This is a genomic window from Thermogutta terrifontis, from assembly GCF_002277955.1.
In the GTDB taxonomy this organism is placed as follows: Bacteria; Planctomycetota; Planctomycetia; order Pirellulales; family Thermoguttaceae; genus Thermogutta; species Thermogutta terrifontis.
Genome location: NZ_CP018477.1, coordinates 3690978 through 3806320 on the forward strand (window position 1 = coordinate 3690978; position 115343 = coordinate 3806320).

General features: G+C 56.6%; 87 protein-coding genes, 7 tRNA genes and 1 other RNA gene (2 of these 95 cut by a window edge). 54 read left to right on the forward strand and 41 right to left on the reverse strand.

The annotated features are described in order from the left end of the window. The 7 genes from rpsL to THTE_RS13695 all read left to right on the forward strand — a co-directional run. Window positions 1–192, forward strand: partial view of a 30S ribosomal protein S12 gene (gene rpsL, locus THTE_RS13665; protein WP_095415951.1) — the 3' portion only. Its footprint begins 183 nt before the window's first position; 192 of the gene's 375 nt are visible here — the last part of the coding sequence; the start codon falls outside the window, past its left edge; the stop codon is at window positions 190–192. 46 nt (window positions 193–238) lie between these two features. After that, window positions 239–709 carry a 30S ribosomal protein S7 gene (rpsG, locus tag THTE_RS13670; RefSeq protein WP_095415952.1) on the forward strand — a complete coding sequence of 157 codons (471 nt, stop codon included), beginning with the start codon at window positions 239–241 and terminating at the stop codon, window positions 707–709. A 99-nt stretch (window positions 710–808) separates the two neighbouring features. Continuing rightward, window positions 809–2881, forward strand: a complete 2073-nt coding sequence (fusA, locus tag THTE_RS13675) for an elongation factor G (protein ID WP_207651720.1) — start codon at window positions 809–811, stop codon at window positions 2879–2881. A gap of 157 nt (window positions 2882–3038) precedes the next feature. Continuing rightward, window positions 3039–4772, forward strand: a complete 1734-nt coding sequence (locus THTE_RS13680; protein ID WP_095415954.1) for an alpha/beta hydrolase — start codon at window positions 3039–3041, stop codon at window positions 4770–4772. A 145-nt stretch (window positions 4773–4917) separates the two neighbouring features. Then, on the forward strand, window positions 4918–6288 hold the full coding sequence (locus tag THTE_RS13685) for a C45 family autoproteolytic acyltransferase/hydrolase (protein WP_095415955.1): 1371 nt from the start codon (window positions 4918–4920) through the stop codon (window positions 6286–6288). Between the two features lie 115 nt (window positions 6289–6403). After that, window positions 6404–6826 (forward strand): BlaI/MecI/CopY family transcriptional regulator, encoded by a 423-nt coding sequence (locus THTE_RS13690; RefSeq protein WP_095415956.1) that lies wholly within the window; start codon window positions 6404–6406, stop codon window positions 6824–6826. 126 nt (window positions 6827–6952) lie between these two features. Next, window positions 6953–9025, forward strand: coding sequence for a M56 family metallopeptidase (locus tag THTE_RS13695; RefSeq protein ID WP_095415957.1), 2073 nt, complete (start codon window positions 6953–6955; stop codon window positions 9023–9025). A 175-nt stretch (window positions 9026–9200) separates the two neighbouring features. On the opposite strand, the gene THTE_RS13700 is transcribed toward THTE_RS13695, so the two are convergent. From THTE_RS13700 to THTE_RS13725, 6 genes are all read right to left on the reverse strand, one after another. Beyond that, window positions 9201–9680 carry a TadE/TadG family type IV pilus assembly protein gene (locus tag THTE_RS13700; protein WP_157732108.1) on the reverse strand — a complete coding sequence of 160 codons (480 nt, stop codon included), beginning with the start codon at window positions 9678–9680 and terminating at the stop codon, window positions 9201–9203. Window positions 9681–9879: 199 nt separating this feature from the next. After that, a complete protein-coding gene (locus THTE_RS13705) occupies window positions 9880–11199 on the reverse strand; it encodes a TadE family protein (RefSeq protein WP_157732109.1) in 1320 nt (439 codons plus the stop codon). A 55-nt stretch (window positions 11200–11254) separates the two neighbouring features. Then, window positions 11255–11767: a TadE/TadG family type IV pilus assembly protein gene (locus tag THTE_RS13710; RefSeq protein WP_157732110.1), complete on the reverse strand. Its 513-nt coding sequence runs from the start codon at window positions 11765–11767 to the stop codon at window positions 11255–11257. Between the two features lie 325 nt (window positions 11768–12092). Continuing rightward, window positions 12093–13646 carry a sulfatase family protein gene (locus THTE_RS13715; RefSeq protein WP_095415961.1) on the reverse strand — a complete coding sequence of 518 codons (1554 nt, stop codon included), beginning with the start codon at window positions 13644–13646 and terminating at the stop codon, window positions 12093–12095. Between the two features lie 205 nt (window positions 13647–13851). Then, window positions 13852–14478, reverse strand: a complete 627-nt coding sequence (locus THTE_RS13720) for a D-sedoheptulose-7-phosphate isomerase (protein ID WP_095415962.1) — start codon at window positions 14476–14478, stop codon at window positions 13852–13854. Window positions 14479–14753: 275 nt separating this feature from the next. Next, window positions 14754–15140 carry a P-II family nitrogen regulator gene (locus tag THTE_RS13725; RefSeq protein ID WP_095415963.1) on the reverse strand — a complete coding sequence of 129 codons (387 nt, stop codon included), beginning with the start codon at window positions 15138–15140 and terminating at the stop codon, window positions 14754–14756. Between the two features lie 235 nt (window positions 15141–15375). Here THTE_RS13725 and THTE_RS13730 point away from each other — a divergent pair, with 235 nt between their 5' ends. The 3 genes from THTE_RS13730 to THTE_RS13740 all read left to right on the forward strand — a co-directional run bounded on the left by THTE_RS13730 (window position 15376) and on the right by THTE_RS13740 (window position 17938). Further along, the gene (locus THTE_RS13730) at window positions 15376–15672 is read left to right on the forward strand and encodes a hypothetical protein (protein WP_095415964.1); all 297 of its coding nucleotides are present in this window, start codon (window positions 15376–15378) and stop codon (window positions 15670–15672) included. A gap of 109 nt (window positions 15673–15781) precedes the next feature. Further along, on the forward strand, window positions 15782–16669 hold the full coding sequence (gene thyX, locus THTE_RS13735) for an FAD-dependent thymidylate synthase (protein WP_095415965.1): 888 nt from the start codon (window positions 15782–15784) through the stop codon (window positions 16667–16669). Between the two features lie 222 nt (window positions 16670–16891). Next, entirely contained in the window at window positions 16892–17938 is a 1047-nt protein-coding gene (locus THTE_RS13740; protein ID WP_095415966.1) for a TIGR03009 domain-containing protein, read from the forward strand. A 703-nt stretch (window positions 17939–18641) separates the two neighbouring features. Here THTE_RS13740 and THTE_RS13745 read toward each other — a convergent pair. The 3 genes from THTE_RS13745 to THTE_RS13755 are packed head-to-tail and all read right to left on the reverse strand — an operon-like array spanning window position 18642 to window position 19870. Next, window positions 18642–19124 (reverse strand): division/cell wall cluster transcriptional repressor MraZ, encoded by a 483-nt coding sequence (locus THTE_RS13745; RefSeq protein ID WP_095415967.1) that lies wholly within the window; start codon window positions 19122–19124, stop codon window positions 18642–18644. A 36-nt stretch (window positions 19125–19160) separates the two neighbouring features. Continuing rightward, on the reverse strand, window positions 19161–19370 hold the full coding sequence (locus tag THTE_RS13750) for a hypothetical protein (RefSeq protein ID WP_095415968.1): 210 nt from the start codon (window positions 19368–19370) through the stop codon (window positions 19161–19163). Next, a complete protein-coding gene (locus THTE_RS13755; RefSeq protein ID WP_095415969.1) occupies window positions 19367–19870 on the reverse strand; it encodes a hypothetical protein in 504 nt (167 codons plus the stop codon). The genes THTE_RS13750 and THTE_RS13755 overlap by 4 nt, the downstream gene beginning before the upstream one ends. A 5-nt stretch (window positions 19871–19875) precedes the next feature. Between THTE_RS13755 and THTE_RS13760 the strand changes: the two genes are divergently transcribed. Beyond that, window positions 19876–20790: a hypothetical protein gene (locus THTE_RS13760; RefSeq protein ID WP_095415970.1), complete on the forward strand. Its 915-nt coding sequence runs from the start codon at window positions 19876–19878 to the stop codon at window positions 20788–20790. 321 nt (window positions 20791–21111) lie between these two features. Further along, the gene (hemL, locus tag THTE_RS13765) at window positions 21112–22410 is read left to right on the forward strand and encodes a glutamate-1-semialdehyde 2,1-aminomutase (RefSeq protein WP_095415971.1); all 1299 of its coding nucleotides are present in this window, start codon (window positions 21112–21114) and stop codon (window positions 22408–22410) included. Window positions 22411–22448: 38 nt separating this feature from the next. Here hemL and tsaB read toward each other — a convergent pair whose 3' ends face one another. Then, window positions 22449–23147: a tRNA (adenosine(37)-N6)-threonylcarbamoyltransferase complex dimerization subunit type 1 TsaB gene (gene tsaB, locus THTE_RS13770; RefSeq protein WP_157732111.1), complete on the reverse strand. Its 699-nt coding sequence runs from the start codon at window positions 23145–23147 to the stop codon at window positions 22449–22451. A gap of 340 nt (window positions 23148–23487) precedes the next feature. Here tsaB and THTE_RS13775 point away from each other — a divergent pair. The 14 genes from THTE_RS13775 (at window position 23488) to rpoC (ending at window position 38105) form a co-directional block, all read left to right on the forward strand. Continuing rightward, window positions 23488–23560 (forward strand) — tRNA-Thr (locus tag THTE_RS13775). Between the two features lie 59 nt (window positions 23561–23619). Continuing rightward, a tRNA-Tyr gene (locus THTE_RS13780) sits at window positions 23620–23702 on the forward strand. Window positions 23703–23724: 22 nt separating this feature from the next. After that, a tRNA-Gly gene (locus THTE_RS13785) sits at window positions 23725–23795 on the forward strand. A 38-nt stretch (window positions 23796–23833) separates the two neighbouring features. Then, window positions 23834–23906 (forward strand) — tRNA-Thr (locus tag THTE_RS13790). A 92-nt stretch (window positions 23907–23998) separates the two neighbouring features. Beyond that, window positions 23999–25198, forward strand: coding sequence for an elongation factor Tu (tuf, locus tag THTE_RS13795; RefSeq protein ID WP_095415973.1), 1200 nt, complete (start codon window positions 23999–24001; stop codon window positions 25196–25198). A gap of 194 nt (window positions 25199–25392) precedes the next feature. Further along, a tRNA-Trp gene (locus tag THTE_RS13800) sits at window positions 25393–25465 on the forward strand. 116 nt (window positions 25466–25581) lie between these two features. Next, a complete protein-coding gene (secE, locus tag THTE_RS13805; protein WP_095415974.1) occupies window positions 25582–26028 on the forward strand; it encodes a preprotein translocase subunit SecE in 447 nt (148 codons plus the stop codon). Window positions 26029–26260: 232 nt separating this feature from the next. Then, on the forward strand, window positions 26261–26977 hold the full coding sequence (gene nusG, locus THTE_RS13810; protein WP_095415975.1) for a transcription termination/antitermination protein NusG: 717 nt from the start codon (window positions 26261–26263) through the stop codon (window positions 26975–26977). Between the two features lie 102 nt (window positions 26978–27079). Further along, entirely contained in the window at window positions 27080–27505 is a 426-nt protein-coding gene (gene rplK / locus THTE_RS13815) for a 50S ribosomal protein L11 (protein ID WP_095415976.1), read from the forward strand. 185 nt (window positions 27506–27690) lie between these two features. Then, complete coding sequence (gene rplA / locus THTE_RS13820) at window positions 27691–28371, forward strand: 50S ribosomal protein L1 (protein ID WP_095415977.1); 681 nt, start codon at window positions 27691–27693, stop codon at window positions 28369–28371. A gap of 79 nt (window positions 28372–28450) precedes the next feature. Further along, window positions 28451–29017, forward strand: a complete 567-nt coding sequence (gene rplJ / locus THTE_RS13825; protein WP_095415978.1) for a 50S ribosomal protein L10 — start codon at window positions 28451–28453, stop codon at window positions 29015–29017. A gap of 117 nt (window positions 29018–29134) precedes the next feature. Then, entirely contained in the window at window positions 29135–29557 is a 423-nt protein-coding gene (rplL, locus tag THTE_RS13830) for a 50S ribosomal protein L7/L12 (RefSeq protein ID WP_095415979.1), read from the forward strand. Between the two features lie 299 nt (window positions 29558–29856). Beyond that, window positions 29857–33576, forward strand: coding sequence for a DNA-directed RNA polymerase subunit beta (gene rpoB, locus THTE_RS13835; RefSeq protein ID WP_095415980.1), 3720 nt, complete (start codon window positions 29857–29859; stop codon window positions 33574–33576). Between the two features lie 122 nt (window positions 33577–33698). After that, window positions 33699–38105 carry a DNA-directed RNA polymerase subunit beta' gene (rpoC, locus tag THTE_RS13840; protein ID WP_095415981.1) on the forward strand — a complete coding sequence of 1469 codons (4407 nt, stop codon included), beginning with the start codon at window positions 33699–33701 and terminating at the stop codon, window positions 38103–38105. 204 nt (window positions 38106–38309) lie between these two features. On the opposite strand, the gene cmk is transcribed toward rpoC, so the two are convergent. The 4 genes from cmk to THTE_RS13860 all read right to left on the reverse strand — a co-directional run bounded on the left by cmk (window position 38310) and on the right by THTE_RS13860 (window position 45265). Further along, complete coding sequence (cmk, locus tag THTE_RS13845) at window positions 38310–39053, reverse strand: (d)CMP kinase (RefSeq protein ID WP_237260149.1); 744 nt, start codon at window positions 39051–39053, stop codon at window positions 38310–38312. Beyond that, complete coding sequence (locus tag THTE_RS13850; protein ID WP_095415983.1) at window positions 39050–41971, reverse strand: hypothetical protein; 2922 nt, start codon at window positions 41969–41971, stop codon at window positions 39050–39052. Before THTE_RS13850 ends, cmk begins: the two co-directional genes overlap by 4 nt. Before the next feature lie 305 nt (window positions 41972–42276). Beyond that, window positions 42277–43434: a DNA topoisomerase IV subunit A gene (locus tag THTE_RS13855; RefSeq protein ID WP_095415984.1), complete on the reverse strand. Its 1158-nt coding sequence runs from the start codon at window positions 43432–43434 to the stop codon at window positions 42277–42279. A gap of 256 nt (window positions 43435–43690) precedes the next feature. Continuing rightward, window positions 43691–45265, reverse strand: coding sequence for a hypothetical protein (locus THTE_RS13860; RefSeq protein ID WP_095415985.1), 1575 nt, complete (start codon window positions 45263–45265; stop codon window positions 43691–43693). Between the two features lie 388 nt (window positions 45266–45653). Between THTE_RS13860 and THTE_RS13865 the strand changes: the two genes are divergently transcribed. The 3 genes from THTE_RS13865 to THTE_RS13875 all read left to right on the forward strand — a co-directional run bounded on the left by THTE_RS13865 (window position 45654) and on the right by THTE_RS13875 (window position 49620). After that, window positions 45654–47786 carry an alpha/beta hydrolase family protein gene (locus THTE_RS13865; RefSeq protein WP_207651721.1) on the forward strand — a complete coding sequence of 711 codons (2133 nt, stop codon included), beginning with the start codon at window positions 45654–45656 and terminating at the stop codon, window positions 47784–47786. A 247-nt stretch (window positions 47787–48033) separates the two neighbouring features. Further along, window positions 48034–48606 (forward strand): GNAT family N-acetyltransferase, encoded by a 573-nt coding sequence (locus THTE_RS13870; RefSeq protein ID WP_095415986.1) that lies wholly within the window; start codon window positions 48034–48036, stop codon window positions 48604–48606. An 87-nt stretch (window positions 48607–48693) separates the two neighbouring features. After that, complete coding sequence (locus tag THTE_RS13875; protein ID WP_095415987.1) at window positions 48694–49620, forward strand: aldo/keto reductase; 927 nt, start codon at window positions 48694–48696, stop codon at window positions 49618–49620. Window positions 49621–49823: 203 nt separating this feature from the next. Here THTE_RS13875 and fabF read toward each other — a convergent pair whose 3' ends face one another. The 5 genes from fabF to THTE_RS13900 form a co-directional block, all read right to left on the reverse strand. After that, window positions 49824–51107, reverse strand: a complete 1284-nt coding sequence (fabF, locus tag THTE_RS13880) for a beta-ketoacyl-ACP synthase II (protein ID WP_095415988.1) — start codon at window positions 51105–51107, stop codon at window positions 49824–49826. A 178-nt stretch (window positions 51108–51285) separates the two neighbouring features. After that, window positions 51286–51795: a 3-hydroxyacyl-ACP dehydratase FabZ family protein gene (locus THTE_RS13885; protein ID WP_095415989.1), complete on the reverse strand. Its 510-nt coding sequence runs from the start codon at window positions 51793–51795 to the stop codon at window positions 51286–51288. A gap of 79 nt (window positions 51796–51874) precedes the next feature. Further along, window positions 51875–52282, reverse strand: a complete 408-nt coding sequence (locus THTE_RS13890) for an acyl carrier protein (protein ID WP_095415990.1) — start codon at window positions 52280–52282, stop codon at window positions 51875–51877. Between the two features lie 175 nt (window positions 52283–52457). Then, complete coding sequence (locus THTE_RS13895) at window positions 52458–53216, reverse strand: SDR family NAD(P)-dependent oxidoreductase (RefSeq protein WP_095415991.1); 759 nt, start codon at window positions 53214–53216, stop codon at window positions 52458–52460. Window positions 53217–53392: 176 nt separating this feature from the next. Continuing rightward, window positions 53393–53953: a 3-hydroxyacyl-ACP dehydratase FabZ family protein gene (locus tag THTE_RS13900; protein ID WP_095415992.1), complete on the reverse strand. Its 561-nt coding sequence runs from the start codon at window positions 53951–53953 to the stop codon at window positions 53393–53395. A gap of 488 nt (window positions 53954–54441) precedes the next feature. Between THTE_RS13900 and THTE_RS13905 the strand changes: the two genes are divergently transcribed. Next, window positions 54442–57009, forward strand: a complete 2568-nt coding sequence (locus THTE_RS13905; RefSeq protein WP_095415993.1) for a COG1361 family protein — start codon at window positions 54442–54444, stop codon at window positions 57007–57009. 86 nt (window positions 57010–57095) lie between these two features. Here the strand turns inward: THTE_RS13905 and THTE_RS13910 are convergent, their stop codons facing one another. Further along, window positions 57096–57362 carry a hypothetical protein gene (locus tag THTE_RS13910; RefSeq protein WP_095415994.1) on the reverse strand — a complete coding sequence of 89 codons (267 nt, stop codon included), beginning with the start codon at window positions 57360–57362 and terminating at the stop codon, window positions 57096–57098. Between the two features lie 62 nt (window positions 57363–57424). Beyond that, complete coding sequence (locus tag THTE_RS13915; protein ID WP_207651722.1) at window positions 57425–58198, reverse strand: 3-keto-disaccharide hydrolase; 774 nt, start codon at window positions 58196–58198, stop codon at window positions 57425–57427. 619 nt (window positions 58199–58817) lie between these two features. Between THTE_RS13915 and gcvT the strand changes: the two genes are divergently transcribed. Together gcvT and THTE_RS13925 are read left to right on the forward strand one after the other, a co-directional pair. Continuing rightward, complete coding sequence (gene gcvT, locus THTE_RS13920; protein ID WP_095415995.1) at window positions 58818–60089, forward strand: glycine cleavage system aminomethyltransferase GcvT; 1272 nt, start codon at window positions 58818–58820, stop codon at window positions 60087–60089. 41 nt (window positions 60090–60130) lie between these two features. Beyond that, window positions 60131–61507, forward strand: coding sequence for a serine hydroxymethyltransferase (locus THTE_RS13925; RefSeq protein ID WP_095415996.1), 1377 nt, complete (start codon window positions 60131–60133; stop codon window positions 61505–61507). Window positions 61508–61519: 12 nt separating this feature from the next. Here THTE_RS13925 and THTE_RS13930 read toward each other — a convergent pair whose 3' ends face one another. Then, window positions 61520–62053, reverse strand: a complete 534-nt coding sequence (locus THTE_RS13930; RefSeq protein WP_095415997.1) for a nitroreductase family protein — start codon at window positions 62051–62053, stop codon at window positions 61520–61522. Between the two features lie 236 nt (window positions 62054–62289). Here THTE_RS13930 and corA point away from each other — a divergent pair, with 236 nt between their 5' ends. Further along, window positions 62290–63504, forward strand: coding sequence for a magnesium/cobalt transporter CorA (corA, locus tag THTE_RS13935; protein ID WP_095415998.1), 1215 nt, complete (start codon window positions 62290–62292; stop codon window positions 63502–63504). A gap of 182 nt (window positions 63505–63686) precedes the next feature. After that, on the forward strand, window positions 63687–64880 hold the full coding sequence (locus tag THTE_RS13940) for an STN domain-containing protein (protein WP_157732113.1): 1194 nt from the start codon (window positions 63687–63689) through the stop codon (window positions 64878–64880). 43 nt (window positions 64881–64923) lie between these two features. Here THTE_RS13940 and THTE_RS13945 read toward each other — a convergent pair whose 3' ends face one another. Continuing rightward, window positions 64924–65850, reverse strand: a complete 927-nt coding sequence (locus THTE_RS13945) for a hypothetical protein (protein WP_095416000.1) — start codon at window positions 65848–65850, stop codon at window positions 64924–64926. 441 nt (window positions 65851–66291) lie between these two features. Here THTE_RS13945 and THTE_RS13950 point away from each other — a divergent pair, with 441 nt between their 5' ends. Further along, a complete protein-coding gene (locus THTE_RS13950; RefSeq protein ID WP_095416001.1) occupies window positions 66292–68631 on the forward strand; it encodes a prenyltransferase/squalene oxidase repeat-containing protein in 2340 nt (779 codons plus the stop codon). Between the two features lie 129 nt (window positions 68632–68760). Next, a complete protein-coding gene (locus tag THTE_RS13955; RefSeq protein ID WP_095416002.1) occupies window positions 68761–70956 on the forward strand; it encodes a beta-galactosidase trimerization domain-containing protein in 2196 nt (731 codons plus the stop codon). An 88-nt stretch (window positions 70957–71044) separates the two neighbouring features. Here the strand turns inward: THTE_RS13955 and THTE_RS13960 are convergent, their stop codons facing one another. Together THTE_RS13960 and THTE_RS13965 are read right to left on the reverse strand one after the other, a co-directional pair. Further along, window positions 71045–71467: a secondary thiamine-phosphate synthase enzyme YjbQ gene (locus THTE_RS13960; RefSeq protein WP_095416003.1), complete on the reverse strand. Its 423-nt coding sequence runs from the start codon at window positions 71465–71467 to the stop codon at window positions 71045–71047. Between the two features lie 195 nt (window positions 71468–71662). After that, on the reverse strand, window positions 71663–73390 hold the full coding sequence (locus THTE_RS13965) for an MFS transporter (protein WP_095416004.1): 1728 nt from the start codon (window positions 73388–73390) through the stop codon (window positions 71663–71665). Window positions 73391–73861: 471 nt separating this feature from the next. On the opposite strand from THTE_RS13965, the gene THTE_RS13970 reads away from it, so the two are divergent. The 8 genes from THTE_RS13970 to THTE_RS13995 all read left to right on the forward strand — a co-directional run bounded on the left by THTE_RS13970 (window position 73862) and on the right by THTE_RS13995 (window position 81007). Continuing rightward, window positions 73862–74797: a sugar phosphate isomerase family gene (locus THTE_RS13970; protein WP_095416005.1), complete on the forward strand. Its 936-nt coding sequence runs from the start codon at window positions 73862–73864 to the stop codon at window positions 74795–74797. A gap of 90 nt (window positions 74798–74887) precedes the next feature. Next, the gene (locus THTE_RS13975) at window positions 74888–75649 is read left to right on the forward strand and encodes a hypothetical protein (RefSeq protein WP_095416006.1); all 762 of its coding nucleotides are present in this window, start codon (window positions 74888–74890) and stop codon (window positions 75647–75649) included. Between the two features lie 69 nt (window positions 75650–75718). Next, the gene (locus THTE_RS13980; protein WP_095416007.1) at window positions 75719–75907 is read left to right on the forward strand and encodes a hypothetical protein; all 189 of its coding nucleotides are present in this window, start codon (window positions 75719–75721) and stop codon (window positions 75905–75907) included. Window positions 75908–76044: 137 nt separating this feature from the next. Beyond that, a complete protein-coding gene (locus tag THTE_RS18050) occupies window positions 76045–76242 on the forward strand; it encodes a hypothetical protein (protein WP_157732114.1) in 198 nt (65 codons plus the stop codon). A gap of 279 nt (window positions 76243–76521) precedes the next feature. After that, window positions 76522–78444: a glycoside hydrolase family 140 protein gene (locus tag THTE_RS13985; RefSeq protein ID WP_237260151.1), complete on the forward strand. Its 1923-nt coding sequence runs from the start codon at window positions 76522–76524 to the stop codon at window positions 78442–78444. Between the two features lie 4 nt (window positions 78445–78448). Beyond that, the gene (locus tag THTE_RS18315) at window positions 78449–78610 is read left to right on the forward strand and encodes an isocitrate/isopropylmalate family dehydrogenase (RefSeq protein ID WP_207651723.1); all 162 of its coding nucleotides are present in this window, start codon (window positions 78449–78451) and stop codon (window positions 78608–78610) included. Between the two features lie 364 nt (window positions 78611–78974). Continuing rightward, entirely contained in the window at window positions 78975–79889 is a 915-nt protein-coding gene (locus tag THTE_RS13990) for a TIM barrel protein (protein ID WP_095416009.1), read from the forward strand. 596 nt (window positions 79890–80485) lie between these two features. Next, on the forward strand, window positions 80486–81007 hold the full coding sequence (locus THTE_RS13995; RefSeq protein ID WP_095416010.1) for a toxin-antitoxin system HicB family antitoxin: 522 nt from the start codon (window positions 80486–80488) through the stop codon (window positions 81005–81007). A 43-nt stretch (window positions 81008–81050) separates the two neighbouring features. Here the strand turns inward: THTE_RS13995 and rnpB are convergent. Together rnpB and mnmL are read right to left on the reverse strand one after the other, a co-directional pair. Beyond that, window positions 81051–81449: RNase P RNA component class A (gene rnpB / locus THTE_RS14000), an RNA gene on the reverse strand. Window positions 81450–81463: 14 nt separating this feature from the next. Beyond that, window positions 81464–82513 (reverse strand): tRNA modification radical SAM protein MnmL/YtqA, encoded by a 1050-nt coding sequence (gene mnmL / locus THTE_RS14005; RefSeq protein WP_095416011.1) that lies wholly within the window; start codon window positions 82511–82513, stop codon window positions 81464–81466. 104 nt (window positions 82514–82617) lie between these two features. On the opposite strand from mnmL, the gene THTE_RS14010 reads away from it, so the two are divergent. From THTE_RS14010 to THTE_RS14035, 6 genes are all read left to right on the forward strand, one after another. After that, the gene (locus THTE_RS14010; protein WP_095416012.1) at window positions 82618–83133 is read left to right on the forward strand and encodes an FHA domain-containing protein; all 516 of its coding nucleotides are present in this window, start codon (window positions 82618–82620) and stop codon (window positions 83131–83133) included. A 93-nt stretch (window positions 83134–83226) separates the two neighbouring features. Beyond that, the gene (gene rsgA, locus THTE_RS14015) at window positions 83227–84390 is read left to right on the forward strand and encodes a ribosome small subunit-dependent GTPase A (RefSeq protein WP_095416013.1); all 1164 of its coding nucleotides are present in this window, start codon (window positions 83227–83229) and stop codon (window positions 84388–84390) included. A gap of 97 nt (window positions 84391–84487) precedes the next feature. Then, on the forward strand, window positions 84488–85882 hold the full coding sequence (gene hflX, locus THTE_RS14020) for a GTPase HflX (protein ID WP_237260152.1): 1395 nt from the start codon (window positions 84488–84490) through the stop codon (window positions 85880–85882). A gap of 107 nt (window positions 85883–85989) precedes the next feature. After that, window positions 85990–86775 carry an SDR family NAD(P)-dependent oxidoreductase gene (locus tag THTE_RS14025; protein ID WP_095416014.1) on the forward strand — a complete coding sequence of 262 codons (786 nt, stop codon included), beginning with the start codon at window positions 85990–85992 and terminating at the stop codon, window positions 86773–86775. Window positions 86776–86927: 152 nt separating this feature from the next. After that, on the forward strand, window positions 86928–87629 hold the full coding sequence (locus THTE_RS14030) for a hypothetical protein (RefSeq protein WP_095416015.1): 702 nt from the start codon (window positions 86928–86930) through the stop codon (window positions 87627–87629). 165 nt (window positions 87630–87794) lie between these two features. Then, a complete protein-coding gene (locus THTE_RS14035; protein WP_095416016.1) occupies window positions 87795–88832 on the forward strand; it encodes a tetratricopeptide repeat protein in 1038 nt (345 codons plus the stop codon). Here the strand turns inward: THTE_RS14035 and THTE_RS14040 are convergent. After that, window positions 88826–89605, reverse strand: a complete 780-nt coding sequence (locus tag THTE_RS14040; protein WP_095416017.1) for an SGNH/GDSL hydrolase family protein — start codon at window positions 89603–89605, stop codon at window positions 88826–88828. The two genes, THTE_RS14035 and THTE_RS14040, sit on opposite strands and share 7 nt — an antisense overlap. 1105 nt (window positions 89606–90710) lie before the next feature. After that, on the reverse strand, window positions 90711–92732 hold the full coding sequence (locus tag THTE_RS14050) for an ATP-dependent helicase (RefSeq protein ID WP_207651724.1): 2022 nt from the start codon (window positions 92730–92732) through the stop codon (window positions 90711–90713). 168 nt (window positions 92733–92900) lie between these two features. Here THTE_RS14050 and tsaD point away from each other — a divergent pair, with 168 nt between their 5' ends. Next, window positions 92901–93947 carry a tRNA (adenosine(37)-N6)-threonylcarbamoyltransferase complex transferase subunit TsaD gene (gene tsaD / locus THTE_RS14055; protein ID WP_095416020.1) on the forward strand — a complete coding sequence of 349 codons (1047 nt, stop codon included), beginning with the start codon at window positions 92901–92903 and terminating at the stop codon, window positions 93945–93947. Between the two features lie 110 nt (window positions 93948–94057). On the opposite strand, the gene THTE_RS14060 is transcribed toward tsaD, so the two are convergent. From THTE_RS14060 to gyrA, 5 genes are all read right to left on the reverse strand, one after another. After that, on the reverse strand, window positions 94058–94465 hold the full coding sequence (locus THTE_RS14060; protein WP_095416021.1) for a Dabb family protein: 408 nt from the start codon (window positions 94463–94465) through the stop codon (window positions 94058–94060). 124 nt (window positions 94466–94589) lie between these two features. After that, entirely contained in the window at window positions 94590–96008 is a 1419-nt protein-coding gene (locus tag THTE_RS14065; RefSeq protein ID WP_095416022.1) for a sulfatase, read from the reverse strand. 68 nt (window positions 96009–96076) lie between these two features. Then, a complete protein-coding gene (locus THTE_RS14070; protein ID WP_157732115.1) occupies window positions 96077–97942 on the reverse strand; it encodes a right-handed parallel beta-helix repeat-containing protein in 1866 nt (621 codons plus the stop codon). Window positions 97943–98055: 113 nt separating this feature from the next. Further along, entirely contained in the window at window positions 98056–99030 is a 975-nt protein-coding gene (locus THTE_RS14075; RefSeq protein WP_157732116.1) for an NAD-dependent epimerase/dehydratase family protein, read from the reverse strand. A gap of 277 nt (window positions 99031–99307) precedes the next feature. Continuing rightward, window positions 99308–102085: a DNA gyrase subunit A gene (gene gyrA, locus THTE_RS14080; RefSeq protein WP_095416025.1), complete on the reverse strand. Its 2778-nt coding sequence runs from the start codon at window positions 102083–102085 to the stop codon at window positions 99308–99310. Between the two features lie 476 nt (window positions 102086–102561). Between gyrA and THTE_RS14085 the strand changes: the two genes are divergently transcribed. Both THTE_RS14085 and THTE_RS14090 read left to right on the forward strand, forming a co-directional pair. Beyond that, window positions 102562–102644 (forward strand) — tRNA-Leu (locus tag THTE_RS14085). A gap of 1019 nt (window positions 102645–103663) precedes the next feature. Further along, window positions 103664–105004 (forward strand): DUF6807 family protein, encoded by a 1341-nt coding sequence (locus THTE_RS14090; protein ID WP_157732117.1) that lies wholly within the window; start codon window positions 103664–103666, stop codon window positions 105002–105004. 220 nt (window positions 105005–105224) lie between these two features. Here the strand turns inward: THTE_RS14090 and THTE_RS14095 are convergent, their stop codons facing one another. The 5 genes from THTE_RS14095 to THTE_RS14115 all read right to left on the reverse strand — a co-directional run bounded on the left by THTE_RS14095 (window position 105225) and on the right by THTE_RS14115 (window position 113146). Further along, the gene (locus THTE_RS14095) at window positions 105225–105860 is read right to left on the reverse strand and encodes an RNA polymerase sigma factor (protein WP_157732118.1); all 636 of its coding nucleotides are present in this window, start codon (window positions 105858–105860) and stop codon (window positions 105225–105227) included. A gap of 149 nt (window positions 105861–106009) precedes the next feature. Then, window positions 106010–106285: a hypothetical protein gene (locus THTE_RS14100; protein ID WP_095416028.1), complete on the reverse strand. Its 276-nt coding sequence runs from the start codon at window positions 106283–106285 to the stop codon at window positions 106010–106012. Between the two features lie 345 nt (window positions 106286–106630). Continuing rightward, complete coding sequence (locus tag THTE_RS14105; RefSeq protein WP_095416029.1) at window positions 106631–110362, reverse strand: DUF5696 domain-containing protein; 3732 nt, start codon at window positions 110360–110362, stop codon at window positions 106631–106633. A 167-nt stretch (window positions 110363–110529) separates the two neighbouring features. Next, entirely contained in the window at window positions 110530–111960 is a 1431-nt protein-coding gene (gene uxaC / locus THTE_RS14110) for a glucuronate isomerase (protein ID WP_095416030.1), read from the reverse strand. A 295-nt stretch (window positions 111961–112255) separates the two neighbouring features. Then, window positions 112256–113146, reverse strand: coding sequence for a hypothetical protein (locus THTE_RS14115; RefSeq protein WP_095416031.1), 891 nt, complete (start codon window positions 113144–113146; stop codon window positions 112256–112258). 342 nt (window positions 113147–113488) lie between these two features. On the opposite strand from THTE_RS14115, the gene THTE_RS14120 reads away from it, so the two are divergent. Then, window positions 113489–113561, forward strand: a tRNA-Cys gene (locus tag THTE_RS14120). A gap of 269 nt (window positions 113562–113830) precedes the next feature. Here the strand turns inward: THTE_RS14120 and THTE_RS14125 are convergent. Both THTE_RS14125 and THTE_RS14130 read right to left on the reverse strand, forming a co-directional pair. Then, entirely contained in the window at window positions 113831–115066 is a 1236-nt protein-coding gene (locus THTE_RS14125) for a tyrosine-type recombinase/integrase (protein ID WP_095416032.1), read from the reverse strand. 160 nt (window positions 115067–115226) lie between these two features. Continuing rightward, window positions 115227–115343, reverse strand: partial view of a hypothetical protein gene (locus THTE_RS14130; RefSeq protein WP_095416033.1) — the 3' end only. Its footprint extends 312 nt past the window's final position; the window shows 117 of its 429 coding nt (coding positions 313–429); its start codon lies off the right edge, out of view; it ends in the stop codon at window positions 115227–115229.

A 115343-nucleotide genomic window follows, 5' to 3' on the forward strand; every position in this document is an offset into this window, starting at 1 on the left:
GAAGTCACGGTCTACATTCCTGGTGAGGGGCACAATCTTCAGGAGCACTCCATCGTGCTGGTTCGGGGAGGACGTGTCCGGGACTTGCCGGGGGTCCGGTACCAGGTCATCCGTGGAACGCGAGACTGTGCCGGTGTGGAAGGGCGGCGCCAGTCACGAAGCCGCTATGGTGCTAAGAAGCCGAGCAAGTGATTTTAGGAATTTTTCCGAGGTGGAATTTTAAGATCGGATAGAACTTATGGGTCGCAAAACAGCCAGTGAAGCGATTCTCAAGCCGGATCCGAAGTATGGGTCGCTTCTTGCCAGCAAGTTCATCAACTGCATGATGTGGAATGGCAAGAAGACGGTTGCCCAGGCTATTTTTTACAAGGCGTTGGACATTCTTGCCCAGCGGATTCCGGACCGGAATCCAATTGACGTTTTCACAGAAGCCGTCGAGAACGTGAAACCGAATATCGAGGTACGTTCTCGACGGGTCGGTGGTGCGTCCTACCAGGTGCCCATGCAGGTGAGTCCCAAGCGGCAGCAATCGCTGGCCATCCGCTGGATTATCCAGGCGGCCCGCGAGCGGAAAGGTAAACCGATGTACGAGAGACTCGCGGCCGAACTGGAGGCGGCTTACAAAAAAGAAGGAGCGGCCATCACCAAGCGGGAAAACGTCCACCGGATGGCCGAGGCCAACAAGGCGTTTGCTCACTTCGCTTGGTGAGACTCCCTGGGACGACGCACACCGCGCCGAGCTATTTCGGTGCGGTGTTCTTTTGCGCAGTGAGTGGTTACTGAAGTTACAGAGAGTTTGGTCAGCGCCATGCCTCGCGACATCAGGAATATTCGCAACATCGGGATTGTGGCCCACATCGATGCGGGAAAAACCACCCTCACCGAACGGATGCTGTTTTACGCGCACTTTATTCACCGGGTGGGTTCGGTGGATGAAGGCACAACGGTGACAGACTACGATCCCGAAGAACAGGAACGCGGGATCACCATCCAAGCAGCGTGTGTGACCTTCGACTGGCGAGGCGTCCACATCAATCTGATTGACACGCCGGGTCACGTGGATTTTACCGCAGAGGTGGAGCGATCCCTGCGCGTCCTTGATGGGGCTGTGGTGGTTTTCAGTGCTCGCGAGGGTGTGGAAGCCCAGAGCGAAACGGTCTGGCGGCAGGCGGACAAATACCATGTTCCGCGTATCGCCTTCATCAACAAGATGGATCGTGAAGGAGCGGACTACTTCGGGACACTGGAAGAGATCGAAAAACGCCTGGAGTGTCGGCCGATCCCGGTCAATCTCCCGATCGGGAGTGGTCCTGCCCACTTTAACAACCCCTTCCGTGGTGTGATCGATCTTATTTCGATGAAAGCCCTCCGGTTTGTGGAAGAAGGGAATCACGCAGAGGTGATTGCCGAGGAAATTCCGGAGGAATTAAAAGAAGAGGCGCAGATTTGGCGCCACAATATGCTGGATCAGTTGTCGCTGTACAGCGATAAGCTCACAGAATTGCTGCTGGCGGAAGAGCCGATACCGGAAGATCTTATCCGTTCGGTGATTCGGCAGGCGACCATCGGTAATTTGATTGTGCCCGTCCTGTGTGGCTCGGCCCTCCATGGAATTGGGGTGCAACCGGTTCTGGATGCTGTGGTGGATTACCTGCCCGACCCGACCGAGATTCCTCCGGTTGAAGGCACGGATCCAGAAAACCCCAATAAAAAGCTCACTCGAAAAGCGGATCCCAAAGAACCGTTTTGCGGACTGGTCTTTAAGGTTCAGGCGGACCGGTACGGCGATCTGGATTATGTACGCGTTTATTCCGGGCGGTTGACGGCTAACAGCCGGGTTCTCAATCCTGGCAAGAACAAGAAGGAAAACGTTCCCCAACTGTGGCGCATCCAGGCCGATCGCCGCGAACAAATCGAGGCGGTGGAGGCTGGGGATATCGTGGGTATCATGGGCATGCGGCACTCGGTTACGGGGGACACGTTGTGCGACCCCAAGCATCCCATCCTGCTGGAACCGATTGTTTTTCCCCAGACCGTCATCGATATGGCTATCGAGCCGGAAACCACGGCGGAGCGAAAAAAGCTGATCGATGCGCTGGAGTTGATGAAACGGCAGGATCCCACGTTCCGGTACAAAGAGCACGAAGAAACCGGGCAGATCATCATCAGCGGCATGGGCGAACTTCATTTGGAGGTGGCCGTCCACCGATTGGTTCGGGAACACAACTTGAAAGTGCGCGTCCAGAAGCCGCGTGTGAGCTACCGCGAGACAGTGGAAAAGGCCGTGGAAGTTACTGGTGTGTGCCACCGCACCGTGGGCGGTCAGCCACTCTTTGCGGAGCTCTCCATTCGCATGGAACCGTTCGACAAATCCCCCAAACCTGTGGTTGTGACGGTTGAAAACGCCGAAGGGCTGCCAGCCCCATTCCTGAAGGCCGCTCTTGAGGTTCTCGAGCAGCAGGGAGAGGGCGGTGGCCTGCTGGGGTTCCCGCTCATGCACGTTCGGGTAGCCATTACCGGTGCCAAAGTTCACGAGACGGAATCGAATGAGTTGGCCTTTCGCCTGGCCGCCGCGGACGCTTTCGATAAAGCCCTGCGCGAAGCCGGGATTGTTCTTCTCGAACCGATTATGCGTTTGGAAGTGACGGTTCCTGAAGAGTATGTTGGCGATGTGATCAGTGATCTCCAGCAGCGGCGGGCGGAGATCGTCCGCACCACTGTACGCGGAAAAAACACGGTCATCGAAGCCCACGCACCGCTGGCGGAGCTGTTTGGCTATTCCAACGCCATGCGCGGGTTGAGTCAGGGACGGGCGTCATGCAGCATTGAGCCGTATACGTACGGGCCGGCTCCGGCAGAAGTGCTGGAAAGTTTTCTCTAATCGTCCCCGTTCCCAAGTGATTCGGGCTTGCCAGCGGCGGTCCTCCTGGGAAATACTGTTGCTGGGCTGTTACCTCTTTCCCAAAGCAGGTGTAACAGTCCCATAAAAGGTTTGTTGTCTCAGTATTCCAAGACCCTTGTCATTTGAGGGAGATCGCATGCTGGCAGATTACAAACGGCTCCGGAAGTTGGCTCCAATCCTCACTATCGCCATGGGGGTGTGCTGGAGTGGGGCAATCCTAATCGGCGAGGAACGGGATCTAGGGCTCAAGCCCGGCATGACGGCTACCGTCACGGCCACCTTCGACGGACAGCCCTTTTCCTATGAAGTGACGGGCGTCACAAACAAAGAAAATTACCAGGTCGTTTTTGTGCGTTATCCGTCACCGGTTACATCAGAACTGCCACAGAATAACATTATCCCGGTGGAGTACTATCTTCCCACCGGTCTGTTCGCTGATGGGCCGAAGCGTCCGGCCGTGATTTGCCTCCACATCCTCGATGGCAGTCTCGAACTGGTCCGAATGCTGGGCTCCGTCTTGGCGTCGCATGGGGTTTCTGCGGTTGTGTTTCCTCTTCCCTACTATGGAGAGCGGGGCGGTCCCTTGGGGCCCCGTGATATCCTGGAAGAGCCCCAGCGATTTCTGCGCGTTCTGGAACAGACCTATTTGGAAGTTCGCCGGGCCACGGATTTTCTCGCTTCCCGACCTGAAGTGGATCCTGAGAAAATCGGTGTGGCCGGTATCAGTCTGGGAGCCATAGTTGCAGCATCGGCTGCCGAACGGGAACCGCGAATCTGGCGCACAGCTTTGATCCTTTCCGGAGGCAACATTCTCAAAATAGTCGCGACAGCGCGGGAAGCCGAGCCTCTGCGGGAGTTTCTCGGCCGGCTGCCCGAGGAGGATCGCGCGAAAGTGATCGAAGGCTTCCGCGAGGCGGATCCCCTCACCGGTGCGCATCTGCTCCGCGAACGTGCCCTGGCTGGTCGAGTCCTCATGATCAATGCGGCCGAAGATGAAGTTATTCCCCGGGATTGTACTGAGCAACTGGCCGCGGCTTTGGGAATATCCAACCAAGTAATTTGGTTGGAGGGCCTTGGTCACTACACAGCGATCGCTGCCTTGCCGGAAATCCTCCAGCAGACAGCGCGGTTCTTCGCTCAGGATTTGCCCGTCGAACTTCAAAACGCGCAACCGGCGGCGGAAAGTCTCACACCGCTGAATCGGATCGCTGGATGCCTTCGCGAAATCACCCAGTTCTGCATGGAAGAACCACGCCCGGGAACCTGTCACATTATTCATGTAGCGTCCCAACTGGAAGGACAAATGTTCGATGTACTGCTGATTCGAGGGCGGGGGCATCAATTTCGACTGGAAGGCCAACTGGGCAACTTCGGGCGCGTCATGGCGGGGCAGGGCGATTATCCTTGGCTGGTGGCACGAACCGGAAAAGTTTTTGCGGGTGAGCCGGGCGCCCCCCTCGAGACAAAGTCACCGTTGACTTACGTGCGGGGAGTAATTCTGGAACGTCTGCGTTTTGTGATGCTGGCGTTGGGTGGACTGGCGAGCACGCCCGCCGCCCTCGAACCGCTCCTGCAAATTCAACAGGAAAAAAACCAGAATGGCGAAACCCTCACAGTTTGGCCGGCTGGCAAACAGTCGCCTAAAATGACCATGACTTTTACCAGGGCCGGGGTCATGCCCGAAGAGATCGCTGTCGAGACACCTGATCGGAATGTCATTATTCGAATCAAGAGCTGGCAGCTTCACGCACCGGCCAGCGCCGGGGTATTTGCTCCCCCTGCGACGGAATCCGTTCAGGAAGTATCTCGAAATGATCTTTATCGAATGTTTGGAGCTCTTGTGAACTTCGCTGCGGAACAACTTCCCTAACCCTGCTGTTGATCAGTTTGGAAATCCTTCATCGTCCCCGAAGTTGGCATTTCCGGCACATCGTTCTTGGTGACCATAACTGGCAACAATGAACCACGTTTAGACAATCATAAGACGCCGAGTAAACGTGACGGGAGATACCTACATGATCGGTCAGATAATGACGCATTTGCGTGGTCTCATCAGTTCTGGCTCCACTTCTAAGCTTCCGTGTCAGGGGAAGCCATCTTCGCAATACGACGGCGTGGATTTTCGGACATTCAGTTCAGCTGGGACTGTGATAACGGCCGTCGTTTGCCTCGCTGTGGCGTTTGCGGTGGGCTGGAGCAACAGTCCGATAGCGTCAGGTAATGAGCCCCTTGCGCACGCGGAAGCTGGAAATCCAAACGTGGGGGAAACGTCAACGCCCGGGGTTTCCAGCCGTTATGAGGTTCTTCGTGTCGATTCGGATCGCCACGGTTTGCTGGCGCGCTGCGAAGGAAAGCTCGTGCTCATCGTCAGTGGCAAACCTGCGGACATGGGCCGCGCCCAGGGACGCCTTCTCGCGGGGTCAATTCAATATTTGGTGGAGCGAGTTCTCTACGGGGTGGGAGCTTTCGACTCGGTGGAAAGTGGCACATGGTTTTTCGACCGCATGGAAGAAATTCACCGTCGAACCTCTCCGTATATCCCATCACGGTACTTTGAGGAGATTGACGCTCTAGCCGAAGCTGCCGGTCTTTCTCAGCGGGATGCCCGTTTTGCAAATCTTTTTCCGGAAAGATTTCATTGCAGTGGGGTGGCGGTTCGTGGTACGGCCACACGTGACGGTCAGGTCATCCATGCCCGGGTGCTCGATTACATGCGGGACATCAATCTCCAGGGATGTGCCGTGGTGCAGGTCTTTATTCCCGAAGGCCGTCATGCCTGGATGAGTTTGGGATATGCGGGGCTGGTGGGAACGGTTACAGCGATGAATGAGGCCGGGCTGGCTGTCGGAGAAATGGGTGGTGGTGGAGAAGGCCATTGGGATGGCATGCCCATGACCCTTCTTTTACGGGAGATCATGGAGCGGGCAGGGACGGTCCAGCAAGCCCTGAAGATCCTCCAGGAGACTCCGCGAACGTGTGAGTATTATTACGTCTTCAGCGACAGGTCAGGTGATCTTGCGGCAGTTCGGGCAGTGCCGGAAGAGGTTCTCATCCTGAAACCCGGTCAGCAACATCCCCTCCTGCCACCAGTTCCCAAAGACACAGTTTTCATCTCCGCTGATGAGCGGGCGCGGGTGCTCAGTGAGCGTTTACACGAGTATTTCGGCCGAATTGATGTCCCCACCATGATCGAGATCATCAAAAGGCCTGTGGCCATGCGATCCAATTTGCACAACGCCATCATGACGCCGCAAACCCTGAATATGTGGGTGGCGGATGCGGGTCGGACAACCCCTGCCTGTGACGAGCCCTACGTGCGGGTAAATCTTCGCGAGTTGCTCGATCTCTTTCGCGTGACGCTTGCCACCAGCACCGCGTCCCGGTAGATCTCCTCGGACGCTTTCCGGGGAGGATGACGGTCTCCGATTCGTTCGGGGACTTGACAGCGGACGACTACCGAAGTAGTATTACCGGTGTCGTAGATAAAAGGATCACTTCGTCATGGCACAGAAGAAATTTCGGCTGGGTGATCTTCAGCTCCGGATTCTCCGCGTCCTGTGGGACAAGCAGGCGGCGAGTGTCCAGGAGGTTCATGCGGCCCTGGAAGGACGGCGGCTGGCCTACACCACCGTGGCCACGATGCTCCGCAAAATGGAGCAGCGTGGATTGGTGGGGCATCGTCTGGAGCATCGTCGTTTCATTTATTTCCCTCGGGTCAGCCAGTCACAGGTGGTAAGATCGGCGACAGCCGATTTTCTCGACCGACTGTTTCAGGGGAGTCTTTCCGCAGCGGTGTGTCACCTCCTGGAAACCCGGGATTTGACGCGGGAAGAGCTGGAAGAGCTGGAGCGCCTCATTGCTCAGCGAAAACGGGAATTGGAGGGGAATTGCAACGCTGCCCCGTCTGAGGACGAGGCTCGGTGACCGGAATGGTGTGTTTGGAGGTTGGGCTACATTTTTTAGGGCGTGTCCGCGCGTGCTGTAGGTGGTTAGCCTGCTACTAGCGGACTGTGGCATGTTCTCGCCCGTGCGATACGGTTTTGGAACCTTATGATGGAAACACCCTGGCAATCACTCGTGTTCCTCGCACTGGGTGTGACGCTGCTGGTGGCATTGGCGGCTTTGGCGGGCGGTGCGTCTGCACGAGCAGAGCTTCGCCGCCTGGTGTGGATTTCGTGTCTGGCGGGCATTCTGGTCTTCGTGCTCTCAGTTCTCTTTGCAGCGCCCATTGCCGTTTGGCAGTTGGTGCGCTTCTTCAGCCAGGAGGAAAGGCCGAGTGTCTCAGACGCTCTCGTGGAAGGTCATACGGGGGAGCAAAGTCTCGGAGCCGACCCGAGTGAGGTAGCTTCTCCAGCGATGAACGCTGCGTTTGTGATCTCAAGGCCAGCGAAGTTAGGAGAAGAGCTTGGCCCCGCACGGGATGTCCCTGTCCCGCCTGAATTCTTCGGCAGTCAATGGGAGCGGTGGCTGCTGCTTGTTTGGACGGGCGGGTTTTTGGTGTTCGGCACAGAAACGGTCCTGAAACGTGTGGTTACTGCGTGGGTCAGACGGAGTGGCCACGATTTATCTGGCACCCCGCTGGCAGTTTGGGTGAACGACATGGCACGTGAGGCCGCATATATCCGACCCATCCGTGTGGTGGCCTCGGCACGCTTTCTGACGCCGGTCGCCTTCGGCGTCATGCGACCAACAATCGGGGTGCCTTTGGGGTTTGATCCTCATCTCAACGCCAATGCCGATAAGGCGGTTTTGCTCCACGAATTAAAACACATCCTCAATCGGGACCCGTTTTGGCATGTGCTTGCGGATGTGGTTGTGGCAATTCTGTGGTGGCATCCTGCCGCCTGGTTTGCCCGGTTCCAGTGGGGAAAGGCCAGTGAAGAAGTGGCGGATGAGTACTCGCTGTGCATTCCTGATGGTCCCCGGGAACTGGCCGCGGGGCTTGTGTTCTATGGACGCAAAGCCCTGGAAGGTCGGATGACCCTGCTTGCCACAACGGGTGTGCGGACAAGGTCTCATCTTGCAGCGCGGGTCAAGCGACTGCTTTGTTTACAGGACGATCAGACCGCGGGGAGGTTGGATAAAGTGGGAGTGTCAGCACGGTTGCAGCGGTGGGCAGTTTGGCTCACTGCTGCGGCTGTGTTTTTTGCGTCCGTGGGAGCGACGGCTCCTCAGGTTCCTGTGGTGTATGGAGGTGCTCGTATGAGTTGGGTTCGATGGTGTTGGCGACATTCCTTGTTGGCGGCCGCGGCAGTGGCCTTTGTTGCGCCGTGGGGGCCGCCTCCTCTGGCCGAAGAAGGCCGAAAACCGGACAAGCCGGCAGCGGTTGAAAGAGCCGAGCGGGAAGAACGCGAAAAACCTCGCGTCGAACGTGAAGAACGTGAAGAAGGCAAGCGGGAACGAGGAGTGAGGGAGGACCGCGAACGAGAACGGGAGGAGCGGGAACAACCGCGTGAACGCCCCCGACCTCCCGAGGTGGGACCACGAGGGGAGCGACCGCTCGGTCCACCCGCTCTGGAAAGGATTGAACGGCAACTCGCTGAACTCCGAGAGCAGATTGCTCGGGCAAGAGAGGCAGGTCAGGAAGAGCGCGTTCGCGACCTGGAGCATCAGATCGGGCGGCTTGAGCGGATTCGAGAGAACATTCGGGCAGGACGGCCGCCGGAAGCTGGCTTGGAACCTCCTCCGGAAGCCCACACGGCCATGATGGAACGCCTGGAACGGCGGATGGCTGAGCTGCGCGAAAGGATTGCGCAGGCCGAGCGAGAAGGTCGGCAGGAGTTGCTCCGCGAACTGCGGGCCGAGGTTGAGCGAGTGGAAAGGGCAATGCGAGATCTCCGCGAAGGCAGATTGCCGCCACGGCCGCCTGCTGTCCCTGTTCCACCAGAGAGAATGGAACGGGCCCGTCATGCCGCCGAATTGTTGCGACGAGAGGGATTCGGTGACATGGCGGAGCTGTTGATGCGGGCGGTCACGGGCATGCCGCCGGCGGGGCCGCCGCGCGCTCCAGAAGCTGGTCCGCCCCGTCCTGAGGGCGAGCGGAGAGGACCGCCTTCCGGTGATCGTCCGCGAGGAGAGCCGCCACGGCCTGAACGCGATCGTCCTGAAGGTGACCGGCGGTAGAGTCACATCTCAGGTAATTGCAACGGCTCACCTGTAGAATGCTGATTAGAAACACCGCAGCCCGGCAGGGGTGATCACCAGATTGCCCCTGCTTTTTTGTTGGACTTGTATATTTGAGAGCCACTGGGGTTTCGAGCAAGCTTTTCGACCGATCGCCGGCCTAGCAAGTTTCGCTTTATCGGCAGGAACACTCAGGCCGTGGGGTGATCTCGGGTGGACCGTCGAATTCGCGATGTGCGACGGCAGAAACCGCGAATTTCCGCCCTGTGAAGTCCAATCCGCATGTGGCGAGCAAATTAAAGAACGGTTTTTGAGTAAGGTCAACGCACAGTGTGGCCTTGAGCATTCCCGGCGGGACGGAAGGAGTACTGGGAACCGGGCAGGGAAATGTGCCGCGAACCTGAACCGCTGGTGTGCTCAGGCTGTCCTCCAAAATGAGCGTGGCGCCGGGACCCACAGATAAGCCGTGAAGGCCGAGGACCGCGTTAACTGACAGAGCCGTCGCGTCGATGTCAGCGCCTTTGCCAGCTTCCCGTGCGGCAACTGTCACTGCATGTGTGATCGTCTGCTCAATGAGCATCAACACGCCGAACTGAAATACGGCCAAGGTGGCAAGCAGGAGAATCGGCAGAACAAGCACGGCCTCCAGCGTCAACGATCCTCGCCGTGAAGACCGTCGGTCCCATCTGTTCAGTGAATTCCACGCCGGTTTCCTTCTGTGAAGTTTAATCGTGCAAGCCATTTCGTTTTGGTGTCTTCCCATTCAACGGTGATCGATCGTGTTTCTGCCGATATGCTGATGCCCTTTTCCACAAATCGCAGGCTGTCAGGGGATATGGTCCTAACAGGTTCGATCAGTCACTGCATTTGTATTCGTCCACCCGCTGGAGGCGTATCGCCTTACTCCCACACTGGTAAACGGCAATCGTATGTGCGGAGACCCTGTACCGCGGCATTTTAAGACCGAAAAGAGAGCAAATCGGGCTGGGCACCGCCAGCACGGCCTGCGCACGAACGGCGAATTCGCCGCTTCCAGATCCGCCGGAAATAATTGCGTAAGATTGCCCATTGTTGTTAGGAGCACTGGCAGGTGGACACGGCAGGTCGTCGATACCCGACGGGTGCACCGGACAGGTGGCCTGACAGTTATTGGACGATTCCGTATTGTCATAGAAGACAGCCGAGACTGGGGGAAGCGGACTTCCGTTGATCGCGAAGACGATCGTCACTCTCACGCCGTCCCGTCCAATCCCATCCCCATCATCCTGGCCACTCCCGTTTGAGACACCGGTCGTTCGAGCACCAAACCGAATTCGGTCGCCTGGCTCGAAACCGAGATCCCCACTGATCGGGTCGGGATAAAAATTGATTGTCAGGGTGGGGGATAGGCCCGAGGTTGGAGAGAAGACAATCTGCGACGAAGGATTCGGAAAACCCTCCACATCGTTATGGCACGGGATGATCGGGGCCGGCAAATTATCTGAGAGCGCGGGTGGGGCAGAGGTAAAGTCAAATTGACCGCTGCCTCCGCCCGCTTGGAGGTCGATGGTGACGCTCTGTATCGTCAATCCGGCGGGAAGGTCCGGGGATGCGCGAAACACGATACCCCAAGCATTGTCCTGGGCAAGGTTTCCCGGTCCCTGGGCAGTGGCGTCGATAAGGACGGTACCGGGGCTGCAGCCGGGACGCTTGTTGGCATCAAACACGATAGGACAGGTGGCATTCGGGTCACGGATAACTGCCCCAAAAACAAGGTTTCCTTCAGGACTGACACCGCCGACCGGATCTCCGGGTTGCACACAGCAGGTGAGGTTCTCGTTCGGGTTGGATGGGTCGGGAGTGGGGTCGTAATTGGGGGCGATCGCTAAAGGTAGGCCGCGAACGTGATTGGCAGCCGCGTAAGCAACCCCGATCTGGCGAGGGATATAGGTGGAACCGCCACCGGCATCACCCCAGGCTTTGACGGCCGCCCGGGCTGCTGCTTCCAGGGCGTTTTCCAGCTCCACGCGGGCAAGCCAAAGATGGCCCAACTCCACGACGAACCCGAAAAGAATCAAGAAGATAGGAAGGGTGAGAATAAGCCACAGGGTGGCAAATCCTCGACGACCGGCGAGACTCGTTTTTGACCGGCGGCTAAAAGGCAGGAATATGCGTTTTAGAAGTAAGTTTCTCATGGCTGGATTGGACCCAAAGATGGAATGTGACAGCCCCGGAGCTCGAGCATCTCGCTCACTTTTCATAGGCCCACACTGTGGAGAGCGTGGTTGTTTTGCAGCCCCCTGCCAGGTGAAGCCCAAACACCTTCAGCAACTCCGGCATAATATCTGCCTTTGGAACCGTGATGAGTATCCGTACATATTGCCCAGGGGGGACTGGACTGAGCTTGGTCGGGATAGGTGCCCCGGCCGGATCCACCAGGCTCACGGGGATTCCTCCAGCGTTGTGCTCCAGAACAATAATTCGGCGTGTCACACCGAAGGCCGCCAGTTGTTGATCAACGGCCTGGACAACGTTGGCCGGTACCGGATCGCCTTCCATTGTGGAAAGCCCAGAAGTCTTGGCCGCTTCTTCGGCACCAACGCGGGTGGCGAACGCCAACTCCTGTAAATTGGCGAAGTATTTTCCGAATTGCACCGTGGCAAGAAGTGCCACCAGCATGAGCGGCAGCACGAGGACGAGCTCCAGGCTTAGGACTCCGTAGCGAGACAAATAGCGTCGGCTCTGCCTGCGTCGAGAGATCACCGGCGTTCGTCCCTTAATAGCGGATGCATTTTCCGGAAAATGAGCAGAATTCATCATCTTCGTTTGGAGAAGGAATATGGTGCGATTACGAGCGATTGGACTGTCGAACACGGTTTCGTGCAAACCTCATGCCGCTCGCAGAAAAAGCCAGTACCCAACGGCCCATCAAGCACGATGAGATGGACGAGTGGCGATGAGCGATCACAACATCCCTAGGAAGATGTTTCAAAAACGCAACATCCCCAGGGGAATGAAGAAGGAACCCGGCGTCCAACGGACAAGCTGGCGGATCGCGTGAAAACTTATTGTCAAGCGAGTCGCACGCTCAGGGGCGAGTGCGTGCCTGGCGGATTTCTTGCAAGCGTTGCGCCGTGGCCTGGGCTTTCTCGGGAAGCTTCTTCACCAGATTGTGCTGCTCGCCCGGATCTTCAGCGAGATTGAACAGCATTCCCTCCGGGGCGACACCAAGTTCTATGCCCGTGTTGGGGTTGACGGCCTGGCCCTTCCGCGGCGGAATGTACTTCCAGCTTCCCTGGCGCAGGGCCAGAACGCCAGCCTGTTCCACTAATTCATCTCGACCTTGAGCCGACTTTCCAAGCAGCGCGTCGAGGACGTTAATGCTATCGGGGGCCGCCTCCGCAGGCAGCGGTTGACCGACGAGCTCGGCCAATGATGCCAGAAAATCCACATGGCAGACCAGGGCGTCGGTTTCTTTCCCGGCGGGCACATGGCCGGGCCACCGAACGATCATGGGTACCCTCGTTCCGCCTTCGAAGGCGCTGTATTTTCCTCCACGCCACGGACCGGCGGGCTTGTGATCTCCCAGGTGTTCCACGGCACCATCGCGATATCCGTCGTCCACCACAGGGCCGTTGTCGCTGGTAAAAATCACAAGGGTGTTCTCTCGCAGCCCGAGCTTGTCGAGGGCGGCAAGGATTTCTCCCACGCACCAGTCGAACTCCACAACCGCATCACCGCGCAAACCACACTGACTTTTGCCCACGAAACGGGAATGAGGGAGACGCGGGACGTGGATGTCATGCGTGGCGAAGTAGAGGAAGAACCGCTTGTCACGGTGCTCTTCCATAAACCGCAGGGCTTTCTGGGTGAGAACGTCGGCCATGTCCTCGTCCACCCAGCGGGCTTTCTTGCCCCCAGACATAAATCCAATACGGCTGATGCCGTTAACAATCGTGCCGTCATGTCCGTGACTGAACGGGTATTTCAGCAGGTCGGGTCTTTCCCGGCCGGTGGGTTCATCGCCGATTTTCTCTTTGTAACTGACGCGGATCGGATCGTTGGGATCGGCTCCCACCACGCGATGGTTTTCCACGTACACGCAGGGAACGCGGTCTCCCGTGGCGGGAATGATGAAAGAATAATCGAATCCAATTTCCAGCGGACCGGGCTTGATTTCGCCGTTCCAGTCGATCGCACCGTCTCCTAATCCCAGGTGCCACTTGCCGACGACCGCGGTGGTGTAGCCGGCTTTTTTCAACACGGAGGGCAAAGTGACGCGACCGGGTTCGATGATTAAGGCTGCGTCTCCAGGCAGGACGCCGGTGCCGGGTTTGCGGAACGCGTACTGCCCCGTCAATAGCGCATACCGTGAAGGTGTGCATGTGGCGGCAGGCGAATGGGCATCGCGAAAGAGCAGTCCCTCTCTCGCCAGACGATCGATGTTGGGCGTGGGAATCCGTTTCGCACCGTAGCATCCTACATCCCCGTAGCCCAAATCATCTGCGTAGATGAGCACAATGTTAGGGAGCTCCTTTGCGGCTACCCCAGATCCCGCGGTTTCCCCCTGAGCAGTGCCCAAAAAAACGAGAGCCAGAATGACCAGACCACTATAACTGACCGGCAGAGTCATCCTCTTCATGGTGTGCCTCCCCCACTGATAAGGCGGCTTATGGAACCTGTGGTAAGAACATCTCAGGCGTCCATTGTAGTTTCCGATCTTCTGGCGCAGAAGACCTCAGTGTCCTATCTGCCGCTCTGGGCAGGACGTCCCGACCACGGATCTCTGATGATTACGCACCCCACAGCTTGCCAGGAAAATGCTTCCTCGCGACGGCAGCAGAAGCTCATCTGGTCCCCCACGCCGATGCTGCATAACGTCCTGTGCGATAGATCCGTGCCCGAAGGTCATCCACAAGCCAGTGACATACGCAGGAGTGGATGCTTTCCACCATCTCCATATCATCAAGCGGAACGTGCAGCCCAGCTTGCTGGATTTGCTTCAGCTTTCCGCCATCGAATCCTGTCAGACCATAAGTTTTCAGACCATGCGAGTTTGCCCATTCCACAGCCTCTAGGATGTTCGGGCTGTTACCGGACCCACTAATGGCGATAAGCACATCTCCTGAACTGCCGTAATTGGCCAGTTGCTGTACAAAGACCTGATCGTAGCCCAAATCGTTCCCCAGGGCCGAAAACCAGCTTATATTGGCCGCCAGACTGACGGAGCGGAAGCCGCGGCGTCGATCGGTGCGAAGATCTTCTTCCCGGATGACTCCTTTGGCGAGGTCCTGGGCAAGGTGGTTAGCGGTGGCCGCCGAGCCGCCATTTCCGCAGACGAAGACCCATCGCCGATGCTCCCAAGCGTCATAGAGCCAGTCCGAAAGTGTTGCCAACGCAGCGAGATCCAGTTTCCCGAGTTCCTCCGCCAGACGATCGAAATAGACCTTGGGTTCCAGCGTTTCCCCGAGCACGGTGCGTGACTCCTCTGCAAACTGAGCGTACCAGCTTTGTTAATCGAAGCGGTTCCAACTAGTGAATTGTGGCGTCGTCGAGACAGCCCATAAAGCGACCCGTCACGGCCACGGATGTTTCAGGGGATAGCCAGCGGCATGCGATCACATGACTATTCCGGAAAACGACCTGTCATTGACGGCCTGCCGGATCTTGTGGTTCTAAATGTGCAGCCATTGGAAGCGGATGGAATGCTCCGATTGATTCTCCAGTTTCAAGAATCTGGCGCCCCGGCTCAGAACGCGAGCAGTCGTAAGGGGCCATCTTCCGGTAACTCCTCATCCTGGGAGGATCTTCTTTCCGCGACTTCATGGACTTCCAACCCTCGCATATCGGCGGGGAGGATGAAGATTTTTCCATCGCCCATGCGGCCGGTTCTGGCATGAGTGATAATGAGCCGAACGATTTCTTCAGTACGAAAATCTTCCACCCAGATTGTGATCTGCACTTTGGGAATGAAGGCCAGTGCGTAATCCCCCCCTCGATACTCTTCGAGGTAATTCTTTTGTCGGCCGAACCCCTTGACCTCTCGCACAGTGCACATTTCCACCGGCGCCAGTTGCAGCGCTTCCAGAATTCGCTCCGCTACAAACGGTCTTACAATGGCGATAACGGTCTTCATCGGCAGCCATTTGCTATTTTGGCAAGGCTCACCCGCAGGACTGGAGCAGGGTGGCTCTCGGCCGACAGGCACATCCCGGGCGATTTGCTTGGCCGGCTCGATTCTCTTTAATGTACGAAGCGTGTATTGGATTGAAAAGAGTTCATGCCGGGCTCGTCGGGCTTTCGATCCCAACAGATAATAAAACGTTACCCATGGCGATCATCGTGGCCTCAGCGGGAAGGAAAGGTTCAACGTGACCGACAAACCGCAGCACTCGCAACCCGAACGCACCCCTTATCAGGAAGCAGTTATTCGTCGCTATTACGAAAACCGCGACACGATCATGCTCCAGAAGCTGGGAGACATGATTGGGGACCTTTATTTGGCCGAAGGAAAAGCCCGCCAGCGATTGTGGAAGCGTATCGAAGCCACCCTCCGCAATCTGAGCGTGCCCGAATCACGCATCGCTCATCTGGTAAAAACCGATAATCCTGAGTATCTGGCGAGGCTTTACGAGGAGCTTCAGAAGAAACCCCCGGACAAAAAATGATTTCGAGGCTTTTTGCAAAAAGTGACGCTGGTTTGGCGAACGGCTGGGCGTGTGGAAGGACTGATAAGGGGTTTTGTGGATAGAGAGAAAAACGTGACTGACGTCGGCCATGAACAGCAACGCAGAGCAGATTGAAGCGCTTCGCTGGAAGAAGTTCCAAGTTCTGGACGATGGTTTCGTTGCACTTGTGGATGTCATGGGAGATGACTCGGCCATTGTCCAGGCTGCCCGCGTCAGTTATGGGGCGGGCACCAAAACTGTCTCCGATGACCGAACGCTCATCCGTTACCTCATGCGGCACCGCCACACGACGCCTTTCGAGATGGCCGAAATCAAGCTTCTGGTGCGGGTGCCGATGGATATCTGGCGGCAGTGGATTCGGCATCGCACGGCCTCGGTGAATGAATACAGCACGCGATACTCGATCGCCATCGATGCTGCACACCGCACCCCGCCCGACGGTTGGCGGCGGCAATCAAGGAACAACCGGCAGGGAAGTGAGGGGTTTCTCGACCCCGAAATCGGTCGACAGCTCAGCGAGGAAGAGCGAGAACTCCAGGAATACGCCCGCCGGGTGTACCAGCATCGACTTGAGTTAGGCGTGGCGCGAGAACAGGCGCGTAAGGATTTGCCGCTCTCCACTTACACGGAGGCCTACTGGAAAATCGATCTTCATAATCTTCTCCATTTTCTCGAATTGCGCATGGATCCGCACGCGCAGTGGGAAATCGCTCAGTATGCGCAGGTGATAGGGCACGAAATCGTGGCACGGCTTTTCCCCATCACCTGGGAAGCATTTCTGGATTATCGCTTGCAAAGCGTGGTGCTGTCCCGCCTGGACTGCGAAGTAATTCACAAGTTGGCGTCGCGCGGGCGGATACCGGCGACGGAGGAAGATTTCATGGAGTTGCAGCACCCGTCTTGGCAAGGACTTTCCCGCTGCCGGGAACGGGACGAGTGTTTGGAGAAACTTCGCAAGCTGGGGCTGGTCCAGTGAGTTAGGGCGGTCCGTGCTTTCCACACGGGCTCTCCCTACCGAGAATAAGCTTCAGCACGATTTGTTCTTTTCTGCCGTTTGTAGTCCCCAGTCTTCAGAAGTGATCTTGGGAAAATGTAGGGCTCCCGGTAAGATTCAGGGAGTTATTAAACGACGGCTGGCAGAATGTAAAGACGGCGGGCTGCAAGCAAACGGCCCTTTCCTTTCAGGAGGAGCGGATCCATGGTGTGTTCCCGGCCAGGGGATGGCCCTCGGTTTTTCGCCGTGTCACGGTGGTTTTGTCTCGGGAGTGCGATTACCCTTTTGACGCTTCTTGGTTTAAACGACGCATCCGGCCAGGTTCCCGCCGGCGGTGCAGGACAGTCCGCTATTCCTCCACGAGGCAACGAGGGTTATGTTCCGCCCGCCGCTGCGCAGGCGCCAGCCGTGCCGAATCCGAGCCAGCCAATTACCCCCAACGACGCGCAATCGACCAATGCCCTGCTACCGCCTCCGTTCACATTAACTCCCTACGAGCAAGAGCAACTTGATCGGGTGCTCCGCGCGTGGGAAGAAAGAAGTTCCCGCATCAAGACGTTCGAATGCGAATTCACGCGGTGGGAATTTGACCCCGTGTGGGGACCGCCCAATCAGCCGAAGCGCATCACGCGCGGCAGAATCCTGTATTCGGCACCGGACAAAGGGCTATTTCGGGTGGACGAAGAGGTTGTGGAAAACCGCTGGCAACCCGCGGCGCATCCTGAGCGCTGGGTGTGCGATGGTCGCGCCGTGTATGAATACCGATTTGAGACCAAGCAGATTGTGGAAACCCCGCTTCCCCCCGAACTTCAGGGGAAGGCAATCACCGAGGGACCTCTGCCATTTCTGTTTGGTGCGGAAGCCGAATCCCTCAAGCGACGTTACTACATGAGGATCATCACTCCTCAAAATGTGAAGGATGAAATCTGGCTGGAGGCGTTTCCCCGGTATCAGCGGGAGGCGGCCAATTTTCAGAGGGCGCAGCTTATTTTAAAGCTGCCTGCACTGGATATTTATGCCCTTCAGCTTTACCACCCCAGTGCCCAACCCAACACGCAGTCCCGGACCGTATTCCAGTTTGATCGCATCAAAGTGAATGCCTTCGACCCGCTACGGATTTTCAAAGAGGATCCATTCAGGCCGATTTTGCCCGATCCGTCCTGGGCGAAGGTGACAGAACCGGCATCGGCCTCACCCTCTGGCACTCCGCCGCACCTGGGCCAGCAACCTCAGGCGATCCGTCCCCAGTAAACTCAAGCAATTTGCCTCCCACACAACAGCACTGGCGACCTTACCTCGTAAATGACTCGAAGAAGTCTGGTAATGCGACCACCAAGCGACGGGCACCTCTCTCACCACCTTCTGTGCCTCCTCAGGTAGTCTGATCAAGGTGACGAGTAACCTGGTCCCCGAGGTCTCGATGAGGCTTTCGGTGGATAGCGAAGTGCCGATCTTCGGGCACAGGGGACGTAGCGTGGGCCACGTTGGAAAAGGAATTATCTTCGGATCTGCGTGTTCAGCCAAAGAAACTTTGCCGGTTCTGCGTGAGTTCGGATTTTCAATCGACTCTCGTAACTTCACATGACGATTGACCGTCTATAGGATAAAAAAAGCCGCGCTCGGTCATTGGCTGGAGCAGGTCGGGGCCTCCAATTCCCCATCAGGCAACCAATCCGTGACCCATGTGGGGTATCGGGTGACACACATGGGCGCGCAGCACCTGTCCGAATGACCGAGCGCGGCCAGGATTCCGTTCCACCCACCGGCCGAGCGGGCCGCCATCCTTGAACTGCTCATTCGTCCGTGAACGCGTCGGCGGCCGTACGGAATCACGACGGTTCGCCGATCTTCCCCTGTCGTCCTTGCGTTATTTCGCTGCTTCCCTTTCCCCCCCCGTCTCAGACCTACCTTCCTCCCAAATTCTTGGACTCTTCAGGCCAATGCCCGCCGGGAACTACTGGGCCAGGCTTTCGTACAATCTGGCAAATCTCGGCATGGCCTTTTCCAGGTATTTCTTCCAATGTTCGGGATGCCAAATTTCGACGCAAACAGCCGCTCCCACCACCATCACTTCACCGCCGGCTTCAACGGCAAGAAACTCCCTGAAACCTTCCGGGATGACGATCCGACCGCGTTGTGCAACGGGAACAGTTCGGAAGCGGCTGGAGAGGAGCCGCCCAAAACGCTGCACATCGGAAAGCCGCGTGTCCAGCCTTCCCATTTGGACTTTTTGTCGGATCAGCTCCACGCCGGCTTCCCAACGCGTTCGCCAGTTTTGTTGGCTCCATAAACTCAGACAACCTCGCCTCTCCTTGACCAGAACACACTCTTTCGCGTCGGGAGCCAGTAAGTCCATCAATTCGTTGGGAATGGAGAGCCGATATCGCTCGTCCAGAGCACGCACATATTCCCCGAGGATTAAGGGAGTTTGCGACATCGGCCTGAGTTCGTTTTTCGTCGTGCTCTCTTTTTATCACACTGCCATGTTTTGGGCAAGATACCCACAAAACTTGCCATCTTTGAGTGCTAGATGGGATGCAAACCCATATGCAACGAGTTTAGCTTTCTCCGTTTCGTCTGCAAGATCACCCAAACAAATTTTTTCGTCGCGCAATCCCATGCGCAACAACGCAGCGGCGATGATCTTGTTCGTATCACTTGTGTCCCGGTGAGTAGCAGTCACAAGCGTGCTTCCGTTGCGCTGCTGACGCTTGAAATCGGTCTGCGCAGATGCCCGGCCGCGGCTTCAGCGCGGATGGAGAGCGGCCGTTCCGAGCAAACTTGCGACAGACCGCCGACGAGTCCCCAAAGCTCTGGCAACGCCATCGATTCAGAAGCCGTAAGAGTGCCTTTGTTAGTTTCAGATCGGTTCAGATTGAGCACGCAATGATTGCGCGAGGACCGTTTGCGGACTGCGGCAACTAGCGTGTTGCCAATCGCTTGTCTTGGCACGCCGCTGTGGCGTGCAGCGAACCACCGGACAGGACCGAATGCAGGTTCATCGTCGGTAAATTCCGCAAAATTCGTGGATCCGATTCTGTTTTGCGGTTTTTGAGGAACGAACGACTGGGATTTTTGTTTGTTGTTTTTGACAAAATAGTGAGCTAAGAAATAGATATAGAAAGATGAGCCCAGTTCGTTGGCCAGCCGTCTTGGGCTCGAACCAGCAAAAAAGGAGAACAAAAGTCATGCGATTGGCGAAGCGCTTGTTCCTGGCGAGTGTGTGCTGTGTCGTGCTAGCACTGAACTCGCCCGCACAGGTCTTACGGAATCTGGGGCCGAGAGACAAAGGTCAGCCTGTGCCCCAAAATGAACCAACCCCAGCGGTGCCCCAACGGCCAAAGAGACTTCCGTTTCCTTTACCTCAGGTGGTAAAGCCTGCTCCCACGACGGAAGAGACAAAAGCGCATCAGCCAGGCCCGGGTTCCGCACAAACCCCAGAAGGCAATGGAAAGAGGGACGTGGGACGAGGCATGGTCATTGCCCGCCCCACCCGGGTGATCATCGTTAACGACGGCAACCAGGTGGCGGTTCAGGCCTCGCAACAGATCGAGGAAATGCTCCGACCTGCGATCGAGGAATTGAGCAGGGGAGGCAAGATTACCAAAGCCGACGCAGCACGGAAGTTGAATGGGGATAATCGGCTCATACGAGGGCCGCGTGCTCCCCAGGGAGTTCAGGAGGATGATACGCACAAATTGGCGGAGATGCTTGCCAAGTGGCTGGAAAAGTATCCCGTCCGGACCTTGGGAATCGTCGTCACTGTACCCACTGAGAAGAACAAGCCACCCGCGTGTCCACCGCCCGGCTGCGGCTGCACCCAGGAGCCGGGTATTTCGATGTCGTGCGACTGTGGACTTTCGCGAGGCTGGTGCTTCTGCCTGTTCTGCATGTACTATCCGCTTCCCGATCCAACTCCCCGCATGTCCGACGGTGCAGAGCCATCCGGGCCACGGAATGTGGACCTGATCGTGATCGTTCGCACCCCGGAGACGTCTTCCGCAGTTCTTCAGCATCTGTGGAACTCTGGCCAAGAAGAGTTGCGAACAATAAGTCCGACCGCTTCATCCCTCGTGATCAAAACTAAGAGCTGTCCTCCGTGAGCGGGGATTTCCTGGTTCGCGGCCGGGCGCAGCAGGTTATGACCTGTACATAGCTTGTGACGCGTGGTTGTGAAGCACCCACCTGTTTGCCAGCTCTAGTTGGGCGGTGTTAGCTCGGCTGTGGATGCCAGGGTCGTGGCCCGCGATTCAGGTCGTTCCATTGGTTGACACTCCCTGAATGATTTTCAGGGAGTTTTCTTTTCTTGCCATCATGGGAAATCCGCTATTTCCCGGCTAAGATGAGTTTTCTCCAATCACGCAGCGAACCTGGTGCTGTCCGAGTATCCCCAGTGTCGCAAAAACAGGAGATGGAGGCGCATTATGCGATGGGAGCGTAGCCGCGTGGCTTTCGAGCGAGCGAAACGAGTCATACCGGGTGGGGTCAATAGTCCGGCGCGAGCATTCGGCGCGGTAGGGGGCCACCCGATCGTGATCGAGCGGGGAGAGGGTTGTCGCCTCTACGATATCGATGGGAATTCCTACATTGATTACGTGCTTTCCTGGGGGCCGATGATTCTTGGACACGCCCATCCGGCCGTCGTCTCTGCGCTCGAGCGTGCCATTCATCGTGGAACAAGTTTTGGAGCTCCTACCGAGTTGGAAACGCAACTCGCCGAAGTTGTCTGTCGGCTCGTGCCCTCCGTGGAAAAGGTCCGCTTTGTCAATTCCGGTACCGAGGCCACCATGAGCGCTATCCGTCTCGCGCGGGCTTACACCGGCCGGGACAAAATCGTCAAATTTGCCGGGAATTACCATGGCCACGTGGATTGCCTTCTCGTGGCGGCAGGGAGTTCCGCAGCCACGCTGGGGGTGCCCACGTCCCCAGGCGTGACGCACGCAGCTGCCAAAGATACTCTCGTTCTGCGGTACAACGACGTCGGGCAACTCGAAGACGCGTTCAACCAGCATGGCCACGAGATCGCAGCGGTGATTGTGGAGCCGGTTGCGGGAAATATGGGCTGCGTGCCCGCCGATGTTGCCTTCCTCAGGAAACTGCGGGAATTAACCACCGCGTTTGGATCGCTCCTCATTTTTGATGAAGTGATGACCGGATTTCGTGTGGCGCTGGGAGGCGCACAGAGCCTCTTGGGTATTTTGCCGGATTTAACCACGCTGGGAAAAATCATCGGCGGGGGCCTGCCTGTGGGAGCTTACGGTGGGCGGACTGAAATAATGGACCACATCCTGCCTGTCGGCAAAGTGTTCCAGGCGGGCACTCTGAGCGGCAACCCACTGGCGATGGCAGCTGGTCTGGCCACGCTTCAGGTCCTGGAACAGGAAAACCCTTATCCCGAACTGGAAAAGCGTTCTCAACAACTGGCGGACGGGCTCTTGTCTCTGGCGGCTCGGGCTGGGATTCCTGTTCAAGTTCAGCGCTGTGGATCGATGCTCACCTTGTTTTTCAATTCGCAGCCGGTCCGCGATTGGGATACGGCCTCACAATGTGACGTGAAACAGTTCGCTCAATTCTTTTGGGCGATGCTTGAAAGAGGAGTTTATCTCCCGTGCAGCCAGTACGAGGCATGGTTCCTCTCCACAGTGCACTCGGAGAGGGAGATAGACCAGACACTCGAAGCAGCGGAGGCGGCGTTCGGGCAATTGCGAACACGTGATTCCTAGCCGCATAGCCTGCCGACGAGCCACCCCGAAACATTATCTCATGGATTTGCCAATCGGGGCGAGGTTCGCTTTTCCTCAGCGTAACTCGGCCGATAGTAGATGGGCTTGAGTGTCCACACATCTCCGCGCTCTCCGGCCGAGTACCGCTGATAGGCCAATTGGGCAACGCTGGCAGCCGTAGGATCCCAAAGTTCTGGCTGGGCTACTGTGACCGCGGGATTAACACTTTGTGCGAACCGATGGAGACCAGGGCCGGTTACGGCGACAGAGCCCCTCTGGAGCAACGCTTCAAGCCACTCCCGGAGATCGACAACCCCTGGGTCTTCCCAAAGCATCCAGCCGCGGTCGTCGGTCCACGTGTAAGCTCGGGCAACGATCTGACCTCGCTGCGCATCGCCGATCACGGCGAGATATTCTGCGATTCTCGGCGTCTGCCAAGCTAAGACGTCAAAAGTATTCAGGCCAAGAACTTCCGCACCGACGGCGTAAGCAAAAGTTTTGGCCGTGACCACCCCAATCCGAACGCTTGTGAATTGGCCCGGACCGACGGTGACGCTCACCAGATCGACGTCCTTGGGGCTCCAATCCACCATTTGCAGAAGATCGCGAAGGGTGGGTGCCAGACTCGCCGCCGCCCGGGGGAATTCCGGAAGGCGAAGTTCACCCAAGATGGTCTGGTCACTGGCAACTGCCACGCTGCCGGGGACAGCGGTTGTCTCGATCGCAAGGATGTTCACTGGTTGGGGCCCTCGCGTGATCCACGTTGAAAGCGAATGAAGAACCGACTATTCCCGGGCGTTTTTCTACGACCCGGTCCGGCGAGGTGGTATCCTCATCATGAACCTGCTGCCCCCGCCTCGGTTCCACATAAAATGAGCACTTAGCGGAATGTTTGGCCGTTGCATTAAGGTTGTTTTAATGCAATAGAACCGAGGCGCAACGGCGAAGCACTGTTACTGCCGATCAAGGTAGGTCGTATAATACCGATTGGAAGAATCCCTATCAACCCGGCGGGGGACACCTTGCATTGCCTCCACGGGGCGGTATATTTATCGTTTACATTTCCCTTCGCCGAACGCTAGCGTAGCTCAATCGGCAGAGCGGCTGACTTGTAATCAGCAGGTTGTGGGTTCGAGTCCCACCGTTAGCTTTGCGGGCGAAGGGCGGCCGAACGGCGATAGACACTTGGCCCGCGTGTCATCAAGAGTTGGGGGGTTTCCCGAGTGGTCAAAGGGGTCAGACTGTAAATCTGATGGCTTACGCCTTCGCAGGTTCGAATCCTGCACCCCCCATTGTGGCAAACGAAAGCCACTCGCGGGTGTAGCTCAACGGTAGAGCAGTAGCCTTCCAAGCTATTGACGGGGGTTCGACTCCCCTCACCCGCTCTGGCCCTGGGTGGCGACTTTCGGTGGCGAAGGCCGATGCTGCTGTAGCTCAGCCGGTAGAGCGCGTCCTTGGTAAGGACGAGGTCGTGGGTTCAAGTCCCATCAGCAGCTTATTGTGTTTCCGAGCCGGCCGGTTGAGTGGATTGTGTGATCAGGTAACTTAAGTTCGAGGTTCCAGACCAGAGAACGGAGATTGATCGAGAATGGCTAAGGATGTATTTGTTCGGACGAAGCCCCACGTCAACGTAGGGACGATCGGTCACATTGACCATGGCAAGACCACGCTGACCGGTGCGATTTTGGCGGTGCAATCCCGGAAGGGACTTGCCAAGTTCAAGAGCTATGCAGAGATCGCCAAGGGTGGTACGGTCCGTGACGCCACAAAGACGGTCACCATTCACGTGGCCCACGTGGAATATGAAACCGAAAAGCGGCACTATGCTCATATCGACTGCCCGGGCCACGCAGACTTCATCAAGAACATGATCACCGGCGCGGCTCAAATGGACGGTGCCATCTTGGTGGTCTCGGCGGCAGACGGTCCGATGCCGCAAACCAGGGAACACGTGCTGCTGGCACGCCAGGTGAACGTCCCGGCGATGGTGGTGTTCCTCAACAAGATCGACCTGGTCGACGACCCGGAACTGCTCGACCTGGTGGAAATGGAGCTGCGGGAATTGCTGAAGAAGTACGACTTCCCGGGCGACGAGGTGCCCATTATCAGGGGGAATGCTCTGGCCGCCTATCAGCGTCCTGACGATCCTGAGGCGACCAAGTGCATTCAGGAGCTCCTCGATGCCATTGACTCGTACATCCCCGAGCCTGTGCGGCCGATCGACAAGCCGTTCCTGATGGCGGTCGAGGACGTGTTCTCGATCGAAGGACGTGGTACGGTCGCCACTGGTCGTATCGAGCAGGGCACGATTCGTCCCGGCGACGAGGTCGAGATCGTGGGCTTCTCGCGAGAACCGCGGAAGACGGTTGTCACGAGCATCGAAATGTTTAACAAGACGCTGGACGAAGGCCGGGCTGGCGACAACGTCGGATGTCTGCTCCGTGGTATTAAGAAAGACGAAGTCGAGCGCGGCCAGGTTTTGGCGAAGCCGGGAAGCATCACGCCGCACACGAAGTTCGAGGCGGAGGTTTATATCCTGTCAAAGGATGAAGGTGGACGTCATACCCCGATTATGAGCGGTTATCGGCCGCAGTTTTATTTCCGGACGACAGACGTGACCGGCGAGATTCAGCTTTTGGGTGGTGCAGAAATGGTTTTGCCGGGCGAGAATGTCAAGCTTCAAGTGGAGCTGATTTCGCCTGTGGCCATGCAGGAGAATCTCCGCTTCGCGATCCGCGAGGGTGGTCGCACGGTTGGGTCTGGAGTGGTCACGAAGATCCTCGAGTAATTAACGTCTGCTGTGCGGAGGGTCATCGCAGAAGCAGTTTGAAGGGCACGCGACGGATTCTGACTGGAGGAAATGAACCAGCCAGTCTGGTTCAGAGCTGTGGCCTTCAGAAGCCGATGGGCTTGATCCCAGATCGAAAGGCGGATAAGCTTATATAGGTTCAAAAAGCCGCGACGCGTCGGAGTGCGCGCGGTAGGGGTGTAGCTCAATTGGTAGAGCACCGGTCTCCAAAACCGGCGGTTGGGAGTTCGAGTCTCTCCGCCCCTGCTTTTGGGGAAGCAATCCCGAGGTATTTCGTGGGCTGGCGCCAAGATGGGTTGGCTTCTCGCAGGACGCCGACCCGGGTGGTAAAGGAAGGTCTCTAGCCAAGACGGCGGCCGTTCATGCTCCAAGCCGCAAGCAAGCGAAAAACGACGGTTCTCGGCATTATCGTTTCGGAACTGTTCAGGACGGGTTTGTACAAGCGTACCCAGGGGCGGGTGGTCCGCCAGGCCACGTTTGGGGCGATTGTGGCGATGGCCATTTTCGCGGCCTGGAGGCTCGAAGGAACCCTGGGGTCCTGGGGATTCGATACCGGGGTCAGACTTGGTGTGCCCATCCTTTTCGTGGCTGCCATCGGGTGGTTCGCCTATCGACTGATGAACGTGCCGGTGGTGGCTGATTTTTTGATCGCCGTAGAGGCCGAGATGCGGAAGGTGACCTGGCCGACGAAGAATGAACTCATCAGGAGTTGCGTCGTCGTGCTGGTCACGATGTTTTCCTTGGCCATTTGTTTGACTGTGTACGACTTTGTGTGGGCCACATTTCTCCGTTGGCTGGGCGTTCTTTGAGTTGAGAAAGGGTGGCCTTTCTGGACGCTTTTTAAATGCCAATGTGCTTTCTAAGCGGGGTGCCCCTGGCGAGCATTTTTGGGAACATATATAGTAGAGTTTTCCGCCCATTGATGGCGTAGCCAACTCGCGGTGATTCATGTTTGCGGATGAGGTCCCCCTAGAAGAGAACGCGATCCCTAAGGAATCCAGTTCGGCTGAAGCCAACTGGAGGCCGGATGGGGTATCGCCTATGAAGACCGCCTCCGAAGAGGCGCCGCAATCCGCTGAACAGCCGGGCGGGACCGAAGATCGGTCAGCAGAAATTCACGAGGCCGGTCAAGCATCATCGAAGAAGACTCGGCGGCGGGGTAATCGCGAGAACGGGACCGGCCCCACAGCGGATGCGGAAGGGGAATCCCAAAAAAGCTCGCGGATGGCCTGGTACATTGTCAAAGTCCAAACCAATCGCGAGGACTCTGCCTGCGAGGCTCTCAAGCGGCGGATCAAAGTGGCGGGCCTCGACCGGTATTTCGGTCAAATCATTGTCCCGGTCGAGCGGATCACAGAAGTTAAGGGCGGAAAAAAACGCGTGGTGCGGCGAAAGCTGTACCCTGGCTATATCGTCGTGCAAATGGAGTTGACCGACGACACCTGGTTTCTCGTGCGGGAAACTCCGGGTATTGGCGACTTCACAGGAGCGATCGGTCGCCCCACTCCCTTGCTGCCGCATGAAGTAAATCGGATTTTGGCCAAGCTCGCAGAAGAAAAGGCCGAGGACGCACCTAAGTTGAAGATTGGTTGCCGAGTGGGCGATCGAGTAAAGATCAACGAAGGACATTTTGCGAATTTTGAGGGGGAAGTGTCGGCGGTGGATGAGGCCAATGGGCGTGTGACCGTGATGATCAACATTTTTGGAAGAAGCACGCCCGTGGAGCTTGAGTATTGGCAGGTAGAGCCAGCAGCGTAAGATTGCCCGCCTCGGGGAGTCAACAGATTTCTCCGGTTTTTGCCAAGCAAATCCTGATTTGCGATCAATTCGCCTAATATTGTCGGCTAGGGTGGTACCGGAATGGCAAAGCAGTTGGTTGGTACAGTTCGGTTTTGTGTACCCGGTGGTCAGGCAACGCCTGCGCCGCCTGTCGGTACATCGTTGGGACGGTTTGGAATCAACCTTGGTCAGTTTGTTCAGCAATTTAATGAGCGGACGCGCCAGTATCTTGGATTACGAATTCCTGTGGTGGTGCGGGTATACAATGATCGCTCTTTCGAAATGGAGACGCACACTCCGTTTGCGTCCGACCTCTTGAAACAAGCCGCTGGGATTGCCAAAGGTTCGGGAAACACTCCGAAGGAGAAGGTGGGGAAGGTTACCCGGGCTCAGATTGCTGAGATCGCAAAAGTGAAAATGGCTGATCTGAGCGCCCGGGATTTGGAGCACGCTTGCCGGATTATCGAAGGAACAGCCCGCAGTATGGGGCTGGACGTTGTGGACTGAGACGAGTCCGTCTACGGCGCAGCGTAGTGGTTAGGGACAGTCGAAGCGAAGAAATAACGGTGAGCCAGATTTCGGCGAACATTCGGTTAAGCCTTTAGATTCTGAATGCCAGCGCACCGCTCCATCGATCCTGGGATGCCCAGCGGTCAGAAGCAGGGGCGGGAGAGCTCGAAAGGGTTCGCAACATGGCGAAGCGGTCCAAGAGATATCGTGCACTTGCACAAAAGGTACCGGGGAAAACCCCGCTACCTTTGGAAGAGGCGGTTAAACTTTTGAAGAGTTTTAACAATACCAAGTTCGACCAGACTGTGGAGGTCGCCATCCGAACCGGGATCGATGCCCGACAGGCTGACCAGAACATCCGTGGGTCGGTGGTTCTGCCGCACGGTTTGGGTAAGCCGGTGCGGGTGATTGTGTTCGCAAAGGGCGATCAGGCTGACGCGGCCCGCGCAGCCGGTGCTGACGAAGTGGGGGGAGCGGATCTGGCTGAGAAGATTAAAAATGGATGGCTGGATTTCGACGTGTGTATCGCAGCGCCAGACATGATGGGGATTGTGGGGCCTCTGGGAAAAATTCTGGGACCGCGCGGATTGATGCCCTCACCCCGAGCTGGGACTGTCACGCCGGACGTCGGTCGTGCTGTCCGCGAGTATAAGGCCGGAAAAGTTGAGTTTCGCAATGACAGCAGCGGAAACATCCACGCACCGGTGGGCAAGCTCAGCTTTGACGAGCAAAAACTTGTCGAAAATATTCGAACGTTCGTTGAGCATATTCAAGGGATGCGGCCTGCCAGCGTGAAGGGGCAGTTTATCAAAGGAGTGACTATTTCCGCCACAATGTCTCCGGGTATTCGGGTAGCGGTTTAAGCGAGTGTCGGTGGCGGGTTTTCATCCGTTCGTCTGGCGTACAGCGTAAGAAACAGGACTTGGTGAGTTCACTGAAGCAATGAGCAAGTACGTTAAACAGTTGATAACCGAACATTACCGGCGGCGGCTCCAAGGAGTCGATTCGGCCGTGCTGGTGAATGTTATCGGTTTGGACGCTAACAGGACCCGGCGTCTGCGTAAAGAGCTGGCCGAGAGAAACATTCACCTGATGGTGGTGAAGAATACATTGGCCGCCCGGGCATTCCGCGGCACACCATTGGAGAGAGCGTTTGAGAATATCACGGGGCCGACGGCCATTTGTTGGGGTGGTGAAGACATCGTGAGCCTCACAAAGGAGGTCGTGAGGTTTGCGAAGGACGAGAATTTTGCCCCTTTCTCAACCAAAGGGGGTGTGTTAGAAGGAGAGCCCCTGACTCCCCAGCAAGTGGAGGAGATCAGTAAATGGCCGTCGCGGCAGGAGCTGCTTGCCCAGCTGGCGGCTCGGCTCATGGGACCGGCCTCAACTTTGATGAGCGCTCTGGCAGGACCGGGATCGACTTTGGCTGGGCAGTTGAAGCAACTGGCGGAGGGCGAAAAAACCGGTGCGGAAGGCGAGTCTGGGGCCAGTGGGGCTGGCTCGTCGTGAGGTTTCAAGCCCGACGGCGTTTGAATTTCCGGGTGAACTGGCTTGGAAAAACGTGACTCAGGTTTCGTATCAGCGAAATAACGGGTTCGAGTGATTGGACAAGGATTGGAGTGACCGATGGCAACCGACGCACCTGTACGTGAATTCAGCCAAAAGATTAAGGAATTGGGTGACGCGATTGTAGCGCTGCCCTTGAAGGAAGTGAAAGAATTGAACGATTACCTGGAAATCGTTCACGGAATCAAGCCAGCGGCCGGCGGAGTTATGGTGGCTGCGGCGCCGGGTGGTGCTGGTGCAGCAGGCGCTGCCCCTGCCGCCCAGGAGAAGACCGAATTTGATGTGATCCTCGAGAGCTTCGGCGCAAACAAGCTTAAGGTGATCACGGCAGTGCGGTCACTTCTGCCGGGAATCAGCCTGGCGGATGCCAAAAAGCTCGTGGAAAGCGCTCCTTCGAAAGTCAAGGAGGGAGTCAGCAAGGAGGAAGCGGAGAAGATTAAACAGGCCCTGGAAAAGGAGGGTGCTACTGTCTCCATCAAGTGAGGCTGTTCGGCTTTGTTCCTGTCGACCGGCGCTGCGCCGGGTGATGCGCGATGGCATTGCGTGAACGGGTGGGTGGCGGTGAGTGCGTCCAATTGGGGGGTGTGGCTTCGGAGAGGCGGAGTGGTTGTCCGCACGGTTTTCCCGGAAATGTCTCGTGGAAGCTCCATGCTCGTAACGAGTCTGGGCCGGGTGAGGGTTGCGCGCGCTGTTCTGTGACCAGACCGCTGCTCGGTGCCAGCTCGTTTATTGTTTTCTTGACGTCCCGGTGATTGGGTTTCACTCTGGAGGGTTCAACGGCAATGGCAGTTCCGGCCCAACGTCGCCTTGAAGTGAAAGAAGTCCGTCATTTTGGTAGCCGCCGATATGATTTCCCGATTCCGGACCTCACTCAAATTCAAACCAAGGCATATGAGAGGTTTCTTCAGGCCGATGTACCGTGGAATAAGCGGAAAAACGAGGGGTTGGAGGCTCTTCTCCGCGAAACGTTCCCCATTGAGAACCTCGACAAATCTCTGCGCCTGGAATATATCCGGTACGAGTTGGGCAAGCCTCGGTACACTCCGGAGGAGTGCAAACAGCTTCGTCTGACTTACGGACGGCCGTTCCGTGTCTGGTTGCGGCTGAACAAGGAGCAGCCGGTTGAGGAAGAGGTCTTCCTCGGTGAAATTCCGATTATGTTGGGCGGTGGGGAGTTCATCATCAACGGTGCTGAACGGGTCGTTGTCAGTCAGCTCCACCGCAGTCCGGGAATGGACTTCATTGAGGACAAGGAAGGTGACCGGAAGGTTTATAGCTGTCGCATCATCCCGGAACGGGGAAGCTGGATCGAGATCATCCTCACCAAGCGGGATACACTGGCTGTCCGAATCGACCAGAGCAACAAGTTCCCGGTGATGACGCTGCTTCGGGCCATGGATCCGAAGTTCAGCCAGAATTCGGATATCATTCGGGCGTTTTACGGTGATGTGATCAAGGAAGAAAAGATCGCCTCGCGGGCTTCCGCGTCAAAAATCAAGGACAAAGTTGCGGTAGAGGATATCGTCTATCCACCCGAGAGCCCGAACGCCGGTGAAATCATTGTCGAATGTGGCCAGGTCATTACGGAAAGCGCGGCCGAGCAAATATGCACCTCCGGATTGAAAAGCGTCTGGGTGATGCCCAACGATCGAAATCGCTTGATTCTCGATTCGTTGGCCGAAGACCCGACAGCCAGCCACGAAGAGGCACTGCTTCGGATTTATCAGAAGCTTCGGCCGGGGAATCCCCCGCAATTGGAGCGGGCCCGAACGCTGTTCTATGAGCGATTCCGGGATCCCAGCCGGTATCGACTGGGCCGGGTGGCACGCTTCCGAATCAACCGCAAGCTGGGGCTCAATGTCCCCGAAGATGAAATGGCCCTGCGAGCGGAAGACCTGATTGCAGCCATCAAGTATCTGGCGAGACTTCGTGCCGGAGATCCTACGGCGGAACCCGACGACATCGACCATCTCGGTAATCGCCGGGTGCGCACAATTGACGAACTGGCGTGCGAGGAGCTGCGAAAAGGCTTTTTGAAGCTCCGGCGGACGGTCTCCGACCGAATGAATTACAGCGACGTGGCCGACATGACGCCACGGAGTCTCATCAATCCGAAAAGTGTGTCCGCGGCTATCGAGTATTTCTTCGGACGCGGGGAGCTTTCTCAGGTGGTTGACCAGACCAACCCGCTGTCCATGCTGACGCATGAGCGGCGTTTGTCTGCCCTGGGGCCGGGCGGTCTGAACCGCAAGCGCGCCGGTTTCGAGGTCCGCGACGTGCACGCCTCGCACTATGGGCGAATGTGCCCCATCGAAACCCCGGAAGGTACCAACATCGGCCTGATTTCCAGTCTGGCGATTTACGCCAGCCTTGACGAATACGGATTTTTGATCACGCCGTACCAAGTTGTGAAAAATGGCGTCCTGCAGGACGAGATCCGCTGGCTCCGTGCCGATGAGGAGTTCGACAGCTATCTGGCGCCCGCAGATGCCCCCGTGAAGGATGGCAAGATTCAGGGTGACACCATCGTCGCCCGCCACCGCGGGGACTTCAAGTTGGTCCCCGTTTCGAAGATCCAGTACATGGATGTTTCCCCGGCCCAAATCGTGGGTGTTTCCGCGGGCTTGATCCCCTTCCTGGAACATGACGACGCCAACCGCGCGTTAATGGGATCCAACATGCAGCGGCAGGCTGTGCCGCTTCTGGTCACTGAGCCGCCTCTCGTCGCTACCGGATTGGAAGGAAAAGTTGCCGAAAACTCCAGTCTGGTAGTTCGGGCGAAACGCGACGGGACCGTCACCTACGTGGACGCTAACCGAATTGTGATTGATGACACAGATGTCTATTTACTGGAAAAGTTTGTGGGCCTGACAGAGAAAACCTGTCAGAATCAAAAGCCCATTGTGAGGGTGGGTGACAAGGTCAAAAAAGGGCAGATCATTGCCGACGGAGCTGCTACGTGCCAGGGTGAACTCGCCCTTGGGCGAAATGTCCTTGCTGCTTTCATGTCCTGGGAAGGGTTCAACTTTGAGGACGCAATCATCATCAGTGAGGAGCTCGTCCATAACGATGCTTACACCTCGATCCATATCGAGGAGTTCGATGCTGAGATCCGCGAAACCAAACTGGGTCGGGAAGAGTTCACCCGCGATATTCCCAACGTGAGCGAGAAGCAGCTTCGCAACCTCGATGAGAATGGAATCGTGCGAGTGGGTACACACGTCAAGCCCGGCGATATTCTGGTGGGTAAAGTAACGCCCAAGTCGAAGACCGAGTTAACACCGGAGGAGAAGCTTCTGCGGGCGATTTTCGGTCGCGCAGGTGAGGACGTGAAGAACGACTCTTTGGAGGTCCCGCCTGGAGTCGAAGGCATCGTTATCCACACCCAAAAGTTTGCACGACGCACAAGCCTCTCCGAGGCGGAGCGGGAGGAATATGATCGGGCTCTTAAGCAGGCGGAGGCCGAAGGCAATGCTCAAATTGCAGCGGCTTTCACCAAACTGATTGAGGCTTTGGAACAGGCTCTCGGGCAGCGGATCACCGATGATGATGGTGTGCCGCTTTTGGAAGGCAAAGAGCATCGTTACATTGCGGAACAGGCACAGCGATTCCAGCTTGACCGCTTGGAAATCCGCAGCGCGCAGAAGCGTGCAAAAGCTGAAAAAATTTATGCGGAATTGTGGCCAGCGGTGGAGGCGGCGATCGATGCTCGGGATCGCAAGGTCAACTCTCTTAAGCGTGGCGATGAGCTCAAGAGCGGTGTGCTTCAAATGGTCAAGGTGTACATCGCCACGAAGCGCCACATTTCCGTGGGCGACAAGATGGCCGGTCGCCATGGGAACAAGGGGGTTATTGCGAAGATCCTCCCCAAAGAAGACATGCCCTTCTTGGCCGATGGAACCCCGGTTCAGATCCTCCTCAATCCGCTTGGCGTGCCCAGCCGTATGAATGTCGGTCAGATCTTGGAGACCCACCTCGGTTGGGCGGGAGCCAAGTTGGGGTTCCGCGCAATAACTCCGGTCTTCGATGGCGCGAACGAAGATCAGATTCGCGAGTGTCTGAAAGAGGCCGGTTTGCCCGAAAACGGAAAAGTGACACTTTACGACGGGCGAACGGGAGAGCCCTTCGAGCAGAAGGTAACGGTGGGCTACATCTACATGATGAAGCTGCACCACTTGGTGGACGACAAGATCCACGCTCGGGCGACCGGGCCCTACTCCCTTATCACGCAACAGCCTTTGGGCGGAAAGGCTCGCTTCGGTGGGCAGCGCTTTGGAGAGATGGAAGTTTGGGCCTTGGAAGCCTATGGGTCGGCCTACATCCTCCAGGAACTGCTCACCGTCAAAAGCGACGATGTGGAAGGGCGGACGAAGATCTACGAGGCCATGGTCAAGGGAGAGAACACCCTGGAAGCGGGAACACCGGCCAGCTTCGATGTGCTGGTCAACGAGATTCGTGGCTTGGCACTCAATATGCAATTGGAGAAGGGGCCGTCGCTGTGAGGAACTCGAGATGGAAAGGAGGAACTTGCTTGGGGTATTGGCTCAAGGGGCGCAAAAAACAGGTGGCTTTACGGGTTGAGGGTCGGTAGTCCATCTGTGCGGCAAAATAAGGAGTGTGAGCGGTGAGTTACGCCGAAACAACCTACGAACGAGTTAATGACTACGTGGCGGTCAAAATCAGCCTTGCCCGTCCCCACGATATCCGAAGCTGGTCTTTTGGCGAAGTGAAAAAGCCGGAGACCATCAACTACAGGACATACAAGCCGGAACGCGATGGGCTATTCTGCGAGCGCATTTTCGGTCCGGAAAAAGACTGGGAATGTAGCTGCGGTAAATATCGCGGCATGAAATATAAGGGCATGGTCTGCGACCGCTGCGGTGTCAAAATCACTCACAGCCGGGTGCGTCGCAAGCGGATGGGGCACATCGAGCTGGCCAGCCCGGTCGTGCATATCTGGTTCTTTAAGGCGCCGCCGAGCCGGCTCGGTACGCTCCTCAACATGAAGGGAACGAGCCTGGAGAAGATCATTTACTACCAGGATTACGTGGTCATCGACCCCGGCGATACGCCGCTTCAAAAGTACCAACTGCTGACCGATGAGGAATATCGCCAGGCCCGGGCTGAGTACGGGGAAGGGAGTTTCCACGCGGATATGGGGGCGGAGGCGATCCGCAAGCTCTTGATGGACCTGGACCTGGTTCAGTTGTCCCGGGAGTTGCGGGCGGAACTGGCGCAGACCACGTCCAAACAGAAGCAGAAGGAGTTGATCAACCGGCTCAAACTGGTGGAGGCCATCCGCGACAGCGAAAATCGCCCGGAGTGGATGGTGTTGGATGTCATTCCGGTTATTCCGCCTGACCTGCGCCCGCTGGTGCTTCTGGAGTCCGGTAACTTCGCCACCAGTGATCTGAACGATCTTTATCGGCGGATTATCAACCGAAATAACCGTCTGAAAAAGCTGGTGGATCTCAATGCCCCTGAGGTCATCATCAAAAACGAAAAGCGCATGCTCCAGCAGGCGGTGGATGCGCTTTTCGACAACAGCCGGTGCAAACGACCGGTGCTCGGTTCGAGCAATCGGCCTCTCAAGTCTCTGACCGACATGATCAAGGGTAAGCAGGGGCGTTTCCGGGAAAACCTCCTCGGTAAGCGTGTGGACTACTCCGCACGGAGCGTGATCGTGGTTGGCCCCACATTGAGGTTGCATCAGTGCGGGTTGCCCAAGCGGATCGCCCTGGAGCTTTATCAGCCCTTCATCATTCGCCGGCTGCGCGAGTTGCAGCATGCCGATACGATCAAAAGCGCCAAGAAGATGATCGAGCGGCGGGATGAGGAGGTGTGGGATATTCTGGAAGAAGTCATTCAGAACCATCCGGTGTTACTCAACCGGGCCCCCACCCTCCACCGTATGGGTATCCAGGCTTTTGAGCCGGTGCTCGTGGAAGGGAACGCGATTAAGCTTCATCCGCTCGTCTGTAAGGGATACAACGCAGACTTCGACGGCGACCAGATGGCGGTGCACCTCCCGCTGTCCGTTGAGGCCATTGTGGAGGCTCACACCCTGCTGATGTCTTTCCACAACATTTTCAGCCCGGCTCATGGTAAGCCCATCATCAGCCCGTCGCAGGACGTGGTGATGGGATGGTACTACCTGACTCTGGATACCATCCCCGATCGCAAGGGCGACGACATGGTGTTCTCCTCGCTGGACGAGGTGGAGCTGGCGTACAGCTTGGGCAAGGTGGATACCCATGCCCGTATTCGTGTCCGGCTTCCTCAGGACATGCGGGTCAAAGGACGTTACGACCTGCCGCCAGGATCGATCATTCAGACCACCGTGGGGCGGGTCATTTTCAATCGTATCCTGCCCAAGGGAATGGATTTCTATAACGAAGTGATGACCTCGAAGAAGCTGTCAGAGGTCATCTCGGACTGCTACGAGCTTCTGGGCCGACCCGCCACGATCGACCTGCTCGACACGATGAACCGGCAGGGATTCTACTGGGCAACCCGCAGCGGCTTGAGCTTTGCGACCGACGACCTCCTCATGCCACCCAACAAGAAGAAAGTGATTGAGGAGGCGGAAAAGGAAGTCATCAAGGCCGATAAGGGTTACCAGCTCGGCGCGATGACGGAGAACGAAAGAAAGAATAAGATTCTGGACGCCTGGACGGTGGCCCGGGAAACAATCACACGCGAACTGGAAAAGCTGCTGGAGAGCGACCGGCGCTACCCGGGCTACGTGAATCCGATCTACCTGATGGCCAAGTCGGGTGCCCGGGGAAATATCGAGCAGGTCCGTCAGCTTGCAGGGATGCGGGGTTTGATGACCAAGCCGTCCGGGGAAATTATCGAAACGCCCATTAAGGCGAATTTCCGCGAAGGGCTGTCGGTATTCGAGTATTTCAGCTCGACCCACGGTGCCCGAAAAGGTTTGGCAGACACGGCCCTCAAGACGGCGGATGCGGGTTATCTGACCCGTAAGCTCGCGGATGTCGCGCAGAATGTCGTGGTGACGATGTACGACTGCGGCACGACTCAGGGCGTCACCAAGAGCGTGATCCACCGCGGTGAAAAGGTCGAAAAAGGGCTTGCGGAATCAATTAAAGGCCGTGTCAGCCGTCACAATATTGTCAACCCGATCACCGACGAGGTGATTGTCCGTGAAAACGAGCTCATCACCTCCGAGATTGCCCGCAAAATCGAGGAACTGGGGTTGACAAAGATCCAGGTCCGCAGCCCCATGACGTGCGAAGCACCGCTGGGCGTCTGCGCCCTGTGCTACGGCATGGACCTCTCCACAGGCCGGTTGGTGGAAGAGGGGCTCGCGGTCGGGATCATCGCGGCGCAAAGCATCGGCGAGCCGGGGACGCAGCTCACGATGCGGACGTTCCACATCGGTGGGACGGCGGCCCGCGCCCTGGAGGAAGACTCCGTCAAAGCCACCCGCGAAGGATATGTCCGTCTGGTTCGGGTCAACGTTGTGACCAACCCGGAGGGCATGGACGTCATCGTCTCGCCCAGTGGGCAGGTCATCATCGAGGATGAAAAACACCGGGAACTGGAAAAGTTCGATGTGCCAAAGGGCGCATTCCTCCTGGTGAAAGAAGGCGAAAAGGTTACGCCGGGCCAAATAATCTGTCGCTGGGAACGGCACAGCATTCCGGTGATCGCCGAGCGTGGTGGCCGGGTTCGGTTTGAAGACCTCATCGAGAACGAGACCCTCCGCATTGAGCACGATCCGACGACGGGCGCGGAACGTCTCTTCGTTCTGGAGTACCGCGGTGATTACCAGCCTCAGATCGTGATCGAAGATCCGGAAACCGGCAAGATTGTTGAATATCAGTACTTGCCGGAAAAGGCGCAGATCCTTGTGCGAGAAGGGGATATCGTTCAGCCGGGTACGTTGCTAGCGAAGCAACCCCGCGACGTCATCCGTACCCAGGACATCACCGGTGGTCTGCCCCGCGTGACGGAGATCTTTGAGGCCCGCCGGCCGAAAGATCCGGCCGTCATTGCCGAAATCAGTGGGTATGTGGAAATCCTTGGAGAAAAGCGAAAAGGCGGACGGCGCACCATCGTCATCCGCAGCGAGAGTGGAATCGAGCGTGAGCACCTGGTGGGGCCTGGAAAGCACCTTCGCGTCCACACCGGTGACTATGTGCAGGCGGGTTACAGCCTGGTGGAAGGTCCCCTCGATCCTCACGAGATCCTGCGAATCTCCGGCGAGGAAGAACTGCAGCGTTACCTCGTGCAAGAGATTCAGAGCGTCTACCGCCAGCAACAGGTGGACATCAACGACAAACACATCGAAATCATCGTCGCTCAGATGCTCCGCAAGGTGAAAGTCATGGAAGGTGGTGACACCGGGTTGCTGGAGGGAACGCTGATCGACAAGTTCGAATTTCGGCGTCGTAACGCGGAACTCGCCAAGTGCGTGAAGATCGTCGATCCCGGCGATACGAATTATCACGAGGGTGAAATCGTACCGCGCGAGGTGTTCGAACAGCAAAACGCGCAGGTGGAGAGCCGGGGTGGCCGGCCCGCCAAGGCCGTGGCGCCCACGCTTGCGCGGGCCTCAGTCCAGTTGCTCGGTATCACCCGCGCCGCGGTGCAAAGTGATAGCTTCATTTCGGCGGCAAGCTTCCAGGAAACGACGCGGGTGCTCACCGAGGCGGCGCTTGCCAGTAAAGTTGACCGGCTTGTCGGGCTGAAGGAGAACGTCATTCTGGGCCGTTTGATCCCGGCTGGCACGGGCTTCCGGAAGTATCAGGAGGCTGAAGTGCGTCTGCGGCCGGAGGCCCTCGAGAAGCTGGCTGCCCGTGCCACGACACCGAGCACCCACCGGTATGCACTCCTGGAGGATATTCCACCGGCAGGCTCTCAACCGGTGGAGTCTGCGACGCAGGGCAATGGCGGAATGCAGGACAATCGGGTGCAGATCTCGTCCTCCAGCGAGAATGCCTCCGGACAGGGTGACGCCGTTTCGCAGTCACCAACAGGCCAGGGCGATGCACCCGCCAACTGAGTGAAACGGATTCCTTTGCCGCATGAGATCGAGGCCCGTGCTCAATTCCGAGCACGGGCTTTTGTTCGTACTACCCCGTGTTCCGCCTTAAGGGCATTATCGTGTGCCCGAATGACTTTCTCGGTCTCTCGACACACCGTGCGAAAAGCCTTAGAGGGCCAATCCGCGGAACGACCGACACGCTAATTGGGGCTTTTCCTTCAATCACTCACCGAGGCTGTTTGTGCCGACGTGACTCCGGACGTGCTTCAGAAGGACATCCACGACCTGGTCCACAGATAGGCCGTCAGTCTGGATTTCAATGGCATCGGGAGCTTTTTTGAGAGCACCGAAAGGACGCCGCGAATCCTGCTCATCCCGTTGCAGGAGTTCTTCCAAAACTTTCTCGTAAGCAATGTCAATTCCTTTCTCTTTGAAATCCCGCCAGCGCCGCCGGGCCCGTTCCTCCGGCGATGCAACGAGAAAAAACTTGACACGTGCATCCGGAAAAACGAGTGTCCCTTGATCACGGCCTTCGGTGACGAGGGACTCACGAGCAGCAATGGCCCGCTGCTGAGCGATGAGAAACTCGCGAACGAGCGGAACGTCAGCCGCGCGAGCGGTTTCTCGAGTGATCTCGGGCGAACGGATCAAATCCGACACATCTTCCCCATTGAGAAAGATGCGATCCTGTTCTACGTGAAGTTCAAGGGATTGGAGCAAACGACGGACTTGCTCATTATCATGCCAGTTCACGCCCTGTCGGTGACCGGCCAGCGCCACTGCCCTGTACATGGCGCCGGTGTCCAGGTAGCGGATACCAAGCCTTTCGGCCAGCTTTTTGGCCACCGTACTCTTTCCCGCGCCAGCCGGGCCGTCAATGGTGACCACAAGCGGTCCCGATAGTTCATGGGTGCCACTGCCAGAGTGAGAAGGTGACGGTTCCATGTCTACTTGCTCTCTTGTCATCCCATCACGTTGTCCCGGTTTTGCGAACCCGCCTGTTCACCGCGACCCGTCTGAAACCGCAACTCGATCTCCACAGTCTGGAAGCGTCCTATTTGAATACGGGCCGAATCGCCGTCCAATGCCAGCGGCTCGATCACTTCCCCCGAACCGTCAATACGGTGAGCAGCCGACAAAGAGCGGCAGGTCTGAATGGTCACAGGACCGGCACGTCCTTCTGTTTCGGTCAACGCAAGTCGCAGACCGGCCAGGTGGTGACTTTCAACAACGGGCTGGAGCGAAGACACCACGACATTCCGCACATCCAACGTGAGAAACCAAGCCGACTGCGGGCTACACGGCGGCGTCGCCTGACATAACAGGATCGGTGGTTGCAAAAGTTGGAGCGCGGCATGCAGAGGATAACGGATGTCCACGCCGACTCCCAGCGTGAAATCCCTTGCTTCCTCTCCTCGCACAATTAAAAGCGTGTCGAGCTTTCGCGGGCCGACCATCCGGTGGTAGGGCAGTCCGGGGCAAAGGAGCGTGAGCGTGTGATGACTCCCCGCCACCTGATTGAAATAGAGGCTTTCAAACCGCTCACGCTCTGTTTCGGTTCGGCACCATCCGAGTGAGCGTGAAAGCGTGGCCGTTTCGTCATTCCAGGCAAAGCGGCAGGCGTAGTAAGAGGCCCAGGGGTTCGAATCCGGAATTCGCCGCGGTTCGAGCTGAATCCGGATTCGAAAGAACGGTAAATGGACCGGGGCACTAACTATCTGGCTGAACCGGGCAATGGTTTCCCCCTGTCGATCGACCAGACGACCCTCACTTTGGATGGCCGGTTCTTCCGGGGATAGCGTCACGTGACGGATGCTCTCGGCGATCATGCGCGAATATTCGGCTTCCGGATCCTGCGTGTCCTCGTCAAGGATCGACGCTCCCAGCCGCATGCCCAGTCGCTGGGCAAGAAGATTGCGTCCGTAGGGAAGGGGGTAAATGCCCTGGATGCCGCCGGTCAGCTTATCCACCACCAGACGGGCTGTTTCGTTCTCAATGGCCCACTCTTCTTCCGGAGCTTTTTCGCTCGCTTTCCCGAACAAGCGACTCCACCAGGATTCACGCCGTTGTGATTGCCTGGCTACCTCAGATCCGGCCGCACTGGAGGCCCAGGCGTAACCATAGGATGGCACCACGCAGGTCGCCGGCTTGACCTGCTGGTCGGGCGAATTGTTTTCTCGTTTCTCGGCGGTTTGTGGGCGGACATATCCCCGAGCCGAAACGCAAGAGAGATTAAGCCAGAGCACCCCAGTTTCTGTGGATGCAGCCGGCGATCGCGGCAGAAGCGAGGTCAAGGAGTCACACGCGCTGCGCATCAGCGTGTCGAAGCGATCAGGCCATTGTGGATCGAAAGTTGATTCCCTCTCGTTGATCACAGCATCCGCGTTTCTCCACGCGAGTTCGGCAACCTCGCAAAGTTTTTGAGAAAGTTCGTCCCACAGACCGGTAATCAGACCGCGAATGACGGCCAGCGCAACCAGCGCGTCTGCCTCCGCACATCGACGGACATAATGAGTCCATTTGGAAATCGGCCAGGAGGACGACGCCGCCACATCCTGGGCGAGGTACGCGGGCCGATATTCATCCGCCTTGTGAAAAACACGGGCACCGACGTATTGAGTGTTGCGGAAGTATTCCGTAATGGGTGTAAAACGGCCCAGCACTGGAGAATACTGGGCGACGCGCTTCAGCACGGAATACCATGGCGAAACCTGGCACGGCCAGTGTGCGAAGATAAGGGCCGCCGCATGGTCCAGATCGAGCATCCGCCCGATCGTTTCGCCCAATTTCAAGAACGTTGCAGGACGCGAGGCGTCTACCGGTACCCGTCCCACGCTGTCGATATCGCTCTCATCAATTCCTTCCCATCGTAACTTGCTCTGATTCCCCACCGGGAACTTGCCGTCGTCCAGGGCGAAGTGAAAAGCGCCTTCAAAACGAAAGTGGGAAAGAATTCCCGGCAACAGGGCCGTCAGGCCGAATCGGCGTTTGCCATAGATGGGTGGACGTGTTCCCAGGATTTCATTCCACGTGTTCAGACCCTGGCGGAAAGATCGCAGCAGAGCCGGTTGGGGAAGGATCGCACTGAGGGATTCATCTTCTTCTCCTCCCAGTGTCACGACATGTCCCTCGGCAAGAACCGACTTGAGTACTGCCAGCGACTCCGGCTCGCGCTCGGCCATGGATTTGAGCAGATGGCCGGTTGTGAGCAGATTAACGCGGTCAAAGCTTTCTAGTTCCCGGCGCAGCCCGGCGCCAAGCGTCGTTTCCGCTGTCAAAGTGAGGTCGATGAGATACGCCTGAACCGGATAAAAATACTCGCGCGATTCGGTGAGCAGATCGAATCCCCGTTGAAGCTGTTGGCGAGCCTCATCCGCCTTGCCTACCAGGGCCGCGGCTGCCGCTTTGAGGACACTTTCCCGGAAACGGATTTCGTCGAGATTGCTCATGTAGCGGAGCTGACGCGTCATGAGCTCCACCTGAAGATAGGCAAAACCCAGGGCGACGAAGTCTTCCACAATATCCTTTGGAACGCCCTCCAAAAGTCCTGGCGCTGCCTGTTCGATAGCTCGCCACAGGCCGGGCAGATTCTTAAACCGCCGGATCACAGTGACCTGGTCCGCGGGCAGGTCGGCCAACCACGTGCTGGGAAGATTCTTTTCCGAACATTCGGGAATCACGATGAGAGCCTGATCAGGTGCCAGTGGCGGGTCATAGGCCCTTTCCCAGCGCGGCAGCATCTGCGTTCGATGCAGCAGCCCGGGATGGAACAGGCCACACCATCCCGCCAGAATCTCCTCTGATTCGTCGTCATTTCTGCTGAGCTGAAAATCTTCAAGACTGTAGCACGGCAAAAGGATGATGGTTTGTTCGATGTTCGGCATGATTCTTCTGCCACACGGTGAAGGGCAACGATCACCTGCTGGGAAGGACAGAATATCTCCAATATACACAAATCAGGCGGGCGGCGTTGACCGGCTGGCGGATGCACGAGGGCAATTGTCCGCACGCGGGTCCACGACATCCCAGACGCATTGTCTGCGTCGGTGATGCGTGATGCGTATGTCGGAGGGCATGTGCTGGCTGGGGAACGTTGATAAGAAAACGTTCCGATCCCACCGGGAAATGGCGGACCTGAACTGTGGCCAGGGAGGCACTCAACGATTGCGTCCAAAATACGGTAGTCCGGTCAATCCAGCCAGTCGCCGTCTCGCAATCGTTGTGGGGCATACACCTCGGTGACGTAGCTGATGTCCTTGGAAATGAGGGCTTCAACCTCGAGCTTGAAGCCGTTGTCGAGAAGCTTTTTGATCTCGTCCTGCCAGGCCTTCTTATGCTTGAACCAGGGATATTCCATGATTTGTTTGGCTCGTTTGCGGTCCGCTTCGGTGAGGGCAATCGTGACAGACTCTGAAAGGCCGCAGCGTTCGAAATCAAAGGATCGCAGTCCAAGGAATCGGGCTTCTGGAATGGCCATTCGCTGCGATTCATAGGCCAGATTGATCGACCCCTGCTTGATCACGCTGTAGATGTAATATCCCCATGGGTCATTATCCAGAAGGCAGTAGATTGGCAGCCCCAGCTCGTAATGCAGGCGGTGCAGCAACCGCCGCACACCACGGGGTGGCTGCCCCATGCCGTGTGTAAGAATGCATTTGTGTTTTTTCCAGAATTTGTCCTCGTTGAAGCGCCGCCAAACGGTATCTTTTTCTACGTGGAGGACAAACTTTGCATCGCATTTGACGAACTGGATAACGTTGGGTTCCACAATCGAGGGAATCGCATAGCCACCCGAACCCATGCGGGTGCAGTCGATCTCATCCCCGCTGTCCACGATGGTGATTTCTCCCACCATCGCCCCCCGGTTCGTGGCGTACACATGGAGTTCCTCACGAAGGGCGTTCAGGGTGACTTCGACATCTTCAATAATCGGGTCGCATTCCTCTTGTGTGGCGAACGTTTCCTCCTTGGTCCCTTCGATGGTGTGCTTGAGGAGGTAGAACAATCCACGGATGCTGGTCGTCTTCCCCTGCTCGATCAATCGCTTGCAACCGCTGGCCACGAGCATTGTCTGCATATAACTTTTGGCCTGGGCAAGGTTGAAAAGATGACGACGGTTCTTGGCCTTGCCCATCTCAATGAATCGTTTCTTCTTGTTGAAATAGACGTTGGAAAGTGTCCGCGCGGGGATGTCGATATAGGGGTCTTTGCGGGCCTTCGCGGCCTGGATGACATGGTCCGCAAGGGCCTGGATCCGTTCCAGCGTCCGTTGGTCTCGTTCGTCCAAGGCCACTGCCGTGGTGGTAACCTGTTCTTCCTGGTTAGCCTTTCTCTTTTTTTTCGCCATGGGACTCACCGTTTATGTCAGGGATCGCCGATCTCACATTTCACGGTCCGTCAATTCTTTTAATGTACGGGCGAAAAAAGAGCCGGAAAAGGCCGACTTTTCGCCACCCTTTCCGGCTTAAGACTGGTGAACGAAATGTTGTTCCTCTCAAAGAGCTAAATACCGCCATTCAACCAGCGGCAGCGCAGACAATCGTTGTGGGTCCTCGAGCGGCGGCCGCAACGAGGACGAACTCAGGCGCCGATATCGGAATTGGTCATGCCTCCTCGATGACCGACCAGCCCAGTTTGTCCGCCAGTCCGAAGACCGCCTCTTTGAGGTTCCCGTACACGGTCACACGATGCCAGCCCCAGGCGTCCCATTGTGTGAACAATTTCTCGATATCGCCCACGGGTTCGCCGCACAATTTGGTGCGGCAGGCACGGTCATCCAGGGAATTCCCAACGCTCTTCGCCTGATGGAAGAGGATCTGCTTGCGCTCCGGTGCCAATTCGACGGTTGTTGTTATGTAACCTTCGGGCATGAGCGATCGCACGGAAGCTCCCTGGCGATCCTCGGAGTGGGTGAGGATCTGGAAGGGATTCGCCGGACCATTGGGGCCGAACACCTTATTGGATGCCACGCAGTGCGCGTAGATAATCTGTCGCTTGGCCGTATCGATTACGGGATCGGAGATGAAGCCCGGTCGCCCCTTTGTCATGGCAGTCATGACCACCATCGTGATCGTCGATCGCAGATCGCACTCGCAGGCACCGATCAGCCCACTGTTGTTAAGTTCGTGAAATCCCAAACAGGGATAGGCGTGGATATGACCGCCGTAGAAACCGCCCAGGCAATTGATTGTGATCGCGTTGGCACCGTGGGCTTGCAAAACGGCTTTTTCCGCCAGATACATGGCCGCAGATTGTTCAAGAGTTTCGCGAGAGACACCCTCGATCAGGGCGGCTGTGTTTTGCCATCGGTCTGCGATCTCCCGGGCCTCGTCTTTGTCTACGGTTTCCCAGGCCTTATTGAGCTCCTCGAAGGGTACTGAAATGACAGGCACTCCCAGCTCTTTCTGGATTGCATCGGAGATTCCCGGCCACCCACCTCCCACGGCGAGAATTTTGGCTTCTTTGATGGCCTTGAGCGTATCCTCCGGTGAAAGTGGGTTCAAAGCGTCCGGGAGGGATGTCAGATCACCGGCGGCCGGGGTTTTGTCACGCCGGAGTTTGGTGACCGCTGCGACAAAGTCTGCCGTCGAACCGCCCTGTTTTACAATTTGAAAGCATCGAGCGGCCGCCACGTGGTCGTCCATATTGGAGGACGCCACAAACGCCACGTTCGGCTTGTTCTGGCGGAGGAAACTCGCCGTGTACACGAGGAAGCCGCCGCTCCCTCCGAACTGGAAGTCAACATAGAGCACCGGCTTACCCGTGTCGGCAATTGTCTGCACAACGCGATTCCAGCAATTCATCTGGTAAACAATGTAACCGTCAGGCGGGTTTGCTTTGTCTTCCTCGACGATCTTCGCAGCCGCTTCCGGACCATTGGCCATGGCAGGAAGAAAGTCCGTGTCCGGGCAACCATTCTTGAGCGTTTGCTCGATTCGCGCCATAACCGGCCGGAAGTCGAAACCCTTGTTCGGCCAGTCGGGGCCTTCCTGAACAGGACCATGAAGAGCGAAAATCAGGCGGATTCGCAAGCGGGTGGATTCCGCCCCGTGGGATTCCCGCGGAGATGGCCGAATCATCGTCGTGGCAGCCGCACAGGCTGCACATCCAGCCAGGAAACGCCGTCGTGTGACACAGCAGGCACATCCGCCAGAGACGACAGAGAGCGCGGTCTTCATAGTTCGTCCTCCCGTCAGCGTGATTGAGCAGTTAGGCAGAAACACTCGCAGGTATTCGGGCCCGCACGTCATCGCTGGAAGGTAGATGCAGAACCCTCTGTAGCGAGAACCGGCAGGCGTCGAACCTGCGGCAAACAATGACCTTCGTGGTCATGTTAAGGCTAACCTTTAAGCTGTGAGAATTCAAGCAGAAACGTGAGACGTTTCATGATGTTACTGAAGATAGGGAAGCCGGTATCTTGTGAGGGCTGCCTCTGGTTGGTCCAATATTTGGCGCGTGAGTGGCCGGTGTGCTGGGATCGCTTGACCCTGCCCCTCCGCAATCGGTTTTGCTTGTGTGCATGCAATCCACTGCATGAAAAGAGGTGCACGAAAAGAGGAGTTGGCCATGAACGCGGGAAGACGCAGTCTTGGGCACTCAGTCGTTTGGGGAGTCGTGTTTGTGGCTGTGGTTGTCAGTGGCAACGTGGCGTTGGGTCAACCGCGGCCAGAGTGGCGCCCGCTCGGCCCTTTGCCGGGCGACAGCATGCTAAGCCGCTACTTCGAGCACGAAGTTGCCGTCCTTCGAGAGAACTGTCTGTCTGACATTAAAACACGAGCGGATTGGGAGCAGCGATGTGAGGAATACCGCCGCCAACTTCGTGAAATGCTGGGACTCGATCCCTGGCCAGCGAAAAGTGATCTAAAAGTGACGGTAACAGGCGCAATTGATCGAGAGGATTTTCGCGTGGAAAAGCTGTACTATCAATCTCTTCCGGGATTATACGTCACTGCCAATCTGTATTTGCCGAAAAATGTTTCAGGTCGAGTGCCTGCCGTTCTCTACCTGTGTGGTCACTCGCAGGTGAAGATTGATAACGTGAGCTACGGTAATAAGACGCACTACCATTTTCATGCCGTCTGGTTTGCGCGGCACGGATACGCCTGCCTGGTACTGGATAGCTTGCAACTTGGAGAAATTGAGGGGATCCACCACGGGACCTATCGCTACGGAATGTGGTGGTGGAACAACCGTGGTTATACCCCGGCGGGAGTTGAAGCCTGGAACTGTGTAAGGGCGATCGACTATTTGCAGACCCGTGCCGAGGTCGACCCAGAACGGATTGGGGTCACTGGCCGCAGTGGAGGCGGGGCCTACAGTTGGTGGATCGCCGCGATCGACCCGCGTGTCAAGGTGGCGGTACCCGTGGCCGGTATCACAGATCTTCAGAACCACGTCGTGGATGGCTGTGTGGAGGGACACTGCGATTGTATGTATTTCGTCAACACGTACCGCTGGGATTATCCCATAGTCGCCGCTCTGGTGGCCCCCCGCCCGCTTTTAATCGTCAATGGTGATCATGACCCCATTTTTCCTGAGGATGGCGTTCGCAGAGTGTACGAGACTGCGCGCAAGATTTATCGCTTGTACGATGCCGAGGATAAAATCGGCATTTTCATTACCAAAGCAGCTCATGATGATATTCAGCCCATTCAAGAGGCGGCCTTTCGATGGATCGATCGTCATCTTTTGGGCAAAGAGCGGGAAGTCTATGACCCCGTCGAAAAGGTTTTCACGCCTCAAGAGCTGAAGGTTCTGGAAAAGATTCCCGAAGACCAGCTCAACACAATAATTCATGACCATTTCGTTCCGACGGCACCGATTGTCTTTCCGGAGAACGTTTCCCAATGGCAAGAACTTAAAACTCGGTGGATCAGTCTATTGAAACAAAAATGTTTCAGGGGCTGGCCCGCCAACCTGCCCTCACCATCCTGGAAGAACGTCAAGGAGGCGGAGGCCGACGGAATCCGGCTGGTGAGGGCGGAACTTCCGGTGCAGGATGAGGTTATTCTGCCCATTTACTACCTCCGCGGTGCGGACGGGACACCCAGGCAGATAGAAATCGAGCTGCTCGATCAGGACGATTGGTCCCGGTGGCTGTCCGGTTTGAAACTGCATTTCTCTGAAATCCTCGGCCAGGACCTTGTCACCGATGAGGAGAAAACCCTTCAAGGGAGCGAGGAAGCGTGGCAGAGCGTGAAGTCGCGGATAACGAATGCTCCCGGCACCATGCTGGTTCTGCTGTTGCCACGAGGCATCGGCCCAACGGCCTGGAACTCGGATGCGAAGAAACGCACTCAGATTGAGCGGCGGTTCATGCTCATTGGTCAAACCAGCGACGGAATGCGCATCTTTGATATCGTGCGGGTCATCCAGTCAATTCGTGGGCAAAACGCCTGGAAAGGAATACCCCTAACGATGAAAGCCCAGGGACGTTTCGGGGTCCTTGCGTGCTACGCCAGTGTTTTTGAACCGGTGGATACGCTCATCCTGACAAACATGCCGACAAGTCACCGCGACGGACCCTACATCCTCAACAGCTCACGAGTTCTGGAAGTTCCCCAGGCTGTGTTGCTCGCTGCCGATCGAAGTCGCGTTGAGCTTAACACGCAGAGAACCGAGGATTGGCAGGCTCCGATTGCGGCTGCGAAGCGCCTCGGTTGGCCTGAGGATCAACTGAAAGTGAGTCCGACGCAGTGAAGCCGTGGAATAGCCGGAGGGATAATTAGGGAACAGCTTTGACCTCCGTCACACACGTCCCACTTCCGGGCGCCGTGAAGCGTCTTCTCGCGGCCCGTTGGACCGTCAAGCGACTGGCTGGCGGGTGTGTTCCGCGCAAACACCATCCCTCAGAATCCTGGTCACGTTGACCGCGAACCGGGGGTGACCTAGACTGAGGTTAGGTCGATGTCACCCCCTGCTAATCTCGAGTGAGGGACACGGCGGCATGGGCTGGACGTATTTTAAACGATACCGAATGGAAATCGACTTACAAAATCGCGTCCTAGAAGAGCCCGCGGTGCCTGAAGGGTACACTTTTCTGCCGTGGCAGCCCGATTTGCTCGACATTCATGCTCGGGTGAAACACATCAGTTTTCGCGGGGAGATTGACGCCAACGTGTTTCCCTGCTTTCTGGACGAGTCAAGCTGCCGTCGGCTGATGTTAGCAATTGTCCGTAAGCCGGGCTTCCTCCCCCAGGCGACCTGGCTGGCCGTGTTTCGGGGACAATCTTCGGACGACGGTGTCTGCGAATATTGCGGCACGATACAGGGTATTTTGGATCCCAATACCGGGATCGGAAGTATCCAGAATGTCGGCGTCACTCCTGCACACCGCAATCGAGGCGTGGGACGGGGATTGCTCTATCGAGCATTAAAAGGATTTCAACAGGCAGGTGCTCCGCGAGTGTTTCTTGAAGTGACTGCTGAAAATGAAGGCGCGATTCGCCTCTATCAACGGGTGGGGTTTATCATCACGCAGACGGTATATAAAGTTGCCGAATTCCCGGCCCCCCGATAGAATGACGCGTGCCGATTGAGCATCGCGTTGAACAGTTCAACGCGTAAGGTCGTCAGGATTCGTTTGCCTAGCAGAGGGAGATCGATAATGTCGCTCGATCGACGTTCCTTCCTTGCCAATACAGCGACCATTGGTGCGGGATTGTGGCTTGAAAGCCACCTCGCAGCGCAGCGGCCGGCGCACGCGAGCACAAGCAGCTTTTCAACTGACCCAGTCGCGCTGGTGCCGCTGGGGAAACACCTCAAGGCGACGCGTATCGGGATTGGCTTCGGCATGCGGGCGTTCAATCGCCAGTCGAATCTTACGCGTCGGGGATTGGAGCACGCGGAGCGAGTTGTCCGCTACGCTTATGATGCGGGTATCCGATTGTTCGATAATGCCGACCTTTACGGTTCCCATCAGTATGTTGCCCGCGCATTACGCGATAAGCCGCGAGACAGCTACGTGCTCGTGACAAAGGTGTGGTTCCATCCCTCGGGTATCCCCGAGGAAGATCGCACTGACGCCGACAAGGCGGTCCAGCGTTTCCTTAAGGAACTTAACACCGATTATATTGATCTGGTGCAAATTCACTGCATGATGAACGGTCAATGGACGGACACGATGCGGCGACAGATGGACCTCCTTGAGGACCTGAAGCAGAAGGGGCTGATTCGAGCACACGGCGTTTCCTGCCACGCCGTTTCCGCGCTGGAGGCAGCGGCCGAGTCAGATTGGGTCGACGTCGTGCATGCCCGCGTCAATCATCTGGGCACGAAAATGGACGACAAGCCCGAGGTGGTGATGCCGGTCCTGAAACGGATTCACGATTCGGGGAAGGGCGTCATCGGGATGAAAATTGTCGGCGAAGGGGCGTTCCGCAATGACCCTGCCTTGCGGGATCGGGCCATTGAGTTCGCGATTCGCTCCGGGTGCGTGGACGTCATGATTGTCGGATTCGAATTGCCCGAGGAGATTGATGATTTCAAGCAGCGTGTCGCCAGCACCCTGGAAAAATTGGCCAGTGTGGCTTAGCGCCAGAATTATCAAGCCCGAACTATCATTTGATAGCGCTTGACGCTGTAGGCTGCCGATCACCTTTGTTAAAAAGCGGTGCTGCTCGGTGGCGATTTAGACCGGCCTGGCTCGATGAGTGGAATCCTGCCGCGCGAGCGGTGAATTTATCCCCGTAGTACGTTCGACGGGGGGACAATCCCGATGGGATGCGACGGTGGCGTTCAGCCTGTGAAGCGACTGACAATCAGGCTGATATTCTGACCTCCGAAGCCAAAACTGTTACTGAGGGCGATATCGCACTTAGCTTCTCGGGCAACGTTCGGCACGTAGTCGAGGTCGCATTCCGGGTCAGGCGTTTCGTAATTGATCGTCGGGGGGAGTACATTGTCCCGAATGGCCAGCAGACAGATGATCAGCTCTGTCGCCCCGGCGGCCGCGATGAGATGCCCCATCATGCTCTTGGTGCTGGAGACCGGCAATTTGTACGCATAGTCGCCGAAGACCTTCTTGATGGCGAGGGTTTCCACTTTATCGTTGACCACGGTACTTGTACCGTGGGCATTGATGTAATCAACGTCTTCCGGGTTGATGCCCGCGTCCTTCAACGCCATCTGCATGCAGCTAATGGCACCGCGGCCTTCGGGATGGGTGTCGGTGATCCGGTAGGCGTCGGCTGTTGTGCCATAACCGATGACCTCACCGTAAATTCGGGCACCCCGACGCTTGGCGTGTTCCAATTCCTCCAGGATGACCATCCCGGCACCTTCGCCCAAGACGAATCCATCACGGTTGCGATCAAATGGGCGGGAGGCCTTTTGGGGGGGATCGTTCTGCGTGCTCAGCGCCGTGAGAAGGCAGAAGCCTGTCACGCCGAAGGGATGGATCATCGTATGGGTTCCCCCGGAGAGCATGATATCGGCTTCGCCGCGACGAATAATCTCCACGGCCTCGCCGATCGCCTGACTGCTCGCCGCGCATGCCGTCAGACAGTTCATGTTCGGGCCTTGGGCGTTGAACAGCCCGGCCAGATGACCTGCCGGCATATTGGGTTCCTGCTCGAGCTCTTCGATCGGATGAAGGATTTCGAGCCCTTTTTTCGTGAATTTGACAACGTCCAGTTCGCCATCCGAAAGGGCCGCCACCATCATCTGGGTGAAGCGGTGAAAATCCTGCTGTCCTTCGCCGCTGCCAGTGTAGACCCCAAATCGCGTGGGATCGATTTTCGCTGAATCAAGCCCCGCGTCCTGCCATGCTTTTTTCGCGGCTCCGATAGCGAAATGCGTGTGACGCCCCTGGAACTTCCACTCTTCGGGATCCTCACCGACGTCGGCCAGGCTCCAGTTCTTTACCTCCGCCGCAATCCGAGTGGGAAAATGGCTGGCGTCGAAGAGCGTGATATAGTCGATACCTGACTCGCCGTTAAGGAGGCGACGCCAAACAGTTTCGAGATCCGCACCCAGCGGGGTGACCATTCCCATTCCAGTAATGACAACGCGGCGCCTCATGGAGCTAGCTCCGATTACTGCTCAGCGGATTCTGCGACTTCCAGTGATTGCCGACAATTGATGATATCGGGCGTCCATTGGCAACTTCATGGGTAGGCTATCAAGATCAGTTAACTGATCCTATTTTAAACGCTACACGGAGAGACGACACAGCGATAGGATTCTCCCCAATTCCCGGCTACGCCGATTCCTCGGGCGGTTCCTTCAGTGGGGATCCGTCGGCGGCTTTTCCCACCTCGTAGGCCCGAAGGATTCGCATCATGTGCGTCAGCGTTCCGGGATCAAAGAGTTCCCGGTCATTGAATTCCTCACCGAGATGGGCGAAGACCAGTTCCATCTCGGCCTGAAGGGTTTCGCCCTTGTGGCTGGTTGCCTTGACAACCGCTCCATGGGGATGGATGTGCTCGATGGTGGCTGTGTAAGTGAGCACGTCGCCGGGCACAGCCTCGCAGTAAAACTTAGCGTGGGGAACCTTGGCCAGCACCACTTTCAGCCTGAACTGGTTGTATTCCCCAACCAGCAGGCCGCCCGTCTGGGCCACGCCTTCAATGACGAGGCTGTTGGGCATGACAGGATAGCCGGGAAAGTGATCGTGAAGATATTCTTCGGCCAGGGAGACATTCTTGATCGCCCTGGCCATCCGCCCGCTGTGGAATTCGATAAACCGATCGATCCAGTACCACCGCATATTCTGGGCTCAAAGTTTAAAAATCAGCACGCGTCGGGATGCACCCGTTCGGCGGCCCCCTCCGCATCGATGCCGACCGTCATGCTGAGGCCTGGCCTTCCTGCTGCTGGAGCTTCAGCTCCACAAACCGACACATGTCGCGTACCGTCAGCAGATTGGCAAAGTCCTGAACCAGAGGATTCCGGGCAAATTGGTCCAACTCGGCAAACGGCATCCGCTTGCGGAGTTCGGCGAGGCCCGCCTCGGTGAATTTACCGTCTTTGACGTACTCCGGATTGGTCAAAATATCCTCCGGGAACAGTTCGCCTCGCGGAATTTTGATATTGAACGTTTTTTCCAGCTTGAACACGATGTCGAGGAAGTCGATCGACTCCGCACCGAGGTCCCCCACCAGTGTAGCCTCAGGCTTGACCTCCTCTTCGTCTACGGCCAGTGCGTCTACGAGCACCTCGCGAACCTTCTGATAAATCTCCTCCTGGGTGAGCATTGCAGTCTCCCTTTGACCAATCCGAAACCTATCAAATCCACATTTCCGCATCCGCCCGGCAGTCCTCTGGAATGAACAGCATCCGACTACCGGGACGTCCTCGTGCGTACCAATTCTCCGGAATTTGTATGCCAGCCAAGGGTCCCAGGGTGGGAAAGTCTTATTATAACTCGTCTCAATAGCCGCCCAAGCTCAACCCCCCATCCACGCGAATGATCTGGCCGGTGATATAGGAGGCTTCGTCACTGGCCAAGAATGCGACCAGGTGAGCGACTTCCTCGGGTGTGCCGACACGCCGGAGCGGAATAATCTCCTTGATTTTGGCCCCGGCAAGCCCTCTGACAGCCTCACTCATGTCAGTTTCGATCATGCCGGGGGCGACGGCATTGACGCGGACCCCGCGGGGAGCGAACTCCTTGGCGAGAGCTCGCGTCAGGCCATTGATGCCTCCCTTGCTAGCCGCATAATTAGCCTGCCCGCGGGAGGAAAACTCCGCAGCCGTGCTGGACAGATTCACAATGCTTCCCTGACGCTGCGAAAGCATTGGCTGGGCAACCGCCCGGCAGCAGTTAAATGTTCCGGTCAAATTTGTTTCCAGCACTTCTCGCCATTGCTCGTCGGTCATTGTCCCCACGAGGCCATCGCGGATCACGCCCGCTGAGTTCACCAATACGTCGATTCTGCCTCGCGCATTGAGGATTTTTTCAACTATTTGTTGAATCCGGGCGGAGTCACGGACATCCGCCTGCTCAGCGTGGACTTTGGCACCTTCGGCGGTGAGATCATTCATCACCGCTGCCGCCGCCAACTGGTTGGACTGATACAAAAACCAGACTTCTGCGCCCTCCCGGGCCAGTTGAAAGACGCAGGCCCGCCCAATTCCTCGAGAGCCCCCTGTTACTAACGCAACCTTGTTTTCAAATCGATGCTTCATTCGTCACTGACCGTTTCTTGAGGGGAGAGCACGCAAATTTAACGCGAACCGGTACGATCTCTGCGAAAAAGCTCGGCGATCGTGGTATTCCCCGTATTCCCCGCCGATGACATTGCCCATCTGTCGCTCATCTCTTGCGGAAACACCGCGCCGTGGCCTCGCCCGTTTCATGCATGTCACGAGCTTTTGGACATGACCGACTGAGCGACGGAGCGCGATCCCGCAAAGGGATCTGTATTTTTGGGGGGCTCGCTGTTGGGCATTTTTCCACCAGCCAGCAGCAAGCTCAGCAGTTTCCTCATGTCCCGTTTTACCGAATCGTCCAAATTTGCGCAGGTGGGATCACGCTCGGCCAGGTTGTATCGCTCCATAACAAGGCGTGCGCTCACGGTGGTTTTGCCGTTGAGCATCCCTTCTGCCTGGACTTCGGTGAGCCGGCCATCGTCTCGGAGGATTTCGACTCTCACCTGCAGCACCTGGCCTGGCTCTACAAATTGTCCAAAGCGGACACGTTTTGCCTCTTTCAGCACCACGATACTGTGGGCAAAGTCTTCGGTGATTCGCACCAGCCATGCGGCGGACTGGGTGAGAGCCTCCAGCATGAGCACGCCGGGCAAAACAGGAAAGTTAGGAAAGTGGTCCGCGAGGTACTCTTCGCAAAGCGAGAGCGCTTTTACCGCGGTAATCTCTTTGCCAGGCTTGACGTCGATAATCCTGTCAACCAGTGAAAACCGCATGGCAAAACGGTCCGTCTGTACGACTATGGCGGATGGCGTGCAACAATCGCCCGGGCCTCACTCGCACCGCTGAGCGGGATTGTAAAAACATTGAGTATACAGGCCTGCCCTTTTTGTCACAACCTATATTTCTTTCCCGCGTTTTTCGGCTGAACACAACGCAGCCAAACGCCCCATCCATCGACTGGACTCAGACCACCATAAGGTAGTAACAGCTATTCGGCAAGGTCTACCGGCCGCGACTGCCTAAGTTTTGGATATGCCTTCTGTAACCCCCCCTATCAAACTAGTTAATGTCCCACGAATCGGCCATGGAATCCCTGCGCCTAATGCGGCGTCGGCTTTGTTGGCATAAACGGAATATTCGATTCATCCCGCCAAATCCTCTAATCTAATTCAATCGCCCCGTCCGATACAGTCCTTGAGGGAAAGTAGCGATCTTTCCACGCGGGAAATGTGGCGACTCCTTGTTTCAGAGGAGTGACGTGATGAGGCTGACCGTTCTTTTCCTTTCGATTATTTTGGCGTGCACGCTGGGTCATCCTTTGGCATTGAGCGACACGCCGGATCGGCCTCTGGGGCTGCTGGACCGAATTGAAAACTTCGGCGAAAGAATCTTTCCCGGTAAACGACCGGCAAAGAAAACCCAGACCGCCAATATGCAAACCGAGGCAGGGGAAGCTTCCTCAAGGCGGGCGGGCTCAGCTTTCGTTGATGAAGAGAGGAGTCCGCTCACTCCGCGACCGGACCCGGTGGTGAGTGGCACCGTACCCCGCAACTCGGTCCCTACCGATGCGCCCGCCGCAGGTGAGTCATCGACGCGAAGTTCGACATCACCAACCCGGTCGGGCGAACCGCATCTCGCTCAACCGGTTTCCGACTCTGGCACTAAGGATTTTGGTGTACCCACTGTGCCTCCCCGGCCCACACTGGCCACGGTCGGCGACGAAGCCCTGCCTTCTAGTTCGCGCCCACCGCTCTATCAGCGATTGTTGGACTACCGGCAATCCCCGTTTACCTCGAACCGAACTCTCGAGGCGCCGCAGGCTGCACCGTCTCAAACGGTGATTGACAAGAGTACACCGGGCCTTCAACCGCCGGCGCAGCCCACGGAGCCGGAATCGCCTGTCCCCACAATGGTCAATTCAGCGCAAGTGGCCCCGACGGGACAACCAGGCCGTTCACCAGCAACACTCGCGAGCCAGACAAGCACGCCTGAGGGGGGAAGCCCGGCGACCGCCACGGTTGATCAGGCGGCGCGCAGCCTGCTGTCCTCAAGCAGTGGAATCGCTCCGCAGACCGTGGCCGCGCAACCGGTCGAAGTCGAATCAGCCCAAGTCCGCCCGCAGCGGCCAACTGTTGGTAGGTCTCCAGCCGCGCAGACCCCGTTATCGGTGCAAGCGTCTGTCCAAAACATGCCTCGGGTTTCAGGCAACTCGCGCGATGTGAGCTCTTCACCTACCGGAAACGTAGGACGCACACCAAACGGGCAAACATCGGCGGAGGAACGTGGTACGGGGACGAACTCACCCACTCTGGCAAAATCTCCCACTCCAGCGCAGAGCAGCAAAGATTTCACCTCTGCGGTGCCGACACCTGCGAGGCCAGCGGATCATCGGACGGTTGGAACCGTTTCCGGCGTTTTGAACGGACCTGTTCTCGTCGTGGACACAGTGGGGCCGGAAAGCATCACTTTGGGAAAACCTGGGAGTTATGAGATCCACCTGAAAAACCAGGGCGGGCGCGAAGCGAACGCCGTTCGCGTCACCGTTGCGATCCCGCGGTGGGCCGAGGTGGTCGGTTATGAAGCCTCTGCAGGGGACACGACGGCAACTCCAGACGCCAGTGGTACTGCACTGGTGTGGACGCTCCCGGTGATCGGGGCAGGCAAAACGGAAAAGCTTTCTTTGCAGTTAATTCCGCGGGGAAGCCAAACCATCGATCTGGCGATTCAGTACACGTTTGCCCCGCCGCGTACGGAGGCGAAAATCGAAGTTCGGGAACCCAAACTCCAGGTGCATGTGGAAGGCCCCCAAGAGGTCCTGTTTGGACGTTCTGAAGTGTATCGCCTGGTTGTTTCCAATGTTGGTACGGCCGACGCGGAAGACGTCACGGTTGCCATTCAACCACTGAACAAGTCGCAAAAGGACCCCATCACGCAGCTCCTGGGCAGTCTTGCGCCGGGACAGAAACGCGTCATCGAACTGGAGTTGGTCGCTCGTGAAACGGGGAAAATGCTCTTGAGCGTTGACGCCACGGCAGTTGGAAACGTTGCGGCCCACGCTGATCACGAGATCGCAATCGTCAAACCGGATTTGAGCGTATCGCTCACCGGCCCGAGCCTGCAGTTCGTTGGTCAAAGCGACGAGTACGTTGTGCACGTGGAGAACCCCGGGACTGCTCCTGCAGAAAATGTGCGAATCCAGCTTCGTTATTCGAGTGCGCTCGAGCCGGTTCGAAAGGCGTTACAAGGGGCGCGAATTGACGGGCGTGTCATCAGTTGGACAATCCCGTCCCTTCCGCCTGGAGAAAAACAGAGCTTTCAGATACCCTGTCAGTTTCTGGCGGATGGTGAGGCACGCCTGATGGTGGATGGTGTGGCAGAAGGGGGGCTGACGGCTCAATCCTCCTTGGTGACGGTAGTCCAAGCTGTGCCCAACCTGGTGCTTCACGTGGAAGACCCGGGCCGACCCCTGCCCGTGGGACAGGAAGGGACGTACCGCATCGTGGTCGAGAACAAAGGGAGTAAAGCGGCGGCCGACGTCTTTGTGGTTGGCTTTTTCTCGGAAGGGATCGAGCCCTTTGCAGCGGAAGGAGCCCCCCACAGGATCCTTCCTGGTCAAGTGGTGTTTGACAAAATTGAACAACTTGCGCCCGGCCAAAAGCTCGTGCTTACCATTCGGGCGAAAGCCCAGGAATCCGGCAATCACATCTTCCGGGCGGAGGTTCGCTGCGCTAGCTCAGCAACCCAACTGGCTTTTGAGACGACTACCCATTACTTCGATCCGGTGCTTGCCACGCGGCCTCCCGCGGCACAGCCTTCGCAGGTTCGCTGAGTTGGCCGCGGCCAGGCGACATAATGCTGACGAAATAGGTTAACTGCGATGGATGCGTCTTTGCTGAGCAACGAAGCAGACACGGGTTAACGTCGGCCCACGAATAATCCAACCAGGAAGCCCGCCACGGCAGCACCGGCAGAAACGCCTCCCACCAGCAACGGATCGAAAGAGAAATAGTTCACGAGATAGCCAAACACGCTGGCCGCCAGCAAAAACACGGCCAAACAAAGCAACCCCATCACCACCGCCATCCGCCGCAGCGCGCGTCGGATGAGGATGAGCTGTTCCGCGAGGTCGTAATTGTTCGCCGGATTGGTCGTTTGACGGTCCCCAGCTTCTTGACTCGGCATCGCTTCGACCTTATCTACGGGGCCAGCACCTCTGAATGCCACAATGGACGGCGTGTCCTTCTTCAAGGCAGGGTAACCAGCCGGAGGCGAATGTTGCGGTAGGCCACCGGACCATGATCGCCCTGGAGCATGAGCGGTCCAAGCGGCTTTTCATCGGTAAAATGCGACGCTCTGGTCGGGCCGGTAACTTCCACATTCTCGTGGATGAGAACGCCGTTGTGGATGACTTTCACGAATCGAGCATTTTCGATCTTTTTGCCCGACGAATCAAACCGGGGAGCGCGGAAGACAACGTCAAAAGTTTGCCACTCTCCTGGCTTTTTGGCGGCGTTGACCCGGGGGGCGTGTCCTTCATAACCGCCCTGAGGGCCCCAGCGCTGGTAGATCCCGCCGCAGTCGCTGTACGTAGGGTTTTTCACACCCCAACTGTCAAATATCTGGATTTCATATCGCCCTTGAAAATACACGCCTGAATTAGATCCCTTCGGGACCATGAATTCAATGTGGGCGATGACGTCGCCGTGCTCAATGACCGTGAAGAGGTCCACCGTTTTTCCCGAAGGACCGTTGTAGAGGACTCCCTGACCGGGTTTCACCGCCAGTCGTTGGGGTTGCTGGGGGTCCATCATGGCCTCGCCCACAATGGCCCATTCTCCATGCGGCTCACGCCAGGCCGAAAGGTCCTCCATGCTGATGACGACTGTTTTCTCACCGGCCGCCGGCGCCGGTTGCGCTTCTTCCGATCGGCCGCCAGACGCAGGCAGCAGGACAGCCAGCAAGGATCCGAATACCAAAACCATTTTCCGCGAGATAAACAAGCCGCGCTGTTTCGTCATGACGCATCTCCCGTTTAGTTTGTGCACCGTTGCCACAGCTGAACGCCTATTTAAAAGCGCCGATTGCGGGACGTCAACAAGGCGTCGGTGTGACCCGCCCTCACTTTTGCAGAAACGACATGCGATGAGCGTGGAGCGTTGGTAGGGACAATCCATGAATAGCCCCTACCGGTGCCGTGGGCCGGGTGGGACTGGACCCCTCAGTCCGTGACATGATTCGGGTGCAACCGGAATGCTCGAACGGCATGGAACTCGTCTCTATTGAAGGGACGCCCTGGCCATTGATTTTCTCATCCCCATCGCTGTCGGCGTGGGACCTGTGTCTATTGAAAGGTCGCTTTCCACGGCGTCCGTCGAACACGGAGGCTCACGCTTGTCGTGCCGGCTACTGCAAAACGGAGTATCCCACGTTGAGAGGTGGACCTGACAAGCGGCTCCCTCCGAGCTGACGCGAACCCGTGTGGACGTCACCGTTCCCATCGCCAGCGGAAAAATGGGGATGGGTCAGGTGCCCCACGGTTGCCTTGCACGGTAACGATTTGCAAAAATACATGGTTTCGGTTGTCAGAAACCAAGCCGGAATAGTTTTTTCGAGAGCGTGATTAATTCAGCATTCTGAATGCAAAAACTTTCTGAATCCCTGGAGTCAAGCGTGACGCCCCTCACGTGTACACCTCTCGCTGATTGGCATAGAGAGCATGGTGCCCGTATGACGAGTTTTGCCGGATGGAACATGCCTTTGCACTTCTCATCCGGTATCCTTCAGGAACACCTCGGTGTTCGAAAGTTTGGTGGTCTCTTTGACATCAGCCACATGGGCCGCTTTCGAATAACCGGGCCAGACGCTGTGACATTCCTGCGTCGTGTACTGACAAATGACGCGGCACGGCTCGAACTGTGGCAAGCTCAGTACACCATTCTGGCCCAAGAAGACGGATCTGCCCTGGACGATGCGTACCTTTTCCGATTTCCGGATGGCTATTGCCTGGTTGTGAACGCCGCCAACACCGAACAGGATTGGCACCATTTGAAGGAGCACGCGAAAGGCTTATCCGTAGCACTGGAAGATATAACAGGCACAACGGGAATGCTGGCGGTTCAGGGACCTCGAACGGAAGAACTCCTGCAAAAGCTGCTTACGGAGGGTCAACTGCTACCCCCTGCCCGAAACAGTGTCTCCGAAGCCGGGCTGCTGGATATTGATCTCCGCATTTCCCGAACAGGATACACGGGGGAACCGGTGGGTTTTGAACTGTTTTTACCGGCCGAGCATACGCTCCGCGTGTGGGAAGGACTGGTGGAAGCAGGAGAGTCGCTGGGAATCCGACCTGTAGGATTGGGGGCGAGGGACACGCTCCGCCTGGAAGCCGGTTTGACACTTTTCGGGCACGAACTGGGCCTGGCTCCCGATGGCACCCCTATACCCGTCTTCGCTGCGCCTTCTGCTAGCGTGGCCGTCAATCTTGCGCCGGATCGTGGTGACTTCATCGGACGACGCGCCCTGGAGGCCCAGTCGGCCGCCTATCGGAGTTATCGCCAGGGGACGACACACCCTCACGAGAGTTTGCCGCGGTTGATTCGGCCTCTCGCGATTCTCGGCCCCGGAGTTGCCCGACAGGGTGACGAGGTGTACTGGCACGGCCAGAAAGTGGGTTGGGTGACCAGCGGCACAGTGGTACCGTACTGGGTGTTTACAGGCGAAGAAGCCAATGCGGTTCCCACGGAGAAGACGGCACGACGGGCGATCGCCCTGGCATATCTCAACGCGGAAGTCCCGCAAGAGGCTTTTGTGGAGGTAAATGTCCGCGGTCGCACACTTCCCGCCCGTGTTGTACGGCGGCATGGCCGAAGCGATCTTCCTCCGTACTTTCGACCTATTATTGTGCAGTGAGGCTCTAAATACCGTTCGTACTGGCGAGGTAACAAATCACCATGTCAGATAAAGTCAGAACACTGCTCGAAAAAACTCTGGAAAATCACACCTGGCGACAGCAACAGTGCATCAACCTCATTCCCTCAGAAATGACGCCCTCCCCGCTGGTCCGCCTCATTCAGGTCACGGACCCCGTCGGGCGATATGCCGAGCATAATTTCCTTCAGCAGCTCAATCGTGAAGTGTATTACTACCAGGGAACCAAGTTTATTGAATGGGTTGAGCAGCAACTCATTCAGGAATTGGGGCAGTATCTTGGCACAGACCTTGTGGAGCCACGATTGATCAGCGGTCAAACGGCCAACATGGCCGTCTTCAGCGCCCTCGTGGCGTTCCGAAATCAAGATAAGAAGCAGGGAGAGCTGGAGCGGATTCACGGGGTCCTCAATCATCATCTCAATTTGGGTGGTCATCTGAGTGCCCAGGCGATGGGTCCCCTTCGCGACTATGTGGCACGGGATCCCGCCACCGGCCGATTCATGATCAAACATTTCCCGGTGCGGCAGGATAATCCTTATCAGGTGGATATCGAGGCAACTGCTTCTCTCCTAGAAACTTTTGCCCCCGAACTCGTCATCTTCGGGAAGAGCATGTTTATCTGCCGTGAGCCGGTGAAGCAAGTATGTCAAATCCTTTCCCAGCTCAAGCAACGCCCCCTGGTGATGTATGATGCCGCCCACGTCCTGGGTATTCTGGGGCCCGCCTTCCAAGACCCTTTCGCCGAAGGGGCGAATATTGTGACCGGCTCCACACACAAGACCTTCTTCGGAACCCAGCGGGGAATCATCGCGGCACGATTTGATTCAGACTCGCCGCACGCAGCGCTCTGGGATCACATCCGGCGGCGAGCGTTTCCTGGTTTTCTCAGCAACCATCATCTGGGCACCCTCCTCGGTCTGCTTCTGGCGGCCATGGAGATGAACACCTACCGAGAAAGCTATCAAACTCAGGTGCTCAAAAACGCCAAGGCGTTCGCCAGGGCTCTCCACCACTGTGGGATTCAGGTTGAGGGTGATCCCGCCGTGGATTACACGGAAACCCACCAGGTTTTGGTTCGCGTGGGTTCCCACCAGGGAATCGAAGCGGCAGAGCGGCTGGAGGACTCCAACATTATCGTCAATTATCAGGCCCTGCCCGGCGACGAAAACTTCGCTGCCAGTTCAGGAATTCGGATGGGCGTGGCGGAAATGACACGCTTTGGCATGCGCGAGCAGGATTTTCAGGAACTGGCTGAGCTCATCGCTGATGTGTTACTCCGCGGACAGCGCGTCGCCGATACAGTGGTCAAATTCCGCAGTCGGTTCCTTCAGATGCAATACTGCTTTGCCCCCAAAAATTGGCCGGAGCTTACTGAGAGACTCCTGGCGACATTCTAACACCAGAACGCCTTATTGCGTTGCTCCCCAACGGTTGAACCAGGCACGTTTTTCAAATGGGAGTTTTTCCCTCTGTTGTCCGGGCTCCGCTGGTATACCGATGGGCAAAAGGACCCGCACCTGGAGCTCGGCGGGAACGCCCAACATTTCCCCGATTCGTTCGGCAATCCGGTTGTAGCGGAGGGCTCCGTCAATCCACACCGTTGCGTACCCAAGCGCTGTGATGGCCAGAAGCATGTTTTCCACGGCCGCAGCACAGTCCTCGATATGAAAGGAAACATTCCCCATCACGGGACGGGGATCCGTAACACACACGATCATGGCTTTGGCCGTGATGCAAACAGGTTTGTTTTCGAAGAGTGAAGCAATCCGCTGAATGAGCTGCGGATCGTCCACAATCACAAAACTCGTGGTCTGCGCGTTCTTCCCCGAGGGTGCACGGATACCCGCCTCCACGATTTTCCGCAGGTGTTCTCGGGGGACCGGAACATCCTTGAAAGGTCCGCGATAACTGTAGCGCTTCTCGATGGCTTCAAAGACATCCATAAATCCCTCCCGTCCAAGTCACCCCTCGCAGATGGGGTACCCGTCCCTATTGCCGATGATTGATCAGGATCCCTTTAATGTTACCGAACGGAGAGCCTTTCTTTCATCCAAACGATAACAATTGCGGTGTGTTGTTCACTCATCATGATCATGATCTCGCGTTCGGCAACGTCCAGCAAGCACGTTTCGCAGGCAACAAATCTAACAGTTACACCCGACAATGAGGACGTGGCTTTATGATCCAAGGTTACCATTCCCCGGAGCCCAGAAAATCGCGGAGAAGCACTCGCTACCGCATTCGGCGACGAACACCCCCTGGCGCGGCGCCCGGTACAATCATCCCGGAACCAACATCCCAGCCTCCCAGGATAACACTAACCCACGTCCTTCCCGAAAGCCTTGAAGAACAAGAAATCCAACAACCTGCGATGATTCGGAGCTGGCTGAGTCGGCCTGGCTGGATCTGGTGTGATATCGACGGGCCCGGAGATAGCCAATTTATTTCCGAGGTCGCCCAGGTGTTCAACCTCCATCCGCTGGCTCTGGAAGACGTCGTGAATACCCACCAGAGGGCCAAGGTGGAAGAGTACAACGGAACTTTATTCATCACCATGCGTCTGCCTCACATTGCGGAAAATGGCATCATCGAGAGCGAGCAGATCAGTATATTCCTCGGCCCAAATTTCCTGGTCAGTTTTCAACCTCGACCGGGTGACGCGTTCACCTGCATCCGAAAACGCTTTCACAACCCAGAAAGCCCACTCCGCCAGCTCGGGCCTTCCTACCTGGCATACTCACTGATCGACCTGATCATCGACCACTATTTTCCCGTGCTCGACTTTCTCGGCGAAAAGCTGGAGTCATTGGAGGAAAAAGTAACGAGTGCCGACGCCAGAAAAGTTCTCAGGGAAATTCACGATCTCCGGCGGGAACTTCTTTATCTGCGCCGTATTCTGTGGCCTCATAGAGATGCGGTTCAATCCCTGCTTCGCGACTATCTCACTCTTCTTCCCAAGATAGTGAGAGTTCATCTTCGGGATTGCTGGGATCATGTGGTTTTGCTTCTCGATCTGACAGAAACATACCGGGAACTGTGCGCCGATCTTCGCGACTACTGCCTCTCAGCCATCAGCAACCGCATGAATGAAGTCATGAAATGGCTGACGCTCATCGCCACGATCTTTATTCCCCTGAGCTTTATCGCAGGTGTTTATGGAATGAACTTCGATCCCGACGCTTCTCCCTGGAATATGCCGGAACTGAGGTGGTACTACGGATATCCATTTTCATTGCTCCTTATGCTGGCAGTGGCCACTTTGATGATTTGGGTTTTCTATCGCCGCGGCTGGATCGGTCAGGACTGGCCAATTTCAGATTCGGTTCTTCACCGATCTCCCGCCACACGGGTTGAGAACCAAGCTTCTCGGAGAGACATGCCTTCGCCAGGGTAGCCATGAACAACGGAGATAAACGACCTTCCGGTAATGGGGAGCGTTCCGTGGCGGTCGCTTCCTGGCCTGTTGTGCCCGGTCGAAAAGCACCGCGTTGACGGACCAGGTGTTCATTTCATAGATTTTCGATGGAGTCAGACTTCGGAAAACCAAGCCACAGTTTTACGATGGAGAAGAGACGATTGAATCGTTCAGTAGTCGTTTCCATCGCCGTCCTTGGAGTGAGCGTTTTCGCGTCGTTTGCGAACTGTGCCAGCGGTCAAACTCCTCCGACCTCTGTATCACGGCTTTTCTTTGCGTCGGGAGAGGCGTTCTGGCAGCGGCTGGAGCAAACCACGAGCATCTACTGGACGGATGTACCCCTCCGCGAAGGGCTTCTTCGTCTCGCCGAAACTCATGGGGTAGCCATTGTTCTTGACCGACGGTGTGATCCTGGAGAGCCAGTGACACTCACCGTCCGCCAGCAATCCCTCCGCGATGTACTATCGGCGATCGCCCACCAGCGAAGTTGTGAGTTGGGATTCTTGGTGCCCGTTGTGTACATAGGCCCGGCGGAAGCAGCCAACTGGCTGGAAATTATTGCCGCGCAGCGGCGAAAGGAACTCCAGGCCCTGGGGCGAGTGGGTACGGCCGCCTTGCGGCCATCGCCTGTTTCCTGGCCCCGCCTGAGCACGCCCCGAAACCTGGTCCTCCAGTGGGCAAAGGAGGCAGGCTGGCAACTCGCCAACGCTGAAGAGATCCCGCACGATTTATGGCCGGAAGCAAATCTTCCTGCTCTCACCATTGCCGACCGCATCACGCTGGTCCTTTTTCAGTTCGACCTGACCTACCAGGTTAGCGAAACCGGAGTGATGACGGTTGCGCCGTTGGCGCCGCAAAATGGGGAAATAAAACGTTTTTGGGTCGGAAACAAAACCAGCGTTTTGGCTCAACGATGGGAGCAGCAATTTCCCGGCTGTATCGTCGTGCCGTCGGGGCCGGAAATCGTCGTTCAGGGACCGCCGGAAACACTCCGCGAACTGGCCCGACTGGCCTCGGACCTCGCCTCGTCGCAACAGTCGCGTTCGTCCCCAAATTCGACCGCCGCTGCTACAACGGATCCTTTCGCTCAACGCCGTTTTACAGTCAAAGACGGACGCGGCACCCTGGAAGGCGTCATCACGCAACTATCGCGGCAACTGGGAATGGAGGTCCAGTTCGATACCGAGGCGGCCAGGCGAGAGGGAATTCGGCTCGATCAACTCATTGAATTCCGAGTCACGAACGCCACGGTTGACGAACTCTGGCGAGCCATCCTGGAACCCCGAGGTCTCACCTTCGTTCGAATGGGCCGAACGATTCGAATTTTCCCCTCCTCGCACACCAGCGCACGTTGAGAGGCGGCCTTTTGTGTCTCCGGGGTATCTTCACTCGCGGGCTTCACTGGGAACGTCGCCAGCCGTGCACCTCGACGAGTGGAGGATTGGCTTCATCTTCGACCAGTGGAATGGGCTTTTCGTAGAGGGCCTGCCTGACAAGAGGCTTCTCCTGGGAAAGTGGCAGACTCGTGCCGGACGCACTCGGTCCTGATTGACCCTCTTCGGTGGGCTTCATTCTGGTCTCCGAGCCCGATTCTTGTTTGAACGTGGGAGTGGGCTGAGAACTGGAACTCGTCGGGGGCAGCGTGGGAACCACCGCGGCCGGAGATGACGACCAACTGCCCGCGGTACTCGAAGCACAGCTCGAACAGCCTGTACTTGTCGTTACGTCATAACTTCCGACGGTCACGATGCCACTTTCCATTGGAGTGCACACCGCTGACGTGGTAGCGGCGGGAATGTACTCGTAAGTGGCAAAATAGGCTGTGGACCAAGTCGGTGTGGAAGATGCCAAAGGCCAGTAGCCCGCTCTCCGGGCCCTCCAGTTAGCGAACGGACGCCAGGGGAAAAGGCGGCGTCGCGGCTCGTACACAATTTGAACCGGCCGATAGGTGACGACGGGAACCACTGCGGGAGTCGTCACTGGGGAGGCCACCGCATAGGGTGTGGCGACTGGTAGGTAGCTGGTGGTGCTCACCGCGGGAGCTGTCACGGCGGGGGCCACACGATAGACTGTCGAAGCACCCGGAGTCACCGGCAGATAGGTCACACGATAACTCGTCGTGGTGACCGGGGCAGAGGACACGACCGGCATGTACGTCGTCACGGGTGTGTAGGCTACTCCGACCGGATATCCTCCATATCCGGCCGTGTAAGTGGTCGGACGATTAAACAGCCGTCCCAGGAGGCACTGAGAATACGCAAAAGAACCACCGGCCAGCCACATTCCAAAGACCACGGCCGAATACACAGCAAGTTTCGTTTTCATGGTTGCTACCCTTCGGGTTATGATCCCCTCATGTTTGCGTTGTCAAATACCCCGGCCACGCAGCCGCCAGTCGGCAGCACTGGTCTTTTCCTTTAGTAATTGTGACTCAAAATAAGCGGCGCCGAGAGATGACCCGCGCTCTGTCCAAAAGAAATGCGCCTTTTGAACGTACCACCTATGCGGTTTGTAGCGCTTAGGTAAACAAGGAGGGCAATTTTTCACAAACCGCGTCCGTTTGCATCGCCCGCCCTCCCCTGCGAGCTGGCCACTCAGTGGCAAACCTTCAAGGTCCTCGATGTCCAGAGTTGATCGCGAAAAATTTGCCAAATCCTTGACTCCAAGGACTGGTCTTCGCACAATGGTTACCGACGCCTCGGTTAGTCGTTGCCAGAAAAGGACTCGTCCCTCCCGACTGATCAGGTTAAGTGTGGGGGTAAGGCTATGCGAAACACGCTCATGAAGTTGGACGGGCCGGTGGGCAGAAATGGCACCTCAAGCTCTTTTGCAAAACGATGGTGGCCCACTATCGGAAGTCTCATCACACTGTTTTGTGGCCTTGCTACCATCGGGCTATCTTCAGGTTGCCAAAGATCCCAACCGCAGGTCAAAGTTGAAGAGCTGGAGTCGCTTCCCTCGGAACCTCAGCCAGCCGCCACACCACCGCAGGAACCCATGACGATCGTCTCGATTGAGGGCGTGACGCTCCGGCCCGGCGAAAGTGTCTCGCGCAAAGTCCAGGTCGATCGCAAGGGTCGAACAGGCACGATCAAACTGGAGGTTACCAACCTTCCCCAGGGCATCAAAGCAAAAATCGGAGACATTCCGGAGGGTCAGTCCGAAGCAGAACTGATCCTCACGGCAGATCCCTCACTGGGAGAAAACGAGATCACCGCGGCAGTTGAAGTGCGCGCCACGCTCGGTGGCGACAGGGCCTCCCAAAACGTGGCCGTCCATGTCCCCAAGATCCCCCTTCCCGACTTGAAGACACCGGACCAACTGTATTTGAACCCCGGCGGAGAGGCTTCTCTTAGCGTTGATTTAGATCGGAAGGGTTATACCGGTCCAGTTACTTTGCGCGTGGAGCAGCTTCCTGAGGGCGTGGCGAGCGAACCGGTCAACGTGGCCGAGGGCGCTCAACAGGCCACCCTGCACTTCAAAGCGGGACCGCAGGTGAAAGAGGGCGATTTCTCCGCCCAGGTGGTCCTCGCAGCGGGAGGAAGGACGGCATCCCGCCCGGTCAAATTGGTGATCCGCAAAAACCTCTTCACGGTTGAGTGCTTCCGTGTCGTGACCCTAAAGCCTGGAGAAAGTCGTGACGTCGATATACCAATACGGCGCAATGGGTACGCGGGCCCGATCACGTTGACGTTCGAAAACCTGCCCGAAGGTGTAACTCTCACTGCGTCTGAAGTCCCGGCCGGCGCTACTTCCGTGAAGTTTCATTTTTCCGTCAATCCCCAAGCCCACGAGCGCGTACGGTCGGTTTGGGTCCAGGCGACGGGGAGTGGAGCCAGCTTCCGCGATGCCATCGTCGTTCGGGTTGCCAAGGAATTGGATAAAGGCTTTCTGCCCGTGGAAATCGGCTACGATCCCGAGATCGCGCCGCTTTTCCGCAGGGGATCGTTCGGCGGCAGGCTCACGGCCAAGAGCAAGGCCGCTTTGTGTGATGCGTACGGTGGTACACCGGAGTCTGAGCAGGCTGTGCTCCGCGGCTTGCGTTGGCTGGCAGCACACCAAGAGGCAGATGGTCGATGGTCCCTCAAGGACTATGGCCGAACCAACCCGAACTGTGATTGCCATCTCGATGCTGAAAAAGAGAGAGAAATCGTCGATAGTGACACTGGTGCCACCGGGCTTGCACTCCTGCCGTTTTTGGGGGCTGGTGTGACGCACGAGGGCTCCCCCGACCAGCCGCCTGAACTGGCCCGTTACCGAAACGGTGTCCGCCGAGGCTTGTTTTATCTCCTCCGTGTGCAAACGGTCGATGCGAAGTCTGACAAGGATGGCTATCTGGGCGGAAATACGTACGCCCATGCCATCGCCACGATGGCTCTGTGTGAGGCCTACGGCCTGACAGGCGATGAACGTATTCAGATTGCCGCCCAGCGAGCGATCAAGTATCTCATGAATGCCCAGCATAAAGAGGGGGGCTGGCGATACGGCTTTCGGGAAGCAGGCGACATGTCCGTCGTGGGTTGGGTATTCCTGGCCATCCGGAGTGGACAACTCGCCGGGCTGAAAATCGACAGCCTGCCTTTATCGCGGGCATCGCGCTTCCTCGACGCCTGCGCCGTGGGGCCTGAGCCGTACAAGCTCTCCGAGTATTGCTACCAACCCGGCCAGGCCCCCAAGATGTCCCTCACAGCCTGCGGCCTTCTTACGCGGCAGTATCTCGGCTGGCCTAAGGACAATCCACACCTGCTGGCCGGTTGTCGCAAGTTAATGACCCAATTACCCCCAAAAGAGGCTCAGTCGGCGGGTCAGCTCTACTATTACTACTATGCGACTCAGGTACTTCACCATATGGAAGGTGAGGATTGGGACCTGTGGAATCACCGAATGCGGGAGCATCTTATCCATACCCAGGAAACCTCCGGTCATCGCGAAGGAAGTTGGAGTCCGGAAGGAACGGATTGGGGTAATCGAGGGGGACGAATTTATGCAACTTCACTCGCGTTGATGATACTGGAAGAGTATTATCGGCATCTTCCGCTCTATCGGCCGGTGCCTAGAGCCGCGGTATCGACCACTTCCGGGGTTTCCGCTGGCTCTCATTATTAATAAACTTACTTGCACCAACGCGCTTGCATATACGTTCACTTGGCCGCAAATTGCTATCGAGACATGCCATTTTTGCCCACATCATTTAGTCCCTACCAGTGGGCCAAAAAATTCAGAAAAAGGTGTCATATGAAACCATTGAGATGGTGCGCCGCTGTTACCTGTACCACTTTGACTCTCGTCATTTGGACCGATCAGGCTGCGGTGGGCAGTGAACCTCTTGATGATCCCTATTATCGCTATATTGCAACAGCTCCCGAGTTTCAGCCCGTCAAACACGACCGGCAGACCCTCACCGCCCGGTGGGACACGTGGCTGTATATGCCGTGGCGGTACCAGTGGACGATCGGGACAGGTGACGAAGGAGGTCAGTTCTGTCGTGACTTCGGGATTAACGGCGGCTTCACAGACCACGGTGATGGCCCGTTCGCGTGGCTTGAAAAGTGGAACCTGCGTTTTTACAACGATCACACCGCCGGTAAGGGTTACCTGTACCTGCGTGATGCCAACCAGCGATCCCGTTTTCAGGCCTTTCAACGTGATCCCCGGGCCATCCGTCAGGACCGGGAGGGGCTGAAACCCCTCGACGAGGCTCTCCTGGCGAAGCTCTCCGCTCTTGTGCGGGAGCGCGTCACGCGGCTTCGGCAGAGTCCCATGCGAGTGGCCTACGCTCTGGACGATGAAATCTCGTGGGGAATTTTCGTCGTGCCCCTCCCCTGGCGCGTGCTCGCCGACGATCAGGACTATCAGCGGTGGCTCGACCATTACTATGGAGGGAAAGGCCCCCAAGCGCAATTTGTCACACCCGATGCAATACTGCCTCAGTTAAAAGGACAGCTCAAAGACATTGATCTATCGCCTCTTTTGGATCGCATCACATTTAACGATTCCGTCTGGGCAAATTTTCTGGGACGGCTGGTCGAAGTCGCCAATGAAACTGATCCAGAGACACCGTGTGGCTTCGTGGGCGGCCAGTCTCCGAATATGTGGGGCGGCTACGATTATGCGAAATTGATGAAGAAAATCCAATTTATCGAAGCCTACGATCTGGGTTCCTCCCAGGCCATCATTCGCTCACTCAATCCGCAGAACTGCATTCCCCAGGTCACGACACATTTCCACTCTGATGAGCGAGGAACGGCCAACGATGTGTGGCAGAGTTGGTATTACTTTGCGCACGGGAATCGGGGCATGATCGGCTGGGTGGAGGGTTGGTTCGACGGGACAAAGCCGCGCCCCTGGCTCTACGAATATCGTTCTACTCTGAAAGAACTGGGCCAGGTTCAGGGACCTAAACTCGTGGGTGCCCGGTGGATCCATGACGGAATTGCCATTTATTACTCTCATCCATCGATCCAGGTTTCATGGTGCCTGGATAGCGAGGCTCACGGCCGCACATGGGTGAATCGGGGCAATGATCACCGATTGGGGACATCGCACCTGGTTCGCAAGGCCTGGGAATACATGCTCACAGATAGTGGCCTGCAATACTCGTTTATATCCTATGATACGGTGGTTCTTCACGGCATTCCTGAGGAATATCGGGTGCTCATACTTCCCGCCTGTTATGCCCTCTCCGATGCCGAGGCGCAGCGAATTCGCGAATTCTGTCTGCGGGGTGGAACGGTCATCGCCGACTTTTGTTGCGGCTTGTTCGATCAACATGGAAAAGCAAGAACGCGAGGAGCGCTTGACGACCTCTTCGGCGTTAGGCATGACGGAACGGAGCGAGCACAAGATTTCTTCGGGGAGAGACTTTGGGTGGAAACGGACCAGGATGCGGCCTACAACTACAAATCCTACCGGGAACTTTTTGCCACTATTCCCTGCCAGCTCCACAAGGGTTATGCTGTCGCGGAAAAACGGCTCCCCGTTTTGACGCTCAGAAAGGTAGGCAAAGGCACCGCGGTTTACGTGAATCTCTCCCCCCAGCGATACCTCCAGTACCGGGAAGAGGGCACCGCCGATGACAGGTCTCGCCTGCCTTTCGTAACACCCATTTTCGACGCGGGTATACGCCCCTGGATCCAGGTGACCAATGAGGGCCGTCGGCCTGCCAACGTCGAAACCTGCTACTGGAAGAATCGTGGTCGGATCTTTGTCTTCGTGGTTCAGAACGCTCCGGTCACCGGCTCCATGTTTGGTGAAACCGGTGCGACATCGCTCAAGACGCGGACGATTCCCATTGTTGTGCGGCTGAACCGGACCGTCCGCGACGTGCAGGATGAACGAAGCGGCGCAAATCTCGGCGACGGAGACCGCTTCGAATTCCAGTTCCCCATGGCCGAGGCAGTTTTCTTCAGCTTTCGCGATGATACTCAATAACGCCGATACGGGGCAACAAACAGGGGAGGTGTTTCTCTCGCAGCAGACCGCAGGTTGCTAACTTACTCACCGATAATCGTAATCATGTTTACTCACCAATAATCTTAATCAACACGCGTTTCGGCCGGCGTCCATCAAATTCCCCGTAAAAGATTTGTTCCCAGGGGCCGAAATCAAGTTTTCCATTGGTAATAGCCACCACAACTTCCCTACCCATGATCTGCCGCTTATGATGGGCGTCGCCGTTATCCTCCCCTGTCCGATTATGATGATACGTCTGCGGTGACGGATCGTAGGGGGCCAGTTTTTCCAGCCAGCGCTTGTAATCCTCGTGGAGCCCGGGCTCATCGTCATTAATAAACACGCTGGCCGTGATGTGCATGGCATTGACCAGACACAGCCCTTCCCGCACGCCACTCTTCTTGACGGCTTCCTCCACCTGCCGGGTGATATTCACAAAATCCATTCGCTTTGGAATATTGAAGGTGAGATATTCTGTATAGCTTTTCATGCCGCGTCCTCCGTCAAACAATAAATCAATTCTTGTCATCTCTGTAGAAGACACCCGTGCCTTCTACAATTCGCCCATGTGCCAATTTCCGGCAGGCGCTGGCCCATGGCAGATCAGCTCCCGGCAGCGAAATTCGCCGCCGTTTTCCGGCTGCTGCCCGCCATTGCGCCATGGTCACTTCTGTGTTGCGAATTATTATTCCGGAAGTGGCTGGTCCTTGGTTTCCGGCGCCAACGGAAGCACGAGAATTCCGAGAAGGAAGAACAGGCACATCGTGGCTCCCGCCACCCGCATCGGTTCCGCAAAGTTGGCGAACACGACGCCGCTCAAATAGCCCTGCAGAAATGGTCCAAACGCGGACACATATCGGCCAATGTTGTAGCACATCGATGTACCGGTACTCCGCAGCCTTGTAGGAAATAGTTCGGGAAAGTAAATGGCATAGCCTCCAAATACCGAAAGCTGCGCGAAACCCATTAAAGGTGCCATCCACAACACGTCGGTCCAGCGACGCATGGTCAGAAACACAAACGCTGTCACAACCATGGCAAACAGGAAGAAGAGAGCAAACGTCCATTTTCTGCCCAATTTGTCCGTTACCATACTGAAAGCATAGATGCCAAAAAACGCACCGATATTGAATAAGAGAAGCTGGATACTTCCCCAGCGCTGTACATAGCCGCCAATGTTTTTAGTTCGCTCCTGAATTCGCGCGATATGGTCGGCCAGTGAAGCGTCAGAAACATCAGCCTCCATCACGAAAAGGCGCCGGCGTTCCCGATCTTCCGCCGTCTGAGGTTGCCGTTTTCGGTCGAGCTTCGCCAGCACCGAACCATCATCCGTCCACGGCTGATCGAGCAAGCGCAAAGCGTTTTCGACGGTCACCGGCTCCCCTCGAGCAGCGAGCGTCAAGGCGGCAGCCAGCAGGTACTGAGCATCGCGATCCTCCGGAGACTTGCCGATCAAATCGCGAGGCGAGATCCCTGCTTCGCTCACCTTCTGGGGTGCTTCCGGCGTCTTGAATACGAGGGCCACAAAGACTTGATCTTGCTCCGGTGCTTTCTGCTTTCGGTATTCTTGCGTAATGTTGGCCCGAAAGATCGACTGCACCAAATCCACACCGAAGACGCCAATACCCCACAGGCCGATAACACCGGCCGCCGCGAGGATAATCCCCACGATCGCACGAACACGCCACCGAGGATCGCCGAACAATTCCACGAGGGAGCCGGCTTTCTGTTTTCCGGCCTTTCCTTCTGCCACGGCCTGTTTCCACCGTTCGGGTTCCTTCAGCCAGAGCATGATAAAAACGATGAGCACGGCCGGGAGAATGCCCACCCCGAACATCCACCGCCACGTCTGGCTGGAGATATATCCCGCCAGCAAAAGTTGTGAAAACAGAATGCCAACCAGTCCGGCGGAAATATTTCCCACCGCCGAGAAAGCCTGAAGGAATCCGAGGGCATGGGGCCGAGCTCTGTCGGGCAGCGTCTCGGCGACAATGGCCGTTCCCAGTCCAAATTGTCCACCGATGCCCAAACCGGCTATAAAGCGATAGATCAAAAAATCCCATAGGCCGAAGCTCAACGCGGAAAGACCTGTGAACAACGAATAGCAGGCGACGGTGAGCACCATCGTCTTGGCGCGGCCGATCTTGTCACCCATGATGCCGAAGACGATCCCGCCAGTTGCCCATCCTACAAGCATCACGGCAGTCGCCAATCCCCCGTAAAAGTTGACGACATCGGGCGTCGCCGTTCCCAGAAGATCACGAATAGCCGGTTGTCTGGCTAGGTTGAAAAGCTGCTGATCGAAAGTGTCAAAGGCCCAGCCGGCCGTGCACACAATGAGAACAAACCAATGGTACCCTGTCAGCAGCCGATACCACTTTTCGCGACTCGGAGTGGCGTTGGCGTCACTCATTCCTCGCTCCTTTTTTCAGCCGATTGCGAATACTCTCTACCGCAAGATTCTCCGGGCCCGCTTGAGTCGCCCTCTCAGAAGTTAAGCGGGATTATGAGTGAAAACAATCCGTTTGTCCAGAAGGCCACCCGCTGACCCATCCCTGCTTTTCCGCAGGCGATGGGAACGGGGACGTCCCCACGGGTTCGCGTGAGCTCGGAGGGACCTGCCTATCAGGTCCATCTTGCGACCTTGGACAATCCAATTGGCGGACCGATCTTTGTCTGCCAAGTTCAATTCTTGTAAAAACATTGGGGGACTCATGAATTGCCCCCACGAGACATCGAGCCGTTGCCGTTCTCTCAGATCCATGCAAAATGGGGTGTGGATCAGCCGTGGTTGAGATTGACTGCGTCGAATTTTTTCTGATAATGAGGCCAAAATCCGGACGGTACTAAACAGCGGGGATGCTCTGGGTGAAAGGAACATGCCATGGCCCGGCCGTTGAGCAAACTTGCCAAAGATTGGTGGGACTACACGACTTTGGACCCGGAATTGCTGCAGGATGCCGCCAAACTCACCGTACGCCAGATAGAAAAACTTGCCCGGCCAGGATTTAAGATCGTTATGTACGACACGTTGGAAGAGTTCTATCTGGCGGAAGCTCTCGAGTACATCAATGCCTGGCGGCAATCCACGGCAGATAACCCTTGTGGGATCTGCGGTCCGATAGGCCCCACGGAGCAACTGCCGCTGGTGGCCCGGCTGGTGAATGAGTTGGGACTGGATGTCCGCGAGGGCCACTTCTGGGGTATGGACGAATGGGTTGATGAGATGACTGGCCAGCCGGTGCCGATGGATCATCCGTTGAGCTTTGCTCGGGCGGATATGGAACTGTGTTTTAATCGCATCAACCCCAAATTGAGGATGCCGAAGGATCACATTCGTTTTCCAATCGGTGACCTCGATGCCTATTCGCGAAGTTTCGACGAGATCCGCTGCGTCGTCATGCAGGGTGGTCAGGGCGACATCAAGCACTGGGCGTTCAATGATCCGCCCAGGCGGCAGGGAAAATGGAAGGACGAGCCACCTCCCCCTGCCGAATACCGCAAACTCAAGACGCGGATCACCGACCTGCACCCGGCGACGATCATGCAGAATGCTCGCACGTCTGGCGGTGGACAGGTCCACCTTGTGCCCACGAAGGCCGCCACAGTGGGTCCCGTGGAGACCTGGAAGGCAGAGAAAGTTTCTATCTGGCATGCCGGAATGCACGACAATCCGTTTGGGATGCGACTGACGACACTCATGATTTCCAAGGGAATTGCCGATTCAGCGGTACCGATGTCGCTTCTGGCGGAGCATCCCAACGTGCAGTTCAACTTCTATCGCCCGGCCTTGTCCGAGGTGAAAACGGAAATGCACTGAGTCCTTGTCCAACGCCGTATGAACAAGAACAAATAAGAGCGGTTTCACGCTCAGGTTGCAAATCCGTTCCGTTCGTAGTGGGTCGTAAACATGAATCTGGTGGGTTCCATTGCGCTTTTGGCGGCATTCTGTGTTTCGGCGGAAGCGTCTGACTATCAAACGGTGGTACGTCACGGCGACTGGATCGTGACGGGGGATGAGATTGTTTCCAACCAGCACATCGTGTTGGATGGCAGCCTTGTTCTCAAAGAAGGTGGGCAACTCACTTTGAGCAACTGCCACGTTGAGCTTGTTGGGCAGAAATCCCGCGAGCACATCGTCGATTGGCAGGGTGGAAAGCTAATCACACGGAAAACGATCATCGGGGGCACAGATCGCGCGGGCACAGCCATCCATACAGTGTTCCATCTTTACGATGGCCTTTGGGACGCGGAGGATACGGTTGTTGAATTTTCTTACGGAATCAGCTCTTCCGACAAAAGCCCCGGCATTCTTAAGGGAAAGCGTTTTCGGGCAGGACGACGGCCGGATGCCCTCATTGCTTCCGGCCTTGCCGATATCACGCTGGAGGACAGCGTGTTTCCGGTAGCCCTGGGTATTTACACCCACCAAGGAGGACGTGCAACGCTCAACCTGCCGTCGAATCAGCCACTTGACGTCGTTTTCGACGGCAACAGTTTAACGCCAGGCGTCAAGTGGAAATTGGAATTGATCCGGACAGTGGTGCCCCGGTGGTTTGTGTTTTTGCGAAACATTGGTCCGACCAATCTTAGTTGTGAGATTGTTCTGGAACAGGTTGAAGATGTGATTGGAAGCTCTGCACAATTCCTGTATAACGGCATTAAAAACTGAGGCGATACAAGTGTTGATAGAAATAGAAGGAGTACCAGCACGGCATAGTTCGCTGGATTTCTCCAGTTAATGGACAAAATTATGGTCCGGCTGGAGTTCATTGCCATTATCAAGCCGTTCTATCCGCACAATGAGGGACCAGTACGACCGGCCAAGCCAGCGATCGGGATGCTCAAGCTGGATTCCCTTCAGATTTGCTACGCACTGTCGGACCCGCTGACGAAAGAGCTGATGCACGATAGCCCTGCGGTGCAGTAATTTCTGGCCTTAGACCTGGGGAAGGATGCTTTTCCGCACAAGACCACCATTTCCCGGTTTCGGCGGCGGAGCGGGCTCGTCAGTATGTTCGCCGCATTGAGTTTGTATACACGCCGAAACACGGCAGTTGGCTGAACGTGGCGGAGTGCGAGCTCGGCTGTTTGACCCGACAGTGTCTGGCGGGGCGTCGTCTGGAGGAGCTACGTCTTCTTCAGGAGCAAATTGCGGCGTGGTCGGCAGACCTCAACGCCCGGCAGCGCGGCGTCGACAGGCAAATGACCGCGGAAGATGTCCGCCGCAAACTGAAGTCTGTCTATTCAAAAATCATCCTGTGACGGAGCACTAGGACAGCCCCCACGGGATTTTCGCAAGGCCTATCGGGGGAAATCTGGCTGACGTGCCATTCCGTTAGGTCAGCATCACGTGAGATGATGAAAAATCATAGAAAATTTGTGCTTTTTTGCATGGTGAGCAGCCGTCATGATAATTACATTAGTTCATAGATTATGAAGCGAACACGGCCTGCCCCCGTCTGCGGAATGGCCAGCCGCGTCATACCGAAAGTGTCAGTAGCTCACGGTCCGGCAACACCTGAATCGAAAGGAGAGGTGCTCATGATGGGTGGAAGACATTTTGCCCTGGTTTTTGGTCTTGTCACGGCAGTGGTTTTCGCGTGGCATGTCCAAGCCCGTTCCGCCCGTGCCGAAGACCACCGCGATGGTGACGGTAAAGTGACCATTTCTGGAGAATTAAAACGGTGGCACAAGGTCACATTGACTCTGGCTGGTCCTTTTGCGCATGAGCGGGATAACGCTCCGAATCCGTTTACCGACTACAACTTCACTGTGGAGTTCCGGCACGAGTCGGGCGAGCCGGTGTACCGTGTGCCGGGTTATTTCGCTGCTGACGGCCAAGCCGCGGAGACCTCCGCCGAGGCGGGGAATTGCTGGCGTGCCCATCTGGCTCCTGACAAGCCGGGCGTCTGGAGTTATCGCATTTCCTTTTTGAAAGGAAAACATGCGGCGATTGGTGGACAGGGAACACCATTGGCGCCCTATCATGGGATCAGCGGACAATTCACGATCGCAGAGACGGACAAGACAGGACGTGATTTTCGCGCCAAGGGACGACTGGCCTATGTGGGCAAACACCATTTGCAATTTCTGGGCAGTCAGGAGTTTTTCCTGAAGGCCGGTGCGGATGCCCCGGAAACTTTTTTGGCTTACGAAGACTTCGATGGCACCATTGCCATGAAAAAAGGTGTTCCCTTACACACCTGGTCCGCCCATGTCCACGACTGGCGGCCGGGCGATCCTAGTTGGAAGGGTGGAAAAGGCAAAGGGATGATCGGGGCACTCAACTACCTGGCATCGAAAGGCGTCAACGCCTTCTCTTTTATCACTTACAACGCGGGCGGAGACGGGGATAACGTGTGGCCATTCGTGGAACGGAATGACAAACTCCATTACGACTGTTCAAAACTTGACCAGTGGGGAATCGTGTTTGACCACGCGACATCTCTGGGGTTGTATCTGCATTTCAAACTCCAAGAGCAGGAAATGGATGACAATCGTGTGGGCGATAAGGCAGACAAGAAGGTCGTCCCGGAATCTCTGGATGGTGGAGCGCTCGGGCCGGAGCGCAAACTTTATTGCCGCGAATTAATCGCGAGGTTCGCACACAACCTGGCGTTAAACTGGAATATTGGGGAAGAAAACACGCAGTCGCCGGAAGAGCAACGGGCGATGATTCGGTATTTGTGGGAGATGGACCCGTACAAACATCCTATTGTTATTCACACATTTCCAAACTGGCAGGATCGGGTGTATTCCGAGCTTTTGGGCGACAAATCGCTGTTAACGGGTGCTTCGTTGCAAAACGGTTGGCGGGAAGTTCATCAACGTACCCTCCGATGGGTGCAGGCGTCAGCAAAAGCGGGGCGTCCGTGGGTGGTTGCCAATGACGAGCAAGGACCGGCGGATTTGGGTGTTCCGCCCGATCCCGGCTATGAAGGCTTCGACGGCGTAGCCCGTTCGAAACCCGAAGATCCCGGTTATACTCTCCATGACATTCGTAAATACACGTTGTGGGGAAATCTGATGGCGGGTGGTGCCGGCGTCGAATATTACTTTGGGTACAAGCTTCCCCAAAACGATTTGAAGTGTGAAGACTATCGAAGCCGTGACCGTTCCTGGGACTATTGCCGCATTGCCCTTGAATTCTTCTCGAAGTTTCATGTCCCGTTCTGGAAGATGGCCAACGCAGATGAGTTGGTAGGAAACGCGAAAAACGACAATTCACGTTATTGCCTGGCCTTGCCGGGCGAGGTGTACGTCGTCTATTTGCCCACGGGTGGGACGTGTGAGCTGGACCTCTCCGGTACATCGGGAATGTTCTCCGTCCGGTGGTATGATCCCCGTCGCGGAGGCGAGTTGCTCGCGGGCTCCGTAAAGGAGGTTTCAGGCGGTGGCAAAGTGGACCTGGGCCGGCCGCCGGCAGATGAAAACGAAGATTGGGTCATTCTCGTTCGGAGATGAACACATGGTGGAGACGACGTTCACAATTGCCGTTTTGCCCGGGGATGGCATCGGTCCCGAGGTTATTCGCGAGGCGGTCAAGGTCTTGCGGGCGGTCGAATCACATCTGCCAGATGTCAGATTTAGCCTCACCGAGTACCCTTGCGGTGCGGCTGCCTGGGTATGACGAATATCGTGGTGTCAGGCAAGCCGATAGGCGTCGGCCGGTGGCAAAGGCTCGTACAGTGTTCGCAGCGTACGCGTGTGCAAATTGTCGCAAACCAAGATAGCGGGCTTGGTCTGCGGAACAATCGTGGTCCAGTAACGCTTTGACCTCAAGGCCTCAGTCTTGAGTCGTTTACCTGGGGCGAACGCCCACCTTTCGCCATCCCACCAACACAACCATGCGTCAACTGTGTTCATGCAACGAAGGCCAAACTATAATGGGATGCTTGTGTGGTGTTTTGCTCCCCGAAAGGGGACCTCGTAGGTTCGCCAGGAGCAAGTTGTCTAACATGTTCTTCCTGGCCAATTCGGAAAGGAGATGCAGCATGAGTCAGACATTTGTTACTCGCCGGGATTTCGTCAAGACAACAGGAGTGGCTGTGCTGGCTGGTGGGCTCACAGGTTTTCAGTTAAGGACGTCGCTGGCAGAAGGGCAGCGACTGGCTGAAGGTGCCCCGCACGCCGAAAAGTTGGGATGGCGTCTCGGCTGCCAGGCCTACAGCTTTAATCGTTTTACGTTTTACGAAGCCATTGAAAAGACTGCCTCACTGGGGCTCCATTACATCGAAGCCTACCCGGGCCAGACCCTGTCCAAAGAGAAACCAGACGCCAAGACCAATGAGTCACTCTCGCCTGAAGATCGTAAGGAAGTGAAAAAACGGCTTGCCGACGCTGGAGTGAAGCTGGTCAATTACGGCGTGGTGGGACTGCCCGCCAATGAGGGCGCGTGCCGTCGCGTCTTCGATTTCGCCAAAGACATGGGCATCGAAACGATCGTCTCCGAACCGCCCTTCGACGCCTTCGACATTATCGAAAAGCTGTGCGAGGAATACCAAATCAATGTGGCGATCCACAACCATCCGAAACCTTCAACCTACTGGAACCCCGATACCGTTCTCAAAGTTTGCGAGGGACGCAGCAAGCGAATCGGTGCCTGTGCGGACACCGGACACTGGATGCGGTCGGAGATCAATCCCCTGGAAGCCATTAAGAAACTGGAAGGCCGGATTATTTCGTTCCATTTCAAAGACCTCAACCGCTACGGGATGGGTGCCCATGACGTCCCCTGGGGCACCGGCCAGGCGGACGTCCCTGCCTTGCTCAAGGAAATTAAACGCCAGGGGATCAAAGCAGTGTTCTCCATTGAATATGAGTACAATTGGGAAAACTCCTTGCCCGAAATCGCCGAGTGCGTCAAGTTCTTTGACAAAGTTGCGGCAGAGCTTCTGAGCTCTGCCTGAGCTTTGGGGATCGCCCCGGACTGCCATTTACGAGTTTCACTCTCGGAGAGCACACCCGCGTTTTTGCTCCGCTGAGTCGCTATCGGTCCTGATCATACGACAACGCTGAAGGTCTGGCACCCCATGAAAGTGGTTTTGACCGCCCAATTTGGGCGGTTTTTTGTTTTGACCATGAATTGTTTGACAGACGTCGAAGCCCCGTTCACTCCCACCTTGGTTGTGTTGTGCCGCGAGGGTGGACACTCCCTCGTCCCGGTAGTTACGTATCTTATTACTGTGCAAGCACTTATGGCATTGCATGCGTTGCCGGGCATCACTGGCGGGGCAAATTTCTCAGATTTCGCTTGACTTCATCTCTTCCCTTTGCCACAGTTGTTGCCACAGTTATGACGAGCTGTAGCGTCCAGGTGGATGTCAAGTCTTTTTCTGTGGCCTGTTGAGTGCCTTTACAATGGGCAGTAGACCCGCGAAGTTTAACGCGAATACGCTCGCTCGACCCATCTTGAGTCGGTGTTGACGCCCATTCATCGATCGGGATACCGCTTGGCACGCGGTTGATCAAAAGTGGTTGGAAAAATTCGAGGAGGGATTGGCTGATGGACCTGGCTGACAGTCTCCGGAGGAACGAAACGAGGGGAAGCGTGGAAGAACGCTGCCGGCGGATCGAAGAGAAGGCAGATCAACTTTTCGCGGCAGGCGTGGCGTGGACCACTTTCTTCAAAGAACTTCTGGGACCGGAGGGCCTTATTCGGCGACTTTTTCCCACGCCTGACGAGCTGAGCTTCTTCGAACAGACGGCCACCCATCGAAGGGTTCAGGAAATGCTGGCCAGCTTGCGCCGAGTTCAGGAGGGGCGTGCTGCGAAGACGGAGGCCGTCAGTGTTATCACGCTAAGGATTCCCAAAAGCCTTCACGATGCCCTTGCCGAAGAGGCGCATGCTCTGAAAACAAGCATCAACCGACTGTGCATCTCTAAGCTCGCTCAACTGATCGACGCACGTTTGGTTCCACCTTTGCGACAATTTGATCGGGGTGGGGATATCACCGTGCGAGGCGTGAGCACCGATTCAAAAACGCCCGACGAACTTCCCCAACGAGAACAGGAACCAGCAGAGTGAGTTGCCCCGGTTGGGGGCTGATGCGGGGCAAAAAACGAAGGAGCACGAGGGCGGGCCTGTAAGCCGGGTTCTGTACCCTGGTGATTATCCAGGGCGATGGCCATTTATCTAGGAGGCCGATTGCTCGGCCCCTCCAGCGGTCTACCCGGGGGTTGAAGCTGGCGGTCGGGATCACCCGCGGAGGCTTGCGCCTCACTCCCCCCTGCTTGACCTTGCTCCCGGTGGGGTTTGCCTAGCCAGACCGGTCACCCGGCCTGCTGGTGAGCTCTTACCTCACCCTTTCACCCTTACCGCGCGGTGGGGACCGCGAGGCGGTCTAGTTTCTGTGGCACTTTCCCTAGCCTTTCGGCCGGTGGGTGTTACCCACCACCGCGATCCCGGGGAGCCCGGACTTTCCTCCCGCCCGGCGAAACACCGGGCCGGCGGCCATCCAGCCCGCTCCGTGCTCCATAAAGATTATACGCTTCGGCCCGTCTCGCTATCACGTGATGCAGCCGCGACATTTCCCGCCGTCTGTTCCCACAACTTGCCCTGGTATGTATCCCGTTCGTCCAGAAGTTGTTGGATCCGTCGTAGTGTGCCCGATTTATCACGGCACCAGTCGGGCGCGATCAGATACTCGTCCGATGTCTCGGCCGTCAGCCTTTCGATCACGATCGCCGGAGATAACCTCTCCAAGGCAGTCACGACCAGTTCGGCGTATTCGTGCTGCTCAAGCGGGCGATACATTCCTGCGGCGTAAATCTTCGCCAGTGCGGTATCTCGCGCCACATAGAGATTATGAATTTTTACAGCGTGAATCGGCAAATCTGCCAGGGCAGCAATCGTACCGAGCATCATTTCAGGGGTCTCGCCCGGCAAGCCAAACATAATGTGGGCGCAAACCCGAAGATTCCGCGCCGCACAGGCCCACACAGCTTGCCTGAAATCCTCGAACGTATGCCCCCGGTTGATTCGTCGAAGTGTGGCGTCATGAGCTGATTGCAGACCGATCTCCACACTCAGCCAGATTTTCTGACTCAATTCCGCGAGAAAATCTAATACTTCTGGGGGGAGGCAGTCTGGTCGCGTTCCGATGGCCAGGCCCACAACACCGGGAACCGTCACAGCCTCCGAAAACATCGCCTTGAGGACCGGTAATGGTGCGTACGTATTGGTCCCCGGTTGAAAATAGGCGATGAACCTGTCGATGGACCGCCGTTTCTTGAAGTTGTCGATAGCCCGGCGAATTTGCTCCGCCACGCTAGCAGGCTGGTCGTAGCGGCGACTGGGACTGAAACTCGCGATGTTGCAAAACGTGCAGCCAAAGCGGCTGATTGTGCCATCCGCATTCGGACAGTGGAAGCCGCCGTCCACGCTGATTTTCCAGGTTTCTCCCCCAAATGTATGCCGATAATACAAACTAAGATTGAAATAGCGTTTTCCCAGGGCACGCCAATCGACCTCCGGAACAGGCCGGAGGGATTGCCGGATGACAGACATGCCTATTTGTTGACGTTCGCGCATTTCGGGCTTACACTAAAAGGGCGGTTTCTGAAAGCAGAACAGGTTCTAAGGGCATCGTAAGGGCGCAGCAGAAACTTTTCAAGGAACAGAGAACAGGCAACCCTATGTTTGGAGAGCTGATTCCCCTCGGTGGTGGCGACCCTATTCCTTTGTTAAAAAAGCGGCTCATCGTAGGACGCAGAGAGAATTGCGACATTGTTCTTCGATTCTCAAATGTGTCCGCCCAGCACTGCGAACTGTTCGTGGTCTCGGGTTACTGGTACGTTCGCGACCTGAACAGTACGAACGGGATCAAAGTGAACGGTGTCCGGGTGAAAGAGCGCCGCCTCGACCCCGGTTCGATCCTGTCTATCGCCAAGCATCAATACGAAATCCGATACAATCCCATCGAGTTGGGAGCGGTGGGACCTCCCCCTCCCGACACTCTGGAACAGGACATTTTCGCGCGGTCGCTGCTGGAACGAGCCGGATTGGTCAAGCCGAAGCGAACCGAAGAGGAGATGACGCCATCGAAACCCGGCACGGACAAGGAAAAACAGGAAACTCTTTCCGATCATGAGGAACCGCGGTACGATGTTCTTGAAGGCTTGCGACGGCGTCCGGGACCGCAATCGCGATAATTCGTCGCGGGCTGGGAGAGCCGCAGGATTTACGACAGCCGTCCCTGCATGATTTCCTTCTGGAGACGCCCCGAACGGCGCGTCACGGGTTAGATGGGTAAAGAGCACAGGAAGAAGTACCGGGTCGAGTTTCGGAAGAATCGTGCCCCCAGAACCAGGGACAAAGATCTCACCGACCGCGTCCTCAACGAAGAGGAGGTGCTCGACGACGATTTAGTCCGGGAGGAACGGGTCGGTGGGAAAAACGAACTCACCCGGCGTGGGACCGTCATCGGAGAAGACGTTTCCGAAGAAGGTGAGTCCCCCCTTCCCGTGGTGCTTCCCGCTCGCCATCCCGACAGCAGACTCGGTCGGGTTATCGCCGTTCAAGGGCTGATGTGTCTCGTCGAAGATGACCAGGGCAACTCGTACCGCTGCGTGGTGAGACGGCTTCTCAAGCGGCTGGCCACCGACCAGCGTCACGTTGTGGTCACCGGGGACAAAGTCTATTTTTATCCCCTGCCCGAGAATCCCAGCGAAGGCGTTATTGAAACGGTCCTTCCCCGCCGCGGTAGCATCAGTCGGGAATCGAAGGGCAAGCAGCATGTGATTGTCAGCAACGTCGATCAGGTGCTCATCGTAAGCAGTGCGGCCATGCCGCGGATCAAGCCGCACCTCATCGACCGGATGATCGTGGCTGCGGAAAAATCAGGTGTCGAACCTGTGATTTGCATCAATAAGGTTGATCTGGTCGATCGGGCAGACCTCATGCCGCTGGTGGGGCTGTACAGCCAATTGGGCTATCGAGTGCTTTTGGTCAGCGCGTTGAGCGGGTTTGGTCTGTCGGCCTTGATCCGCACACTCAAAGACCGCGTGAGCGTCCTGGCAGGTCAAAGCGGGGTGGGTAAATCCTCGCTCCTCAATGCACTCGATCCCGATCTTAAAATCCCCACGGCACCGGTTAGCGAAGACACTGAAAAAGGTCGGCACACCACCACAACGGCCCGACTGTATCGATTCCGTTTCGGTGGGTACGTGGCCGACACGCCTGGAATCAGGCAGTTTCAACTATGGGATGTCGAGCCGGAGGAAGTGGTCAATTACTTTCGGGATCTTCGGCCGTACGTCAATCGGTGTAAGTTCCCCAATTGCCTGCACATTCAAGAATCGGATTGCGGAGTTAAGGACGCTGTGGCAGACGGCTGGATCGACGAGCGGCGGTACGAAAGCTACTGCCACCTTGTCCTGGATGAAGAAGTTGAGCTGGAAGAGGAATAATAATGAAACTCAAAGTGGGTTATTCGGCACCATTCGCAAAAAAGAGTTGTAGTGTCAACGCAACAAACCCATCCTGTGGAAGGAGGTGTTGAGCGCCGTGAAACGCCGGAACGGCACGACGATTCGGTTGAATCGCGAACCTGAAAAAGCGGTACTGGTTGGGGTCATTCTCCCCACGACAACAATTGAAGATCCTCCCCTTGCCGAACTGGCAGGATTGGCGGACGCGGCGGGTGTCAATGTGGTTGGGCAGGTCACGCAGCGCCGGTTGGCACCCGATGCCGCCACGTTTATTGGCCGTGGAAAACTCGAAGATGTGAAAAAACTTGTCCGCAGCCTTCGCGCCGACCTGGTTATTTTCGACAACGATCTGTCGCCTGCACAAGGCCGCAATATCGAAAGGGAAGTCGGCGCCCGGGTTCTCGATCGGACGCAACTGATTCTCGACATTTTTGCCCGTCGTGCCCAAACATACGAAGCCCAGCTCGCCGTCGAGCTGGCACAGCTTGAGTACACATTACCCCGGCTCAAGCGGATGTGGACTCACCTGGAACGGCAGACCAAGGGTGGCGTGGGGCTCCGCGGACCAGGTGAAAAGCAACTGGAAATGGACCGCCGTCTCATCGCCCATCGGATCCATGAACTCCGCAGCGAACTGGAGGTCATTCACCGAAGGCGGCAGCGCGAGGTGATCGCGCGCAAACAGTTCAAAACCGTGTCTTTAGTGGGGTACACAAACGCGGGTAAAAGCACTCTCATGAACTCACTCACTCATGCTGACGTGTATGTGGAAGACGCATTGTTTGCCACCCTCGATACCCGTACCCGCCGCTGGCAACTTCCGGGATGGGGCCCCGTTTTGCTCAGCGACACAGTCGGCTTCATTCGCGATCTGCCCCACCATCTCATCGCGAGCTTTAAAGCCACGCTCGAAGAAGCGAGACAGGCGGACCTGCTGCTCCATGTCGCCGACGGAAGTAATCCTGCGGTGCTTCAGCAAATCAGCGCTGCTTACCGCGTCCTTGAGGAAATCGGGATTGAAGGCAAAGACACCATCCTGGTCATCAACAAGATCGACCGAATTGCGGATCGCCGCCGCGTGGATGCATTGCTCGATCGCTATCCGCAGGCCCTTCCCATCAGCGCTCAGACGGGAGAAGGTCTCGCGCAGCTAACACAAATGGTGTCTGAGCTTCTGGCCCGCAAGTTCATCGAGGTCGATGTGGAAACGACGGTCGATAACGCCCGCGTGGCAGTTTTTGTAAAAACCCACGGCGAAGTGTTCTCGCAGCGGTACCATCATGAGAATCGCCTCACCATCCGCTGCCGTTTGCCGGAGGAGTATCTTCCTCGAATTGAGCGGCTTGGGGCGTCTGTACGCCGGACGCGGCATAACGGATCGGGCCAGGAGCAAAATCCGGCTCCTGAAATCGAGCAATCCCGGATCGAACTTGAACCGACGGGTGTGATCCCGGGGGAAGATCACACATAAACCGGCCGGTGCGCCGTCAGAATAAATCAGACCTTGTCCCGGGTACCGCTATCCACTACCCTGGCATTGCAGGCGACACCGCTTAGCCTCGCAGGAAACCGAGAACCATGGCCAGACGCGATCTGCAAAACGTGCGGGCTTTCATTACAGGGACGTCGAGTGGTATCGGCCGGGCATTGGTGGAGGCTCTCGTGCCCTACCAGCCGCGGATTGTGGCGGTGGCCCGGCGGGCGGAACGGCTTGCCGAACTTGCGGAAAAAGTGCGCTCCATCGGTGCTGAAGTCTTCCCATTTGCCTGCGATCTGTCTGATCCTCTCGTTCGCCGAGAGGCGGTGAACTTCGCGGCCAGGAAGCTCGGCGCGATTGATTTACTGGTCAATAATGCCGGTACGGGTGCCCTCGGCCGTTTCGAGGATACACCTCCGGAAATCCTCCGCCAGGTTATGGAGCTCAATTTCTTCGCCCCCGTGGAAATCACCTATTATGCCCTACCGCTTCTCAAAAAGGGTCAGCGCCCGATCGTTGTCAATGTGAGCTCCATTCTGGGCCATCGAGGCATTCCCTGGAGGGCCTACTACTGTGCAAGCAAGTTCGCTCTCCACGGTTTCAGCGAATCAATCCGCGCAGAATTGTCGCGACACGGAATTGATGTGCTCGTAGTCAGTCCCGGCCGAACGCGCACGGAACTGTTCGACGGTCCCCTCGAAAAGGGTAAAGAACCGGCCTGGCCGGAACCGGCACCCGTGTCACCTGAGTATGTTGCGCGGCGCATGGTCCGGGCCATCATAAAAGGCAAGGCCGAAATCATCCCTCACCCGTGGGGAAAGGGAATGGTCCTATTAAGTAGATTGGCACCGCGCCTGATGGACTGGATCTTAAAACGGTACGCCTAAGATCGGCATTTCTTCATTCATCCCTCTCATTTAGCGCATAACAGCAATTTTGATTGCATTAACCCGCCTGACTAAACTATTTAGTAGAACCAGATTGGCTGTTTTCGCAGAGTTAAACCGTCTCACTTATCACGTATCGCGGGTACTAGAACATGCTTCGCCACCGTTTGAGAATTATGGGAATCGGATTTCTTGTCTTCGCCGGGCTGGGAATTGCCGCGTGGCTTGCGTTGGGCGAGGCAGATCAGCCGCCTGCCCACCAGCGAAAGTCGGCCAAATCTCCTAGAACTATCTCTTCCCACCAGCCTCAGCAGCTTGCCAGACAAGGTAACCAGGATCAGCGCGAAAAAGCCGACAATCAAGTGCAAACGGAGATTGTGCGTCGGCTCCTCAAGGCGCTGGATGACCTCCCCAACGTCAATCCGGAGGAGAAACGAGAGCTGCGTCGAATACTCCTTGATTCCGACAACCAGCTCGCCCAGGCTCTGAAGTCCCCTCAGTCGCCGCAGGTGAACCGGAAACAACCGGCCGAGCCCCAGAAATCCCCACAAGATGGGAGCAAAATGCCGCCTACGGAAGGCCCACGCTCGCCGCTTATTAAGGCTTTGCTCGACCTGCTGGACAATACTCCAGAAGACAATATTGCGGAGCGAAATTCCCAGGAAAAAGATACTCTCCGGGAGAACCTCTTGCAGGCCGACAAAATTCTCGCCCAACACACAGGCCAATCCGCAGTGAACCGAATAAAAGCGGCGAATCGGAAACCGGTTGTTCCTCGCGTCTTCAATCCGCCGCGCAAAACGCCGGGGCAGCCCCCTCAACAGGACAGTGAAACTGAGAAGACGCCACGCTGACAGAGGGCCGAATCACTGAAAAGACATTGTGTCAAGGCGAAGTACCGCTCTTTTCGATAAAGTTCATACAGTCGGCCGATGAGGGCGAGTTTGTGACGGTCGACTTTGATTTGACCAGTTCGGGCGCACGACAGAAGGCCCCTTCGGAGGAAACGGTTCACGTTTATGACAAGGACCGGCCGGAATATCGGAGCATGGAGGGTCGTCACGGGCCTGGTGATTGCTGGCGCTCTTACGTGGTGCGGGTGTCGCTCCTATCCCTGGTCTCCGGAAAGCATGACAGGCAGCCGCCAGGGACCGAGTTCCGGTCTTGCCAACCAGGCCTCCCGAAACGCAGCGCCTGATCAGGTTTCGTCTCCCAAACAACCAAAAAAGAATCCTCAGCAGGACGCCGAATACGCAGCTCAGCTTGCAAAGGCCCGGACCCTAGAGCGTGCCGGAAAACTCGACGCCGCTCGGGAAATCTACGAACGCCTGATTGTCTGGGCTCCCGATCGGTACGAGGCATACCATCGTCTCGCCGTCGTCTGTGATCGGCAGCAAAGGTTTCTGGAAGCCGAATCACTCTATGCACAGGCTATTCGGCTCAATCCGAAAGACCCGGATCTGTTTAACGACCTGGGCTACTGCTACCTGTTGCAGGGCAAACTCGACAAGGCCGAACGGGCACTGCTCAAAGCGGTGGGGATCTCCCCTGCTAACGAGCGCTACCGCAACAATCTGGGGCTTGTTTACGGCTATCAGGGCCGCTATCAGGAAGCTCTAGACCAGTTCCGCCGGGGCGGGAGCGAGGCTGATGCATGGTACAATCTGGCCTATGTCCAGTGGGTCCGGACTGAGGTAGACGCAGCACGACAATCACTGGAGAAAGCGCTCGCCATCAATCCAGGTCATGAGCTGGCCAGGGAAACCCTTGTGCGACTCTCTACAGGTCAATCGTTCTTCCCAGATGATGCAATCGCCAGTCGTTCCTGGCAACCGTACCAGAACGCACCTGAGACGATTGCCGGTTCAGACGTGCCGACGCCGAGCGACGATGTCAAACAGGCTGCCTTTCAGGCGTCTTCGGGCACACTTCGACTTGGTCTCAGGGATCGCCCGAGCACCCAGACCCAGCTCGACGTCGCGCGCTCATCCTGGGCGCAACGCGTTCGGGAACAATCACACGTTTTATCCCCGCCGGACGGTGAGAGCCTTTATTGAATAGGCGAGGGAGCAAAGAATTTCTCGAGAATTCTACCGAGGATCGCCTCGCCCCTCGCATTCGCATGAACGATATCCCGCTTAAACCAGTGGATATCTTCGCCGCACGTTCGGATGTACTGCCCCCACGGTCCCGTCATGTCCAGAAAACCCGTCTTTTCTTCCTCAGCAAGTCTTTTCAAGCGTGTGCGAAAACTGTCACCGTCTGAAGGAACCTCGAAAGTCCACTCGGGATCCACACGCGGGTCCTTGTGTCCGAAACAGGGCGTCATAAGAAGAATATCAGGGTCGGGCTCCAACTCAGCTCGAACCCAGCGAATGACTTCTCGCACCGATTCGACATCCTCGCGATGGCTGATCCCCCCGATCATGAGCAGATCGGGGTGATACTTGAGAACGTATTCTTGAAGCTGGGCAGGGTCTTTGTAGTACCAGCATCCTGTGCTGCCGCGGACGGACGTGATCTTTTCAATACGAGCGCCTGGATAGTGGCGCTCGACAAGCTTTTCCCATGCAGAACGACTTGTATCGTTGACGATGCTGTCCCCGAGCATGACCACCCGGAGGGTGCCGCCACGTCGCAGAATGTCGATCGTTCGATTCAAGTGCCGCCAACGGTCGGCCGGAGGCGTCCACTGCAATGGAGTCATCTCGCTATAAATGAAATCGATGCGCTCGAGCACCGGATCCTTGGGCTTTCCCGCCTCCTCTGCTACCGTGAGCGTACCCCAGCAGCCGATCAAAGCCAAAAAGAACAATGCTTTTCGGATCATCGTCGCACCTCCAAGATCTCGGGCACAATTGAGCCGCCAAATTCCGTCGACCGCACCGTCAGTGGTGACGTCGGCGTGCTACGCTTCGCCAAGGTTAGCCAGTCTGCCGACTGGACGCTAGTGGGCCGACATGAAACAGCGGATCAGCTCAGAGGTTTCCCGCTCGCGACGTACTGGGCCAGACCCCGAGCCATCTTCATTTTTGCAAAACCTGTGACATGCCGCGAGCGCAAAGTGCTGGCGGGGCAACTCATGAATTGCTCCTACCGGTGGCGTCGCCGGGGTGGGAATGGCCCTTCAGACTCGCGCATGATTCGGATGCAACCGGTATGCTTGCTCGGTGTGCAACCCGGGCCTATGGGAGGGACGCCTTCCACGGCGTCCGTCGAACACGGACGGGCACACTTGCCATGCCCGGTGTCACTTATGTGAGGTCACAAATCCCGGTAGGGGCAAGTCACCACTGGTAGGGGCAATTCATGAATTGCCCCTACCGAAACGCCATCGATTTGCGACGCGCCGTGTTCTGCCCAGGGCGATTCATGAATCGCCCCTACCATTGAACCCTTGTCGTGCCCACAGAATGAAATGGGTCATCAAGGGTCGAAAACACGGACCTGACAAGCAGGTCCCACCATTGTGTGGATTGGAGGCTCGGGTTTACCCCGACCGGTCATCGTCGTGCGATCCAGGCAAGGTTGTGAAGGCTAAAGCCTTCACCAAAAAGCGGCGATGAATCGCCGCACTCCATGGAGTGCGGGGCTTTAGCCCCGCTTTCCACACGGGACTTTAGTCCCCGCTGAAAGGCAATGGATGATCGAACGTTGACAAACGGACCCGACAAGCGGGTCCCTCCGAGAGGCGGACCCGACAAGCAGGTCCCTCCGAATATGGGCGTGACAAGCACATCCCATTGGGCTGAAGCTTGCTCTTGCCGAAGGGGTTGTCCAGGTCCGTGCCGCTTTCCAGCAGCATAAAAGTGGGCATGATTCAAGCCGTTCCCGTTGCCACGCCGATCGATGTCGTTGGCAAATCCACTGAACGCAGTTGCCGCCATGTCCGGCGTCTCGCCGATCTCCCAGTCCTCGAAGCAGTCCATCCGCCATCAAAGGGCCGTGTTTCGTCGCGCCAGCGTGGGCAGGTCAGCGTCGTCAGCTTCCATCGATTGGGCCGTAATCGACGTGAAGCACTGGGTTGCCTCGGGCGTCAAGAATCGCGATTTAAGAGCGATCCCATAATTCTGCCAGGAAAGGGAGGAAGTTGTGTAATAACTCTGGGGGTAGCAGACATACAGATAGCGTTTGGCCCGGGTGACCGCCACATAAAACAAACGGCGTTCCTCTTCGATCGACTCAGGCGAGCCTGTCGCCATATCGGATGGAATGTTTCCGTCCGTGGCATTGATGATGAACACCACGTCCCATTCAAGCCCCTTTGCCGAATGGATGGTACTGAGGACCAAGTAGTCATCGTTCAAATCCGGGTTAGCAGCGAAATCCTGCGTGGAATTCGGGGGATCCAGGGCAATCTGCGCCAGAAAAGTTTGTCGGTCTTTGAATCGGCTTGCGATCTGTTCCAACTGTTCCAAATCCTTGGCTCGCGGGATCGGATTATCGTAAAGCACAGGGAGCAATGGCTCATAGAACACCCGAATTTGATGGAGCTGGGCCGGGAGCGTGGCTTTTCCCTCAGCCAGGTGGAGCATCAATTGGACGAACTGTGGCCAGATGTCGGCTGCGGTGGGGCTTGGAGTGATTTCCTGCCACGGGTCAAAATGCCCGCCGTTTACAGAGCAAGCTGCGAGAAGTTTTCTCGCTTTGGCCGGACCGATCCCCGGCAAAAGACAGAGCACCCGCATCCCGGCCACCAGGTCGCGTGGATTCTCCGCCAGCCGCAGGAAGGCGAGCGCGTCTTTTATATGGGCGGCCTCCAGAAACTTAAGCCCACCGTATTTGTGGTAGGGGATGCCCCGTCGCGTCAGTTCGGCTTCCAGTGGCAAACTGTGGTGCGATGCCCGGAACAGCACGGCCTGATGTCTAAGCAGCGTCCCCTGGTTGTGATGCTCCAGAATACGCCGAATGACGAACTGAGCCTGCTCGTATTCATCGAGGGCGGCGACCAACCAGGGTTTCTCGCCCGTTTTCTTCTCGGACCAGAGATTCTTTGTGAATTTCTCCTTGGCAGGCCGGATGATAGCATTCGCCGCCGTCAGTATTGGCATCGTGCTTCGATAATTCTGCTCCAGGGTGACAATCCGCGCGTTGGGATACTGCTTGGGAAATTCCAGGATGTTCTTGATAGATGCGCCCCGAAACGAGTAAATGGCCTGTGCGTCATCACCCACCACAGTCACGCCGTCGCCTGTCGGGGCCAGCCGATAGAGGATGTTGGCCTGGATGATGTTCGTATCCTGATATTCATCCACAAGAATTGCCCGAAAACGTTTGCGGATTTCGCTGCCGACCGATTCCTTGTTGAGGAGTTCGAGCCACGCGAGGAGGAGATCGTCATAGTCCAGGGTGGCCGACTCCTTCTTTCTGGCTGTGTATTCGCGAAACAGCCGATCAAGTTCATCATGCCACTCTTTGCACCATGGGAAGAACTCGGCGAGAACCTGGCGTAAGGGAAGACACGTATTCACCATGCGGCTGTAGATATCGGCGCAGGTTCCCTTCTTGGGAAAGCGTCGGTCTGTCGTGGCCAGCTTCAAGTCGGTTCGAATGACATTAATAAAATCTTCGGCGTCAGATCGATCCAGGACGGTGAAACCGGGCGGCAGCCCCAGTTCTTCCCCGAACATCCGCAGAAACCGCAGGCCGATGGCATGAAACGTGCCCCCCCAGATTCTCGTGGCAAGATTTCCTGGAAGTTGCGTTCCCGACAGTCTGGAGAGAATAGTTTCGACGCGTCGGACCATCTCTTCGGCGGCCCGTCTTGTGAATGTCAGGAGCATGATTGTGTGAGGGGGGACGTTGTGCGCCACCAGCCATGCGACGCGATGCACGATGGTGGCCGTCTTCCCTGTTCCCGCCCCGGCCACGATAAGCAGTGGATCCGTCCCGTGGGTCACAGCCTCCTGCTGCCGGGGATTGAGGGGCTTCAGGATAAGATCCTCAAGTGAACTCACGGACATGGCTCTCCTCCGTGAACTTTGAAACGCACCTATGCCGACGTTACAGGGAGAAGGAAGACGGATCCTCCACCACAGCATCCGCTCGGGCCGCCCTGAACTCAGTATAATGATTATACAAAAGTTTGACGTTCACGAGAGCATAAACTGGGTAGGATAGATAACATGCCCGTTTTCCTCACAATCGAAACGACCTGCGACGAAACTGCAGCGGCCCTGGTCACGGATCAGTTGGAGGTGCTTGCCTCCGTCGTGGCCTCGCAGGATAAGCTCCACCAACAATACGGGGGCGTAGTTCCCGAAATTGCCTCTCGTGCCCATGTGGAGCGAATTCTCCCAGTGATCCACGAGACCGTGCAGAGGGCGGGAATCAGTCTGGCCGACATTGACGCGGTGGCCGTTGCTTACACCCCCGGCCTGGCAGGCTCCCTGCTTGTTGGGGTTACCGCTGCCAAAACCCTGGCGTTGGCTCTGGGAAAGCCTCTTATTGGAATCAATCACCTTCAGGCCCACATCTATGCATGTCGAATGGCGGCTGGGAGGGACGTGTTTCCCTGTGTAGGACTGGTGATCAGCGGGGGCCATACATGCCTCTACCGTTGCCGGGATCCGCTGGATTTCGAGCTGCTGGGAACGACCATTGACGATGCAGCCGGCGAAGCCTTTGACAAAGTGGCGGTCATGCTGGGGTTACCCTACCCGGGTGGCCCGTCCATCCAGAAGGCGGCAGAAAAAGGAGATCCCCACAAATATGCCTTCCCAAGGGCCCTGCTCGACGATCCTAATACACTCGACTTCAGTTTTAGCGGATTGAAAACCGCCGTCCGATACGCCATTACCGGGCCGGGACGGCATGATCCTTCGCAGGTCAAACTTTCGGACCAGGAGGTGGCAGACCTGGCGGCCTCATTTCAGGAAGCGGTGGTGGATTGCCTAGTGGGCAAAAGTTTTCGCGCCCTGGAAATAACCGGCTTCCACAGATTGTGCGTGGGTGGGGGTGTGGCTGCCAACAAGCGGCTGCGAACGCGATTGGAGGAAGAAGCGGCACGGAGGAATGTGGACCTGGTGATCGCTCCCCTCAAACTCTGTACGGATAACGCTGTGATGGGAGCGATCGCTGTGGAAAAATGGAAGGCCGGTGTCTTCGACGATCTTTATTTGGACGCCGAACCGGGGGTCGTTCGCAGATCATCCGCCCTGATTCACGGGTGAGAGATCCAGTCACCCTTGGGATGGAAAGGCCACTCGCGCGGAACGTCAGCGGCTCACCTCACGCGGCGAGCTACAATGTTCGCCGGGCTCCCACCGAGAGGTCTTAACCTTTACTCGCGGACGATGTAATCAATCACAAGTACCTTGTCGAGATACTGACCCACCATTTTGGCGAACGCCTGATGCTCGGGATGGGGCAAATAGGCGTCGCGATCTTTTTCACTCTTGAAAGTCAAAATGAAGCAATGAGTGAATCCCTGCGAGAGGTTTTCCGTGCTGCAATCCGTACCCCACTCAAACCCGGCGATCTGCGGGATCTTCTTCGGCAGCGTGGCGAAGGCCTTTTCAACTTTCTCAATGTCAGCCTTCGACGTTCCCTCTTTGAATTTAAACAATACGACATGCCGTAGCTGTCCGGCATGGGAATATTTTTCCTCGGAGATCGCGGAAGATTTCCACACTGTCAGAGCGCTCAACAGAATGGCCACAAGAACCAACCCAACAGTGAGCCGTTTCATGGTTTCCTCCTTTTCTTAAGAACCTGTTCAAAAGTGTGCAACGGATCTGGTTCCGAACTTATTAATGGCCTGATCTGTTTCGTTTTATAATTGTGCAACAATTCATTTCATCGTGCGAGTATAGCTATTTATTCCGCTTGGGAAGGAGCTTGCTGAGTTCGACCATAACCTGAGCATACTGCGGATCGTTGGCGAGATTCCGCATCTCTTGGGGATCGGCCTCATGGTCGTACAGTTCCTTCCCCTGATTTCCGTCATCCCATTCCGTGTAGCGCCAACGGGCAGTGCGGACTGTATATCCAAAGACGATTTGCTTTTGCACGGTGCGCGTGACCTGGGTGATCGCGACCTGTTTTCCGGGAAGATCGGGATTGTTGAGAATGGAAACCAGGCTTGTGCCATCGAGGTTGGCCGGTGGTTGGAAGCCACAAAGTTCAGCCAGGGTTGGATAAAGGTCCACCATCTCGACAATCGCCCGGGTAGACTTACCAGCATGCTTCGTGCCGGGGACTGCAATCAACAGGGGCACGCGCGTGGATTCCTCGAACAGGGTGCGCTTCTGCCACAGGCCGTGTTCGTGCATGTGGTACCCGTGATCGCTTGTCATGACAATAATCGTATTATTCCGCAAGTGGAGCCGTTCCACAGCATCTAAAACGCGACCGAGTTGGGCGTCCATGAAGGTGATCGCCGCGTAATAGGCCTGGATTGCCTGCTTCTTCAGATTCTCATCCATCGCCGCTTCTTCTTTTTTCAATGTAACGGCAAGTTTGGGAATAGTGTCGAAGTAACCGGGCGGAATACTGGGCACAATAATCTTATCGAGAGGATAAAGATCGAAATATTTCCTTGGCGCGACATAGGGAGTATGGGGCCGATAAAATCCGACTGCTAAAAAGAATCGCTCATTCTGATGCTTTTCGAGTAGTTTGATGGCCTCCGTGGCACCGATGCCGTCTGTTTGTTCCTCATCCGTGCCGTCGGCAGCAAGCCAGCTCAGTGTGCCGCCGAATTGTCCAGGAATAAGACTGAATATTTTTGCCTCTTCGTCTTTGTCTCGCCCCCGCGGATTGACCACCAGGTCCCAGGATTGAGGATCATCAAGGCCACTTGTACCGATCTGCGTCGGTACGCCGTAATGGAAAATCTTGCCGACCCGGGCGGTGAAATACCCCTTTCTGCGGAAAAACTCCGGAAGGGTCACGCATTCCGGAATATTCTCGCGAAAATGAACGCTGTTGTCATAAACACGCGTGCGATCAGGTCGCATGCCTGTTAAGAACGATGCTCGGCTGGGATTGCAAAGCGGGAACTGACAGTAAGCACGCTCGAATCGCAAACCCCAGCGAGCCACTCGATCCACGTTGGGTGATTTGACAAGCTGATGACCGTACGTCGCCAGGTTCGTATTGAGGTCATCGGAGATAATAAACAGAACGTTATATCGCCCGGACTGAGCAGCCTCGCCTGCCTGCATGAGGGCGTACGGGCCACACAGTGCCAGAATCAGGCTTAACATGCAAGTGAAACCTGAGTAACGCATCGCCTCCTCCTTTTTAATCGTGTAAGTGATACCGTTACGGTGGCACTCTTTCCAATCGCCGACTTTAATCATTGGGAGCGGGGGTCAGTGGCCACTGTTTTTCGAGGACCAGCCGAGCTTTTGACCTCGTCAGGTGGTTCCCAGTGTTGAGCTTCTATCACATGCTCATCCTCAAATCGCAGTGTTTTCGGGTCTGTCCGGTTGTAACGATATGGCGGTACCCCGGGTTGGCAGACGAGTGTATTCCGGCGCAAGGTGACCTCGAGAGCTTTATGGAATCGAATCGGGCTGCGCCCAACATTGTAAATGGTTTGTCCCTCGACAAGAATGTCACTGCTTCCTTCATCCATAAAGATGCCGTTACTCTCCGCACCGTCTTCGTTGGGGGGAATATCATGGATTAAATTACTGACAAGCCGGGTTCCCGGCTGCCGTCCGAGAGTATAAATCCCTCCACCGTCGTGAAGAATGAGCATGCAGTGATGAATATGATTCGCGCGAATAATGTGATCGCGGCAGCCGGTCGGCTGATCATTCCAGCTCCAACCCACCGATATTCCCGTGTAAGGTAGCTCAGCCACCTCGTTATGCTCGATAACATTTCCGGCAGAAATGCCGATCCAGATGCCAACGGCCTCAAGGAATTGCACGCCACATTCGCGCACGACGGAATCTTCAACATGGATGCCGTAGGTGCATCCGGTGTTAAAGGGTGAAGTCCATTTGGGTGAGGCATCCTTGAGCGGGCGAGTGATTGTTTCCCCAATATTGAGACCATTGCCCGATATATCCTGAAAAACGCACCGGCGAACAATCCCGTGGCAGCACTCACGGCGAAACCACAGACCGGAACCGCCCAGATGGCGAAACGAACAATCAGCGAATTCGCAACTGTCAGCCAGGTCCAGAGTAACGGCCGCCGGCATCATTTCTCGAGCCGCTGACTGAGGATCCCTGCGTGGCTCATAGATGGTTGCCTGACCGGCCGCGTAGCCAGCATCCGGCAGATCGAAACGGCAGTGTTCGAAGGCGATTCCCTCCCAGTGAACATTCTGTACCAGTGTGCCGCTCGAAACGTCACCCGTAATGTGTACAAGCGTTTCCAAAACTGGTACAACTGTCTCGATGGTCTCCAGAGTCTCACCAGGCCGGGGGAGATACATGATCACGCCTTTTTCCGTGTCAAGCCGCCACTCACCCGCTTGATCGAGCATACGCTCGCCGTTTTCGAGGAAATAACGGGCGTGCGGCCAGTGACCAATCTCGTAATGAGGTGCCGAGCAGCCGACCCTCTGGGCAAAAACAACCTGTAAAGTTTGAGGATCAAACGACAGAATCCTGACGCGGGAAGTGGACCAGTCATGGAGATAGACGAATTCACTGCCCGCGATATTGCCATCAAACGCCCATGCATCTTCGGGACGAATGAACAAACTCGTCCTTTTGTCGGGGCCTGGCCGATCGATCCGGAAAAAACCGCGGTTCGGAGTTCGCGCACGAACCGCCCTGCGCCCATTGACAAAGAGCTCCCTCGCCAAGAGAGGTTGGTTGTTGACGGAGGGAATGGCCACTTCCCAGTGCTGAGCCACTTGTTTCCAGCCAGTGAGAAGCCGACCTCCGCTCAAGATCACTTTACCGGGATTTGCTGCGATAAAGCGGAGATGGCCAGGTCCGGGATTTTCAGCGGATGTGATAAAAAGGGGACGGTCTAAACGATAGACGCCGTCATGGAGCACTATTTGGATATCAATGTTCGGGCCTCGCTCTCTCCGAATGGTTTGCACAAGTTCAATCGCCCGCTGCAGTGATGCGATGGGTTGCTCAACAGTCCCCAGTGATGAATCGCGCCCACGGGGCGAGACGTGAATTTCAACCACGCTATTGGAGGCCTGGACGATGCCAACGACCAGAGCCTGCAGAATTGCGAGTGACATACACGCCCAGGAATAAAACCTTGGTGATCGAAGAATAATGCCAGTATATTTCCTTGCCGGGATCATTTTGGTCCTCTATCACTCAACTAAGCGACTGTCGATGGTGAACGAGTTTAATGTTTTACGGATGAATTCCTTTTATAATGGGTAAGCCACCACTGGTAGGTGTCGTTCACGGTTATTTCAAGGGGGGTTTCCGGTTTCCAGCCGGTCGTCTGAGCAAGCTTGTCAATTCGTGCGATCGGATCATACTTAAGACCGGGGCGTATTTCAATCACCGGCCGAGCAGGATCGGCCAGCCCCTGAAGAATTCGAAAAACCTCGCCACTGGTGCGGGGAACCCCGGAGCCCACCAGATAAATCTCGCCCGGCTGGCCCCTCTCAGCCAGGAGACGGTACGCGCGAACCACATCGCGGACGTCACAAAGATCGATTACTGCCTGAAGCGTGTGAATCTTAACAGGCGAGTCTCCTCGCGCGAACTGGGCAGCCCAGGCGGGTAACATCATTTTTTCCGATTGACCAGGCCCCGTATGCGGAAATGCCCGCGCGATGATCACAGGTAGCTTCTGGCTGTGATATGCTTCCAGCAGGATTTCTTCGGCCGCAAGCTTTGTTTGCCCATAGGGGTTACGGGGCTGCACAGGATAAGTTTCATCAACAAAGGTGATTCCGTCCTGCGGCACGCAATAAACGTGACTGGTGCTGGCAAAAATGACTCGGGGCACTTCTGAAAGACAAAGGGCAAGCTCTACAAGCCGGCGTGTTCCTTCGACGTTGACTGCCCACGCGACGTCGGTCGGCTCGCTGTTCCCGCACATTTCCGGCACCGAAATCGCCGCAAGGTGGTAAATCACAGTTGGGCGAAAAGTTACCAGAAAATCAACGACACCACGTGGAGGGCCGCTGGAATTCGCAAGGTCCCAAATCAGCAGGTTTCTTGATTCAGGAAGTTGACCCCAAAAGGCCGAGCCTTCTGGCCATGTGTTGGCGATGCCTGCGACTTCATCGCCCTGGCACCTCAGGTACTGACACAAGTGCCGCCCGACAAACCCCGTAATTCCTGTGATTAGAGCACGCTCGGCCATCCTTTGCTCCCACATTTGCCCACCATATCATCGTCGCTGACAGAACAACCATGAGTGTACGTAGGGGGGAGAAGGTGGACAAGCGTCAGGCGAACCCCACCGGGAAAAGAGAAGGCCAGAAGTCGGTCTGTGATGGTAGGCTTCAATCGAAGGCCGATCCGCGTCTGGTTTCTCCACCGATCGTAAATTCGCCTCGCCGGTGAGCCTGATTAAGATCACGGCCGATCGTGTTGGCCAATCTCATTCTTGCGATGGTTGTTCAACCATGTGTGAAAGGTTATTCGCGGTTGTCGGCAGAGTTTCCCGGTTCGGCGGGGATCCGCTTGACTGCCACCACGGTGTCCCCTTCGTCCAGTGTCATCAAACGGACGCCCTTTGTGTTCCGACCGACGAGCCGAATCTCGCTGACCCGCAACCTCTGCGTCTTGCCCTTGGCCGTCATCATGAGAATCTCGTCGTCCTCATGAACGACGGCCACTCCCACGACGGGGCCGTTTCGGGCGTCCGTCTTGATGTCGCGAATCCCCTTGCCGCCGCGGCGTTGCGTCCGGTAATAGAACTGAGAGCCGACCTCTCCCTCCTCGGCTTCCTCGCTTTCGTCTGCTTCTGGCTCTTCGACGGAGGTTTCTTCCTCCGGTACTTCCTCGTCCGACGCAGTTGCTTCCGTTTCGTCCTCGGGCTTCTCTATTTCCTCGTCAGCGACAGGGCCCGCGGTGCTCGCTCCAATGGGAGTGCGTTTGCCGTAACCGTGGGCACACACTGTGAGCAGGCATGCATCCGGCTCAGCAACCACGAGACCGACCACCCGATCATCCCCAATGAGTGAAATCCCTTTTACGCCCGCCGCGGCTCGACCCATAGGACGGACGTCCGATTCGCGAAACCGGATGGCCATACCTTTTTCGGTAGCCAGGAGCACTTCGTCCCCCTTTTTGGTGACCACAGCTCCGACAAGCTCATCGCCTTCACGCAGTTTGATGGCGATAATCCCGCCGCGAACGGGCCTGCCGTAGGCTGAGAGTGCCGTCTTTTTGACGAGTCCACGGGCTGTTGCAAAAAGAAGGTAATGATCGGGGAGTGAAAAATCTCGCACAGGCCGGCACGCCGCTACCTTTTCGTCCGGCTGCAAGCTGAGGAGGTTGACGATGGCACGTCCCTTGGCATCGCGAGGGAGCTCCGGAAGTTCGTAAACTTTTCGCCAGTGCACGCGACCAAGATTTGTAAAAAACAAAAGATAGTCGTGGGTTCCGGCAAGGAATACGTGCTCGATGGGATCTTCGTCATCCACCCGGGCCCCCTTCAAACCCTTCCCGCCCCTCCGCTGTGCCCGATAAGCTGACACGGGGGTCCGCTTGATATATCCCGCGGAACTGATGGACACGACCATCATCTCGTCGGGAATCAGTTCTTCAATATTAAAAGCCCCCACCTCTTGATCGGAAATTTCCGTGCGGCGCGGATCCCCATACTTATCCTTGATTTCCGTCAATTCCTGTTTAATTATTTCGAGAATATTCTTTTCATCGGAGAGGATTCGATTGTATTCCTTGATATTCTCCAGTAGATTGCGGTGTTCCGAGACGAGCTTTTCCTGCTCAAGATTGACGAGATGGCCCAGCGTCATCCGCAGGATGGCGTCCGCCTGAACAGGAGTAAGGAAGTACTCCTCGGCGATGCCACGCTCTTTCTGGAATTGAGCAAACCCCTCTTCACCCAATGCTCGGGCAAGCATTGCCGCAGGACAGGGGATCGCCATCAGGCGTTCCTTCGCCTGGGCCTGGGTCTCTGAGGTGCGAATGACGCGAATCACTTCATCAATATTGGCGAGAGCCAGCAGGAGCCCCTCGACGGTGTGTTTCCGCTGGCGGGCCTTGGAGAGCAGGTGTTGCGTCTTGCGACGGATGACCGTCACGCGGTGCCGCACGAACTCCTGGAGAAGCTCCTTGAAATTGAGCAGGCGGGGCTTGCCGTCCACGAGGGCCAGCAGATTGATGGAATATGTCTGCTGCAGAGGAGAATATTCATAGAGTTGATTGAGTACGATTTCCGGATCAGCCTCGCGCTTCAATTCCAGAACGATGCGAACGGGTTCTTTCAGGTCACTCTCGTTGCGGATGTTCGCGATTCCAGGTATCTTGCCCTCGGTAACAAGCTCGGCGATCCGTTCTTCAATTTTATCGCGCTGCTGCTGAAAAGGAATTTCTTTAATAATAATGCGATAACGATTATCGCGATATTCTTCAATAACAGCCCGTGCGCGAATAACGATCGTCCCGTGGCCTGTCAAATAACCCTGGCGGATACCTCGGCGACCACAGATAATGCCACCAGTTGGGAAATCAGGACCGGGGACGATTTCCATCAGTTCGTCGATGGTGATCTCGGGATCATCAATCAGCGCGATGAGAGCATCGCAGATCTCGGTGAGATTGTGAGGGGGGATCTCAGTCGACATCCCCACTGCAATTCCGGTCGCTCCGTTCACAAGCAGATTGGGGAACTTGGACGGAAGAACGGTAGGCTCGAGGCGCCGCTCGTCGTATGTGGGGACGAAATCGACCGTGTCCAGGTCCAAATCTTCCAGCATCATCGCCGCGTAAGGCGAAAGCCGGGCCTCTGTGTAACGCATGGCGGCTGGCGGAAGACCGGCGATTGATCCGAAATTCCCCTGCTTGTCAATAAGGACGTAGCGCATATTCCATTCCTGCGCCATCCGGACAAGCGTCGGGTAGATGACACTCTCGCCGTGGGGATGGTAGTTTCCGCTCGTGTCACCGCAGATCTTCGCGCATTTGACCCTCGCGGCACCGGGCGTCAGGTTCAGGTCATTCATCGCCACCAGGATGCGACGCTGCGAGGGTTTGAGACCGTCGCGGACGTCGGGCAACGCCCGGCTGACGATAACACTCATCGCATAGGTGAGGTAGCTCGACTTAAGCTCGTCCTCGATAGGAAGAGGAATCAGGCGGCTACCGTCACCGTTACCGCCGGCTGCACTGCCTTGACTGGCCTGGCCAGTGTTTTCCGCTTCGGGAAGATCCGTTGCGTCGGACATAATGACCCGTATCCGTAGGTGTCAGGTGGGAAAACTTTACGAATGAGCGTTTCTGGCTGTTATTCCACAAAAAACCGTCAATTGGGCCGGTCCTTCATCCTTCACCGCAGGGAAGAATGATGCCTCTGACGCTGGTGGGCCCGGCTTTCGGGTTCCGCCGCAGAAGCATTTAAAACCTTCAGTGTACCAGATTGACAAACCGCTGGCAATGACGCCTCAATTTCGAACGCAATACCTAACTTATTGGCACAAAAATACTTGCGTGGCATTCTTTTCGCTTGCAGTGGACCGGGACTTGCCACGCCACCCGGTTGCGAGGATACTTAAGAAACACAAAAAAGAGCGTTGCGACCGCGGGTCTATCACGCCAGCGGAGACAGCCGGAATTGCCTCGGATGCGAGGTTTGAAACCGTTGCAACCAGGTGTGGTGATCACCACTGGCGGCGCACGGTGGTCCACGCTCGGAGAAGAATCGGCCGGAGTGGCGGAATGGCAGACGCGCTGGACTCAAAATCCAGTGGCCTTCGGGCCGTGTGGGTTCAACTCCCACCTCCGGCACTGATGCCATCGGCTGAACTTCAGCGGACACGATATTTGAGCGTCTGAACTGTTTCGACTTCTCTCCGGTCCGGATGGCACTCTGGCATTTGAAGCCATTCGGCGGCATGAGCTTTTCTAGATCTATCGGCTGGGCATTTTTAGCGCGCGTTGCTGCGGGCTGGCAATTTCTGTGCTCTTGTCCCAGGCGAAACGGAACTCGAAGAAAGCTTCCAGGCAACGAGGTCTGAACCTGAGTTATTCCCCACTTTTCTACTGCGGGAAAGCGGCACGGACCTGGACAACCACGTGGGCAAGAGCAAGCTTCAGCCCGATGGGATGTGCTTGTCACGCCCATATTCGGAGGGACCTGCTTGTCAGGTCCGCCTCTCGGAGGGACCCGCTTGTCGGGTCCGTTTGTCAACGTTCGATCATCCATTGCCTTTCAGCGGGGACTAAAGTCCCGTGTGGAAAGCGGGGCTAAAGCCCCGCACTCCATGGAGTGCGGCGATTCATCGCCGCTTTTTGGTGAAGGCTTTAGCCTTCACAACCTTCCCCGGATGGCACGACGATGACCGGTCGGGGTAAACCCGAGCCTCCAATCCACACAATGGAGGGACCTGCTTGTCGGGTCCGTTGTTCTACGTTCGATAATCCATTCCCATTCACCGGGCACGACAAGCGTGCCCCTCCGACCTTATTCGGAGGGACCTGCTTGTCGGGCCCGTGTTTTCGGCCCTTGATGCCCCATTTCATTCTGTGGGCACGACAAGGGTTCAACGGTAGGGGCGATTCATGAATCGCCCTGGGCAAAACACGGCGCGTGGCAAATCGATGGTGTTTCGGTAGGAGCAATTCATGAGTTGCCCCGCCAGCACTTTGCGCTCGCGGCATGTCACAAGTTTTGCAAAAAATGAAGGTGGCTCAACGGGGACGGCTGATTGCAATTCGCGCCGCTTGCTGTCATGATACGCCTATCAGTCGAAGATACGGCTGCAATGGGATTTTTGCGCGTTTCACCGGCAATTGGGGATGGCATCATGGGGAAACGGTTAGGAACATTTTTGCGTCATACTTTGGGTAACTGCGCTAGACGGGCGTACTTCTCGTTGCCTGTACTGCTGGTGGCGCTTCCGGTCTTTTTTGGCGGGCTGCCCGTGACCTGGGCCGGTGCTCCCACGGGAAGGCTCTGGCTGACCACGCCAGCGGCGGCGCTCCGGCAACCCCTCCGGGTTCGCCTGCCGGAAGGGTGTGCGTTGGACTCACACAAGGGCATTATGGTAAAGCAAGAGGAGGACACTCGGCGTCTTTCTGCCATACTGGTTAGTGGTCCGGACAAGATCGGGGAATCTCAACAAGGTGGCTACCTCATTGTGCGTGACGGTCAGTTTCCGTCAACGGAGGGCCTTTTGCGGTGGGTTGTCCAAGAGGAAGGGGAGAAGACTGGAGAACCGCCCGCGCCGTCTGAGTTTCGGTTCAAGGAGACATCCGATACCACGGTGACGCTTTATGAGGGTGAGTCACCAGTTTTCTCCTACAATTTTGGCCCGATCACGAATCCGAACGTCCCTGAAAAAGACCCTCGGCGAACGCGAGCCTGTTACGTTCACCCAGTTTGGGGACTGGATGGCGAAGTTCTGACCGACGATTTTCCCCGGGACCACTATCATCATCACGGGATTTTCTGGACCTGGCCGCACGTGGTCATTGGCGGGGAGGAGTTCAGTCTGTGGGAAGATCGCGGGGCCCTGCGGCAACGTTTTGTCCGTTGGCTGTGCCAGGAAACGCGCCCCGGGGTGGCGGTGCTGGGTGTGGAAAACGCGTGGGACCTCAATGGCCAAACCATGCTCACGGAGCGAGTATGGTTCACCGTGTACGCCCGGGGAAAGGAGGATCGTGTCATCGACGTCGATTTGTTCCTCCAACCCCGCGTGCCGATCACGCTCTGGGGAGCGGAGGGAAAAAGCTATGGAGGTCTCACGGTACGGTTTCGTCCTCCTTCCGAGAAAGAAGCGCGGATCACGGTTCCGGACGGTCTCACGAAGGACGATCTTTATGAAACCCGTCTACCGTGGGCGGACTTCACCAGTCGGTTTGGCGAAACCGACCAGTTGAGCGGCGCGACGATTATGATCGCCCCCACCCATCCTGACTATCCGCCCACGTGGTTGACCCGGCACTATGGCCCCCTCTGTGTGGGCTGGCCGGGAGTTCACAGCCGCACCCTTGAACCTCCGGAAACCGTTCACCTCCCCTATCGGCTTTGGGTTCACAGGCGCACCAGAAATGCCGAGGAAATTGCCGCCATTTACGAAGCGTATGCCGCTGGGTTTAAGTGCCAGTTCGGTGAGAAACCGGTTACCGAACCCGTTGCGCAGTGAGACCATGCAGAAGAAATAAACAGGCCTTCCCGTGACGGGTGACCATGCACCGTCACTTCACAGTGACCGGTGCTTGCCTTGCCGCCACGGAAGGCTTTTCTGCGTTTCGTTCTCCGGCGGTCGACATTCACGTTTGGTGAGCGTACGATTGTCATGCCCTGTTTAACCGGTATTCAGCCGCCGCAAATGACTTCCTTCCGGCTTTACCGGGCGGCTCATCTCAATCCAGAAACCCGGCCAACTGTTGGGCCAAACGTTTCCTGGCGACGTGAAGTCTTCGTTTGACCGTACCGAGTGGAACGGCAAATTCCTGACTCATCTCGTTGAGTGATTTGCCCTCGATGTAGAAGGCATACAGAGCTTCGCGGTCCATGGGTCCCAAACGCTCCAGTCCCTGCCGAACTGCCTCCTGGGCCTCGCGTCGGGTGACCTCGGCGAAGGGTTCCCGCCGGACGTCGCTCGATTCTTCCCAAGTTCGTTCGGACAGCGAGGGCGCGGCGTGCCGCCGGGTGACGTAATTGATCGCCAGCCGATCGGCGATTCTCCGCAACCAGCTCCCTAAAGCCTGCGGCTCTTTGAGCTGCGGCAGTTTACGTAGAGCCTGCAAGAAGACTTCCTGGCGGACTTCATCGGCATCAGCGTCCGATTTTATGCGGCGCCGGATGGTGTCGTACACCACTTGTCCGTATATCTCGATGACGCGCTCCCAGGCTTCCTCTTCTCCCCGTTTTGCGGCTTCCACTAGAGCGCAGATCGGCGATTCCGGCGCCTCGGGAAGGGGCAGTGGCAGTTCCGCCACGAACTCGGCGGAACTGGTTAATCGTTCGATTTCGAGCGGCTCAAGGACTGTGGCCATGGTTCCCTCCTTTATGCAAGGCGGACGGGAACCGTCACCCATCGGAGAGCCGACCGGCAAAAGGCGGATTGCTCCACGTCAATCCGCGTCACCGGACCGTGGGTGCTGGTTCACGTCCACCGAAAACTGTTGTGCTCAAACGAGTTCTGTCACGATTGTGGTGGACGCGACCAACCCCACCGGCTCTCCGGACGCTGCCAGCGTCCTTGACAAGCCGGCACCAGAGCCCAGGCGTAACATCCGGCCTCCGCGGACCTTGCCGCAAAAATGGAGGCGCGCAGAATGGCCTGGGACAAACAGAGCGCGCAGAGTCCCACACGCTTCACCGTGCGAACGACATCGACGACGTGCTTCACGACGTGACGCTTCACATCGACAACACCCATCGTCTTAACCGTCGTCACCGTTCGCACGAGCTTACGCATGATCCACCTCTGCGCGAGATTGAGAAAGGACCAACAAACCCGAATAACCAGATGGTATTCTTCGATCCACTGCCGTGCAACTCACGTGCCAGTGGAATTCACTCCCTTTATTTTACACATTCAGCACTGCAAAAACCAATACCCATGATATAAAGTTTTTCTGTCGCGCTCATCCAGCACAGTGCCCAGACTGTCTTCGGAAATTAGTGGACACATAAACCAGTCGGAAAGTTCGCAGGATCGCGTTGGGTCTATTACACTCAACAAACCTTTCTGACAAAAACAGCGATTTAAAAAATGGACATATTATGACCCAGCCACATGGAGTGGGTTTTCCTAATGCCATCAGGGAACCAGCCTGGCCGCCCATTCCCCTGGTTGGATCGCCAACCTGATTTCTTCCTGGCTGGAGAGCGGCTCCGTACGGACCACGTTTCCGTCGATGCCCAGAAACTCGATTTTCGTGGGTCGTGCCACTTTCCACGGCAACTTCGACCAGAAAATAGTCAATTGAGTGGACTGGTCTTCCAGCGGCAACGGCACCACCAGGACGCCATCCCCAATCGGCGACACGCGCACACCCTGGGCCGTCACGATTCCCCCGAAGTCCACTGGTCGGCCTTCCGCGTTCTTCCGGAGTAGCAACCGATCAGGCTCGTCGGCCTGTGGGATCCACGAAACCTGGCTGTCAGCAACCCGTCGAATTTTGCCCAACCGGATCCGCGACTGGCCGTCGTCCGGGCCGGCAAGGGAAAGCCGCCGGCCGTCCTGCGGGCGGTAAACTCCCACCCGTAATTCCAGCTCTTGCCCGGCCGGAATGCTCGCGGGAACTCTGGCCCGCACGACGGTGCTGATCTGGCCTGTGATACCGCTCAGATCGCGAGGTTCAAACTGCCCCTGGAAAATAATGTCGCCTTTTTCGTCACAAAAATGGGCGAACGGGACCCAGCCTGCTGGGATCGGCACTCGGGCTGCCCAATCCACGGAAATCTCGATCTCCTGTCCCTTGGGAGCGAACTTTGTGGCCCGCGGGCGGATTGGCTCAGGCCCCATGTAATCCTTTCGCGCATTGACGTAGATACTTTGAGGGCTGATCGCCCATTCTACAATCAGTCCGTCTCGCCGTGCGATCGCCGCTTCTTTAACCACACGGCCTGCCGGGGAGTTCTCAGCGGGCCGGGCGAGAAAACCAAATTGAGGCAGGACTACCCCGGCGACCTCCCAATCTGATTCGCCCCGGTTACACCAGGTTTCCATTCCACTAGCCCACTTCACATGAATGCGGTGGATGTTGTTATCAACGAATTCCACGTCTTCGATCCGATCAAGAGCCAATGCCCGACCTAATGCGGAAAGCAACCAGTATTTGCGCACAACGTCCTGCCCAAACGGTTGAGCCACCATCGCAGGGTGCCCCGTCAACACTTCGGTCGTGATGTAATCGTCGCTGTAAATCCCGTGCAAACGGGCATCCAAGCCGGCCTGATAGCGACCGGAATATCCGGCTCCGTGGAGAACGAAGCGGTCATGGTGGGCAGCGTCAAACCACGGCACCCGTTCAGCGTCCTCGCAGTCCCAGTTCCATACCGACCACTGATAATATCCGGGGATGGGTTTCCCCACGCGAAGATGGTTGGTGGTGGCTCCATCCAGCCAGCCTATCAGTTGGTCGTGACCGCTCTCAGAAATCTGGGGCGCATGATCCCCCAGGAGTTGGCGAATCCAGGCAAAATGCTGTCCCCAGGTGTTGCGAGTATAGACTTTGTCGAAGAATTTGCCATCGGCCGTCCAGTAATCGTAGGGGTCAATACTGCTCCAGACGTCGATGAAATAGGCAGTGGGCTTGATATGCTCCGCAATTTGAGTGAGGTTGGCTTGCAGAAAAGGTGCCACGCGATCCGCCCGATAACGATAGGATTGGGCCTGCCTCCCTTCATTAAACCAGGCCCTGACTGGCTGACCATTAGCATGAAAGGCGATGGTATCCAAATAAGAAAACCCTTCGGCATCTGGATAAAAGTCGATGTAGTTGTCGTGGAGGGCAAAACGAACTCCGGCTTGCCGACAGATTTGGGCCAGATACTGCATATCTTCGAGGGTGCCTAAACTCGGATTGGGCGGAAAAATCTCGGGCAAACGGTAGTCGTACCCCCAACGCTGCCAGTTGTGCCAGATCACCAGACTATCCGTCAGCCCATAGCGGAATGCCTTCTGCAAAGCGTCCGCGCTTTCGCGATAGCGTCCTCCCCACAGATCAAAGACAAACCTTCCCGCCAGCACCGGCACCCCATCCGATGGCTTAAGCCCATTCACCTCCCGCCATTGCTTGACGGCGTCCCACACACGGGTTGCCGGGATGAGCGTCATCTTCGATGCATGGGCAACATGCAGCGAATAGTGCCTTGCCGCCGGATTGACCTGGAATGCGCTTGGCGGAACATCGCACCCCTGAACAATCGAAAGTCCGCCATCGAATTCTAGCCCCACGAACGAAGTGGAAAGGCGATGTCCATCAAACCCAAGGGTATAGCTCTGGGGTTTTTGCACGACATTTCCGGCGCCTGCATAAACCCGGAATGCCTCCTCGGACCAGCTTCCCAACGCGACATCCTCAAGATGCACATCCACCCACGGACGGGCCGCCGGCACATTCTCGAGGCGCCAGTTCACGACCAGAGTTCCTTTTTCCGTACCCACCACGCCGATAAGGTCAAACGTCCCTGCGGCATTCTGAAAGCGATGCCTTGCGACAAGCCGCTGACCACCATCGGAGTTCTTCTCCACCTGGGATTCCACTCCCAGAAGCGCTGTCGCCGATCGGACCTTGTCCAACCGGGACCCCAGCACCGTGACTTCAAACCCGTGGAATGAGAGCACACGCTGTCCAAACCGAAAGCGAACATTCGCATCGAGCAATCCCCGAGGCCCCAGCTCCACCTCAGCCTGCCCCCGAAGTCCGCCGACCCCTACCGTTCCCAGAATGATCGGCGTGCCCAGTTTCGACGACTCACCTGCTCGCACCGTGGGAGTTGCCCCTGCAATCAGCGTCGGCTCTGCCCAGAAGGATGAGTCCCAGCCCGTGTTGTTCTTAGGACCGGGATGCGATTCGAGCTGGAGCCGAATCGTCTTCCCCGCATAAGCAGACAGGTCCACCTCATGCTGTTCCCAGGTTTTGGCCGTTGTGTGACGTTCGAACACAATCTTCCCGAATTCCCCCTCTGGTGCTGAAAGTTCCGCCACGCGGACCCGGAATGTAACCCCATCGCTTTGGCCCTCGGGCGTCATTCCTAGTGCGAATGACAAACGAATTGGGCCGCTCGCTGGCAGCACGATGGGAAACTCCACCATGCCCGTGCCCGTCTGCCCCTCATACCACGGAGGATGAATCCCGATGACGGGTTTCGTTGCCCCACCGAGCTCGCGCATCATCCTCTCGCATGTTCCATGATGGGAGGGATGCGATCCACGCCATCCCACCGGCATAGTCTCTGGGTCGTGCCCAAATACCTGAAAAACTGCCCGAAAAACGGGCACCTCTTCAAGTGCCAACGCCGAGTTATTCGGCAGTTCCAATGGCTTCCAATCCCACGTCGCGGTCGGCACTGGCGGAGCCCCGCGGACCGAGAAAATCAAGATCGGATGGAGCATTACTTCCTGACCGCCCAGGTCAAATCGACCGTAGGCGTGAATGGGATAGTGGGCATTGTAGATGCGCGGTCCAAATCGCAGTCGAAAACTTCGGCGGGCAGTTTCTCCAGGCGGGACAGCCAAATTGTCAATCTCTGCCGGATCAGCCTGACATCCGTCAATCGACCGCAGTCGAATCGTACCGCGGAGTGGCTTTTCAGTCGTGTTTTGCACAACGAGTGTGCACTCAAATCCTTCCGGTGAATAGCTTATCTCCGATGGCCCCTGGATCCGCAGGGTCACCCCAAAAGCGGAATCCACCGGTGGATTGTATGCGCTGGCTTTCGAAGAAAGCCCCAACACTGAGAACACCGCCAGCCAAAAAGCCCCTCCTAAAAGGAGCATCCACTCACCAGACCGCCGCGTCACATGGATTGGTGCCAAGCGCATCACGCCGACCTCCCGTCTCTTCGTTGTCGATACAGCAAAACACAGATGGGCACACCGTAAGGTGCCACTGCAACTGTCTCAAGATGGTTCGGCTGGTCAGATCAACATAGACGTTTCAAAGACGCAATACTCACATCGTTACCGCAATTTATCCCGGGAAAAACCCACTATTTCGACCCAGTGACCCCCGGAAAGTTGAAGTACTGGACCGCGTTGCGGTAGCAAACGTCGCGAACCAGTTCTGCGATCATATCAAAATCATTCGGGAGCAGCCCACGTTCCATCTCGCTGCCCAGGAGATTGCAAAGGATCCTTCGGAAGTATTCATGCCGCACAAAGGACAGAAAAGATCGACTGTCCGTCAACATGCCGACAAACCGACTGAGCAAGCCAAAATTGGAAAGTGTCTCCAATTGCTTGAGAATGCCGTCCCGCTGATCGAGGAACCACCACGCAGCCCCGTACTGCATTTTTCCGGGGATTCGCCCGTCCTGAAAACACGCGAGGATGCTTGCCACCACCTCGTTGACGGCTGGATTGAGATTGTACACGATCGTCTTAGTCAACTTCCCTTCCATCTCCAGGCGGTCGAAAAATCTCACCATACACCGGGCCACATTTCCGTCGGCGATTGCATCAAATCCTGTGTCTGGCCCGACCAATTGAAACATTCTCGTATTGTTGTTGCGCAGGGCCCCGACGTGGAACTGTTGTACCCAGCCTTTCTCATAGTCCATGAGGGCGCACTCGTAAAGCACTGCGGCTTTGAATTTGTTCCGCTCGTTTTGGGAAACCGAGCGTCCGTTGTAAACCTGCCGGAAAATCTGATTTAAATCCCCCTCCGTGGTTTCTTCGCAGTAAAACTGCTCAATTCCGTGGTCCGACACACGACAACCGTGCTGATGGAAGTAGTCGTGCCGTTTCCGCAAAGCCTCGATGAGCGTGGAGAAGTCCTTCACCTCCACCCCCGAAACCTCGCTGAGTTTGTCAATCCAGTGATGGAACCGGTCTGGGTCCTCCACCATAAGCGCTCGATCCGGCCGAAACGTGGGCAGAACGCGCACGTGAAACTCACCATCCTGAGCGACCTGCCTATGGTACCGAAGATCATCAGTGGGGTCGTCAGTGGTGCACACCACAACCACATTGAATTGCTTCAAAAGCCCGCGACAAGAGAATTCCGGCTGGGCTAATTTCGCGTTGCATATTTCCCAGATTTCGGCCGCTGTCTCAGGGCAAAGCAGCCGATCCGTAATTCCGAAAGGACGCTTTAACTCCATATGCGTCCAATGATAAAGGGGGTTGCGGAGCAACCGGGGTACAGTTTCCGCCCACTTCATGAAGACCTCGTAATCGCTGGCGTTTCCCGTGCAAAAATACTCGTCGACCCCGTTGGCACGCATCGCTCGCCACTTGTAATGGTCACCCCGAAGCCAAACCGCGGTCAAATTCGGAAAGCGATAATCCTGCGCAATAAGATCAGGGGGTAAATGCGAGTGATAATCGATGATCGGCAGGTCACGCGCAACCTCATGGTAGAGTCGTTCCGCCGTCTTGTTTTCCAGAAGAAAATCATCATCCAAGAACTTGTGCTCCATTCCTCACCTCATTCACCAATTTCAAGTGTTCTGAGCGTCAACCTGATCGAGCTTTGGCCCGGAGTTGTCTGTCCTATCTCCCACACTGCTTCGTGTAAAACACTCAGTCAAAAGTGCAGGAATGCGTTATTGGGGCGACACTTGGCTTACTGATTTCTCCCGGCCGTCGCATGACGGCAAACCACTCTGTGGCGAAGTGCCTTCGACGGGAATGACAGAGTTGTCTTCAAAATCTGGAAAAATCCTGAGACCCTGAAGCCCTATACCATATCCGAAAAAACACCATCCTGCCACACTACCCTTCTGACAGCGGCGGCTGGGACACCAAGAATTGCCGCAGTCGCCCCATCACAGCCTCTTGAGGGATCGCGCCTTCCCCCAGCATGTAAATACACCTTGCGGCAAAAGTCACTCCTTTTTCAATCCCTCCCGGCAAAATCTCGTACCCACGAATTACCGGCATATTTCCCGCAACAGTCTGCACGGGCGGGATGATCTGCCACTCGGAAAGCTCCCGCGGATGTACCGGCGAGCCGTCCAGAGGGTGGACCCAACCCAACAACCACGCGCTGCCCGGCAGCCGCCACGCTGCAACATCGAATGCAAGCTCGTGTTGATTCCCGCCAAGCGCAAGTCTGCTCGGGACAAAAGGAATTGCGGAATTTTTCAAATCCTCGGAACACACGCGGATTTGCCCTAGAATTTCAGTCGAGAGAACATCAATTTCGTCGAGCAGGACCACATCGGGTTGCGTTTCCCCAACTTCCGTACGCATCAGAAGAACGGCCTCCAGGACTGCGATCTGGGATGTTGGCGGAACATCGCCACGATCGCAACTCGAATCAGAAGCAGACGTTGTTTCCCGAGACACGGTCACGACAAGGGAGAGATGAAAAAACTCCTTTGTCGCATGTCGAAATCGCACCAAGCATCGGCCGTCTGTGGTGGGGAAAAACTCTTCCAGCACAAACCTTGGCTCGAGCCTCCCTTGTGATTTGCGGAGAATGCGACAAATAACGCTTCGGCCAATTTGTTCCCCGGAGCCTTCACCGCCCGGTTTTTGAAAAACAACGAGAAACCCCTGTTCCGGTTGGCTCGCAGTGAAGGAAATCCGCCCCCACCCGGTATTCCAAACGCATTGCGTATTCGCAACCACGCAGTGGACACGTTGCGGTTGGCTGTTCATCGGATTTTCCACTCTACTGCAATACTGCAATTAATCACCATTTTTTAGAGAATCTTCTGGGAACCTGGCTGGAATTCTCGGCCGGTTTCCCTGCCGGTCGGCTTCCGCGACGCTTGGGGCACCGCAATTGATTATCGGCCCGTGATGCCACGCCACGCAATTGGTGGGTACGAAATACGAAACCGCGACCGCTACAAAAACAGGCGAACTCGCCGTTGTTGAAAAAGTCAGTGAAATGAGCCAATCCGCCAGGGGAAATTTTTATTCGCGGTTAACACATTTTTGAGCGGACAGGTCTAGGCGTCCGAAACTTGAGACCATATAATAGCCAAAAAAGCAAGTGGCGCCGTAGCCAAGCGGCTAAGGCAGCGGATTGCAAATCCGCCATTCGCCGGTTCGAATCCGGCCGGCGCCTCTCCACAGCGGAAAACGAAAACCCCGTGATTTCCCGCGTAAGTGACGGATTTCACGGGGTTTTTGATTTCGCCACAATGTTCTGGCAGAAAAACTGTGCATGTCAGTTAGAGACAGAAAAAACCACGTAGAGTAACCAAGAAGTGCAACCATAAGTGCAACCAAAAACTCCCCCTTTGTACACCGCCCATGCGTTCACTGTCCTTGTGAACATCACCAGATTGCATGGGATGACTAGCGTCTATCGCGGGGTTTCAGAAAAGCACCGGCCTACGTGTTCCCCTGGACACTGTCCTTTTGGTTATCGCCACTACGGGTGGGCAGGGCTACGTCTAGCCGACGGACAGTTTCCCCAAGATCGGTGATGCCCAACTTGGTGTAGGTCTTGGCCGTTAGCTTCGGGTCACTGTGCCGCATCAACGCTTGGGCTGTTTGAAGATTCACGCCCACCCGGGCTAACAGTGTGGCATAGGTACCGCGGAGAGAATGGAAGTCCAGCCGTCCACTTTCAGTTTCCACCGGGATGCCCGCTTCCTCTAAGTCCAGGGCAATCATCTTGGCCGCCTTCACGTACCACGTCCCGGGCCAGAGTCGGGTAGCCGGGGCGGGAATCGTTGCCCGAGTTCTCAGCCAGTCCCGAAGATATTCCGCAACGTTAGCAGGAAGCGGGATCGTATCCTGTCGCTTGTTTTTGGCGTAAGCCGCCTCCACGGTAACCGTCGGAGGGTTGCTATCCAGGGCTAACGCCCCCCGCGTCAAACTAGCCAGCTCCGATGCCCGGAATCCGGAGTAACTGGCCAACAGATACAGGGCCGCCCTGTCCCGCCCCGTTAGTCCCCGGAAAATCCGCGGGCTTCTCTCGGCGGCTTCCATCAGCCGGCGCAATTCATCGGTGGACAGTGCCCTTCGTTTCACCCGCCTATCCACTTCAGCGTTCCAGCGGGAGAGTCCAGCCAGTGGATCATCGGGCAGCTTGGAGTGTTTCCACAACCACCGGGAAAACATCTTGCACGCAACAAGATGGTGGTTGCGGGTTTCGGTGCTAACGTCCAGGGAAAGAATGGCGTCCCGGATAGCTTGCGGGCGAATATCACCGAGAGTTTCGACGTTAGCCACCGAAAACACTTTGCGGATGCGGGAGAGTGTCAGCGTGATATGTTTGGCCGTCCGCCCCCGGGCCTGCAAGTCACGCTGGAAGTCGGCTAGGTGGTTTTCCACCGATTCCCGAAGAAACTTGTCTGTCGGGTGGATCACCCCGGCTGCCAGTCGCTCCGCGTCCCGCTCCAGCTCCGCCGCATAGGCTAGGGTTGCCTTTTTGTCCGTGTAGCCGGGGAATTCCTTCACTTGCCCGTTGGGAAGCCGCAACCGGATGTACCACTTGCGGGATTGCTCTTTCACCTTTTCGACGGGCTTCCCTTGTTTGATGAGTCGCCGGGCTTCCGCCGCCGTCACCCGTTCCCCTTGGTGGAGCCAACGGGTTACCGTCTTTTTGAAGATGAACGCCATACCGGTACCCCTTCACAGAAAACCATACCCCGACAGAAAAACGGGGCGGGAAGCCGGGGGTACAGCGGCTTGTCGGGCGTCCCCTATCCCGCCCCCAAGAGTCTGCCTTATCCTACAGAAGCCGGATGCCTATTGCAATGCGTCCCAACGTTTCCACCCATTAGCCGCGGGCCGTGACGTTAGCCACCGACGGTTCCGCCATCCTTCCGCATTGCGGGCAACGCCACTCATTCCAGAAGTGAAAATCCACCAGAACCGCAACCAGAAAGCCGCACCC

Bases quoted from the DNA above. Each gene is read 5' to 3' on its own strand.
- rpsG (WP_095415952.1), top strand. From the start codon at position 239: ATGGGTCGCAAAACAGCCAGTGAAGCGATTCTCAAGCCGGATCCGAAG.
- fusA (WP_207651720.1), top strand. From the start codon at position 809: ATGCCTCGCGACATCAGGAATATTCGCAACATCGGGATTGTGGCCCAC.
- THTE_RS13680 (WP_095415954.1), top strand. From the start codon at position 3,039: ATGCTGGCAGATTACAAACGGCTCCGGAAGTTGGCTCCAATCCTCACT.
- THTE_RS13685 (WP_095415955.1), top strand. From the start codon at position 4,918: ATGATCGGTCAGATAATGACGCATTTGCGTGGTCTCATCAGTTCTGGC.
- THTE_RS13690 (WP_095415956.1), top strand. From the start codon at position 6,404: ATGGCACAGAAGAAATTTCGGCTGGGTGATCTTCAGCTCCGGATTCTC.
- THTE_RS13695 (WP_095415957.1), top strand. From the start codon at position 6,953: ATGATGGAAACACCCTGGCAATCACTCGTGTTCCTCGCACTGGGTGTG.
- THTE_RS13705 (WP_157732109.1), bottom strand. From the start codon at position 11,199: ATGAGAAACTTACTTCTAAAACGCATATTCCTGCCTTTTAGCCGCCGG.
- THTE_RS13715 (WP_095415961.1), bottom strand. From the start codon at position 13,646: ATGAAGAGGATGACTCTGCCGGTCAGTTATAGTGGTCTGGTCATTCTG.
- THTE_RS13725 (WP_095415963.1), bottom strand. From the start codon at position 15,140: ATGAAGACCGTTATCGCCATTGTAAGACCGTTTGTAGCGGAGCGAATT.
- thyX (WP_095415965.1), top strand. From the start codon at position 15,782: ATGAACAGCAACGCAGAGCAGATTGAAGCGCTTCGCTGGAAGAAGTTC.
- THTE_RS13740 (WP_095415966.1), top strand. From the start codon at position 16,892: ATGGTGTGTTCCCGGCCAGGGGATGGCCCTCGGTTTTTCGCCGTGTCA.
- THTE_RS13745 (WP_095415967.1), bottom strand. From the start codon at position 19,124: ATGTCGCAAACTCCCTTAATCCTCGGGGAATATGTGCGTGCTCTGGAC.
- THTE_RS13760 (WP_095415970.1), top strand. From the start codon at position 19,876: ATGCGATTGGCGAAGCGCTTGTTCCTGGCGAGTGTGTGCTGTGTCGTG.
- hemL (WP_095415971.1), top strand. From the start codon at position 21,112: ATGCGATGGGAGCGTAGCCGCGTGGCTTTCGAGCGAGCGAAACGAGTC.
- tuf (WP_095415973.1), top strand. From the start codon at position 23,999: ATGGCTAAGGATGTATTTGTTCGGACGAAGCCCCACGTCAACGTAGGG.
- secE (WP_095415974.1), top strand. From the start codon at position 25,582: ATGCTCCAAGCCGCAAGCAAGCGAAAAACGACGGTTCTCGGCATTATC.
- nusG (WP_095415975.1), top strand. From the start codon at position 26,261: ATGAAGACCGCCTCCGAAGAGGCGCCGCAATCCGCTGAACAGCCGGGC.
- rplK (WP_095415976.1), top strand. From the start codon at position 27,080: ATGGCAAAGCAGTTGGTTGGTACAGTTCGGTTTTGTGTACCCGGTGGT.
- rplA (WP_095415977.1), top strand. From the start codon at position 27,691: ATGGCGAAGCGGTCCAAGAGATATCGTGCACTTGCACAAAAGGTACCG.
- rplJ (WP_095415978.1), top strand. From the start codon at position 28,451: ATGAGCAAGTACGTTAAACAGTTGATAACCGAACATTACCGGCGGCGG.
- rplL (WP_095415979.1), top strand. From the start codon at position 29,135: ATGGCAACCGACGCACCTGTACGTGAATTCAGCCAAAAGATTAAGGAA.
- rpoB (WP_095415980.1), top strand. From the start codon at position 29,857: ATGGCAGTTCCGGCCCAACGTCGCCTTGAAGTGAAAGAAGTCCGTCAT.
- cmk (WP_237260149.1), bottom strand. From the start codon at position 39,053: ATGACAAGAGAGCAAGTAGACATGGAACCGTCACCTTCTCACTCTGGC.
- THTE_RS13850 (WP_095415983.1), bottom strand. From the start codon at position 41,971: ATGCCGAACATCGAACAAACCATCATCCTTTTGCCGTGCTACAGTCTT.
- THTE_RS13855 (WP_095415984.1), bottom strand. From the start codon at position 43,434: ATGGCGAAAAAAAAGAGAAAGGCTAACCAGGAAGAACAGGTTACCACC.
- THTE_RS13860 (WP_095415985.1), bottom strand. From the start codon at position 45,265: ATGAAGACCGCGCTCTCTGTCGTCTCTGGCGGATGTGCCTGCTGTGTC.
- THTE_RS13865 (WP_207651721.1), top strand. From the start codon at position 45,654: ATGAACGCGGGAAGACGCAGTCTTGGGCACTCAGTCGTTTGGGGAGTC.
- THTE_RS13870 (WP_095415986.1), top strand. From the start codon at position 48,034: ATGGGCTGGACGTATTTTAAACGATACCGAATGGAAATCGACTTACAA.
- THTE_RS13875 (WP_095415987.1), top strand. From the start codon at position 48,694: ATGTCGCTCGATCGACGTTCCTTCCTTGCCAATACAGCGACCATTGGT.
- fabF (WP_095415988.1), bottom strand. From the start codon at position 51,107: ATGAGGCGCCGCGTTGTCATTACTGGAATGGGAATGGTCACCCCGCTG.
- THTE_RS13885 (WP_095415989.1), bottom strand. From the start codon at position 51,795: ATGCGGTGGTACTGGATCGATCGGTTTATCGAATTCCACAGCGGGCGG.
- THTE_RS13890 (WP_095415990.1), bottom strand. From the start codon at position 52,282: ATGCTCACCCAGGAGGAGATTTATCAGAAGGTTCGCGAGGTGCTCGTA.
- THTE_RS13895 (WP_095415991.1), bottom strand. From the start codon at position 53,216: ATGAAGCATCGATTTGAAAACAAGGTTGCGTTAGTAACAGGGGGCTCT.
- THTE_RS13900 (WP_095415992.1), bottom strand. From the start codon at position 53,953: ATGCGGTTTTCACTGGTTGACAGGATTATCGACGTCAAGCCTGGCAAA.
- THTE_RS13905 (WP_095415993.1), top strand. From the start codon at position 54,442: ATGAGGCTGACCGTTCTTTTCCTTTCGATTATTTTGGCGTGCACGCTG.
- THTE_RS13910 (WP_095415994.1), bottom strand. From the start codon at position 57,362: ATGCCGAGTCAAGAAGCTGGGGACCGTCAAACGACCAATCCGGCGAAC.
- THTE_RS13915 (WP_207651722.1), bottom strand. From the start codon at position 58,198: ATGACGAAACAGCGCGGCTTGTTTATCTCGCGGAAAATGGTTTTGGTA.
- gcvT (WP_095415995.1), top strand. From the start codon at position 58,818: ATGCAAAAACTTTCTGAATCCCTGGAGTCAAGCGTGACGCCCCTCACG.
- THTE_RS13925 (WP_095415996.1), top strand. From the start codon at position 60,131: ATGTCAGATAAAGTCAGAACACTGCTCGAAAAAACTCTGGAAAATCAC.
- THTE_RS13930 (WP_095415997.1), bottom strand. From the start codon at position 62,053: ATGGATGTCTTTGAAGCCATCGAGAAGCGCTACAGTTATCGCGGACCT.
- corA (WP_095415998.1), top strand. From the start codon at position 62,290: ATGATCCAAGGTTACCATTCCCCGGAGCCCAGAAAATCGCGGAGAAGC.
- THTE_RS13945 (WP_095416000.1), bottom strand. From the start codon at position 65,850: ATGAAAACGAAACTTGCTGTGTATTCGGCCGTGGTCTTTGGAATGTGG.
- THTE_RS13950 (WP_095416001.1), top strand. From the start codon at position 66,292: ATGCGAAACACGCTCATGAAGTTGGACGGGCCGGTGGGCAGAAATGGC.
- THTE_RS13955 (WP_095416002.1), top strand. From the start codon at position 68,761: ATGAAACCATTGAGATGGTGCGCCGCTGTTACCTGTACCACTTTGACT.
- THTE_RS13960 (WP_095416003.1), bottom strand. From the start codon at position 71,467: ATGAAAAGCTATACAGAATATCTCACCTTCAATATTCCAAAGCGAATG.
- THTE_RS13965 (WP_095416004.1), bottom strand. From the start codon at position 73,390: ATGAGTGACGCCAACGCCACTCCGAGTCGCGAAAAGTGGTATCGGCTG.
- THTE_RS13970 (WP_095416005.1), top strand. From the start codon at position 73,862: ATGGCCCGGCCGTTGAGCAAACTTGCCAAAGATTGGTGGGACTACACG.
- THTE_RS13975 (WP_095416006.1), top strand. From the start codon at position 74,888: ATGAATCTGGTGGGTTCCATTGCGCTTTTGGCGGCATTCTGTGTTTCG.
- THTE_RS13980 (WP_095416007.1), top strand. From the start codon at position 75,719: ATGGACAAAATTATGGTCCGGCTGGAGTTCATTGCCATTATCAAGCCG.
- THTE_RS13985 (WP_237260151.1), top strand. From the start codon at position 76,522: ATGATGGGTGGAAGACATTTTGCCCTGGTTTTTGGTCTTGTCACGGCA.
- THTE_RS18315 (WP_207651723.1), top strand. From the start codon at position 78,449: ATGGTGGAGACGACGTTCACAATTGCCGTTTTGCCCGGGGATGGCATC.
- THTE_RS13990 (WP_095416009.1), top strand. From the start codon at position 78,975: ATGAGTCAGACATTTGTTACTCGCCGGGATTTCGTCAAGACAACAGGA.
- THTE_RS13995 (WP_095416010.1), top strand. From the start codon at position 80,486: ATGGACCTGGCTGACAGTCTCCGGAGGAACGAAACGAGGGGAAGCGTG.
- mnmL (WP_095416011.1), bottom strand. From the start codon at position 82,513: ATGCGCGAACGTCAACAAATAGGCATGTCTGTCATCCGGCAATCCCTC.
- THTE_RS14010 (WP_095416012.1), top strand. From the start codon at position 82,618: ATGTTTGGAGAGCTGATTCCCCTCGGTGGTGGCGACCCTATTCCTTTG.
- rsgA (WP_095416013.1), top strand. From the start codon at position 83,227: ATGGGTAAAGAGCACAGGAAGAAGTACCGGGTCGAGTTTCGGAAGAAT.
- THTE_RS14025 (WP_095416014.1), top strand. From the start codon at position 85,990: ATGGCCAGACGCGATCTGCAAAACGTGCGGGCTTTCATTACAGGGACG.
- THTE_RS14030 (WP_095416015.1), top strand. From the start codon at position 86,928: ATGCTTCGCCACCGTTTGAGAATTATGGGAATCGGATTTCTTGTCTTC.
- THTE_RS14035 (WP_095416016.1), top strand. From the start codon at position 87,795: ATGACAAGGACCGGCCGGAATATCGGAGCATGGAGGGTCGTCACGGGC.
- THTE_RS14040 (WP_095416017.1), bottom strand. From the start codon at position 89,605: ATGATCCGAAAAGCATTGTTCTTTTTGGCTTTGATCGGCTGCTGGGGT.
- tsaD (WP_095416020.1), top strand. From the start codon at position 92,901: ATGCCCGTTTTCCTCACAATCGAAACGACCTGCGACGAAACTGCAGCG.
- THTE_RS14060 (WP_095416021.1), bottom strand. From the start codon at position 94,465: ATGAAACGGCTCACTGTTGGGTTGGTTCTTGTGGCCATTCTGTTGAGC.
- THTE_RS14065 (WP_095416022.1), bottom strand. From the start codon at position 96,008: ATGCGTTACTCAGGTTTCACTTGCATGTTAAGCCTGATTCTGGCACTG.
- THTE_RS14070 (WP_157732115.1), bottom strand. From the start codon at position 97,942: ATGTCACTCGCAATTCTGCAGGCTCTGGTCGTTGGCATCGTCCAGGCC.
- THTE_RS14075 (WP_157732116.1), bottom strand. From the start codon at position 99,030: ATGGCCGAGCGTGCTCTAATCACAGGAATTACGGGGTTTGTCGGGCGG.
- gyrA (WP_095416025.1), bottom strand. From the start codon at position 102,085: ATGTCCGACGCAACGGATCTTCCCGAAGCGGAAAACACTGGCCAGGCC.
- THTE_RS14090 (WP_157732117.1), top strand. From the start codon at position 103,664: ATGGGGAAACGGTTAGGAACATTTTTGCGTCATACTTTGGGTAACTGC.
- THTE_RS14095 (WP_157732118.1), bottom strand. From the start codon at position 105,860: ATGGCCACAGTCCTTGAGCCGCTCGAAATCGAACGATTAACCAGTTCC.
- THTE_RS14100 (WP_095416028.1), bottom strand. From the start codon at position 106,285: ATGCGTAAGCTCGTGCGAACGGTGACGACGGTTAAGACGATGGGTGTT.
- THTE_RS14105 (WP_095416029.1), bottom strand. From the start codon at position 110,362: ATGCGCTTGGCACCAATCCATGTGACGCGGCGGTCTGGTGAGTGGATG.
- uxaC (WP_095416030.1), bottom strand. From the start codon at position 111,960: ATGGAGCACAAGTTCTTGGATGATGATTTTCTTCTGGAAAACAAGACG.
- THTE_RS14115 (WP_095416031.1), bottom strand. From the start codon at position 113,146: ATGAACAGCCAACCGCAACGTGTCCACTGCGTGGTTGCGAATACGCAA.
- THTE_RS14125 (WP_095416032.1), bottom strand. From the start codon at position 115,066: ATGGCGTTCATCTTCAAAAAGACGGTAACCCGTTGGCTCCACCAAGGG.